We start from the raw sequence: 81,811 nt of genomic DNA on the forward strand, positions 1-81,811 counted from the left end.
ACAGGACCCGGACTCAGGCGTCGAGCGGCACCAGCGTGGCGACCATGAGCGCCTTGATCGTGTGCATGCGGTTCTCGGCCTGGTCGAAGACGACCGAGGCGTCGGACTCGAACACGTCGTCGGTGACCTCGAGCTCCTTGAGCCCGAACTGCTCGTGCACGTCCACGCCGACCTGCGTCTCGAGGTCGTGGAAGGCGGGCAGGCAGTGCATGAACTTGACCTGCGGATTCCCTGTCAGGGCAAGGAGCTCCGCGTTGACCTGGTAGGGCGTGAGCAGCTCGATGCGCTCGGCCCACACCTCCTTGGCCTCGCCCATCGACACCCACACGTCGGTGTGGACGAAGTCGACGCCGCGCACCCCCTCGGCCACGTCCTCGGTGAGGGTGACGCGCGCACCGGTCTCGGCGGCATACCTCCTCGCGACGGCGACGACGGCGTCGGACGGCCACAGTGACTGCGGCGCCACGATGCGCACGTCCATGCCGAGGAGGGCGCCGGTCACGAGCAGCGAGTTGCCCATGTTGAAGCGGGCGTCGCCGACGTAGGCGTACGCGATCTGCTCGTCGGGCTTGCCGGCGTGCTCACGCATGGTCAGCGCGTCGCACAGCGACTGCGTCGGGTGCCAGTCGTCGGTCAGGCCGTTCCAGACGGGGACCCCGGCGAAGGCGCCGAGCGTCTCGATGACGTCGTGGCCGGCGCCGCGGTACTCGATGCCGTCGTAGAAGCGACCGAGCACGCGGGCGGTGTCCTTGGCCGACTCCTTGTGGCCCATCTGCGAGCCGATCGGGTCGAGGTAGGTCGTGCTCGCGCCCTGGTCGGCCGCGGCCACCTCGAACGCGCAGCGCGTGCGGGTCGAGGTCTTCGCGAAGAGCAGGGCGATGTTCTTGCCGGTGAGGTGTCGCACCTCGCGGCCCTCACGCTTGGCGGCCTTGAGCTCGGCGGCGAGGTCGAGCAGCGCCCGGAACTCGTCGGGCGTCAGGTCGATCTCCTTGAGCAGGTTGCGGCGGTGGAGTGCGGCGAGCGACATGCACGTGATGGTTTCAGGCGTGGTCGCCGCCCGGCAATCCGGTCTCAGGGGCCCGTCGGCCGCCGATGCAGGCCGAGGCGCCAGCGCACCTGCTCGAGCAGGGCCCGGGCCTGGAGCGGGACGATGACCCGCGGCCCCTCGCCGACGCAGAAGACGACGTCGTCGAAGTGGTGGATGCCGGGCCGCTGCGCGACGGTGCGGAAGGCGTCGCGGGCGGCGCGCAGCTGCGCCACCGTCATGAAGGGGGACGGCTCGTCGGGCTGGTACCGCGAGCCGAGCGGGTAGTCACGCCCCGGTCGCCGCGTCATCTCGACGTGGCAGCCGAGGACGTGACGCACGTCGCGGTCGTCGGCGAAGGTGACGAGCCGGTCGAAGGTGTCGAGCAGGGCCGGCGGGTCGTTGACGTAGATGCGGCCGGGGTAGACGGTGTCGCCGGTGTGGAGCAGCCCGGTGCGGGCGTCGTGCACGGCGATGGAGGCCGCATGGTGCCCGGGGATGCCGAAGATCTCGAGGGTGCGATCGCCGAGGTCGAGGGTGACGACCTCGTCGGGCCAGTCGCCGATGCCGAAGAAGTCGCGCACCGCCTCGACGTCGCGGCCGACGACCGTCGTGTGCGGTCGGTCCGCGAAGGCGGCGTCGCCGGCGACGTGGTCGCCGTGGCCGTGCGTGTGGGCGACGACGAGGTCGTACGCGTCGACGGCGGAGGCGGTGACCGTGTCCTGCGTCGAGCGCCAGTCCGCGACGAGGTCGTCGACGATCCGGCGCAGGGTCGTGCCGTCGACCGCGCCGGTGTCGAGGAGCAGGGCGCGACGCTCGCCGAGGAGCAGCAGGATGAACGGCGCCTCGAAGGTGAGGTCCTTGCTCTGCCGGATCAGGACCGTGCCGGGGGCGAGGTGGTGGACCTGGAGCGGTGGGTCGGTCAGGTGTCGTGGCGACGGGGAGCCGTGGATCCAGGCGACGTCGGTGTCGAGGGGGAGCGGCGCGAGCGGGGCCATGGGCTGATTGTGCTCCGGGGTGGTGTCGGGCGTCCTCCCGGGATGCCGATTTCTTGTGCGGGGTCCGCCTCCGGTAGCCTGCGCGACGGAGGATTCGCATAGTGGCCTAGTGCGCACGATTGGAAATCGTGTTGGGATAAAACCCTCGGGGGTTCAAATCCCCCATCCTCCGCCAACAGCAACGGCCCCCATCGCGCTCAGCGCGATGGGGGCCGACGCTTCCCCCATCCCCGCGCACGATGGTGTCCCCAGCCCGCGACAGGAGACCCAGCCCGGACGAGGGCCAGGGGGCCTGTCGGCGAGCTCCACGCATACGCAAGCTCTGACGGCGGTCTCCACGCTCGTGGACGAGGCCGACGACGCCACGACGAGCGCGCCGAACAGGAGTGCGAAGCCGACCGTCCAGCGGATACCCGCGACATCGGGTCCGGGACGACGAACGTTGCGGCGGCAGTGAGGATTCCGGCGATCACGAGCCCGAGGGGCAGCGGGCCCGGGGCGTCGGTCGGCGCCAGAGGCGAAGGTCCCGAAAACCGTGCGACGGCTGTCGGTGGGTCACGGCAGACTGCCCCGGTGAGCTCGACCAGTGCCGCCCGACCACCGCTGTCCTCGTTCTGGCACGACCTGCCGCGCGAGGGCAAGCTGCTCATCTCGACCGTCGTCTTCCAGTCGATCGGCACGGGCCTCGTCCTGCCGTTCATGGTCGTCTACCTCCACGAGGTGCGCGGCATCCCGCTCGAGGCCGTGGGGCTGCTGCTCGCCCTCCAGGCCGGGGTCGGCATCGTGCTCGTGGCGCCGGCGGGGGCGCTCATCGACCGCATCGGCCCGCGGCGGGTCTACGCGAGCAGCCTCGTCGCGCTGCTCCTCGCCGACGTCGTGCTGGCGCTCGCGACGACGACGGGGCAGGCGGCGTTCGCGCTCGTGCTCATGGGCTACGGCTTCGGCATCGTGTGGCCGGCGTCGAGTGCACTCATCGGCAACCTCATCCCCACCGAGCAGCGCCAGCGCTACTTCGGCATCAACTTCACGCTGCTCAACCTCGGGATCGGCCTCGGCGGCATCGTCGGTGGCCGCTTCGTCGACGTGACTCGGCCCGGCACGTTCGTCACGGTCTACCTGCTCGACGCCCTCAGCTACGTCCCGGCGCTGGTGATCCTGCTCGGCCCGCTGCGCCGGGCCCGTGACCGGGTCGAGCGGCCGGTCGACGCCGGGTCCGAGTCGGTCTCCTACCTCGCGCTGCTGCGCGATCCGCGGCTGCGCGCGCTGCTGCTCCTCGTGGGGGTGGCCGCGCTCGTCAGCTATCCCCAGCTCAATGCCGGCATGCCGGCCTTCGCCCGCGCGGTGGGGCAGGTGTCGACCGAGGGGCTCGGCTACGCGTTCGCCGCCAACACCGTCGTCATCGTCCTGCTGCAGCTCTTCGTGCTCCAGCGCATCGAGGGGCGGCGCCGCACCCGCGTCACCGTCGTCATGGCCTTCACGTGGATGGTGGGCTGGTCGCTGCTCGGCGCGACGTCGCTCGTGCCGGGCACCGTCACGGCCACGGTCCTGCTCTGCGCCTGCGCGGGCGTCTTCGGGCTCGGCGAGACGATGCTCCAGCCGACGAGCGCGGCCATGGTCAACGACCTCGCGCCCGACCACCTGCGCGGCCGCTACAACGCGCTCAGCTCGCTGATGTTCTCGGTCGCGTTCGTCGTCGGTCCGGTCGTCGCGAGCCTCCTCATCGGCCGCGACCTCGGCCTGGTCTACATCGCGTTCCTCGTCGGCGGGTGTGCCCTGCTCGCCGTCATCGCGCTCGTCGTCGAGCGGCGCCTGCCGCCGCACGTCAACGGCGTCCGTGAGGTCAAGGAGGTGCCGGCCGCGAGCCCGGCCACCGCGGGAGGGGCGATTTCCGGCTGACGTCGGCCGCGGCATACACTGGCCGTCGGCACCCCGCGTGGTGGTACCTCTCCGAACTCCCCCAGGGCAGGAATGCAGCAAGGGTAGGAGAGCTCTTCCAGGTACGCGGGGTGTCCCTTTCCCTCCGGCTTCCTTCCGGGCCGGGCGCTCGTGGGCCTCCGTCAGGGTGGGGGCGCCGTCGTGGTGCCGACCCGCAGCAGGACCGGCTGGGTGACGCTGCGCGGGCGCGTGCCGTCGAGCCGGCGGCGCACGAGGGTGCCGAGAAGGCGTCCCTTCTCGCGGCCCTGCTGGTCCATCGTCGTGATGCGGTGCGGCAGCCAGGGGAGGTCGACGCCGTCGAAGCCCGTGACGCTGAGGTCGTCGGGCACCCGGAGGCCGAGCTCCTCCGCCGCGACGATGACCCCGGCCGCGATGACGTCCGACTGGGTGACGATGGCCGTGGGCCGTTCCTGCTCCGGCACGTCGAGCAGGGCGCGGCCTGCGATCCGGCCGCCCTCGAACGACGACCCGTCGCCGGTCTGGACCGCGGGGGCCTCGGGCCCGAAGACGTCGCGGAAGCCGAGGAGACGCCCCACGCTGGGCACGTTGGCCTCACCCGGCCGCACCTCGGCGTCCGGGACCGGGCCGGCGGTGCTCGTCGGCAGCAGCGGCATGGCGACGTGGGCGACCCGACGGTGCCCGAGCTCCCTGATGTGCTCCGCGACGGCGACACCGGCGGCGCGCTCGTCGATGCGGACCTGGGTGATGCGCCGGTCGCCCGGCACGCCGGTGCTGAACATCGGGATGCCGCGGGCCGCGAGGTGCTCGACGGCCGGGTTGTCGCCGGGCCCGCAGAGCGAGAAGACGACGGCGTCGAGGGCGAGCGGCGCGAGCTGGGGGATGACGGACTCGCTGGTGCCCGCAGGCTGCCCGATGAGGAGCATGCCGGTGGGCACTGCTTCGAGCACCTCGGCGAGGCCGTCGAGGACGGCGATGGCGAACGGGTCGCGGAAGGCCATCCGCAGGCGTCCCTCGACGAGGACGCCGATCGCGCCCGAGCGGCCATGGCGCAGCGACGAGGCGAGAGGGTTGGGTCCGGTGAAGCCGAGCTCGGACGCGGCTGCGCGGACGCGGTCGCCCGTGGCCTCCGCGACCGGTCCCTTGCCGCTGAAGACGAGGGAGGCCGTCGACACCGACACTCCTGCGCGCTCGGCGACATCGCGGAGCGTCGGGCGGGCTTGACCTCGGGCAACCATGGGAGGCATGCTATCGAAACGTTTCGAGTCGAATCGATTCGAAGACGTCCCGGGGCTCGTCCCCACCGCTCGACCCACGCTCCGACCCACGCTCCGACCCACGCTCCGACCCACGCTCCGACCCCGTCGCCGGGCCGCGGTCGAGGTGGCCGGCCGTCCTGACGGCCCGCCTGCTCGTCTCGCCCCGACCGTCGCCGTCCCTGAGAGGCTCTTGTCATGTCCGCCGTCAGCGCCCCGCCGGCCGCCGTCGTCCGCACGGCCCGCACCGCCGTCTTCACGGCCTTCGCGATCAACGGTGCCGCGTTCGCGGCCTTCGCCTCGCGGGTCCCGGACATCAAGCACGAGCTCGGGCTCTCGGCCGGCGAGCTCGGCCTGACCCTGCTCGCGGCCTCGCTCGGATCGGTGATCGGCCTGCCGCTGTCGGGCTGGATCGTGCACCGCCTCGGGGCCGCCCGCACCCTCATGGGCGCTGCCATCGTCCAGAGCGTCGGACTCATCGGTGTCGGTCTGGGTGTCGACGTCGCCGGCAACCGGGCAGTCGTCATGGCCGGCCTCGTGCTCGTCGGCATCGGCACCGGCGTCTTCGACGTCGCGATGAACCTCGAGGGTGCCGAGGTCGAGCGCTTCCTCGGCCGCGCGATCATGCCGCACTTCCATGCGGCCTTCAGCGGTGGCACGGTCGTCAGCGCCCTCATCGGCGCCGGGCTGTCGTTCCTCCACGTGCCGGTCGCGGTGCACCTCGCCGGCGTCGTCGTGCTGCTGCTCGCGGTGACCCCGTGGTTCCTCCGCGCGTTCCTGCCCCGGTCGGTCGAGACGGACGAGACGGGTGCGGAGGTGCGGTCTGACGCCGGGATCGGTGCCGCCTGGCGCGAGCCACGTACGCTGCTCATCGGTGTCGTCGTGCTGGCGGCCGCGTTCACCGAGGGCACGGCCAACGACTGGGTCGCGGTGGCTCTCTCCGACGGCTACGGCCTCGAGCGCTGGGTCGGCGTCGTCGGCTTCGCCGTGTTCCTCACCGCGATGACCGCAGGCCGGCTGCTCGGCACCCGCGTGCTCGACCGGCGCGGCCGAGTGCCCGTGCTCCGCGTCCTCTTCGTGTCGGCCGTCGTCGGCTGCCTGCTCGTCGTCTACGGCGGTCCGGTGCTCGCGTTCGTCGGAGCCGCGGTCTGGGGTGTCGGCGCGAGCCTCGGCTTCCCCGTCGGCATGAGCGCCGCGGCCGACGACCCGAGGCGCGCCGCCGCCCGGATGAGCGTCGTCTCGACGATCGGCTACACGGCCTTCCTCGCAGGCCCGCCCCTGCTCGGCTTCCTCGGCGACCACGTCGGGGTGCTGCACTCGCTGCTCGTCGTCGGCGCCATGGCGGTCGTCGCCCTGCTCGCGCTCCCCGCCGTCCGCGAGCCCGACGCGAGGGAGCGCCCGGCCCCACTCGAGTGAGCGCCCAGCCCCACGCGAGTGGCCTCGGCGCCCCACCTGTCACACGCGCCTGGGACGCCGCGCTCGCTCGACCGGTGCGACGCGCTCACTCGACGGGGTGCGGGGGTCAGAAGTACTCGGTGATGAAGGGCTGGCAGGCGAAGACGGCGTCGAGGGCGGCGTCACCCTCGGAGGTGCCGCCGCTCGCGAGCCCGGCCAGGCGCAGGCGCGAGACCGACCAACCGCACCACAGCGCCGACAGGCCGCGGGCGTCGACGTGCAGCGCGTCCGAGGCGATCGCGTCGGCCACGTGGGTCTCGGCATCACCTCGAACCGGGGCGTCGCCGGTGCGGGTCGCGGTCCCGCGGCCGTCGGCGACCGAGAGCGTCCAGCGGCCGGCGTTGGCCGGCGCATCGGAGTCCTCGACGAGGAGGTCGACCTCGACCGAGGTGTGCCGACCGAAGCCGCGGCCGGTGAACGCCGCCCCGAGGTCGATGACCCGGGCCATCCACGGGACCTGCCGCGCGTCCGCCACAGGCAGCCCGCCGAGCACGAGCGTCACCGGGTCGCGGGGGTCGAGGAAGGTGTGCACCGTCGGAGCGGCGGACGACCCCGAGCCGACGACCCCCCAGAGCGTCGCCGCCGCCTCGGGCGTCGTCGCGACGAGCTCCTCCACCGTGACCGCCTGCTCGGACAGGTCGTAGACGACGAAGCCGCCGTCGACGACGTACGCGATGAGCTCGTCACGCTCGAGCATCCCCGTCAGGGCTGCCACCGACCGCACCATCGGTCCGCTCACCCCGGCCCGGGCGCTCGTCTCGCGGGCAAGGTCGTGCAGGTGCTGCGCGTCGTCCGGCACGGCGGGGCGCAGGCCGTTCGACGCCGCCCGCCCGGAGCGCGAGGGTCCGAGGTCGCGGACGTGGTGGGCGGCATACGTCATCCGCGTCTGCACGCCGCCGATCTCGTAGCCGGAGCGGCGGTAGAGGGTGGCGGTGGTCGGGAAGAGGCACGACACGACGTCACCGAGCTCGCCCATCCGCGCGATGAGCGCGCGGGTGAGGGCCGTGGCGACGCCTCGGCCCCGCGCGCTCGGCTCGACGTAGACCCCGGCGACACCACCCATCTGCAGGTGCCGCCCGCCCCAGGCCTGCTCGAACGGTCGGATACGGCCGGCGCCGACGACGGTGTCCGACTCGTCGACGACCGCGATCATCCGGCCGCCGAGGGTCTCGGCCGAGACGCGGTGCCACCACGCGTCGCCGCCGATGCCGAGCGGCCCGAACGACCGGCTGCGGATGGCCAGGACGGCGGGGAGGTCGGCGTCGACGACGTCACGGGTGCGCAGCTCGCTCATGGCCCGAACCTAACGAGTCGCCGCCCGCGACGGCGAGCGGGTTGTCCCTCAGGCCCGGTGCAGGTAGGTGAGCCGGCGGACCTTCGAGACCGCCCACGCGAGCACGGCGTAGACGAGCCAGCTCACGACGGAGAGCCACGTGTAGCTGCCGGCCTTGGTCAGCACCGCCACGAGCGAGCCGAGCAGGACGACGGTGAAGGCCGGGACGGCATACCAGGCGATCACCATCTGGGGCCGCAGCATGAACGTGGGCGAGCCGCGGAACGCCGCGAGCACGTTGCCCGCGACGACGAGCACGAGGACCAGCCACAGCGACAGCGGCGCGCTGGCCGGCAGCGAGCCGATCGCCGCCGCGACGCCCACCCAGCCGCCGAGGACGAGGACCGTCAGGGCCGTCGGCACCGTCACGTGGGCCCCTGCCTCGGTCAGCTCGCTGGTGCCGAGCAGCGACGGGGTGCCGACGTTGTCGGCCTGCAGGCGCAGACCCTCCGCCCAGGCCCCGAACCCGAGGTAGAGCGGCAGCAGGCCGATCGTCGCCGCGATGCTGGGTGCCGCCGGCTGCGTGAACGCCCACGTGACGATGGCACCGCCGAGGGCGGTGAGCCCCAGGCCCGAGAGGAACGCGCCCGGCGTACGCCGCAGGCCGAGGACGTCGCGGCGCACCAGCACGCCGAACGGGCGGCCGGGTCGCAGGCGGGCCGAGCGGCCGTGACGGATCGGCCGGGTCAGGGCCAGGCGCGCCGTGCGGAGGTTGCCGGTCAGGGCCGAGCCGGCCATCGTCGAGGTGTTGGCCGAGTGCGCGCGCAGGGACTCCGCGTGCAGCTCGCGCAGCGCGTCCGGCACGCGCCAGAGCAGGCTGAGGCCGCGGTCGGGCCCGGGCCAGGAGCGCACCTGCGACCAGAGCCAGAGGCGCGTGGCGAGGACACCGAGAGCGGTGCCGACGGCCGTGGTCACGATGATCGTCACCGGGCCGGCCAGGTGCGCGAAGGCCAGGCCGGCGCCGATGGTCAGCCCGCTGAGCGCCCCGATGAACAGACCCCCGACGGCGGCGTAGCGCCACCACCGACGCAGGGCCAGGGCGCGGTCGAGCGGCACGGGTAGCACGAGGTCGATCCAGGGCATGGGCGGCACGACCGGGCCCCGGAAGCGGCCGGCGAAGACCACCGCTCCGAGGAGCGCCGCGACGGACGCGACGAGCAGCGCGATCGCCTCGGGCGAGCTGAGCTGGTCACCGAGCGAGGAGGCATCGGACGTGCGGAACACGGCCTGGACGATCGGCAGGCCGTAGACGAGCGCACCGAGGAAGAGGACGTAGCCGGCATACAACCCCTGCTGCCGCGCCTTGCGGGCCGCCTCACCGCCGATGACCCAGTCGGCCTGGCCGAGCAGGTCGTGGTCGTCGTAGTCGACCTCCGCCGGAGTCGTCGGCTCGTCCGTCATCGGGTCGGGCGTCGTCGGGTCGGGCGTCGTCGGGTCGTATGCCGTCCGGTCGGGTGCCGTGGACTGCGGCCGTTCCGCCGGCGCCGGTTCCGCCGGCATCGGCTGGGGTGTCCTCGGCTGGGCTGTCGTCGGCTCGGGCGCGGGCTTGGCGCGGGCCGGTTGCTTGCGCTTGCTCATCGCGGGTCCACGGTCAGCGTGCCGGGACGATGTCGACGACGCGGGTCGCGAGGGTGGCCGTCAGCTCGGGGTCGTGGCAGGCCATGACCACGGTGCCGCCGGACTCGGTGCGCTCGCGGATCAGCTCGGCGACCACCTGGCGCTTGCCGGTGTCGAGCCGCTGCTCGGGCTCGTCGAGGAGCACGACGCTGGCGGGCCGCGAGAACGTCAGCGCGAGCCGGAAGAGCTGCTCCTGCCCCGACGACAGCTCGTGCGGGAAACGGTCGTCGAGGTGGGCGATGCCGAGGCGGTCGAGCAGGGCGAGGCTGCGGTCGTCGGACGTGGCCGGGTCACCACCCCACGTCGAGTCGATGAGGACCAGGTGGTCGACGAGGGTGAGGTCGCGGTAGGTCGTCGGGGCGCCGAGCAGGGCCGCGACGGCGGCGCGGACCGTCCGGTCGCGCTCGTCGGCCTCGCGGCCGCCGATGGTCGCGGTGCCGGTGCTGGGCACGAGCAGCCCGCCGATGATCCGGAGCAGGGTCGTCTTGCCGGAGCCGTTGGGACCCCGGAGCACGATGCACTCGCCGGGGTCGGCGCTGACGTCGGTCGGCAGCAGCAGGGTCGTCTCGTCGATCGTCTTGCCGACGCCCTCCGCACGGACCTCACCGGTCAGCACTGCGACCGCACCCATCTGCATCCATCCCTTCGTCGACCCTGTCGATCTGTCGGAAGCCACCGTATGCCGCCCGGCTCAGAATGCCCTGACCGGGAGAAGGTGCCCCATCGAGGTGAGGGGGCGGCGAGGTCGGAGCGGGGGTCAGCCCTGCGCGCCCACGGGCGGGCCCACGAGCAGCGCGACACCGGTCAGGGTGAGCACCGCGACGACGCCGACGCCGACGGCGACCATCGGACGGGCGAGCAGGGCGGCGACGACGCGCTTGGCCGGGGTGGTCGGGGCCTCGCCGTCGCGGCCGAGGCGCCAGCCACCGTCGAGTCGGCCGCGACGCTCGAGGCGCCGCTCCCACCACACGGTGAGGAACGGCGGGACCGCGCTGAGCAGGCCGAGCAGGCCCTCACGGACCGTCCAGCGCTGGTTGACCCAGAGCAGGACGGTGACGAGGCAGAACGCGATGAAGACGACGCCGTGCACGAGTCCGAAGACCCGGACTCCGAGCTCGGTCGTGTGCGTGACGTACTTGAGGACCATGCCGAGCAGGAGCAGCGCCCAGGTGACCACCTCCGCGAGGGCGATCCGGCGGTAGAGGGTGCGAGGGGTCATGCGGAGATCTCCTACGTCGTGTCGTACTCGAGTGGTCAGTGTGCCAAATGCCCGGCAGGCACCCACGAGCACCCCGGCGCCCCTCACGGCCGTGCCGGACAGGGGTGCCGGACAGGGGTGTGCCGTCGCGGCCCCGGTGCGACGGCATACCCGTGTCGGCTCGTCCGTGGGCTCAGCGGCGGGCCACCTTCTCGGGGAGGGCGACGCGGACGCTCGTGCCGATGATCCACACGTCGATGAGGGTCTGCGCCGCGAAGAGGTTCGACACCTGCGGGTTGCCCGTGACCGCCAGCAGTGGAGCGGCGACCGCGAAAGCGATACCTCCGACGACACCGGCGACGGCGAGGAGTCGCGCGGGTCGTGTCGCTGCGGCCCGAGCGACCGCGACGGCGAGAAGGGCCACCGACAGGCCGACGAGTGGGGTCGTGAACGTCGAGAGGGCCAGGTGTGTGTCGACCATCGGGGTCGCGCCGCCGACCTCCAGCGCGTCGTGCTCGGCGCCCGCGAGCAGGTGCGGCACGAACTCGGGCGTCGCGACCGTCCACGCGATGATCGTCCCGGTGAGCCACGGCCGGACCGGGGCAGGAAAGGCGTCGTGTCGCCGGAGCAGGACCAGGCCGACCACCGCCGTCAGCATGCCGGCGAGGAGTACGGCATGGGCGGGCAGCCAGGCCGGGGACCCGATGAGGGCGAGGAGACTCTGGTGCATCGACCCCGACGTCTCGTGCGGGTGCATCGTCCCGCCGATGGCGAGGAGTGCCCCACCGATGCCGAAGACAGCGGCCGCGCGTCGCACGGCGTCGTGTCGGGCCGACACGCGATCCGACGCGCGATCTGACGCGGGGGCGATTGTGCCGGATGTGCGGCCCGCGAGTGCCTCGCCGACCGTCCCGCCCACGAGGGCGCTCATCGCGTTGCCTCGAGGGTGTTGTGGGTGACGGCGACCTGCCAGGTGTCGCCGACGCGGACGAGGACCGAGGTCGACGTGGCGGCGTGGATGCCGGCAAGCGGACCGCTCGGGGCGTCGAGGGTGTTGCGGGACGTCGCGACGATGACGTCGTCGGCGACGTGGCGCGCGTCGACGAGCTCCATCCGGTTCGTGCTGCCGGCGTAGATCCTCGCGAGGATCGCCGCGTGTCCGCTGCCGACGGCGTCGCGGCCTCGGTGGTGCTCCCCGCGGATGGTCACGAAGGTCGCGTCCGAGGTGTAGGGCGCCGCGAAGGCCTTTCCGTCGCCGGCGTTCCATGCCGACTCGAGGCGGTTGAGGATCGCGGCGGCGGTCCCGGTGGCCGCGGTGTGCTGCGTGACTTCGGTGGCGGACGGGTCCGGCTGGGTCGTGCTCATGGTGCTCTCCTTTGAGTGAGTTGCTCATGATTGATTGAGCAATACTCAGTTAATATAGAACCACTCAACCGACCTGTACAGTGGTTTCCGTGAAGAGTTCCGAGCCCGCCCCCCGTGCCTACCGCTCCGCCCTGCGTGAGGAGCAGGCCGAGCAGACGAAGCAGCGCATCGCCCGTGCTGCGCGACGGCGCTTCATCGAGTCGGGCTGGGCGGGCACGAGTGTGCGCTCGGTCGCGGCGGATGCCGGCGTCTCCGAGGCCACGGTCTATGCGGTCTACGGCACCAAGGCGGGGCTCGCGACCTCCCTCGTCGAGAGCGGCGAGATGGATGCCGGGGTCGAGCAGGTCGCCCGCGAGATCGAGGCGGCGCAGGGTGACCCGGCAGCACAGCTCGCTGCGTTCATCCGGTTCGACCGGCGGCTCTTCGAGCGCGGCGGGGATGGCCTGCGCCTCACGGTCGAGGGCGGGCGCAACGAGCCGGCTCTCGCGATGGCATACGAGCAAGGGCGGGCACGCGGCGACGCGAGCCGACGCAGGGTGTTCGCGGCCTGGCCGGGCGACGTGCTGCGTGACGGCGTCACGCTGGACCGAGCGCTCGACGTCTACGCGGTGGTGTGCTCGATCCAGGCGTTCGACATCGCGACGCGTGAGCGTGGCTGGTCCGTCGACCAGGTCGAGCAGTGGTGGGTCGAGACCCTCACCGAGCTCCTCCTCGGCTGACCTGCGCGCCTGCTGGCGCGCCCGCCCCGGTCAGTCGTCGCGGCGGGCGAGGGTCAGGGCGAAGTCACCGTCGGCGTCGGTCCAGGTGCGCTCGACCGTGAAGCCGGCCGCGCCCAGCTCGTCGCGCAGGCTCTCACGGCGGAACTTCGTCGAGATCTCGACGCGGATCTCCTCGCCGTGGGCGAGGTCGAACGTCAGGTCGGCGCCGGGGATGGTGACCCGCTGCGGCATGTCGGCGCGCAGCCGTAGGTCCATCCGCTCCTGGCGCGGGTCCCAGAAGGGCACGTAGGAGAAGGCGTCGATGTCGAAGTCGGCGCCGAGCTCTCGGTTGAGCACCCGGAGGCAGTTCGTGACGAAGCGAGCGGTGACGCCCCGGCTGTCGTCGTAGGCGGAGATCAGCCGGTCGGTGCTCTTGACGAGGTCGGTGCCGAGCAGGAACCAGTCGCCCGGGTCGAGGCTGTCGTGCAGGGCCCCGAGGAAGGCGGCGCGCTCCTCGACGTAGAAGTTGCCGATGGTGCCGCCGAGGAAGGCGACGAGGCGTCGCCCGCCGCGCGGCAGGTGTCCGAGGTGCAGCGTGAAGTCGCCGACGAGCGCCTCGACGCGCAGCGACGGGTAGCGCTCCGAGAGCATCACCGCTGCGTCGCGGAGGGTCTGCTCGGACACGTCGACCGGGACGAAGCGCTCGAGGCTCCCGACCTCGGAGAACGCGTCGAGCAGGGTGCGGGTCTTGTCGCTCGTGCCGCTGCCGAGCTCGACGACCGTGGTGGCGTCGCAGGCGGCCACGATGTCGACGGCGTGGTCGCGCAGGATGGCCCGCTCCCGCTCGGTGGGGTAGTACTCGGGCAGCCTCGTGATCTCGTCGAAGAGGTCGGAGCCGACGTCGTCGTAGAGCCACTTCGGTGGCAGGGTGCGCGGCTGCGAGCCGAGCCCACGGCGTACGTCGTCGACGAGCGCGCCCGAGGCCCAGTCGGGGTCGAGCGCGACGGTGACGACCGGCTCGCGCGCGCTCATCGGCGCTCGCCCCCTTCGGCGAGGCGGACGCCGGACAGCGCCCAGCGCGACCCCGGTGGGAAGAAGTTGCGGTAGGTCGCGCGGGCGTGGCCGGGCGGGGTGAGGGCGCAGCCGCCACGCAGGACCATCTGGCCCGACATGAACTTGCCGTTGTACTCGCCGATGGCTCCGGCCGGTGCGTGGTAGCCGGGGTAGGCGAGGTAGGCCGAGCTCGTCCACTCCCAGCAGTCGCCGTAGACCTGGCGCAGATGACCGGTGGTCGGGCCCGCGGCGCGCGGGTGGAAGGTCTCGGTGTCGGCGAGGTTGCCACCCGCGGCGGACGCGTCGGCCTGGCCGTCGGCGACGACGGCGTGCTCCCACTCGACCTCGGTGGGCAGCCGTCTGCCCGCCCACGCGGCATAGGCATCGGCCTCGTAGTGGCTGACGTGGCTCACCGGCAGTCCGGGGTCGACGGGCCGTGTGCCGCTCAGCGTGTGCTCGAACCAGGCGCCGTCGACCTCGGTCCAGTAGAACGGTGCGCGCCAGCCCTCGGCGCGCACCTTCCCCCAGCCGTCGGAGAGCCACAGCTCGTGCCGCTCGTAGCCGCGGTCGGCCATGAACTCGAGCCACTCGCCGTTGGTGACGAGGCGGTCGGCGAGCCGGTAGGGCTCGAGCCACTGCTGGTGGAGCGGCAGCTCGTTGTCGAAGCTGAACCCGCCGCCGCGGTGACCCACCTCGACGAGGCCGCCCTCGACGTCGACCCAGCCCAACGGGTCGGGAGCGGACGGCGCGAGGGGGCCGCCGGCATACGTCGGCTGGAGCGGGTTGACCGAGAGCACGTGCTTGATGTCCATGAGGAGCAGCTCCTGGTGCTGCTGCTCGTGGTGGAACCCGAGCTCGATGGTGGACGTGAGCTTCTCGAGCGAGCCGCCGTCGAGGGTCGTGACGAGCTCACGCATGCGCGCGTCGACATCGGCGCGGTAGAGCCCGACGTCGTGGGCGCCCGGGCGGGTGATGAAGCCACGCTCGGCGCGGGCGTAGCGGGGCCCGACGCCCTCGTAGTAGCTGTTGAAGAGGAACCAGTACTGGTCCTGGTAGGGCTTGAACGACGGCTCGTGGTCGGCGAGCACGAACGTCTCGAAGAACCACGTGACGTGCGCGCGGTGCCACTTCGTCGGTGACACGTCCGGCATGGACTGGACGGTCTGGTCCTCGGGGGACAGCGGCCCGGCGAGCGTCTCGGTGTGGGCTCGCACCTCGTCATACCGGGCGACGAGCGCGTCGGCGTCCCAGATCGGGTCGGGCATGGGTGACCTCCTCCGTCCGGCCGCTGGCGCCCCGTGCGCCGCTGACCGGTGCAACGACCCTAGGCACACCCGGTGACAGCCGCCCGTCGGAGCGGCCGTCCGTAAGGAGCTGTTCACCCTTTCGACCCCGATCGGCTCCCGCCGTCGGTGGCAGCTCGGTCGGCGTTCCCGGCGTCGGTCGTGGCGGTTAGGGTTTCGGACATGGCCACCGCCCTGTACCGCCGCTACCGGCCCGAGAGCTTCGCCGACGTCATCGGCCAGGAGCACGTGACGGAGCCGCTCATGCAGGCGCTGCGCACGGGCCGCGTCAACCACGCCTACCTCTTCAGCGGCCCCCGCGGCTGCGGCAAGACGACGAGCGCGCGCATCCTCGCGCGCTGCCTCAACTGCGAGCAGGGCCCGACGCCGATCCCGTGCGGCACGTGTGACTCGTGCGTGGCGCTCGCACGCGGCGGCTCGGGCTCCGTCGACGTCATCGAGATCGACGCCGCGAGCCACGGTGGCGTCGACGACGCCCGCGACCTGCGCGAGCGGGCCAGCTACGGCCCGGCCCAGAGTCGCTTCAAGATCTACATCATCGACGAGGCGCACATGGTGACGCCGCAGGGCTTCAACGCGCTGCTCAAGATCGTCGAGGAGCCGCCGGAGCACGTGAAGTTCGTCTTCGCGACGACCGAGCCCGAGAAGGTCATCGGCACGATCCGCTCCCGCACGCACCACTACCCGTTCCGCCTCGTCCCGCCGGCCAAGCTCTCGGCCTACATGGAGCGCTTGCTCGAGTCCGAGCACGTGGCGGTCCAGCCGGGCGTGCTCAGCTTCGTGACGCGCGCGGGTGGCGGCTCGGTGCGTGACTCGCTGTCGGTGCTCGACCAGCTCATCGCCGGCTCGGGTCCCGAGGGGCTCACCTACGACGGGGCCGTGTCCCTCCTCGGCTTCACCGACGGCGAGCTGCTCGACAGCACCGTCGACGCGATGGCCGCCGGTGACGGCGCCGCCACCTTCCGACAGATCGACCGGGTCATCGAGTCGGGCCACGACCCGCGGCGCTTCGTCGAGGACCTCCTCGAGCGGCTGCGCGACCTCATCATCGTCGCCGCCATCCCCGAGGGCGTCTCGCAGGTGCTGCGCGGCGTCCCCGAGGACCAGCTCGAGCGCATGCGGGTCCAGCAGGCGGCGTTCGGGCCGGGGGCGCTGTCGCGCGCGGCCGACATCGTCAACACCGGCCTGACCGAGATGACCGGCGCCACCGCGCCTCGCCTGCAGCTCGAGCTCATCTGTGCTCGGATCCTCCTGCCCGCCGCCTCCGGCGAGCAGGGGTATGCCGCCCGCCTCGACCGCCTCGAACGCCGCCTCGACGTCGGCGGGGTCCCCACCGCCGCCCGCGCCGACGGTCCGCCCACGGCCGCGCCGCACAGCGCGCCGCACAGCGCGCCGCCGGCCTCGCAGCCCTCCTCGCCGCCGAGCGGGGCCGCTGGTGCTGCGGTGTCGGCTCCGGCGCGCACCGTCTCCGACTACACGCCGCCGTCCAGCGGCGGTGGGTCGGCTGCATCGCACTCGGCGGGCGGCATGGGCGGAGGCGGTCGCAGCGCCGGCATCGAGACCGCAGGCGCAGGGGCGCACGGGTCCACCGGTTCGCCGTCGGGCCCGGGTGACCCGGGACGTGTCGACGCCGCCCGCGCCGAGGTCGGCGCGCCGCCGGTCATGACACCGGACGAGTCGGTCGGCGGCCCGTCGGCCGTCCAGTCGCACGGGGGTGGCCAGCACCTCGCGGGCGTCTCCGACGAGGCCCGGTCCGCGCCTGACTCGTCCTCCCCGACACCGGGGGCCGGGCCGGCCGGGGGAGCACCTTCAGGTGCCGACGACCACGGCGCCGGTGCGGCAGGTGGTGCGGCCGGCGGCATGGACACCGATGCCATCCGCCGGGCGTGGCCCAACGTGCTCGGACGCATCTTCACGATGCGGCGCATCACGTGGACGTTCGTGTCGCAGAACGCCCAGGTCACGGCCTTCGACGGCAAGAAGCTGACCCTGGGCATCGCGACGGCGGGTCTCACCCAGACCTTCCGCGCAGGCAACCACGCCGACATCGTCCGCCAGGCCCTCATCGACGAGCTCGGTGTCGACGCCATCGTCGACGGCATCCACGTCGACGCGGTCTCCCAGCAGGCTCCTGTCGCACCTCCGCCGGGCGTGGTTCCGCCCGGGCTCCCCGACCCGCCGAGCAAGGGTGCTCCTGGCGGCCCGGACGGCGGGCAGCCCACCGGACAGCCCGGAAGCCCGCAGGGTGACGGCGGAGCCGCCCGCCAGTCCTGGGGTGATGCCGGCGCGGGTCATGAGTCCGCCGGCCCCCGAGACAGCGGCTCGAGCGGGGCCGGCGGCTTCAGCGGGTCGTCGCAGTCCGGGGGCGCGGCCGGCCCGTCGACCTCCGGGTCACGGGGCGCGTCGGCTCTCGCCGACGCCGGGCTGAGCCCGGTGTCCGGTCGTTCTCTCGAGGACAACGCCGGATGGGGCTCGGCAACCGGGCCTGCTCCCGACTGGGCCACGGGTCCTGCCGGGGAGTCGACGGCCTCGGGTCCGTCGGGCACGGCGGCTGCTGCGGCACCCACGTCTGCAGTGGCAAGTGCGCCGGCCGGGGGAGACGTGCCTACGCACTCCGCCGTGCGCGGTGCGAGCGCCGTGCGGCAGTCCTTCGCCCAGGCCCGGTCCCGGGCCGGTGGCTCCCGTCCCACCGACGACGACCAGCCGCGACAGCCGGTCACCGACGACTCGGCCGTGAGTGCCGACGACGAGGACATCGAGCAGTCCGGCGACGTCGGTCGCGCCGTCATCGAGAAGGTGCTCGGCGGTCGCGTCGTCCAGGAGCTCGAGAGCTGACGTAGCCCGCGCTGGCGCGGGTCCGGTCCCGGCGGGGCGGGCCCGACGGCATACCCACCAGACCACTCGAGTGGGGTGGGGTGCTCGCTCGAGTGGGTGGGGGGGTCAGGTGGTGCGGCGGCGGAGGCCGAGGGCCTTGGCCAGGGCGGGCAGGGCGGCGGCCAGCACCGGGTCGAGCTCACCCCTCGCGATCACCGACAGGCGCACCGGGAGGTCGACCCGCGAGGCCATGACCCGGTCGCCGGGCCTCCCGGACATCCGGGCAGCGCTGGACGGGACGATCGCGATGCCGTCGCGTCGGCGCGAGATCTCCAGGGCCACGGGGGCGGTCGCCGCGTGGCGCGGGGTGCCGCCCAGCGCCGCGATGCGTTCGGCGATGAGCGGACCCGAGTTGTCGTAGGGCGCGTACGTCACGACCCGATCGAGGAAGGGGAGGCTGCCCCGGCGCGGCGGCTGCACCCCCGACGCGACGAAGGCGACGAGCTCGTCGGTGCCGAGCCGGTGGGCGACGACATGGGGCGGCAGCTGCACCTGCTCGGCGATCCCGATGAGGGCCGCGTCCATCGACCCCTCGGCGACGAGGTCGATCATCTCGTTGCCGTGGTGGACCACCGTCGACAGCCGCACGGCGTCGCCGACCAGCTCGTCGAGCGCCGGGAACGCGTAGCCGGAGATGCCGGCGAACGTGCCGACTCGCAGGGTGCGGGCTGATGCGGACGACCGGACCGCCGCGAAGACCCCGTGGAGGTGTCCGAGGATGTGCTCGGCCTGTCGGACCATCTCCGCGCCCGCTGGTGTGGCGGTCGTCCCGAGCGGGCTGCGAGCGAAGAGCACTGTGCCACAGCGTCGCTCGAGTCGTGACAAGCGCTGTGAGGCGGCCGGCTGGCTGACGAGAAGCTCCCGCGCCGCCGCCCCGAGCGACTGGGTCCGGTGCAGCGTCAGCACGAGGCTGAGGTCCTCGACATCGGGCACCTGCACCAATGTGTTCATAAGTCCACCTTATGACCGCCACACAGGTCCTGCTCCCTACCGCAGGTGCAAGTCCCCGTCGAGGCTGGATGGCGTGACCGCGACAGTGACGACCGAGAATCCCGAGAACCCCGAGAACCCCGACCAGACCGACGATCCCGGGACGACGGCGATCCACCACGTGCGAGTCCTCTTGCTGTCCAACGCCATCGAGCACCTCGCCTACCGCTTCACCCAGATCGCCCTGCCCCTCGTCGTGCTGCGCGAGTTCGACTCCGCGGCGATGGCGGGTCTCTTGGGAGGCCTCGCCGGCCTGCCGGTCGTGACGTCCCCGTGGTGGGCCCGCCACCTGCGTCAGCGCCTCGGCGACGGCCGCGGACTCGCGCTCGTGTCCCTCTGGCAGGCCGGTGCCGTGCTCGTCGTCCCGGTCGCGCTGGCCCTCGGGGCGCTGCATCCCGTGATGCTTGCTCTGGCCGGGCTCGCGGTGGGCGTCTCGGACGCCCTTGCCTCGCCGGGCCGCACGGCGCTGCTCGGCGACCTCGGCGACCGGCTGGGCGCCGGCGCCGCCATCCGCGTCATCACGTGGGACGACGCCCTGCGCCGCGGCGCGATGGTCGTCGGGCCGGCGCTCGCCGGGCTCGGTGTGCAGCTGGGCCGGACCGACGCCCTGCTCTGGGTCGAGGGGCTCGCCCTCACCGTCTCGGCCCTGCTCGTGCGCCGCGTCGTCGTGCCGGCCGCCACCGGTTCGGTCGCCTCTGTCGCGGCATCGCCGGTGGTCCGGGCGTCGGCTCCCGTGGTCGCGGGCACTTCGGCTCCCGCCCCAGGCATCCTGGCCTCGGTCCGGGACCACCCCGACGTCCTGCGCGGCTGGGTCATGCGCGGGACGAGCTGCCTGCTGTGGTTCGCCTTCGCCCTCGGGCTCGCCGTCGAGGGGGAGCGGACCGGGCGCGCCGGCGCCCTCTACGCGACGGCCCTGACGGCATACGGCCTCGGATCGCTCGTCGTGACGGTCGCCGTCGCGCGGCAGCCGCCGTCGGCGCGCCCGCTCCGTCTCGCGACGGTCGCCTGGGTCGGACAGGGCCTCGCCTTCGCGGCGATGGCCGTCTGGACCACGCCGGTGTCCGTCGCGGTGTGCGCGGCCGCGGCCGGCGCGGTGACCGTCGTCGGCATCCGCGCCATGATGCAGGTGCTGCTGGCCCGGACCCACGGCCCCGCCCGGCGCGCGGCGCTCGCGGGCCAGTCGATCCTCGTCGACGTCACGGTCTCGGTGGGGATGCTCGTCGGGGGCCTCGTGATCGACCACGTCGGACCGCGTCCGACACTCGCCGTCACCGGCCTCGTCACGGCAGCCGTCGCGCTCCTCGCCGGCCTGACGGTGCGAGGCGTGACGGCGACGTCCGCCCCGTCGACGTCCGTCGCCCGTGGCCTCGACCGGGCGTGAGGAGGCCATCCCGATCGCGTCGCTGGGACAATCGCCATTCAGGCGTGGGGTGCCCGCGTCCGGGAGTAGCGTCGGGACGTGACCTTCGAGGTTGCGGCGGACGCCTACAACCGCTTCATGGGGCGTTACTCGGGGCCGCTCGCTACGCGATTCGCCGACTGGTCCGGTGTGGCCGGGCCGGGTCGGGCGCTCGACGTGGGCTGCGGGACCGGGGCCCTGACCCGCGTCATCATCGACCGGCTCGGCGTCGACGGCGTGTCGGCGGTGGACCCGTCGCAACAGCTGCTCGCGGCGCTGCGCCAGTCGTTCCCGACCCTCGACGTGCAGACGGGGACGGCCGAGCGGCTGCCTTATCCCGACGACCTCTTCGACCACACGCTCGCCCAGCTCGTCGTCAGCTTCATGGCCGACCCGGTGCTCGGCCTCCACGAGATGGCCCGTGTGACCCGCCCGGGTGGGACGGTCTCGGCGTGCGTGTGGGACCTCGCCGGCGGTGGGGCCCCGTTGACCGCCTTCTGGCAGGCAGCTCGGGACCTCGACCCGGACGTCGACGACGAGTCCGGGATGAGCGGGGTCCGCGAGGGCGAGCTCGCCAGCCTCTGCGACCAGGCCGGTCTCAACCAGATCGAGGACACCGCCCTCACGGTCACGGTGCGCCACCCGAGCTTCGAGGACTGGTGGGACCCGTACACGCTCGGCGTCGGCCCGGCCGGCGCGCACGTCCAGAGCCTCGACGAGGTCGGCCGCATCCGCCTGCGCGACCACTGCCGCGAGCTCCTGCCCGAGCCGCCGTTCTACATCATGGCCACCGCCTGGGCCGTGCGCGCCCGCGCCTGACACGCCCGAACCCAGCACCCGGCATACCAAGGGGTGAACACCAGTTGGGGGCGACGCACGCCCCGGCCCGGACGCAGCATCGTCGGCCCTAGGCTGTGGCCCATGTACTACAGCCTCGGGCGCAACCTCCTGTACCCGCTGTCCCATGCGCTGTACCGGCCCACGATCGAGGGCAAGGAGAACATCCCGCGTGAGGGTGGCGTGGTCGTCGCGAGCAACCACCTGTCGTTCATCGACTCCTTCGCGATCCCGCTCGCCTCGCCGCGGCAGGTGCGCTTCCTGGCCAAGGAGGAGTACTGGACGGGCACGGGGGTCGGCGGCTTCGTGCGCAAGGGCTTCTTCACCGCCGTCGGGATGGTGCCCGTCAACCGGTCCTCGCCGACGGCCGCGCAGGAGAGCCTCGACGCCGCGCTCGAGGTGCTCAAGGCGGGCGACGCGTTCGGCATCTACCCGGAGGGCACGCGTTCCCGGGACGGTCGGCTCTACCGCGGGCGTACGGGCGTGGCGTGGCTCGCGCTGACCGCCCAGGTGCCCGTCGTGCCCGTCGGCCTCATCGGCACCGAGGACATCCAGCCGGTCGGGGCGCGCTTCCCGAGGCTCGCGAAGGTGACGGTGCGCTTCGGCGAGCCGATCGGCGTCGAGGAGTATGCCGGGGTGCCGGCGGGCAAGGCGCGGCGGCAGCTGACCGACCGCGTGATGGAGGCGATCGCCGCGCTGAGCGGCCAGGAGCGGGTCGAGACCTACAACGAGGTCCCGAGCGGCGAGGCCACCGTCTGACGCGTTTCGTTGCAGATGCGACCCAGTCGCATCTAGCGTGGGGTCGTGACCCTGACGTCCCCACGGCCGCCCTCGGCCCCGCGCTCGGCGCTCCGGCGGCTCTCACGGGACGACCGTCGCAGCCTCGCCGGCATGGGTGCCTTCGTCCTGCTCCTCCACGTCGTCGGCTGGGGCCTGCTCGTCGGCGTCGTCGCGCCCCAGGAGTACCGCGTCGCTGGCCAGCTGTTCGGCGTGGGACTGGGCGTCACGGCCTACACGCTCGGGATGCGCCACGCGTTCGACGCCGACCACATCGCCGCCATCGACAACACGACCCGCAAGCTCATGGGCGAGGGGCAGCGGCCGCTCAGCGTCGGCTTCTGGTTCAGCCTCGGGCACTCGTCGGTCGTCTTCGCCATGGTCATGCTGCTCGCCCTCGGGATCCGCGCCCTCGCCGGCGCGCTCGAGGACGGCGACTCGACGCTGCAGCACGTCACGAGCCTGTGGGGCACGTCCGTCTCGGGCGTCTTCCTCGTGCTCATCGGCCTGCTCAACCTCGCTGCGCTCGTGGGCATCCTCCGCGTCGCCCGCCGCATGCGCGCCGGCCACCTCGACGAGGCCGAGCTGGAGCGCCAGCTCGACAAGCGGGGCTTCCTCACGCGCATCCTGAGCCGCGTGACCCGCACCGTCACGAAGCCGTGGCACATGTATCCCGTCGGGGTCCTCTTCGGCTTCGGCTTCGACACCGTGACCGAGGTGGGCCTGCTCGTCGTCGCCGGTGGCGCCGCCGCCGCCGACCTGCCCTGGTATGCCGTGCTCACCCTTCCCGTGCTGTTCGCCGCGGGCATGTCGCTGCTCGACACGGCGGACGGTGCGTTCATGAACATCGCGTACGGCTGGGCGTTCCAGCGGCCGGTGCGCAAGATCTACTACAACGCCACGGTCACGGCCCTGTCGGTCGCGGTCGCGCTGGGGATCGGCGGCGTCGAGCTCGTCTCGGTGCTCACCGACCGCCTCGGGGTCACGAGCGGGCCCCTCGCGTGGGTCGGCGGCATCGACCTCGGCAACGTCGGCTTCTGGGTCGTCGGGCTCTTCGTCGTGACCTGGGCGGTGGCTTTCGCCGTGTGGCGCTTCGGGCGCATCGAGGAGCGGTGGTCGGCGGCGATCGTCGACTGAGCGAGGGCAGCCGGCAGGGCAGGCACCACCGCGCAGCCCGGTGCGGGCGGGCAGGACTCAGCGGCGGGCGGCCTCGAACGCGTCCCGGAAGTGCGGGATCGCCGCCTCGATCGACTCGGCCGTCGCCGTGAGGCAGATCCGGAACCAGCCCGGCGTCTCGAACAGGGTGCCGGGCATGACGAGCACCCCCCGCCTCGAGAGGTCCTCGACGAAGGCCTCGTCGTCGGGGATCGGCGAGCGCGGCCAGAGGTAGAAGGTGCCGTCCGGCGGAGTCGTCTCGTAGCCGATCTCGCCCAGGGCGCCGACGAGCCGGTCGCGTTTCGCCTCGAGCCGCGCGACGTCGAGCGAGAGCTCCTCGAGCCGGGGTGTCGCGTGCTGCATGACGGCGTTCGGGAAGAGCCACCCGGCCGCGATCTGCATCATCTCGATGGCCTCGAGCAACGCCGCACGGTCCGCGACCGCCGGTGGCACGGCGATGTAGCCGAGCCGTTGGCCGGGAGCGAGCAGCGTCTTGCCGTAGGAGTAGCAGACCAGCGTGTGCGGGTAGAACTCGGCCGGGCTGTGGAACTCGCTGCGGGAGAACACGATCCGGTTGTAGGGCTCGTCCGACACGATCCAGATGCGTCGACCGTGACGGGCCGACGCCTCGTCGAGGACGTCGGCGAGGCGACGCAGCAGGTCGGGTGGGTAGATGCGTCCCGACGGGTTGTTCGGGGTGTTGACGACGACGATGCGGGTGCGCGGCGTGATGGCTGCGGCGATCGCGTCGACGTCCAGGTCGAAGCTCGGCTGGAGGGCCGGGACCTTGACCGGCACGAGCCCGGCCTCGAGGGCGAGCGGCTCGTAGAGGAACCACGGCGGCAGCGTGTAGACGACCTCCTCGCCGGGATCGGCGAGCACCTTCATCGCCACCGTGATCGCGCCGAAGCCACCCGTCGTCATACGGACGTCGTCGGCACCCCAGCCGAGCGGGACGACCCGATCGAGAGAGGCGGCTGCCGCTGCCTGCGCGGCGACCTCGCTCTGCTTGTAGGCGAACCACAGCTCGTCCCGGGGCAACGCCGCCTCGCGCAGTGCGTCGACGTAGGTCGGCATCTGCAGCTCGTGCGGGTCGCCGAACGTGAAGTCGATGACACCCGGTTCGAGACGGCGCTCGGCGTAGCCCGAGTGCATCCGGAATCCGAACATCATCCGGAAGGGCGCCGCACCCTGGATCCGTTCGCTCCGCCGGGACACGGTCCGGCCGTGCATCCCGTCACCCACTCCAGTCACCCACTCCGGTCACCCACTCCGGCACCCCACTCGCCGCGTCGGACCCTGACGTCCTTCGTCACGCTAGACCGGTGCGGCGGTCCGCAGCCGGCGATTGCGGGGGCTTAGTGTTGCGGTGTGTACGAAGGCGCAGTGCAGGACCTGATCGACGAGCTCGGACGACTCCCCGGGATCGGCCCCAAGAGCGCCCAGCGCATCGCCTTCCACCTCCTGCAGGCCGACTCCGACGACGTGACCCGGCTCGTCACGGCCCTCACCGAGGTCAAGGCGCGCGTCCGCTTCTGCGAGGAGTGCGGCAACGTCGCCGAGGCCGAGAAGTGCCGCATCTGTGCTGACCCGAGGCGCGACCACACGGCCATCTGCGTCGTCGAGGAGCCCAAGGACGTCGTCGCCATCGAGCGCACGCGCGAGTTCCGCGGCACCTACCACGTGCTCGGCGGCGCGATCAGCCCCATCGACGGCATCGGCCCCGACGACCTGCGCGTGCGTGAGCTGATGACGCGCCTCGCCTCCGGCGAGGTGCAGGAGGTCATCATCGCGACCGACCCCAACCTCGAGGGTGAGGCGACCGCGACCTACCTCAGCCGGCTGCTGCGCGACGTCGGCCTCATCGTGACGCGCCTCGCGTCGGGCCTGCCCGTCGGAGGCGACCTCGAGTACGCCGACGAGGTGACCCTCGGGCGCGCCTTCGAGGGCCGCCGCCGCGTCGACGCCTGACCCCCTCGGGTCGGTTGGCTCACGCCCACCGACGACGTATGCCGTCCCGCCCCTCGCTCACTCGAGGGGGATTTGGGGAGGGGCCTGGGTCGACGGGTCGGGCGTGCACCCGGCAGACTGGGCGGCACCGCGCCAGCCAGCCCCACGGCATACGTCCTCGGGGCCCGAACGACCCGACCAGGGAGACCCGTGATGTCCACCGAAGCGCACGACGTCGACGACCTCGGCGGGCTCGCCGACCTCACGGCCGCGGAGGCGAGCGCCTTCCTCACCTCGGTCACGGAGGTCGCCTCGGGCAGCTCGCCCGACACGGCGCTGCCGCTGCTGACCCTCGCGCTCTCGCAGGTGCTCGTCGCGGGCGCGCGGCTCGGTGCGATCCAGGACGTCGTGCCCGAGGAGCGCTTCGAGCCGGACGCGACCGACGACGACGCCGACCCGCTGCGCACGGGCCTGGCCAACGTCTTCGCCGGCATCGACGACTACGTCTACGTCCTCGACCCGATCACCTCGTCGGAGCGTGCCGACGGCTCGATCACCAACGACCTCGTCGACGTGGCGGTCGCCCTGAGCCACGGCCTCAAGCACTACGCGGCCGGACGCAAGCTCGAGGCGCTGTGGTGGTGGCAGTTCAGCTACCTGTCCGAGTGGGGCGACCGCGCCATGACGGCCCTGCGCGCGCTCCAGTCGATCCTGTCTCACCTGCGGCTCGACGCCGACGAGGAGGCCGTGGGCGAGGCGGAGTTCGACGCGCTGCACCCGTAGTCCGCGCAAGAACGTGCGGCGACGGGGCCCGATCGGCGCACGTCTCACCATCGCGACGTCCCGGTGGACGCCGCGCGCGCGAGCCTAGACTCGGTCACACCGCAGACCTGCCGAGACCCCGAGAAGATCCGGAGCCAGTGTGAGCATCGTCGTCCAGAAGTACGGCGGTTCGTCCGTGTCCGACGCCGACGCCATCAAGCGCGTGGCCCGGCGCATCGTCGAGACGCAGCGGGCCGGTCACTCCGTGTGCGTCGTCGTCTCCGCGATGGGCGACACGACGGACGAGCTGATGGACCTCGCCGAGCAGGTCACGCCGGCCCCTCCGGCCCGTGAGCTCGACATGCTGCTCACGTCGGGCGAGCGCATCTCGATGGCCCTCGTGGCCATGGCGATCGCGCATCTCGGCGCCGAGGCCCGCTCGTTCACCGGCAGCCAAGCCGGCGTCATCACCGACGACGCCCACGGCGCAGCCCGCATCATCGACGTGACGCCCGGCCGCATCCAGAGCGCGCTCGACGCCGGTCACATCGCGATCGTCGCCGGCTTCCAGGGCGTCAGCCAGACGACGAAGGACATCACGACCCTCGGTCGCGGCGGCTCCGACACGACGGCCGTGGCGCTCGCCGCGGCCCTCGGGGCCGAGGTGTGCGAGATCTACACCGACGTCGACGGCGTCTTCACGGCCGATCCGCGCGTGCTGCCCAACGCCCGCAAGCTCGACGTGCTCTCGATGGAGGAGATGCTCGACCTCGCCGCCAACGGCAGCAAGATCCTGCACCTGCGCTGCGTCGAGTACGCCCGCCGCTACGGCATCCCGATCCACGTCCGCTCGTCGTGGTCGCGGAAGCCCGGCACGTGGATCAAGGACAACCCCTACGAAGGAGAAGGCGCCGTGGAGGCACCGATCATCGCCGGCATCGCCCACGACCGCAGCGAGGCCAAGATCACGATCGTCGGGGTGCCCGACCGGGTCGGCATCGCGGCCAAGATCTTCGGCGCCATCGCCGAGGCCGGCCTCAACATCGACATGATCGTGCAGAACGTGTCGGCCGCCGAGACGGCCAAGACCGACATCTCCTTCACGCTGCCCAAGGCCGACGGCCCCAAGGCGATGTCGGTGCTCCAGGCGATCAAGCACGAGGTCGAGTACGGCGACCTGCGCTTCGACGACGGCGTCGGCAAGATCGCCCTCGTCGGCGCCGGCATGAAGAGCCACCCCGGCGTCTCGGCGAAGTTCTTCGGCGCGCTCGCCGAGGCCGGCATCAACATCGAGATGATCTCGACCTCCGAGATCCGCGTCTCGGCGGTGACCCGCGCCGAAGACCTCGACGAGGCCGTCCGCGCCGTGCATACAGCCTTCGGCCTCGACTCGACCGAGGACGCCATCGTCTACGGCGGCACCGGCCGCTGAGGCCCAGCCACCGCTCCCGTCGAGAGGTCACATCCGTCCGGGCGTGACCCCTTCGTCGTGTGAGCCACCGGTCGCGTGACCTTCATGACGATGCCGCGGTGACCACCTCGTCGGGCGAGAGACTGGTGTGGGAGGAGGTGACCGCCATGCTCCTGAGGCGTGTCATCCGCTGGATGGTGATCGTCGTCATCGCCGTGCACGGGCTGCTCCACCTGCTGGGGGCGGTCAAAGGTTTCGGATGGGCGGACGTGCCCGCGCTGACCGCGGACATCGGGCCCTGGGCGGCCCTGGCGTGGCTCACGGTTGCGCTGCTCGTGCTCGCGGTGGCAGTCCGCCTCGCTCGGGGCACCTGCCCGTGGTGGCCCCCGCTCCTCGCCGCGATCCTGTCTCAGGCGCTCATCGTCTCGGCCTGGCAGGACGCTGCGGCCGGCACCGCCGTCAACGTCCTCCTGCTCGCGGTCGCCGTTCATGCATGGGCGCGCACCGGGCGGCGCAGCCTCCGTGCCGACTATGCCCGTCACGTGGAGGCGGCACTCTCGCCAGCCCGCGCCCAGCAGGTCGTCACCGAGGGCGATCTCGCGGATCTCCCCGGGCCGGTGGCCCGATACCTCCGTCGCTCCGGAGTCGTCGGCCATCCCGCTGTCGTCGGCTTCCGCGCCTCCATCCGCGGCCGGATCCGGGGCGGCCCGGGCAAGCCGTGGATGCCGTTCGCCGGTGAGCAGGTCAACGTCTACGGCACCGATCCCTGCCGCCTGTTCTTCATGGACGCGACGATGATGGGCCTGCCCGTCGACGTCCTGCACGTCTTCGACTGTGGAACAGCCACGATGCGCGTGCGTCTCGCGTCCGTTGCGCCGATCGTCAAAGGTGCCGGACCCGAGATGGACCGCGCCGAGACGGTCACCGTCCTCAACGACCTCTGCCTGCTCGTGCCGGCGGCTCTCGTCGGTGCCCCGATCAGCTGGGAGTCGCGCAGCGACGAGGTGGCGACGGCGTCCTTCACCCTGGGCCAGCAGACCGTCGCGGCGGACCTCGGCTTCGCCGAGGACGGCCGGCTCGTCGACTTCGTCTCCGACGACCGCCTGCGGTCCTCCCCGGACGGCCGGACCTTCACGCAGCAACGCTGGTCGACCCCCGTACGCTCCGAGCGGGAGTGGGACGGCAGGCGCGTATGCGGTGTGGGCGAGGCGCGCTGGCACGCGCCCGACCCCGAGGGCACCTTCACGTACCTCGAGTTCGTCGTCGACGAGTGGTCGCCCATCGAGGGTGTGGCGTGGGCGTCGGCGGTCGCTTCGCCTTCGACGCGCGGGCTGGGGTCGTCCGCTCTAGGTTGAGGAGGCATGAAGACACCCACCCGCACGGTCCTCGTGGCTGCCACGGCCGTGGCCCTGGCACGTGCCTGTCGGCGGGGGTCGGCGGCCGCACCTACCTCGTGAGCGGCGGCGTCGACCCGGCCCGTGTCTTCAGCCCGACCGACCACGGGCGCACGTGGACCGTCGCCGACAGCCCGGTCGCGGGTGGTGGGTCGGCCGGCATCTTCTCGGTGAGCTTCCGGGACGCCCGGCGCGGCGTCGTCGTCGGCGGCGACTTCGCGGCACCGACCGGCGCGGTCGACAACGCGGCGTGGACGGCCGACGGCGGGCGCACCTGGACGACGTCGACGAGCAACCCGTCCGGCTACCGGTCCGGCTCGGCGTGGGTCCCGCGCACGGCCCGCACGGTGCTGGCGGTGGGTCCGTCGGGCTCCGACGTCTCGACCGACGGCGGCCGCACGTGGTCGACGTTCGACACCGGCAGCTTCGACTCGGTCGAGTGCACGCACGACGGCGCCTGCTGGGCGTCCGGCGATCAGGGACGCGTCGCGGTCCTCACCCGCTGACCGACCTGCTGACCGACCCGCGGGTCAGGCGGGGACGGCGGCGGCCACGACGTCGGCGAGCGCGTCGCGGGTCGGTCCGGGGTCGGGTTGCGGGCGCCAGCCCGTGCGGTAGACGGCCCGGGCCCGGTCCTCGACGGCGCCGAGCGACGACGGGAGCGCCTGCATCGAGAGGTAGGGCCCGACGGCCGCACCGATCGACGGGTCCTGCGCCGCGGCCATCATGATGACGTCGGACGGCAGCCGGGCCGACAGGTCGATGTCGTCGCCGGCCCAGCGTCGCGCGAGCGCGTGGTCCATCGTGATGTGGTCCTCGACCCACGGGCGCATGCCGGCCTCGTCCCACGTGTCGAGCTCCCCTCCGATGGCCTCGACGTCGCTGCCGTGCACGTCAACGAGGCGCAGCAGCTCGCTGACCTGCGTCAGCGACGTGGTGAGGCCACGGCCGAAGTTCGGTGTCGTCGTGCACACCGAGTCGCCGACGAAGACGAGGCCGGGCAGGGCCAGCGCCCCTGACGGCCCGCGCTGCCCGCGGTAGACGTTGAGCAGCGGACCACCCGGCAGCACGTCGGTGACGGCTGCCGAGACGTCGGGGTCGGTCCAGGCCCGCAGGCCGGGGATGGCGGCGGCCGCAGCCTCGAAGGCCCGGGTGTGGCGCAGGGCCACGAGCTCACGGTCGCCGGTCGACCGGATGATGAGTGCGGAGAAGATGCCCCTCTCGTGGAGGAAGACGATGACGAGGTAGCCGACGTAGTTGCCTTGCCAGGCAATGGCATTCGTCATCGGCGGTGTGTCGACGCCGGGCCGCAGGCGGTAGACGCGGTCGACGTAGGCGATGCCGCACTCGCCACCGATCCCCGGGGCGCGCAGGTGCCGGTTGACCCTGCCGGAACGGCCGGAGGCGTCGATCACGAGGTCGGCCTCGAGGTCCGAGCCGTCGACGCGTACGCCCTGGGCACGGCCCGCCCTCGTCGTGACCCCGTCGACGTGCCCGAGGCGCACCTCGAGGCCCGGCTGCTCCAGTGCCGCGGCGCGGACGGCCCGCTCGAAGGTCTCCCGGCGCGAGCGGACGCCGCCCGGCACCGTGCGGCCGTCGCCGAGCGGCATCTCAACCGGTTCGGCGCCCTGGGCCATCCAGGCGTCCCACGCCGCGGGGGCCTCCGCGCGGAGCACCGCCCCGACCTGTGGCCGGAAGGCGTGCGCGTGGTGGAACTGCATGACCCCGCGCCGGGCCCAGGGGCTGCCGTCGTCCGGCGGGCCGGGGTCCCGGTCGACCGCGACGACCGCGTGGCCACGGCGCGCGAGACCCATCCCCGTGACGAGGCCCGTGGGGCCACCGCCGATGACCGCGACTCTCACGACCACCACCCCTTCCGCCCTCTCCACAGTGGGAGCGGGGTGAGCCGACGTCAAGCGGTTTGACGACGCCGGGCGGCTCCCGCGACGGTCTGCGGCATATGTCCACGGCGGCCTCCTCCGGGGCGGAGGAAGGGGAGACAGTCGGTTCCTTCCGGAGGAGCATGGGTATGGGCCAGACACAACACGACCACCTACTCGGGGCGGATAGGTAATGAGCAACGTGACCCCTCACGAATCACACCTGCAGAGCGACGGGTCGGTCTTCCCGCCCGTCACGCCCGATCCTCCTCTGCCGCCCGGTCAGGCGGAGATCAAGGTGCCCGACATGGTCCCGGTCGCCTCTCCGGACGGTCCCGACACCGAGGTGTCGACGCGCGAGACCACCGACGCGACGTCAGAGGTCGCGGGCGTCCGGCCCGATCCCGCTGACTGAGCCACCCTCGGCTCACCGCATCGCGTTGCGGCGCGGTGCGGTTGGCCCGCGACCCGGTGCGGGTATCTCCTCGGTGTGAGACTTCGCCAGAGCACGATCGACAAGCCCGGGATCCGTCGCGTGCGACGTGGCAAGGGCTTCAGCTACGTCGATGCCGACGGGAAGGCCGTCGACGCCGAGACCCGCGAGCGGGTCACCGCGCTCGTCATCCCGCCGGCCTGGCAGGACGTGTGGATCAGCCCGCACCCCAACGGCCACATCCAGGCCGTCGGCACCGACGACGCGGGCCGGCGCCAGTACCTCTACCACGAGGCCTGGCACGAGGCTCGTGGCCGCGAGAAGCACGACCGCGTGCTCGTGCTCGCTCGCAAGCTCCCCGCGTCGCGCAAGCAGATCGCGGCCGACCTGCGCACCAACGGCCTGACGAAGAAGCGCGTCACGGCCGCCGGCCTGCGGATGCTCGACGCCGGGCTCTTCCGCAGTGGCGGTGAGGAGTACGAGGCCGAGCACGGCTCTCACGGTGTCGCGACGCTGCTGCGCTCGCACGTCACCGTCAGTGGCGAGGACGTCACCTTCGAGTTCCCGGCGAAGTCGGGGGTGACCCGCGAGGCCGTCATGACCGACCAGCTGTTGGCGCGGGTCGTGCTGTCCCTCAAGCGAAGTGGCTATCCCGGGGAGCGGCTGCTCGCCTACCGCGACACGGATGGCTGGCACGAGCTGCGCTCGAGCGACCTCAACGTCGCCTTCAAGGAGCTCGTCGGCGAGGAGTACACCGTCAAGGACCTCCGCACGTGGGCGGCCACCGTGACGGCGGCCGTCGCACTCGCCCGGACCGGACCGGTCGACTCCGAGCGCGAGCTCAAGCGCGCCGAGAAGGACGCGATGAAGGTCGTCTCCGAGCACCTCGGCAACACGCCTGCCGTCGCCCGCGGCTCGTACGTCGACCCGCGGGTCCTCGACGAGTACGCCGTCGGTCGCACCATCGCGCGCAGCCTCTCGCGCCTGACCAAGGCCGACCGCACCCGTCTCGAGCTCGGCGAGCTCGTGCGGGTCCGTGACCGTGACGCGCTGGAGCGAGCCGTGATGCGGCTCGTCAAGGGTGCCGCCTGAAGGAGCGTCACAGACGCAGGTATGCCGTTGGGTTCCCTTCGCGCAGAAGGGAACCCAACGGCATACGTGCAGTCTTCAGGCGGTCAGAGGTCGACGACCTCGTTGTCGCCCTCGAGGCGCTCGCCGGTGACCTTCGCCTTGACGAAGTTCGCGATCTGCGTGACCTTGGCCCCGGGGGAGTCCCAGTACTCGGCCGAGTCGGCGCTCACCTTGATGATGATGTTGTTCGGGTTCTCCGGGCCGCCCTCGAGCCAGGCACCGGTGAAGGTGTCCCACAGCTCGGCCAGCTTGGCGTTGTCGTCGACGATGGTCGCCGTCCCGGACAACGACACCCATGAGCTCTTCGAGCTGTAGGCGACGTTGACCCGGGCGGGCGACTGGGTCGCGATGTCGCGGGCCTTGTGGCTGTCGCGCTCGGCGACGAAGAGCACGTCACCGTCGAACTCGACCTCCTGCGTCGCCATCGGGTGGCTCACGAGCACCCCGTTCGAGTCCGCGTGCGTCAGCATCGCGATCCGGATGTCCTTGATCAGGTCGGCGACCTTCGTGGTGCCGTCGTCGTGTTCGCTCATGGAGTTCTCCTCGTCGTCGGGGTCGTGTCGCTGTCTCCCGCGACGTACCCGCTGCTCCGTGGAGTCGGTCGCCGCTGTCGAGGGTTGCGACGAGGCGGCGACGGCCGGGACGTCCCACCGCGCGGGATCATCCCGCCGCGCGGGATCACCCCGCCGCGGCTAGGTTGCTCACGTGCGTGGGACCGAGCGCTCGCTCGAGTGGGGTCGGCTGACGAGGAGCGGCTCAGGCGGTGGAAGGCTCGGCCTCGGTGACGTCGGCATCGTCGGCCGCGGCCGGGCCACCGTGGGCGACGTCCTCGGCCCGCGTGTGCGGCATGAGCAGCCCGGCCGCGATGGTGGCGACGGCGGCGACGAGAACGGCGAGGAAGACGGCCGTCGAGCCGGCCTGCACGGCCTCGCTCGACGCGGCGCCGCCCTCGGCCGCGATGACGGCGTTGGCGATGGCGCCGAAGATCGCGACGCCGACGGCGCTGCCGACCGAGCGCATGAACATGTTGGTGCCCGTCACGACGGCCCGCTCGTTCCACGGCACCGAGGCCTGTGCCGCGATGAGGGTCGGGGTGGCCACGAGCCCGAGTCCCAGGCCGACGACGAGGCACGATGCCGCCGTGGCCCAGACGTTCGGGGTGGACGACGTGAGCCACAGGGCCAGGGCGCCGAGGGTCGCGACGACGAGGCCGATGAGCGCGGTCGGGCGGAAGCCGATGCGCATGTAGAGCCGGCCCGACTGCGATGCCGAGATGGGCCAGCCGATGGTGAGGGCGGCGACCGCGAGGCCGGCGACGATGGGGGTGGCCCCCGTCGAGCGCTCGAGGAAGGTCGGCACGTAGGACGTGAGGCCGACGAGGACGGCACCGACCCCGATGCCGATGAGGCACGTCGCGACGATGAGGCGGCGGGTCAGCACCTCGAGCGGCAGCACCGGCTCCGGCGCACGGCGCTCGATGAGCCCGAAGACGACGAGGAGCACGCCACCGACGACGAAGGAGCCGACGCTCTGCCACGAGCTCCACCCCCAGGCCTGTCCCCCTTCGAGGACGGCGAGGATGAGCAGCGTCAGCGCGACGGTGAGGACGCCGGCACCGGCGTAGTCGATGCGGTGGCGGCGGCGCTCGACGGACTCGTCGTAGTGGCGCCACAGCATCCCCGCCGCCAGCAGGCAGAAGGGGATGTTGACGAAGAAGATCCAGCGCCACGAGGCGAACTGGGAGAAGACGCCACCGAGGGTCGGCCCGACGACCGACGAGACGGCCCAGACGCTCGCGATGTAGCCCTGGGTCTTGGCGCGCTCGGCCACGGTGTAGATGTCGGCGGCGATGGTCGTCGTCATGGGCAGGACCGCGCCCGCGCCGAGCCCCTGCAGCGCCCGCATGATGATGAGCGATCCCATGTCCCAAGCGAACCCGCACAGGATGCTGCCGACGAGGAACAGGCCGATGCCGAAGAGGATGACGGGCTTGCGGCCCACCGTGTCGGCGACCTTCGCGTAGACCGGCACCGAGACCGCCTGCGCGAGAAGGTAGACGGAGAAGAGCCACGGGAACTGCGTCAGCCCGCCGAGGTCCTCGACGATCGATGGGACCGCCGTGGCCAGGATGGTCGAGTCGAGCGCGATGAGCGACGTCGACAGCATGAGCGCGATGAGGATCGGCCCGCGTTCGGAGCGGAATCCCAGGGTGGACGAGGTCGACACGATCCTCCTGCTGGTGTTGGGGCGACAAAGAGGGACAACGCACGCGAGCGCGGTTCATTCCCACCGTCCCGACATCCGGGCCCCTCGTCCCTCCCCGCAGGCGCCGACCGCAGGCCAGACTGGTCACGCGGAGCAACGGGCGTATGCCGTCCGGCGCGCCGGGCGCCACCGGGCGCCTCGAGCGCCACCGGGCCACACGGCATACGTCCTCGGTCGTGTTCCGGAAGGAGCGCCATGGTGCGGACCCTCGGTGTCGAGGAGGAGATGCTGCTCGTCGACGTCCACGACGGCCGTCCGCGGTCGGTCCAGGGGCAGCTGCTCGTGCGCGCCGCACACCGTCAGCAGGAGGTCACGGGCGCCGGCGTGCACGGGGCCGTCGAGGGGGAGTTCCAGCAGCAGCAGATCGAGATGCACACCGCGCCGACCGCCGACCTCGCGACGCTGCGCACCGAGGTCAGGCACTGGCGCTCCGAGGCCGTCGTGGCCGCCCGTGGGACCGGGTCGAGCGTCGCCGCGCTCGCCACCTCGCCGCTGCCCGTGCACCCGGTCGCGGTGAAGTCGGAGCGATATGCGTGGCTGGAGGACCGCTACCAGCTCACCGCCCGCGAGCACCTGATCTGCGGCTGCCACGTCCACGTCTCCGTCGAGAGCGACGAGGAGGGCGTCGCCGTTCTCGACCGGATCCGCGTCTGGCTGCCGACCCTGCTCGCCCTCAGCGCCAACTCGCCCTTCTGGAACGGCGAGGACTCGGGCTACGCGAGCTACCGGAGCCAGGCGCTCGCGAGGTGGCCGTCGTGGGGGCCCACGGGTGTCTTCGGCTCGGCGGACGCGTACCACCGCCTCGTGCGCGACATGGTGCTGTCGTCGGTGATCCTCGACGAGGGGATGGTCTACTTCGTCGCCCGGCTCGCGGAGCACTACCCGACCGTCGAGGTCCGGGCCGCGGATGTGTGCTTCACCGTCGAGGAGGCCGTCGTCGTGGCCGCCCTGTGCCGTGGGCTCGTCGAGACGGCCGCGCAGGAGTGGGCCTCGGGGACGAGGCCGCCCGACGTGCGGACCCCGATGATCAGGCTCGCGACGTGGCAGGCCGGGCGTGACGGGCTCGACGGCCACCTGCTCGACTGGAGGACCGGTCTGCCCGCGCCGAGCTGGACGGTGCTCGACGCGCTCCTCGACCACGTGGGCCCGGCGCTGGAGGCAGCCGGCGACCTCGCGGCCGTGCAGGAGGGGCTCGCGCGGGTGCGCGCGGAGGGCAACGGCGCCGCGCGGCAGCGCGCCATGCTCGCGCGCACCGGACAGCTCGTCGACGTCGTCGCCGAGTCGGTGCGCGCGACGGCCCTGAACGAGGAGGACTAGCGCGAGCCCTGCCGCCCCGCGTCAGTCCGGGGCGGGGAAACGGACGTCGTCGATAGGGCCGGCGAAGACCCGACGCGCGATCTCCATGTGGCCGATGACGTAGCCGACACCGGAGGCGGCCCCCACGAGCGAGACGACCGCGGTGCCCGCTCCGGCGACGTCGGCGATGAGGGCACCGAGGGTGCCGGCCACGATCCCGTTGACGACCATGAGGAAGAACGCGGTGCTGCCCACGATGTGCAGCACGAGGTTGCGACGGTAGCCCAGCGAGTAGGTCTGCATGAGCCCGCGGTCGTCGTCATGGACCGACGCCGTCAGGTAGGGCGCGATCTCCGGGGCGAGCTCGACGTAGGCGTGCCGCAGCCGGTTCATCGCCCGGATCAGGTCGGCATCCTCCCGGCTCGCGAGGTTGACCCTGATCGCCGTCAGCGAGCCCATGACCAGGGCGGCCGCCGCGAATCCGATGGCCATGACCCGGAACGGCGTGCCGAAGCCAGTGGCCTGCGCGGTCAGCGCCAGCACGACCAGGAAGGCGGACACGACGGTGAGGTAGATCGTGATCCGGCTCATGATCTCCGACCACGTCATCGAGCGGGTGCCGAGCAGGCTCCAGTGCTCCGTCGAGAGATAGACCGGCAGGCCCGGCGTCGTCGAGTCGCGCAGGCGGGGAGGGGTGCCGGGCCCCTCGGGGTCGGCGGACTGGCGTGCCGAAGGCGGCTCGTCGCTCATCGTGGTCTCCGTCCGTGCTCGGGGCCGGACGCCGAGCCGGCACCTCCGCACCAGTCTCGCGCCGGGTCGAGCTCGACACACGAGGTTTTCGGTCGGTGCCGGCAGGTCTCCACGGCAGGCGGCGGGGCTTGCTGTGAGGATGGCGGGATGACGTGGACCGCGCCCGAGGTGTCGTTGCCGCAGTTCGAGCCCGTGGGGGACGAGCGGACACTCCTCGAGGCCAGGCTCGCCTGGCGACGGGCGGTGCTGCTCGACAAGTGCGTCGGCCTGACCGGCGAGCAGCTCGCGGAGCGCTCCGTCCCGCCGTCCAACCTGTCGTTGCTCGGGCTGGTCAGGCACATGGCCAAGGTCGAGCGCGGGTGGTTCCGCGAGTTCATCGGCGGGGAGGAGCTCGAGCCCATGTACGACCCGGCGCTCGGGCCGGACGCCGACTTCGAGGACCTCGACCCCGCTCGCGCCCAGGCCGACTACGCGCGGCTGGTCGAGGAGTGCCGGCTGGCCGAGGCGGCGCTCGCGACGATCTCGCTGGACGAGGTCCTCGCGACCGGCAGCGGGCAGATGTCCGTGCGGGCCGTCGTGGGCCACATGATCTCGGAGTACGCCCAGCACATCGGGCACGCCGACCTGCTGCGGGAGTGCATCGACGGCCGGACGGACCGGTAGGGCTCGACACCGCCGAGCCGGGCGATGGCGGCCGTGGTGCTGCGCTGCCTCGGCAGAGGTGGCAGGCCGCTCCCGATGCATGGCTGCCACGCCGTGACTGAAGACACCAGCGAAACCGGTCGCGACTCACCCTTGACGCCCCCCCGGATGGCTGGAGGAGGATTCGGGTGAACCGTCTGGTCCCTGGAGGAAATATGTCCGATCACACGATCGCGTCCGACCATGAGCACGTTCCTGACGACGGCTGCGAGACCGTCGAGCATGGCGACCACCTCGACCACGTCCATGGCTCCGAACGTCACGCCGAGCAGGCCGTGCACACCGACCACGGCCACGTGCACGCCGAGGGTGACGGTTGCGAGACGGTCCAGCATGGCAACCACGTGGATCACCTGCACGATGGGCACCGCCACTACCAGCACGGCGACCACGTCGTCGAACACTGAGGCTCCTCATCTGCCGCTGCCCTGGAACTCGACCAGGAGATGGCGACTGACCTGGACGAGCACATCTGGCGGCCAGGACGATCAGCGACCCGGCCCGTGCGCTGACCGGGATGCTCGACCTGACGCGTGGTGATCACGGCCACCTGCACGCGAGGCTGCTCGACGTCGTCCCCGGCCATGACGAAGGGCCTGGTGGAAGGCGACTCCGTCGCTCTCCACCAAGCCCTTCGGATGGTCGGGGTGACAGGATTTGAACCTGCGACCTCTTCGTCCCGAACGAAGCGCGCTACCAAGCTGCGCCACACCCCGGTGCTGCATCTACCCCTGATCCGTGGACCGGAGGCAGCAAGGAGAGATGCTAGCGCAGCCCCCCGCCCATCTCCGAATCGGGCTCGTCGACCGCCACGAGGACCGTACGGGTCTAGCCCTGCGAGCGGGGGACGAGCGTCAGGAAAGTTGCCTCGGGACGACAGGCCAGGCGTACGGGAGCGGTGGGCGCGGTGCCCAGCCCGGCGGACACCTCGAGCCACGCGGCGCCCTCGGGAGCCTGCGACGACGGCCGGGACCCGGCGCCCGGCCACCAGCGCGACAGTCCCTTGACGCGGCCGGTGTCGAGGTCGCAGTTCGTCACGAGCGCGCCGTAGCCGGGCACGCAGACCTGCCCGCCGTGGGTGTGGCCGGCGACGATGAGGGCGGCGCCGTCGGAGGCGTACGCGTCGAGCACCCGCTGGTAGGGCGCGTGCGTCACGCCGAGCGTCAGGTCCGCGTCGGGCGAGGCCGGACCGCGCACGAGGTCGAGGCGGTCGTAGCCGAGGTGGGGGTCGTCGACGCCGCGGACGTCGATCCGCAGGCCGCGCACGGTGAGCGAGTCGCGACGGTTCGTCAGGTCGACCCAGCCGCGAGAGCCGAGGCCGCGCACGAGGTCGGCGGTGGGGAGCCGCTGCGTCGTGCCGATGCCCTTCGCGAAGTTGCGGGTCAGGTAGCCGAGGGGGTTCTTCAGCTTCGGGGCGAAGTAGTCGTTGGACCCGAGGACGAAGACGCCGGGGATGCCGAGGAGCCGGTCGTACGCGTCGAGCAGGGCGGGCACCGCATCGGGCGCCGCGATGTTGTCGCCCGTCGTGATGACGAGGTCGGGGTCGAGCGACGCGAGGCCGTGCACCCACGAGCGCTTCGCGCGCTGGCGCGGCAGCAGGTGCAGGTCGGACAGGTGCAGCACCCGCAGCGGCTCTGCGCCGTCAGGCAGCACCGGCACGTCGAAACGACGCAGCACGAAGGCGTTGCGCTCGACGAGCGAGGCCCAGCCGAGCACCCCGGCGCCGGCGATCCCCAGGCCCAGGACGGTCTTGGTCACGGCACGCATGGGGCCCATCCTCGCACCCGGGGGCGCGACCCCTGACAAACCCGTCGGGCCCCGCGTGGCCGACCTGACAGACTGGCCCCATGAGCACCCTCAAGGAGCAGCTGAAGTCCGACCTCACGTCCGCGATGCGCGAGCGCGACCAGGTCCGGGCCGGCTCGCTGCGGATGGCCCTCACTGCCGTCACGAACGAGGAGGTCGCCGGCACCGAGCACCGCGAGCTCACCGACGACGACGTGCTCAAGGTCCTCACCAAGGAGGCCAAGAAGCGACGCGAGGCCGCCACGGCATACGTCGGCGCGGGACGCCCGGAGCTCGCGGCCAAGGAGGACGCCGAGCTCGCCGTCCTCGAGGCGTACCTCCCGAAGCAGCTCGGCGACGACGAGCTCGAGGCGATCGTCCGCGAGACCGTCACGGCCTCCGGAGCCACGGGTATGCCGCAGATGGGACTCGCGATGAAGGCCGCCAACGCTGCCGTGGCCGGCCGCGCCGAGGGTGGACGCGTCGCTGCCATCGTGCGCCGCGTCCTGGCCGGCTGACTCCGGCTGCCCGCGCTGTGCGGCACCGTGATGATCATCCTCGCGAGGCGGTGGCGCCGACGGGAGCGCTGCGACGCGCGTCACGCGTGGGCCGTGATGCCCGCTGCACCGAAGACGACGAAGGCCCGACGCGGATCGCGTCGGGCCTTCGTCATCGCTGGGTCAGCCGCGGCCTGGTGGCTTCGTCGGTTTGCCGCCCGGTTTGCCGGGCCCGGTGTTGCCGCCACCTCCGGTGCCGCCGGTGCCGCCCGTGCCGCCTGGTTTGATGATGGTCGTCTGGGGCTGGGGGAGCTGCTGCCGGTCAGCGCCGCGTGAGGTGTAGATCGTCACGAAGCTGCCGCTCGGCGCCTGGCCGTAGGGCGAGGTCCCGGCGACGAGGCCGTTCGGCACCGACGAGCTCATCGTGCCGCCGACGCCCGCGGAGAAGCCGGCCGCCTGGAGCGTCGTGATGGCATCGCCGACCGACATGCCCGTGACGCTCGGGATGTCGACCTGGTCGCCCTTGAGCAGCTTGTCCGACGGTTCGCCGAACTTGACGTCGGGCTGGCCGTCGAGGGCCCTGTTCATGATGGCCTTCCAGATCGGTGCAGCGATGGCTGCACCGTGCATGACCGGGTAGAACTCGCCGCCGACGCGGACGTTCTTCATGACTCGCGTCACCGGGTCGTACGGCGTGCCGACCCAGACCGCCGTCACGAGCTGCGGCGTGTAGCCCACGAACCACGACTCGTTGTTGTTGTTCGCCGTTCCGGTCTTGCCGGCCGACTGGCGGTTGCCGTCGTCGAGCTGGTTGCGGATGCCCGACCCGTTGGTCATGTTGTACTCGAGGAACTTGTCGGTGGCGCGTGCGACGTCGGGCTCGACGACCTGGTCGCACTTGGAGGCCGGCAGCGCGATGTTCTTGCCGCCTTGCGTGATCTTCGTGACGGCGACCATCGGGCACTTCTTGCCCTCGGCTGCGAGCACGCCGTAGGCGTGCGCGACGCCCTGCGGGGAGACGTCGTCGCCACCGAGGATGTACTGCGGGGCGTACTTGCCGATCGTCTGGCCGTCAGCGCGGTGCAGCCCGAGACGGATCATCGTGTCGCGGACCTTGCAGCCGCCGAGCTGCTCGACGAGGGCGACGAACGCGGTGTTGGTCGACAGCGCCGTCGCCTCCATGAGCGAGATCTTGCCGCCCTTGAACGGGGTGTCGTTGCGGACCTTCCAGGGCTCACCCGGGCCGCAGTTCTTGGTGCCGCCGGGCCACTCCTTGGGCGTGTACGTCGCCTTGCTCTCGCCGCCGGCGGCCTTGGCGTCGACCGACGACTTCGTGTTCATGCCGGACTGCATGGCCGTCACCAGAGCGAACGCCTTGGCCGTCGAGCCGAACTGGAAGCCGCCGGACCCGCCGTACTTCTTGTCGAGCGCCCAGTTGATGCCCGTCTCACCGCCGGCGTCCTTGCTGACGGAGTACGAGGTGTTCTGGGCGAAGGCAAGCACCTTGCCGGTGTTGGGGTCGGCGACGTAGGCCGCGGAACCGATGCGGGCCTTGTTGCCGATCGGCACCTTCTTGGTGATCTCCTTCTGCGCGTAGTCCTGCAGCTTGGGGTCGAGGGTCGTCGTGATGGTGACGCCGCCGCGGTAGAGGGTGCGCTTGCGCTCCTCGACCGTCTTGCCGAGCTGCGGCATGGCCAGGGCGTAGTTGACGATGAAGTCGCACCAGTACGGGTAGGGCGAGGCGAGGCACGTGCTCTTGGGCTGCGTCACGCGCATGTCCTGCTTGAGCGTGCGCTTCTTGGCGGCCTGCCACTGCTTGTCGGTGATCTTGCCGAGCTCGTGCATGCGGTCGAGCACGACGTTGCGTCGGGCCACGGCCTTCTTCGGGAAGTTCACGGGGTCCGTCGTGCCGGGGTTCTGCGTCAGTCCGGCGAGGAGCGCCGCCTGGGACAGGCTCAGCCTGCTCGCCGGGACGCTGAAGTAGTGCTGGGCCGCGGCCTCGACGCCGTAGGCGCGGTCGCCGTAGTAGACGAGGTTGAGGTAGCCCTCGAGGATCTGGTCCTTCGACAGCTTCTTCTCCAGCGTGATGGCGTACTTCAGCTCCTTGAGCTTGCGCATGTAGTCCTTCTTGACGGCCTCGGCGGCCGCCTCCTCGTTGCCGGAGCTGAGGGCGGAGTACTGGAGCGAGATCTTGACGTACTGCTGGGTGAGCGACGAGGCGCCGACCGAGGAGCCGTTGCGCAGGTTGGAGATGACGGCGCGGGCGGTGCCCTGGATGTCGATGCCACCGTGGTCGTAGAAGCGGTGGTCCTCGATCGCGACCTGGGCCTCGCGCATGATCGGCGCGATCCTGGTCAGCGGCACGACCGTGCGGTTCTGCTCCTGCGGCGTGGCGATGACGGTGCCGTCGGCCGCGAGGATGCGCGAGGTCTGGGCCAGCGGGTCGGTCGTGAACTCGCTCGGGAGCTCGTTGAAGACGTCGACCCCGCTGCGGGCGAGGGCACCCGTGGCGCCCACCGCGGGCATCACCAGGCCGGCGGCGAGCAGGCCGAGCACGAGCGCGGACGCGAGGAACGCGCCGAGCAGGCTGATGACGCCGCCGATCGAGGTAGTGCGTGAAGACATGGGCCCAAGGGTAACCGCTCACCCTATGGCCACAGTTTCTCCGCAGCCACCCGGGTCTGCGGGTGTCTCAAACGGGCCGTTCGCGCCTCGGATGACCATGGCGCCGGCCCCGAGGTGACTAGTCACCGTCTCAACTAAATGGTCCATAGGTGCTATGTCGGGCCGGGGCCAGCGCTCGTAATGTCTCGTTTGGGCCTTAGGGGGGTCCACTTGATCAGGATCGGTGGGACGGTCCGCGGTCAGTCCGGATGTCATGGGAGGCGCCGGGCGGGGAGGGGTAAACAATGAGTGCTGTCGCAATCGTGGATCCGTGGGTGGACGAGTGGGCCAGTCAGGCCAGCTGTTCAGGCACGGACCCGGATGCTCTGTTCGTCCGAGGCAAGGCCCAGCACGACGCGAAGGCCGTCTGCAAGACGTGTCCGGTCCTCGCGCAGTGCCTGGCCGAGGCTCTCGACAACCGGACCGAGTTCGGCGTCTGGGGAGGCATGACCGAGCGCGAGCGTCGGGCCCTGCTGCGCAAGCGGCCGGACATCACCTCGTGGAAGTCGGCGCTCCGGGCGGGCATGGCCTCACAGGTCAAGCACGACTGAGCCGCATCCACACCGACCGGTCTCCGGTCGCACGAGCCATACGTGAGCGGGGCCGTGGCCACCTGAGGGGTGGTTCACGACCCCGCTAGCGCGTGTCCGATCTCGCGCAGGCTGTCGAGGTCGTGGACGTCGCGTCCCAGCGCGGGCACGTGCACCACGGGTATGCCGGGGTGTGACCGTGAGAAGCGGTCCGCGAGCTCCCGCTGTCGCTCGGCCGTGCGCACGAGCGATGCGTGGAGCCGCAGCAGGCCGGCGGCGTTCGACGCCGACTTCGGACCCCCGCCCTCCTCGAGCGACTCCGCGGCGGCGAGCGCCCGTGACGGGGTGACTCCGGTCGCCGAGACGCGGCCGATGCGGTTGACGACGAGCCCGGCGAGCGGCATACCGTCCGCCTCGAGGCGGTCGACGAAGTAGGACGCCTCGCGGAGCGCGTCGCGCTCGGGTGCGGCGACGACGAGGAAGGCCGTGCCCTGCTCGGACAGCAGCCGGTACGTCTCGTCGGCGCGCTCGCGGAAGCCGCCGAACATCGTGTCGAGGGCGTTGACGAAGGTCTGGACGTCGCTGAGCATCTGGCCGCCGAGGATCTTCGTCATCGCCCCGGTCACGATCTGCACGCCGACGCCGAAGACCTTGAGGCCTGCGCGGCCGCCCGCCTTGGCCGGCGCCGTGAGCAGGCGGATGAACCGTCCGTCGAGGAAGCTGCCGAGCCGGTTGGGGGCGTCGAGGAAGTCCAGGGCCGACCGGGACGGCGGGGTGTCGACGACGATGAGGTCCCACGGGGCGTCCTCGGTGCCGGCGCTGGCCTTGAGCTGCCCGAGCTTCTCCATCGCCATGTACTCCTGCGTGCCGGCGAAGGAGCTGCTCACGGCCTGGTAGAAGGGGTTGGCGAGGATCTGCTCGGCCTTGCCCGGCTCGGAGTGGGCGATGACGACCTCGTCGAAGGTCCGCTTCATGTCGAGCATCATCGCGTGGAGGCTGCCGCCCGCGGAGGTGTCGATGTCGGTGACCGGCCGGGGTGTGTTGTCGAGCTCGGTGAGGCCGAGCGACTGGGCCAGACGACGAGCCGGGTCGATCGTCAGGACGACCACCTTGCGACCCGACTCGGCGGCGCGCAGGCCCAGGGCCGCGGCCGTCGTCGTCTTGCCGACGCCGCCCGAGCCGCAGCAGACGACGATCTGGGTCGCGGGGTCGTCGATGAGCGCGTCGACGTCGAGCGCCGGAGCCTTGCTCGAGACGGGGCCGGGGCTCATGCGTCGACCGTGCCGGCACCGACGTGCGGGTCGACCTGCGAGAGCTGCGGGTCGACGTGGTGGACGAAGAGCGGCACGAGGAGGTCGGCGAGCTCGCGGACCGAGCCGGAGTCGACGCCGTCGGGCAGGGCAGGCAGCGAGGCGATCGGAAGCCCGGTGGCCTCCAGGAGGGCGAGCTGCTCGCGCTCGAGGTCGATGCGCTGGGCGTGGTCGCGGGCCTCCTCGAGCAGGCCGTCGACGAGCTCGGGCGTCGCCTTGACGCCGGCCTCGCCGAGCTGGGTACGGATCGAGGGCTTGTGCAGCCGACCCTCGCGGGCCTTCTCGAGCGCGGTGTCGTCGAGGAGTGGCTCGCGCACCATGTTGACGATGATCGCCCCCGGGTGCAGGCCCTTGGCGCGCAGGTCCTCGATGGCCTCGAGCGTCTCCTGGACCGGCATCTCCTCGAGCAGGGTCACGACGTGCACGACGGTCTGCTCGGACTCGAGCAGGCGGGTGATCGAGCCGGCCTGCGAGGCGATCGGCCCGACGCGGGCGAGGTCGGCGACCTCGGAGTTGACCGAGAGGAAGCGGCCGATGCGTCCCGTCGGCGGGGCGTCCAGGACGATGCCGTCGTAGACCGGGGCGGCGTCGCCCTTGTGCTTGCCGTCGCGGCGGCGCCGGTTGGCCTCGTAGATCTTGCCGATGAGCAGGACGTCCCGGACGCCGGGCGCGATGGTGGTCGCGAAGTCGATGGCGCCGAACTTCTCGAGGAGCTTGCCCGCGCGTCCGAGCTTGTAGAACAGGTGGAGGTACTCCAGCAGGGCGGCCTTGGGCTCGATTGACAGGCCGACGACCTCGCCGCCCCCCGGCAGCCGCACGATGCGGGTCTCGTCGGTGCCGAGCGGGGGCACGTCGAAGGTCTGGCTGATGCCCTGGCGGCCCTCGACCTCGGTCAGCAGCACGTGGGCCGGTGTCGACGCGAGGGCGAGTGCGATCGCCGAGGCGACCGTGGTCTTGCCCGTGCCGCCCTTGCCGGTGACGACGTGCAACCGCGCTCGCGCAAAGGTGGGGCCGGTCGTCACGCGTCCACTCTAGGACCCGCCCCACACCCACCCCCGTTCGAGGTGATCCCGGTAGCACCGTGGGTGTCGGAATCACCTCGACCGAGGCCGACCCACCGCCGGTTCGAGGTGATCGCGGTAGCCGCACCGGTGGCGGGATCACCTCGAACCGGCTCGGGCGGGCTGGTGCGTCAGGCGGCGGGGTGCTCGAGCTGGGCGTGGCCCTGGGCCACCTGGCTCATGAACTCGTCGGTGAAGACACGCAGCCCGACGAGGTCGATGCGGAGCGCGCGGTCCCCCTTGAGGACGAGCGCGTTGGTGCGGAGGTTGTCCGCCGAGACGGCCAGAGCGCGCCGGTGCTGGACGCCGTCGATCTCGACCACGAGCCCGTTGCGCCAGCGGACGTCGAGATAGACCCGACCTCGATCGGTGCGCACGACGACCTGCCGGTCCGGCTCCGGGAGCCCGCGCTCGCGGCACAGCCGGGCGAAGTCGAGCTCGCCCAGCGACTGCACACCGAGCGCGATGTCACGCACGACTTCCTTGACGAACGCCCTGCGACGTCTGCCCCGGAGCTGCCTGGTTGCCCGCAGCAGCTGCTCCGGGGAGGCCAGTCCCTGCTGCGCCGTCATGAGCAGGATGAGCGCCGCCTGCCGGTTGCTGACGGCCCAGTGCGCCGCACGGACCGCCGCCACCGCCGGGCGTGTCCGGGGGATCCCGACCTCGATCACCTCGCCGTCGACGCGCCGGATCACCTTGTGCGGCGCCACACCGCGGGGCCAGGTCACACGGGCAGTGTGGACGACGGAGCAGTGGATCGCCGGGTCGTCGTAGTGCTCGAGTCCGGCGACCTGAAGCGCTGTCACGCCATCGAGCGCAGCGACGTCCGGCCCGACCTCCCAGACGGCACGCCACAGGGTCTCCTCACGGCTCAGTGGACGGGTGTGCACGGCGACCGTGACGTCGCCGTGCACCACCCACCGCTCCAAGCGAACTTCGTAGGCCACGTGACGTCGCTCGATACCAGCTGACCGAAGCATCGCCCGCGACACGACCCCGCCGTGACGCTCGGCGAGCTCACGGGCGATCCGCCGTCGTTCCGGACCCTTCATGCGTCCCAAGGTCGCGGTGTCCCCGGTCCGGGGCGAGCGGCATACGCACGCCTGTGGACGGGGAGGCAGCGGCCGGGTGGGGCTGTGGACACCCGGTTCGAGGTGATGTCGGCACGGCCGTGGCCCCCGCGATCACCTCGAACCGAGGGAGGCGACGCCGAGTCGAGGTGATGTCGAGACCGACGAGGCTGCCGCGATCACCTCGAACCGGCGCGCGCAGGGGCAGTCAGGTGAGGGAGCGGACGGCGGCGAGGACGGATGCGAACGCCTTGGACTGCGGGTCGATGACGGCGAAGTGGTCGGCGCCCGGCACGACCTGCTCGGTCACGTCGCCGCCGGCGGCCTTCGCCTGCGCGACGTAGTCGTGGGCCACGGCCAGCGGCACGGTGTCGTCGTCGGTGCCGTTGACGAGCCGCACCGGCACCTTCGGCGGAAGGGTCGACATCGGGTCGGCCGAGGCCCACGCGGCCGTGCCCGGCCCGGACCCGACGAAGTCACGCGTCGCGTCGGACCCGAGGTGCAGCCGGTCCGCAGCACCAAGGTCGACGACGCCGGCCAGCGACACGACTCCCGCGATCCTGCGCTCGCGGGCCCAGGACTGGCCGGCGGCCCACGCGACGAGGTGACCCCCGGCCGAGTGACCGACGAGGACGAGCGGCTTGGGCAGGTCGGGCTGCGCGGCGACGGACGCGAGGAGGTCGCGCACGTCGTCTAGGGTTCCGGGGACGCCGCCACCCGGCATACCGACTCGGCGGTACTCCGCCAGCACCACGTGGTAGCCCGCCGACGCGAAGGCGTGGGCCTCGGGCAGCGCGTGCTCGCGGTCATACTCGGCGCGCCAGAAGCCGCCGTGGACGACGACGACCGTGGCCGTCACCGCCGGCGCGACCGCAGCCGGCGGCAGGATGTCGTAGACCTGCGCGGCGTCGCTGCCGTAGGAGCGGGTCGAGGCGCTCGTGGGGGACGCCGTCGAAGGGCTGCTCGTCATGGGCGTCATGGTGTCACCCGCGCCACCGACGCACCCCGAGAGAGCCGTGGTGACACTGAGTAGGGTGATGGCCATGACCCAGTGGGAATACCTCACCGCACCGCTTCTGATCCACAACACCAAGCAGATCCTCGACAACTTCGGGGCGGACGGGTGGGAGCTCGTCCAGATCGTCAACGGTCCCGACGGCACGAGCCTCGTCGCCTACTTTAAGCGCCCGAAGTCCTGAGGAGTCACCGCCATGTCTGCAGTCGAAGACCGCCTGTCCGAGCTCGGCCTCACCGTGCCCGAGGTCGTGCCGCCCGTCGCCGCCTACGTCCCCGTCGTCCGTGAGGGCGACCTCGTGTTCACTTCGGGTCAGCTGCCCATGGTCGACGGTTCCCTCGCCGCGACCGGCAAGGTCGGCGCCGAGGTCGACGCCGAGACCGCCAAGTCCCTCGCCGAGACGTGTGCCCTCAACGCGATCGCGGCCATCAAGTCCGAGATCGGCGACCTCGACACGGTGACCCGTGTCGTCAAGGTCGTCGGTTTCGTCGCCTCCGACCCGGGCTTCACCGGCCAGCCCGGGGTCATCAACGGCGCGAGCGAGCTGCTCGTCAAAGCCTTTGGTGACAAGGGGATCCATGCCCGTTCGGCCGTCGGTGTCGCTGCGCTCCCGCTGGACGCACCTGTCGAGGTCGAGGTCATCGTCTCCGTCGCCCGGTGAGCGCAGGTGAGCGCCAGGTGACCAGCACCACGGGTCGTCGGTTCCCCCTGACCACGACGCCCGGCATCTCCGACGCGGCCAGTCGCTGGCTCGCGGGGGAGCGCTGGGACGAGGCGGAGCCCCGACGGGCCAGCACCGTGATGCTCGTGCGCGACGGCGACGGCATCGGCGGCGTCACCGGTCCCGAGGTCTTCATGCTCCGGCGCGTCTCCGGGATGGAGTTCGCGCCGAGCACGATGGTCTTCCCCGGTGGCTCCGTCGACGAGCGGGACGGCGAGATCGGTCTGCCCTGGGCCGGCCCGTCGCCGTCCGAGTGGGCCGACCGGCTCGGCTGCTCGCCCGCCGAGGCGCAGACGTACGTCGCGGCCGCGATCCGCGAGGTCTTCGAGGAGTGCGGCGTGCTCCTCGCGAGCCCGTCGGCGAGCGGACCGCTGGCGATGGTCGACGGGCCGGAGTGGCTCGACATCCGTCTCGCCCTCGTCGACCGCCGGCTCTCGCTGGCCGACGTGCTCCGCGACAAGGGCCTCGTCCTGCGCTCCGACCTCATCGTCGCCAAGGCGCACTGGCTGACGCCCGTCTTCGAGCCGCGGCGCTACGACACGTGGTTCTTCGCCGCGCTCATGCCGCCCTTCCAGGTGGCCGACGGCGAGACCACCGAGGCCGACCAGGCCACGTGGGTGGTCCCGGCCGAGCTGCTGAGGGCGTATGCCGCCGGGTCGGCTCTCATGCTGCCCCCGACGGTCGTGTGCGTGGAGGAGATCCGCGACGCCCCTTGTGCCGCAGACGTCGTCGTGCACAGCGACACCCTCCCGCTCATCATGCCGGAGGTCGTCGACGGTCCTGACGGGGCGGCCATGGAGATCGTCGAGCGATGAGCCCGGTGACGCCGTCGGGTCGGCCTCGGGAGGTGGCGCGGTGATCGGGACCGCGGCCGACCCCGGCTGGCGCGGCGGCGTCACGAGCGAGCGCGCCGAGTGCGTGCTGTGCCCCAACCCGTCGCCGATGACCCTCGACGGCACCAACACGTGGCTGCTCGCCGAGCCCGGGTCCGGCGAGGTCGTCGTCGTCGACCCGGGACCGCTCGACGAGGGCCACCTCCAGCACGTCCTGCGCCGCGTCGCCGACTCCGGTCGACGGGTCGCGCTCACGCTGCTCACCCACGGCCACGACGACCACGCCGAGAGCGCCGACCGCTTCCACGAGCTGACCGGCGCCCCGGTCCGGGCGTTCGGGCGCGGCCACGACGACCTGTGGGCCGGCGAGACCATCGCCGTCGGCGGCCTCGAGATCCTCGCCGTCGAGACGCCGGGTCACACGAGCGACTCGTTCTCCTTCGTGCTGCCGGCCGACAACACCCTCCTCACCGGCGACACGATCCTCGGGCGGGGCACCACCGTCGTCGCCTGGCCCGACGGCAGCCTCGAGTCCTACCTCGCCTCGCTCGACCGCATCGAGGCACTGACCCGGGCCGGCGACGTCACGAGCCTGCTCCCTGGCCACGGGCCGTTCGTCGCCGACGCGGCCGCGACCGTGGCCTTCTACCTGAAGCACCGTGCCGAACGGCTGGACCAGGTGCGTGACGCGGTCGCCCGAGGTGCGCAGACGGCATACGCCGTCGTCGAGCAGGTCTACGCCGACGTGCCGCGGAGCGTCTGGCCGGCGGCCGAGCTGTCGGTGCAGGCGCAGCTGGAGTACCTCCGCACCCACCCGTGAGTGCGAGACTCCGGCCATGGACGCGGGGACCGACGCAGGGATGGACGAGCTGGCGGCTGCGGCGGTGGCGCTCGTGGGCGACCGCCGCCGGGTGGTGCTCGGCATCGCCGGGGCGCCGGGTGCGGGCAAGTCGACCCTGGCCGAGGCCCTCGTCGAGGCGGTCGCCTCCCGAGAGGGGGACGGCTGGGTCGCGCAGGTGCCGATGGACGGCTTCCACCTCGCCGACGCCCAGCTCGACCGACTGGGTCTGCGCTCGCGCAAGGGTGCGCCCGACACGTTCGACGCCGACGGGTATGCCGCCCTGTTGCGCCGTCTCGTCGAGCAGCCCGACACGTGGGTCTATGCGCCGGGCTTCGAGCGGACCCTCGAGCAGCCGGTCGCGGCGGCCGTGGTCGTGCCTCCCAGCGCGCGTCTCGTCGTGACCGAGGGCAACTACCTGCTGCTGCCCGAGGAGCGTTGGGAGCGGGCCAGGGCCCAGCTCGCCGAGGTCTGGCTCGTGTCGGGTGACGACGACCTGCGCCGGTCGCGGCTCCTCGAGCGCCACGTCCGGTTCGGCAAGGCGCCGGCCGAGGCCGAGGCCTGGGTGGCGGGCAACGACGACGTCAACGCGGCGCTCGTCCTGGCCACCGGCGACGCCGACCGCGTCGTGCTCAACGGGCCGGACGGCTGGTCCCTCAGCGGTTGAGGTGTTCGGCGACAGGTTGTGCCGGCGCGTTTACCTCAACCGGGTGGGGAGGCGAGTGGGCTTGCGGCCCAGTCGAACTCGCGGTGTTCAGCGAGCGCGGCGCTTGAGCCGCTCGACGTCCTGCAGGAGCACCGCGCGCGCCTCGAGACGCAGCCAGCCACGCGTTGCGAAGTCGGCGAGGGCCTTGTTGACGGTCTCGCGGGACGCGCCGACGAGCTGCGCGAGCTCCTCCTGGGTGAGGTCGTGGGAGACCATGATCCCGCCCTCGACCGGGCGCCCGAAGCGCTCGGACAGGTCGAGCAGGGCCTTCGCGACACGACCCGGGACGTCGGTGAAGACGAGGTCGGCCAGGTGGGCGTTGGTGCGGCGCAGGCGCTGGGCGAGCGCCGCGAGCAGGGCCTTGGACACCTCGGGGCGGCCCGTGAGGACCACCGTCAGCGAGTCGTTGCCGAGGCCGAGCAGCTGCGTCTCGGCAACGGCCGTGGCCGTCATCGTGCGTGGGCCCGGGTCGAAGAGGCTGAGCTCGCCGAACATCTCGCCGGGGCCGAGGATCGCGACGAGGTTCTCGCGGCCGTCGGGGCTCGTGCGGCCGAGCTTGATCTTGCCCTCGGCGATGACGTAGAGCGTGTCGCCCCGGTCACCCTCGTGGAAGAGCTCGTCGCCGCGCTCCATGTGCGACCGGCTCATCTCCGACTGCAGCGCGGAGGCCGCCTCGTCGTCCAGAGCCTTGAACAGGGGCGCACGCCTCACCACGTCGAGATCCACGGGGTCAGTGTGCCACGTCGCCTCCGCCGCTGCCCTGTCACCGCAGGGGTTTCGGGACGCGGGTCTCAGTCGTCGATGCGGTAGTCGATGGGCTTGCACACGCCGTTGTTGGACTTCTCGGCCGAGCAGGCGGTGAGGCCGACGACGAGGTCGGCCTCGGCGCGCAGCACGAACCGGTCACCGGCGGTCGAGGTCGGGGGGTCGATGTGCAGCTCGCCGTCCCGCTCGGCCCACACGTTCATGAAGATATTGAGCGTCGTCGAGATGCGGTCGGGGTCGACGCCGAAGTCCGCCATGTTCGTCGCGAGGTTCTCGAAGCAGCTCGGGTGGTAGGCGCCCTCGAACTCGGGGTAGAGCAGGTCGAACGTCTGCTGCGAGCACGGCGTGAGGAGCAGGTCGTGGTGCCCGCACGTGTCCTCCACGACGGTCGCCATCGGCCGGCTCCTGTTGCTGTAGAGCACCCGGCCCGTCGTCACGGCCGTCGAGTTGGCGTAGTCGATGGTGCGACCGGAGCTCAGCCACTCGTCCCGGTCGTCGGCCATGACGGCGAAGAAGTCGCTCACCTGCTCGCCCGTCGGGTCGATGACCGTGAGGCGCTGCCCGGCCCGCAGGAGGAAGGCGGTGCCGGTCTGGGGGGCGAGACGGGTCAGGTCCATCCCGTCACGGTAGTCGCCGGCCGGTTGGAGCACCGGGCCGCCGGGGCCGAAGAGGCGGTCGGTCGTGAGCCGTGCGTCCTGCGAGATCGTCATCCTTGCTCCCTGTGTCATGCGTGCTGTTCCTGGTGCTGTTGGTCTCGCGGGTCTCGCGGGTCTCGCCGGTCTCGCGGGTCTCGTGCACCTCGAGCGGCGGCTCCCAGCCCGCGGTGTGCCGCCGGCCGGAGTACTGGAGCGCCTCGGTGCTGTCGCCGTGGTCGGCCACCATCGGGTTGACGAAGCCCTGGAGGTCCTCGTCGCGCCGACGGATCGTGGCGCGCATGCCGTCGAAGCGGCCCTCGGCCCGCAGCTCCTCGAACTGGTCGTGCGGGTTGAAGACGAGGGTCGGCAGCGGCGCCCGGCGGGCCACGCGCGACGCGGCCGGGTGGAGCCCGACGATGAAGTACGCGGTGCCGCCGGCGCTGAAGGCGAAGTGCGGGTCGTTGGGGTCGGAGCCCACCCCGTCGGCCCAGCTCTGGTCGTCGGCGTCGTGCAGGCGCTGGAGCAGGGCGAAGAGGGAGGTCTCGAAGCCGGCCTCGTCGGTGGGCGTCGGTCCCCGGAACGTCGCGATGAAGGAGTGGAAGCCGCTCTCGCCCTCGATGGACCGAGCGAACGCCTCGAGCCGCTCGAGCAGCCGGCCCGGGACGTCGGGGTCGGTCATGTCGTCGAGGACCACGTGCGCGACGCTGCCGCGCCGGAAGACGGACTTGGCCCCGAGGCAGGGGAACTCGGCGTGGGTGACCATCAGCTCGAGGGCCCGGACGACATCGGCCTCGGAGGCCTGGGCAAGGTCCATCCCGGCGAGCAGGTCGAGCGTCGTCTCGAGGCCGTGCTGCTCCTCAGGGACGTCCAGCGTGGCTTTGTTCGGGTTCGGTGCTTCGGTGCGCGTATCCGTTGACATGTCGGACTCCTCCCGTGCAGGCAGGACGTACCCACCTCGGGTTCGCTTCGCGCGCAACCTTGGACGCGACCGGGACGCAACCGCACCAAACCCTGGACGAGTCCCACCCGACCGACCGCACGACGGAGCCGGACAGCGGGTGACAGCGCGGCGGCATACAGTGTCGTCCGTGTCCCCCCGAGCCCTCGTGATCGACGACGAGACCCCCGTGGCGCGGACCCGGCGCGCCCGGAAGATGTACCGCTCCCTCCATGAGCGCTACCCCTACGCCCACTGCGAGCTCGACTTCACCACCCCGCTCGAGCTGCTCGTCGCGACGATCCTCTCCGCGCAGACGACCGACGTCGGGGTCAACAAGGTGACGCCGATCGTCTTCGCGAAGTACCCGACAGCCGCGGACTATGCGAACGCCGACCGCACCGAGCTCGAGACGATCATCCAGCCGACGGGCTTCTACCGCGCCAAGACCGACTCGCTCATCAAGCTCGGCATCGCCCTCGTCGAGCGCTTCGACGGGGAGGTGCCGCCGCGCCTCAAGGACCTCGTGACGCTGCCCGGGGTCGGGCGCAAGACGGCCAACGTCGTGCTCGGCAACGCCTTCGACATCCCCGGCATCACCGTCGACACCCACTTCGGGCGTCTCGTGCGCCGCTTCGGCTGGACCGAGGAGGAGGACCCGGTCAAGGTCGAGCACGAGATCGGCCGGCTCTTCATGCGCAAGGACTGGACGATGCTCAGCCACGTCGTCATCTTCCACGGCCGCCGCACGTGCCACGCGAAGAAGCCGGCCTGCGGGGCGTGCCCGGTCGCGCGCTGGTGCCCGAGCTACGGGGCCGGCGAGACCGACCCCGACAAGGCGGCGAAGCTCCTGAAGTACGAGCTGGCGCCGAAGTGACCCACGTGGTCAGCCGGATCGCGTATGCCGGCAGCTCGGGCTCCATCGAACCCTCCCCGACGCTCGGGGCGGGGGCCGTCCCGCGCCCTGCGTGGATGGACGAGCTCGCGGTGCGGCTCGAGGACGTCGCGCCCGAGTGGTTCTCGCGCTTCCTGCCCCCGGAGGAGGGCGGCCGCGAGTCGGCGGTGCTCATCCTCTTCGGACCGCCACCCGCGGGCGCCGACGACGACGGCGAGCACGTCGTGCTCATCGAGCGCTCGCACACGATGCGCACCCAGCCGGCGCAGATCGCCTTCCCGGGCGGCTCGCGCGACCCCGACGACGACGACCTCGTCGCGACGGCGCTGCGCGAGGCCGAGGAGGAGACGGGCGTCGACCCCGCGGGCGTCGACGTCGTCGCCCAGCTGCCCTCCCTCTTCCTCGCGCCCGCCCAGTTCGTCGTCGCGCCCGTGCTCGGCTGGTGGGCGCAGCCCTCGCCGATCGGGGTCCGCGACCCGGCCGAGGTGCACGACGTGCTGGCGGTCCCGGTCTCGCACCTCGTCGACCCGTCGACCCGCTTCTCGGTGACCCACCCGTCCGGCTACGTCGGCCCGGGCTTCGACCTCGACCACCTGCTGCTGTGGGGCTTCACGGCCGGGCTCATCAGCAGCGTGCTCGAGCTCGGGGGCCTGTCGCGGCCCTGGGACGCCGACCGGCAGCGGGAGCTCCCCGAGCGCTACCTGCAGGGGAGGCGCGCATGAGCGGCAGCGTCGCGCTCGACATCGCCCTGGTCCTGCTCCTGCTCGCCTACGCGTACTCCGGCTACCGGCAGGGGCTGATCCAGAGCGTCTTCTCGCTCGTCGGCTTCTTCGTCTTCGCGATGTTCGCCGTGTGGCAGCTGCCCGGGATGCTCGCCCGCTGGAACGCGGTCGCCGACGACGACCGCACCCGGGTGCTCGTGCTCATCGTCGGCGTCGTGGCCTTCGGGTGGCTCGGCCAGTACCTCGGCAGCCTCCTCGGCGCACGGATCCGGCGCCAGGTCGGTCAGACGTCGCTGCGCCGGGTCGACTCGGCGCTGGGCGCCGTCGTCGTGATGCTCGCCGCGAGCCTCATCATCTGGTTCATCGGTGGCGCGCTGCGCACGGCCGGCAACCCGGCGCTGTCCAAGGCGATGGCCGAGTCGAAGGTGCTCCAGGTCGTCAACTCGGTCGTCCCCGAGCAGACCGGTGAGGTCTTCGCGGGCTTCCGTGGCTTCCTGTCGAGCCAGGGCTTCCCGCAGGTGTTCAGCGGTCTGGTGCCCGAGCCCATCACGCCGGTGCAGAACCCCGACCCGGCCGTCGCCCAGTCGCCGGCCATCCGCGAGGCCGGCCGGTCGGTCGTCAAGGTGACGACGCAGTCCCAGTCGTGCCAGCGCGGCCAGGAGGGCACCGGCTGGGTGCTGTCGCCGGGCCGCATCGTCACCAACGCCCACGTCGTCGCCGGCGCCGACGAGGTTCGGGTGGAGGGCGGCGACCAGACGCTCCGCGCCCGTGTCGTCGTCTTCGACGCACGCCGCGACCTCGCGGTGCTCAGCGTGCCCGGCCTCCAGCTGCCGGCGCTCCCGCTCGGCGGCGAGCTGAAGCGCGGCGACTCGGCCGCGGTCCCCGGCTTCCCGCTCGACGGCCCCTACCGCGTCGTCTCCGCGCGGGTGCGCGCCCAGCTCCAGGCGCGCGGGCTCGACATCTACGGCGGCGACCGCGTCGTCCGCGAGATCTACTCGCTGGCCACGACCGTCCAGCCGGGCAACTCCGGAGGACCTCTGCTCGACACCCAGGGCCGGGTCGTCGGGGTCATCTTCGCCAAGTCCCTCGAGGACGACTCGACCGGCTACGCCCTGACCCTCGCCGAGGCCAAGCCGGTGCTCGACCAGGCCATGTCGGCCGGGGCCTCTGTCGATACCGGCGCCTGCGTCGCCGGCTGACTGCCCGGGTCGCGCCGTCGAGGTGCCGGCGAGCCCGATGTCGCTGCCGGGATCACCTCGATCCGATGGCGCACCGGTGCCAGAGTGGGTGCATGCAGGTGTCGTTCGTGACCGCTGACGGGATCGCCGACCACCCGGCCGAGGCGCTCGATGGGCTGCTCGCGCGCCCGGACGGCTACGTGTGGGTCGACCTGCCCGACTACGACGCCGAGGCCGACACCCTGCTCGCTGACGTGTTCCACGCGCACTCGCTGGTTCGGGCGCACTGCGCCGAGCGCAACTTCGTGCCGACGGTCCATGCCTACGATCAGCACCTCTTCGTCATCCTCCACGCACCCCTCACCGGGGCGGGTGGGCACGTCCACGTCCTCGAGCTCGACGAGCTCATCGGCGACCGCTACCTCGTCACCGTCCACGGGCCGCGCAACCCGGTCGTCACGTCAGAGCAGGCCACCGAGGAGACCCGCGCCGTCCGGGCCCGCATCGACGCGGGCCGGCTGCGACCGGCGGGACCGCACGACCTCGCGTACGCCATCGGCTCCGCCATTGCCCGACGCCAGAGCGCCGCGGTGCGCGAGGTGGCGAGTCGCCTGCCGGCCATGGAGGCACAGGTCCTGGCGGCGGACTTCCACCGGCCCGAGGAGCTCCTCGAGCAGCTCTTCCTCGTCCGGCACGAACTCATGACGGCCCGGACGATGGCCGCGCAGGCTCACGACATCCAGGCCCGTATCACGTCGCTCGAGGGCTTCGTCACCGAGGACGCCCGGCGCCGCGCTGCCGACCTCGCCGACCAGTTCGACCGCGTGCGCAGCCTCGGGGACGGGGAGGTGCAGTTCCTCGTCGGCGTCATCGACCTCTACCAGACGCGTGTCACGACGAAGATGACGGTCGCCATGGAGCGCCTCGCCGTGATCGCCGCGGTCACGCTGCCCATCACCGCCATCGCGTCGGTGTACGGCATGAACCTCATCGCCAACAGTGAGACCCACGTGACACAGCTCGTCATCGTCCTGGCCGCCATGCTTGGCATCAGCCTCGTGCTGCTGCGGTGGGCGCGGCGCCAGGGCTGGTGGTGACATCGGCGCATGCGCATCGACTCACCGGGGCTGACGACCGACCTCGACCTGCTCTGCCTCCAGGGGTCGACCGTCACCGACCTCGGCGACCATCTCGTCGTGCGCACCGAGGCCAACCCGACCTTCTGGTGGGGCAACTTCATCCTCGTGCCGACGGCCCCACGCTCCGACGAGGTCGAGCGCTGGACCGCGCGGTTCGAGGCGGAGTTCCCGGACGCCCGTCACCGCGCGATCGGCTTCGCGCAACCGGACGGCGACAGCGGTGCCTGGGCCGCGCAGGGCTGGGACGTCGAGGTCGACGTCGACCTCGCCACGACGTCGGTTCCGGCGGCCGCGGTCGCACCGGACGGCATACGGCTCCGCGCGCTCACGAGCGGCGACGACTGGGAGCAGTCGGCACGGGTCGGCGGGAGCGACACCCCGCAGGACCGGCGCGACGGCCGCCTCGTCTTCGAGCGTCGTCGTGCAGCCGCGCAGCGCGGGCTCGTCGAGTCCGGTCGGGCGCGCTGGGTCGGCGCCTTCGAGGGCGACCAGCTGGTCGCGAACCTCGGCATCGTCCGGCTCGGTGACCTTGCCCGCTACCAGGACGTCGTGACCCTCGAGAGCCACCGGCGGCGCGGCATCGCCGGCGCGCTCGTGCGGGCCGCGGGCGAGTGGGCGCTGGAGGACCCGGCCGTCGGGCGGCTCGTCATCGTCGCCGAGGACGGCGGTCCCGCGATCGGGCTCTACCAGCGCGCTGGGTTCGTCGAGGTGGCGCGACACGTCGGCGTCTCCCGCACGGGAGGTCAGTGGCCCGATACGACCCAGTAGGTGCGCTGGTTCGTGAAGGCGAGCAGGCCGGCGTCTGCGAGCTCGCGGCCGTAGCCGCTGCGCTTCGTGCCGCCGAACGGCACGCGTGGGTCGGACGCGACCACGGCGTTGACGAACGCCGCACCGGTCGTGATCCGCCGGGCCAACGCCACCGCACGCTCCGTCGACCGGCTCCAGACGCTCAGCCCGAGGCCGTATGCCGTGTGGTCGGCGAGCGCGACGGCGTGGTCGTCGTCGCAGGCGACGGCGACGGCAGCTACCGGGCCGAAGGTCTCCTCGTCGAAGACCGGCATGCCGGGGCCGGTGCCGATGAGCACGGTCGGCTCGTAGAACCAACCCGTGTCGGTGTCGTCGCCTGATCCCGAGCCCCGACCGCTTCGGCCACCGATGGCGACCGTGGCACCCAGGGCGACGGACTCGTCCACCTGGCGCTGCAGCGCGTCACGCAGGTCGGCGCGGGCGAGCGGGCCCACCTCCGTCGAGGCGTCGGTCGGGTCGCCCGCTCTGAGGGCGCGCACGCCGTCGACGAAGAGCCGGACGAACTCGTCGGCGACTGCTGCCGCGACGACGAACCGCTTGGCGCACACGCAGCTCTGGCCGGAGTTGGTGAAGCGGGCGCGAACGGCCGCGGCCGCGGCCGCCTCCACATCAGCGTCCGCGAGCACGACGAACGCGTCCGAGCCGCCGAGCTCGAGCACCGAGGGTTTCGACGCGCGCCCGGCCGCGGCCCCGACCATCTCGCCTGCGCGGTTGCTTCCGGTGAAGGTGACGGCAGCGACGCGCTCGTCGGCGATGAGGTCCTCGACGGTGGCCGGCACGTCCGGCTCGGCGACGACCAGGGCGGTCACGAGGTGCTCGGGCAACCCTGCGGCGGTGAAGAGCTCGGCGATCGCCAGGGCGGAACCGGTCACGTTGGGTGAGTGCTTGAGGAGCAGACCGTTGCCGGCGGCCACGGTCGGGATCGCGGCACGCATGACCTGCCAGACCGGAAAGTTCCACGGCATGACGGCGAGCACGAGCCCCATCGGCTCGTGGGAGACCCACGCCTCGACGCCCTCGGGAGCGTCGATCGGGACCGGCCGGTCGGCGAGGATCCGGGAGCCGTGGGCGGCGTAGTGCTCGGCCGTGACCGCCGACTTGACCACCTCACCGCGCGCCTCCGCGATGGGCTTGCCCATCTCCCGCGTGACGAGGGCGGCGAGGTCCTCCGACCGCTCGCGCAGGACCTCGGCCAGACGCGCCACGGCCGCGAGGCGCGCGGCCACGGGTGTCGAGCCCCAGACGGACGCGGCAGCGGCACCCGCGGCGACTGCGTCCTCGACCTCAGCCGCATTCATCGCCGGATAGGACTGCAGCACAAGGCCCGTCGTTGGGTCGACTGTGTCCACGCTCGTGGTCGTGCTGGTGCTCCCCATGGCGGTCATGGCGCGCTCAGTCCGCCCCGGTCGCTCTCGGACAGGTGCTCGAATGTCTCGCCGGTGGCGGTCATGGTGCGGGTCACGTCGCGTCCGCCGTAGACCCAGTAGATGCGCATGGTCCCCGCGCCCCGGTTGGAGAAGCGGTGCGGGATGCCGGCCGGCACCCAGGTGGCCTCGCCGGCGACGAGGTCGAACGACTCGTCACCGATCTCGGCGACGGCCTCGCCCTCGAGGACGAGCACGGACTCCTCGACGTTGTGGCTGTGCAGCGGCAGGCCGGTTCCCTCGGCGAACTGGGTCTGGCCCGTGGTCAGGCGGTTGGTCTCGCAGTTCCACCTGCCGACGTAGGGGATGGTGAGGACGCCGTTGCCCCGGTCGAACGGTGCGACGGAGTCGGGGCGGATGAGCAGGCGCTGGGCGGTCGGCTGGTCAGGCATGGCTGTCCTCTCGGGTCGTGGTCGTGGTCGTTCTGCGGCCGGGGCCGTGGTCCAGTGCGTCGGCGACGGCGGCGGCCAGCTCGTCGGTCGTGAGCGTGCCGCCGAGGTCGGCGGTGCGGGTGGCCGGGTTGCCGACCACCTCGGCCACGGCGCCGTCGATGCCACGGGCCGCGATGACGAGGTCGTCGCGGCCGCAGCGCCGGCCGTGCCAGTCGAGGAGCATGGCCGCCGAGCGGATCAGCGACACGGGGTTGGCGACGCCCTGGCCGGCGATGTCGGGAGCGGACCCGTGCTGCGCCTGGGCCACGCACACGTCGTCGCCGGCATTGATCGCGCCCCCGAGGCCGAGGCTGCCGCAGAGCTCGGAGGCCTCGTCGCTGAGGATGTCCCCGAACATGTTCGTCGTGACGAGGACGTCGAACGACCCCGGGTCGCGGATGAGCCGGGCGGCTCCCGCGTCGACGATGAGCTCGCGCAGCGCGACGTCGGGGTAGTCCTCCGCGACGCGCCGCACCTCCCGGAGGAAGAGCCCGTCGGAGAGCTTGAGGACGTTGGCCTTGTGCACGGCGGTCACGTGCCGGCGACGGGTGCGGGCGATCTCGAAGGCCGTGCGGGCGACGCTGGCCGACGCGTGCGCGGTGATCTTGCGGATGGAGAACGCGGAGTCGGCGTCCGGCATGAACTCTCCCGAGCCGGCATACATGCTCCGGTCGGAGTAGAAGCCCTCCGTGTTCTCGCGCACGATGACGAGGTCCATCGGCGTGCGCAGCATGCTGAGGTCGGCGACGGACCGGCACGGCCGGATGTTCGCGTGGAGGGCGAACCGGGTGCGCAGCTCGGCTGACGGGTTCACCCCACCCTCGGCGCGCGGTGGGTAGTCGTAGTGCGAGACCGGCCCGAGCACCGTGCCGTCGACCTCGGTGACGAGCGCGAGCACGTCGTCCGGGAGGGTCGTGCCGGCGGCCGCGAGCGACGCCAGCCCGACGTCCCGGACGATGAGGTCGAGCCTGAGCCCGAACCGCTCGTCGGCGGCCTCGAGGACGCGAAGGGTCGCCGTGGTGATCTCCGGGCCGATGCCGTCGCCCGGCAGCACGAGGATCTTCATGTCCGGGCTCCTTCCGGGTGGTGGAACCGCATGGTCGACACCGTGTTGACCTGGCTACCCGGCACGACGCAACGGTCGGCGGCCTCGCGCCACTGCGCGAAGTGCGGTGCGGCCCGGTGCGCCGCGACGGCGGCCTCGTCGGCGTACAGCTCGTAGAAGACGAAGTGGTGCGGGTCGGCCAGGTCCTGCGTCACGTCGAATGACAGGCACCCTGGCTCGTCGGTGAAGGTCCGTTCGGCATTCGTCGCGATGGCGGCGGTGAAGTCGTCCAGGCGCTCGGGCACGACGTGGAGCGAGACGATGAGGGCGATCATGCGCGGGCCTCCTCGGGCTGGTCCTGCTGGTTGGTTGGGTCGGTCGTGGTGGGTGGGCGCTCGACGCCGCTCTCGGCGGCGAGGGTGAGGAGGGCGTCCCACGTCGCGCGCGCCAGGCGTATGCCGTCGCGTTCGTTCGCGGCACGGTTGCGGTCCTCGAGCTCGCCGGGGACGAGGATCGCGTCGGACCACGCCGCGAGCTCATCGGACCGGGTCTCGTCGACGAGCTGCTCCATGCGAGAGGCGAACTCGGCCGGGTCACCGGTGGCCGCGGGGTCGATCACGATGAGCAGATGACCGGCCCCGCTGCGTCGCTGCGGGTCGTAGGGGCCGACCACGGAGTCGCCGAAGGCGCTGCCTGTCAGGACCCCCGCGAGGACGTCCATCATGAAGGAGATGACGTAGCCCTTCGCCCCGGCCATGGGCTGGATGAGGCCGGCGATGGCGGCCGCAGGGTCGGTGGTGGGCGTGCCGTCGGCGGCCGCGGCCCAGCCCTCGGGGATCGGCTCGCCACGCTCCGCCGCGAGGTAGACCTTGCCGCGTGCGACGGCGGTGTTGGCGAGGTCCATGACGACGACGCCGTGCCGTCCGGCGGGGGCGGCGATGGACCAGGGGTTGGTGCCGATGCTCTTGCGACGCCCGCCCCACGGGGCCATGGCAGGGCTGGCGTTCGTGACCAGGATGGCGACGCAACCCGCCTCGGCGGCGGCCCGAGTGAAGTAGGCGGCCGTGCCGAAGTGGCCGGAGTTGCGCACCGCGATGCCGGCGATGCCGTGCTGCCGCGCCCGTTCGACGCCGAGCTCGACGGCGCGTTGGGCCACCACCTGCCCGATGCCGTCGCGCCCGTCGAGGACGACGACGGCGCCGTTGTCGGAGACCGGCTCCACGAGCGTGACCGCGGCCATCGCGCCCGAGTCCAAGCGGGCGGCATACCAAGGCAGCCGGAGGACCCCGTGCGAGGCGTGACCCCACAGCTCCGCGGTGACGAGCGTGTCGGCGAGCAGCGCCGCGTCGGGCTCGGGGACGCCCCGACGCGTGAGCAGCGCCGTGACGAAGGCGCCCAGGTCCGCGGCCGAGAGGACGACGGTCGGCTCGGCCGCCTGGGGCTGTTGCTCGGTCATGCCTGCTCCTTCGTGGCGGCCGGTCGTGGAAGACTGGGAGCATGGAAGCATACTTGTATACATGTGTGCAACGACAGGTCGTGGCATGGAACGGATGAGGCGCGCCTCGGGGGGACAGCTGGTCTACGCCGAGCTGCGCCGCCGCATCCTCAGTCTCGAGCTCGAGCCCGGCCAGCGGCTCTACGAGCCCGAGCTCGCGACGGCGCTGCAGGTCAGCCGCACGCCGCTGCGTGAGGCGCTGCGCCTGCTCCTCGCCGAGGACCTCGTCGACCAGCTGCCGACGGGCGGGATGGTCGTGCGCCCGCTCACCGCGAGCGACATCGAGGAGCTCTACGGTGTGCGCGCCGCGCTCGAGGGGCTCATGACGGGGGAGGCCGCGCGGCGGCTCACCGACGACGACGCCGCGGCGCTGCGACGGCTGCTCGACCGCAACGAGCGCCTCGTCGGCAACGCCGACGACGCCATGCGCGCCGGCCACGACCTGCACCTGCGCATCGCGGACATCGCCGGGCACGGTTGGGCGAGCAGGCTGCACGCGCAGGTCGACGGCCACATGTCGCGCTACCGGCCGTTCACCAACGAGAGCCAGGCGCGACGCACCGCTGCACTGCAGGAGCATCGGGAGATCGTCGCCGCGCTCACGGAACGTGACCCGGACGAGGCGCGCCGCCGCGCCGAGTCGCACGTGCTCGCCGCCCGCGACGTGGCCCTCGACGCGATCGGCACTCGCCTCGACGCCCGCTGACCGGCGAAAGGCCAGAGCTCGCGGGGTGGGTGACGCTGGTCAGCGGCTGCGGACGCGGTAGCGACGCTCGGGGCGACCGGCCGCGCCGTAGCGCGGGGGAAGCAGCTCCGCCGCCCCGGTCTCGACGAGGTGGTCGAGGTAACGCCGGGTGCTGCTGCGCGACAACCCGGTCGCGTCGGCGCACTCCATCGCGGACATGCCGTCCGCATCCCCGTCGACGCCCCGCAACGCCGTCTCGACGACCTCGACCGTCTCCGGGCTGATGCTCTTCGGGAGTCGGCGCGCCTGGCCGGACTGCGCCCGGAAGGCCCGGTCGACGTCGTCCTGGCGCATCTCGGCGGCCTCGTCGAGGTCGCGCAGCTCGGCGCGGTGGTCGCTGAACTCGACGAGCCGCTGACGCAGCGAGTCGATCTCGAAGGGCTTGACGAGGTAGTGGAAGACCCCGCCGTGCAGGGCGCGCCGGATCGACTCGATGTCCCGGGCGGCGCTGATGACGATGACGTCGACCTGCCCCGGCGCGCGCTCGCGGAGGCGGCGCAGCACGTCGAGTCCGCTCATGTCGGGCAGGTAGACGTCGAGGAGGACGAGGTCGGGGTGCAGGGTGCGCACCGCCTCGAGCGCGGCCGCCGCCGAGTGCACGACGCCGACGACCTGGTAGCCGGGCTGGCGCGCCACGACGCTCGAGTGCACCTTGGCCACCATGAAGTCGTCGTCGACGACGAGCACCCGGATCACGGGCTCACCGCCGTGCGGTCGAGGGGCAGGGTCGCGACGAAGACTGCTCCGTCGTCGTCGGTGACCGTGACGTCGCCGCCGCGCTTGCGGCAGATGACCCGCACGAGGGCCAGGCCGATGCCGCGACGGCCGCCCGGGCCGGCGTCCTTGGTGCTGACGCCGGTGCGGAAGACGCGGTTGCCGAGGTCGCTGGCGATCCCGGGACCCTGGTCGCGCACGGTGATCCGCAGCTCGGCGTCGGACTGGACGATCTCGACGGTGACGATCGGGTCCGGGGTGTCGGCGGAGGCGTCGAGGGCGTTGTCGATGAGGTTGCCGAGCACGGTGTTGACGTCGGTGGCGAGCTGCTCGTCGAGGCGGTCGACCCTCGTCGTGTCGGCGAGGACCAGCTCGACGTCGCGCTCGTCGGCCTGGCTCGACTTCGCGATGAGCAGGGCGGTGACCGCCGGGTCGGCCACGTGGGCGGCGATGCCGCCGGTGAGCCTGGTCTGGCTGGCGTTGAGGTGCCGCACGTAGCGCAGGGCGTCGTCGTACTCCCCGAGCTCGATGAGCCCGCTCACCACGTGCATCCGGTTGCTGAACTCGTGGGCCTGCGCGCGGAGCGTGTCGGTGGTGTCGCGCGTGACGTCGAGCTCGCGCTGCAGCTCAAGCATCTCGGTGCGGTCACGCAGCGTCACCACCCAGCCGATGTGCCGCCCGCGGCTGAGCACCGGCATGCGGTTCAGGGTGAGCACCCTTCCGCGGTAAGGGATGACGCGGTCGGTGGCGGAGTCCGGATCGTCGAAGACCTCCGCGAGCCGGCCGCTCGCGTCGATCTCGGAGATGTGCCGTCCCGTGGACGCGAGCGGGATCCCGAGGAGGTGCGCCGCCTCGTCGTTGACCATCGACACCCGGCGGTCGAGCCCGACGGCGAGCATGCCCTCCTTGATGCCGTGCAGGATGGCCTCGCGCTGCTCGACGAGGCCGGTGATCTCGCGCGGCTCGAGGCCGAGCGTCTGGCGCTTGACCCGCCGCGACAGCAGGAGCGAGCCGATGACGCCGAGGGCGGTCGCGATGCCGAGGTAGGTGAGCAGGTTGGGCATCACGGCGGACAGGTTCTCGGTCACGGTCGGGTAGGCGCGGGTCACGACGACGGCGCCGTCCGTGGCGAGCGTCTTCTCGTTGATGACGGGCGCCGTCGCCATCGCGTCGCCGGTCTCGTCCTCGACGCCCGTCCACGCCCGGCCGAAGTAGTCGGGCTGTGCCTGGAGGCGGACGATGCGGTTCGTCGGCAGCGGGTCGGTCGAGACGACGACGCGCCGGTCGCCCTTGACGACCATGACCTTCGTCGAGCCGGAGAACGAGCGCCCCGACTCCGCGATGCCCTGGGCCTGCCGCACGAACCGCTCGGTCTCGGTGGTCGACGGCGCGAGCGCACTGTGCACGCCCGCCGTGGCCGCGAGGTTCTCGGCGATCGCCAGGGCGCGTCGGCCCTCCGTGTCGCGCGCGCGGGCATCGGACTGGGCGAGCGAGACGAGGGCGACACCGACGAGCACGACGCACATGATCGCGAGCTGCATGGCGAGCATCCGGCCGGCCAGGGTCCACCTGGGCAGCCGCAGCCGGGACCGCCACGCCGCGCTCATGAGGCCATTGTGGCGACCCCCGTCCACGAGTCCAACGAGCGCCTGAGCAGAATGAACAAAATGGAGTTTGCGCTCCTAACGGTGACAGGGCCGTATGCCGTCGCGAGGCTTGCGGGCATACCCCCGGGACCTGTGTGTCCCGACCTGTCAGACAAAGGAGTCTCCTGTGCGATTCAGCACCCAGCTCAAGGTCGGCTCGGCCCTCCTGGCCGCCGGTCTCGCCCTGTCCGCCTGCGGCGTGAGCGCCGACGAGGGCACCTCTGGTGGGAGCACGGGCGCGGCCGCCGGTCCCGTCAAGGGTCTGCGCATCCTCGTCCCCAACTCGCCCGGCAGCGGCTACGACACGACGGCCCGCGCGGCGGCGAAGGCCATGCAGGACGCCGGCCTCGCGAGCACCATCGAGGTGTTCAACTCCGCCGGCGCCGGTGGCACCGTCGGCCTCCAGCGCCTCGTCAACGAGAAGGGGCAGGACGACATCCTCATGCAGATGGGGCTCGGCGTCGTCGGGGCCGTCTACACGAACAAGTCCAAGGCCACGCTCAACGAGACCGTGCCGATCGCGAAGCTCATCGAGGAGTCCGAGGCCATCGTCGTCCCGGCCGGCTCGCCCTACACGACGCTCGACCAGCTCGTCGCTGCGTGGAAGGCCGACCCGGGCAAGGTGCCCGTCGGCGGCGCCTCCAACGCCGGTGGGCCCGACCACCTCACCCCGATGCTGCTCGCCAAGGCCGTCGGTATCACCCCCAAGGACGTCAACTACGTCGCCTACGACGGCGGTGGCGATCTGCTGACCGGCATCCTCGGCAAGAAGGTCGCCTTCGCCGCGACCGGCGTCAGCGAGGTGGCCGAGCAGGCCAAGAACGGTGACGTCAAGATCCTCGCCGTGACGAGCGCGAAGCCGGTCGCGGGTGTCGACGCGCCGACCCTCAAGGACCTCGGCGTCGACATGGAGTTCTCGAACTGGCGTGGCATCGTCGGCCCTCCCGGACTCTCCGCCGAGAAGACCGCGCAGTACATCGACCTCGTGACCAAGATGCACGGGTCCGAGCAGTGGAAGAAGACGCTCGCCGACCAGGGCTGGACCGACTCGTTCCAGACCGGTGAAGAGTTCAAGACGTTCCTGGCGGCCCAGAACGAGAGCGTCGCGGGCGTCCTCAAGGAACTCGGCCTGACGTCATGACTCCCGCGAACGGTTCGACGGGTCCGGCGGCGCCTGAGGTGCCGCCGGACCGGGCCACCGGCGGCGTAGCCGGGCCGGCCGGGCCGGGCGGATCTGACCGCCTTCCGGACTCGACCCGTGACGCCTCCGCGAAGAAGGACTACTCGGAGTACGGCGTTGCCGTGCTGCTCCTCGCCCTGGGCATCTGGGCGATCGTCGACGCCGTGGGTCTCGCCGACGCCTCGACGGCCCGCGGCCCCATCGGGCCCAAGACCGTCCCGATCGCCGTCGGTCTGCTGCTCGTGGCGATGGCGATCCTGCTCGTCATCGACGTCGCCCGTGGCGGTCGTGGCGAGCAGGAGGGCGGCGAGGACGTCGACCTCTCGCACGGCAGCGACTGGCGCACCATCGGCCTGCTCGCCGGCGCCTTCGCCGCGAATGCGCTGCTCATCGAGCGCGTCGGGTGGCCCCTCTCGGGGGCCATCCTCTTCTTCGGCACGACGTACGCGCTCGGCAGCCGCAGCTACATCCGCAACGTCATCATCTCCGTCATCATGTCGGTCGGCACCTGGTACCTCTTCTACGCCGGCCTCGGCATCAAGCTGCCCGCCGGGCTCCTGAAGGGAATCCTCTGATGGACGGAATCAACTCGCTCATCGAGGGGTTCGCCACCGCGCTGACTCCGATCAACCTGCTGTACGCGTTCCTCGGCGTGCTCCTCGGCACCGCGATCGGCGTGCTCCCGGGCATCGGTCCGGCCATGACGATCGCACTGCTCCTGCCCCTGACCTACACCCTCGAGCCGACCCAAGCGTTCATCATGTTCGCCGGCATCTACTACGGCGGCATGTACGGCGGGTCGACGACGTCGATCCTGCTGAACACGCCAGGTGAGAGCGCGTCGGTGATCACCGCCATCGAGGGCAACCTCATGGCCAAGAAGGGCCGTGGGGCAGCGGCGCTCGCGACGGCGGCCATAGGCTCCTTCATCGCCGGCACGATCGGCACGCTCGGCCTGGCGCTGCTCGCCCCCGTCATCGTCGATCTCGCCGTGCAGATGGGCGCCCCCGACTACTTCGCCGTCATGGTGCTCGCGTTCGTCGCCGTGACGACGGTGCTCGGCTCGTCGAAGATCCGTGGGTTCGCCTCCCTCGGCATCGGCCTGCTCATCGGCACCATCGGCATCGACCCGACCTCGGGCCAGCAGCGACTGACGCTCGGCATCCCCGAGCTCGCCGACGGGATCGACGTCGTCGTCGTGGCGGTCGGCCTGTTCGCCGTGGGTGAGGCCCTCTGGGTGGCCGCCCACCTGCGGCGGTCGTCGCTCGACATCGTCCACGTCGACGGTGCCCGGATGACGCGTGACGACTGGCGTCGCTCGTGGAAGCCGTGGCTGCGTGGCACGGCCATCGGCTTTCCGTTCGGTGCCATCCCGGCCGGCGGCGCCGAGATCCCGACCTTCCTGTCGTACGCGACGGAGAAGAAGCTGGCCAAGAACCCGGAGGACTTCGGCAAGGGCGCCATCGAGGGTGTTGCCGGTCCGGAGGCGACGAACAACGCGTCGGCCGCCGGTGGGCTCGTGCCGCTGCTCACCCTCGGCATCCCGACGACGGCCACGGCGGCCGTCATGCTCGGCGCCTTCCAGGGCTACGGCATCCAGCCGGGTCCCCGTCTGCTCGACACACAGCCGGAGCTCGTGTGGGGCCTCATCGCGAGCCTCTTCATCGGCAACGCCATCCTGCTCGGCCTCAACCTGCCCCTCGCGACCGTCTGGGCCCGGCTGCTGCGCATCCCGCGTCCGTACCTCTACGCCGGCATCCTCTTCTTCGCCAGCATCGGCGCGTACGCCGCGAACAACTCGACGTTCGACCTCTGGCTCCTGCTCATCATCGGTGTGCTCGGCTTCTTCATGCGCCGCTACGGCCTGCCCATCGTGCCGGCGATCATCGGCATCATTCTCGGGCCGGTCGCCGAGGAGCAGATGCGTCGCGCGCTGCAGATCAGCGACGGTGAGCTCAGTGGGCTCTACAACACGGCGTTCTCGCAGATCGTCTACGTCATCATCGCGCTGCTGCTCGTCGGGCCGCCGATCGCGCGCCTGGTGCGCAACCGCCGTGGCGGCAAGGGGACCGGTTCCGGCCCCGATGCCGGCCACGACGCCCTGGCCGGGGCGCACGCCCACGCCAACGCGGAAGGAGTGTGACCATGCCGATCGTCGTCGGGTACATCCCGTCACCGGCCGGGCACGCCGCCCTCACCACGGCCATCGCCGAAGCTCGCCTCCGCGGCTCCCGGCTCGTCGTGGTCAACGCGAGCCGCGGGGACGCGCTCGTGGACCGGCGCCACTCCTCGGCCGAGGACTGGCAGTCGGTGCGGGACCAGCTCGGTGAGTCCGGGGTCGAGCACGAGGTGCTGCAGCAGGTCGAGGCGAAGGACCCGGCCGACCAGATCCTCGAGGTCGCCCAGCAGACCAACGCCGAGCTGATCGTCGTGGGCCTGCGCCGGCGCACACCGGTGGGCAAGCTCATCATGGGCAGCCAGGCCCAGCGGATCCTCCTCGACGCGGACTGCCCCGTGCTGGCGGTGAAGGCGGATCCATCCTGAGGGCAAGCCTTTTCGCCCGTATGCCGTGAGGCCCCGTTCCGTCCGGAACGGGGCCTCACGGCATACCCGGGCAGGCGCGGTCAGCGCACGGTGACCCTCCGTAGGGCGCTGCCCGAGCCGACGTAGGTGCCCGACCCCCGGTAGACCCACATGTAGTCGACCGACGCCGTGGGCGCGTGCGCGTAGGACACCATGCCCGTGGAGCTCGACGTACGCGTCGCCGTGAGGTTCCACGCCGTCCATCCGACCCTGCGCCAGTAGAGCTGCACCGGGACGCCGGCGATGGCGCCGCCGGTGTCGCGGCGGGTCAGCTTGCTGCTCACGGTGACCGAGCGGCCCTTGGTCAGCGACGTGACGGTGGAGCCGATGGTCTCGGCCGTGCCGACGAGCCGCGCCGACGAGGCAGCGCTGTAGCGGCCCGACCGGTCCTTGACCCAGATCCGGAAGCTGTACGTCGTGCCCTGGGTGAGGTTGACGTTCGCGCTCAGAGCCGTGCCCGAGTAGACGGCGGTTCCGGTCGTCGGGCTGGACGGCGGCGTGGATCCCGTCGCCATCCGGATGACGTAGCGGTCCAGGTCGTTGATGGCCGGGGCGGTCCACGTCAGCGTCGCGGCGCGCAGGGCGCCCGCCGCCTTGAACGCCCCGACGCCCTTGGGCGCCACGTCGACGGTGCGGAACGTCGAGGAGTATGCCGTCGTCATCGTCGCGCTCGACGTGTCCTTCACGCCGGCGACCGTCAGCCGGTAGGGCGCGTTGTCGTAGAGCGGCGTCGTCGGCTTGACCGTCGCGGTCCGCATCACGGCGTCGTAGGTCACGGTCGCGGGGACCGCGGATCCGGTGCGGCCGTTGAGGATCCGGACCGTAGAGGTCGTGACGCTCGACGGGACGACATCGCGCGCGAACGTCACGGTCGGTGTGTACGTCTGCGTCATCCCCGACCCGAAGTCGCTGGGCGTCGTGCTCTTCACCCACAGCTGCGCCGTGCCCGAGGTGACACCGTCCGAATGCCGGAGCAGGACGAGGCCGGCACCGTAGTCGGCCAGCACCACATCGGTCTTGCCGTCGCCCGTCACGTCGCCGACGGCGAGGCCGTTGATGTTGTCATGGCAGAGCGCGGGCCCCGGATGTCTCGAACGACCCGACTTCTGCACACATGTGCACCGGCCCGCGAACCACGCGTCACACGCGTACCGAGGCATACGGCATACGCCATCGGTCGGGGGGCGTATGCCGTGTGCTGACGCGAGCGCGAAGGTGGCGGCCCGCCGACCACAGGGGAAGATCGGCGGGCCGCGTCGCGGGCACCCGGTCGGGTGCGGCTGGTGGGGGTTGTCAGCCGAGGTGTGCGGCGTCGATCGCCGACTGGAGGCTCTGCTGGTAGGCCTCGCTCGTGTAGGTGGCGCCGCTGACGACGTCGATCTGCGATGACTGGGCGGCGAGCGCCTCCTGGCGAAGGGTCGGGGCTGCGCCGGCGCTGATCGACACGGACGTGCGGGAGCTGTCGGTCAGCTGGAGGGCGTGGACGTTGGTGATCTTCGAGCCCGTGAAGCTGACGCGCACCTGGACGGAGCCGTACTGCGTCCCGACGACGGCGCCGTCGACGGTGCCCGAGCGCGGGGCCGCGGGAGCCTTCTTGGCCGCAGTGGACGTCCCGGAACCGCTGGACGTCTTGGCGGCGCGGGAGGTCTTCGAGCTGCCGGACGGCTTCGGCGGCGCGGCGGCGACCGGGGTGCCGGCCTTGGCGGACGACAGGATGTGGACGCCCGTGACGGCGGAGTGCTTCGGCGCCAGGCCGGTGGCCCAGGACGCGCTGAGGGTGACGATGCCGGCCAGGCCGACGAGGGCGGTCGTTGCCTTCCTCACCAGGAGAACCTTTCGTCGTGGATGTGGGCCTTGGGGATGCCGCCCTCGAGGAGGCTGCGGTGGACGAGGTTCATCCAGCCCCCGGGTCCGCAGAGGTAGGCCTCGTGGCGGCGCAGCTCGGGGACGAGCTCGGCGAGCCGCTCGGCGTCGGGGACGGGCTGCCCGCCGGAGTGGTCGGGCGGCAGCCACGAGCCGCCCACCGGCGGGCCGACCAGGAGGAGCAGCTGGTGTCCGCCGACGGCCGTCAGGTGCTCGAGCTCGTGACGGAGCGCGAGCTGCGACTCGTCGTTGGCGCGGTAGACGACGGTGACGTCGCCGGGGCCGGCGTGGCCGTGGCGCACGAGCTCCTCGAGGATCGAGCGGATCGGCGTGACACCGATGCCGGCGGCGAGGAGCAGGACGCGGCGGCGGACGCGCTGGCGGGCGGTGAAGGCGCCGTAGGGCCCCTCGAAGAGGACGCGGGTGCCGGGCCGCAGGTGGGCCAGGCGGCTCGAGTGGTCGCCGAGCTCGCGCACCGTGATGCGCAGGCGACGGCCGTCGGGCGCGCTCGAGATCGACCACGGGTGGGCGGTCGCGAGCAGGCGCGGGCTGACGAAGCGCCAGTTGAGGTACTGCCCGGCGCGCACCGGGAGACGGTCGAGGCGACGGCCCTTCATCCACACCGACCAGACGCCGGGGGCCTCCTCGACGACGTCGGTGACGCGCAGGTCGTGTCGCAGGCTGCGGGCGACGGGGACGAGCAGGCGCCACCACACGACGCTGGCCGCGACGAGCACGAAGAGCGTCCACCAGTAGGTGCGCACCCACTGCGAGGCGGTGAAGTCCGAGCCGATCGAGAGCTCGTGCGGCACGGCGAGGACGACGGCGGCGTACGACGTCAGGTGCACGAGGTGCCACCACTCGTAGGACAGGCGCCGGCGGGCGATGCTGACCGAGGTCACGGCGATGACGACGAGCAGGGCCGTGGCGATGAAGGCGAAGAGCAGGTCGCTGCCCCCGGTGAGGAGGCGGAACGACTCGACGACCGGTGCGAAGGGACCGTGCAGGTCGCCGCGCGCCGCGTAGCCGACGACGATGGCGCCGACGTGGACGAGCACGAGCGGGACCGTGACGCGGCCGAGGATGCGGTGCGCCTTGAGGGCCCGGTCCATCCCGTAGACGCGGTCGATCCACGGCACGCGGGCCGCGAGGAGCAGCTGGATGAGCAGCAGGTCCATGGCGACGAGGCCGGTGAGGCGCCCCACGGCGATGAGCATGGTGCTCGAGCTGCCGGCCGTGAGGTCGTGGCTGCCTCCGCCGAGGAGGAACTGCGCCACGACGGCGAGCAGGCTCGCGATGGCGAGCGTCTCGAGGAGGTCGCCCGTGCGGGCCTGCCAGCGGCGGAAGTCTGCGCCGGCACGCAGGGCGCGACGGACCCGGCTCGGGGTCCCGCGGTGTGGTGCGATGGTGGTGCTCACGAGAACGATGGTGGTCAGTCGATCTCAGAAAGTTATGAGACGGGGGAGGGAGGCTCGGGCCATGACCGCGTCCCCGCTCCGTCCGCGCCTGCTCCTCGTCGAGGACGACCCGGACCTCGCGCAGATGCTCGCCGAGCTGCTCGACGAGGAGGGGTATGCCGTCACGGCCGTTCGCGACGGACAGGCGGGTCTCCATCGTGGTCTCGTCGACGACTGGGACGTGCTCGTCGTCGACCGCGGGCTGCCAGGCATCGAAGGCGTCGACCTCGTGACGCGGCTGCGCTCGCGCGGGCTGACCGCGCCGGTCCTGTTGTTGACCGCGCGCGGCACGGTCGCCGACCGCGTCGAGGGGCTCGATGCCGGTGCGCAGGACTACGTGGTCAAGCCGTTCGACGTCGACGAGGTGCTCGCGCGGCTGCGGGCCCTGCTGCGCCCGGTGGGTGGCGCCACGGGGGAGCTGGTGGTCGGGGATCGGCGACTCGTCGTCGGCGAGCAGCGCCTCGTCGGCGGTGACGGCGAGGTGATGCTGTCCGGTCGCGAGGCCCGCCTGCTCGAGACGCTGGCGCGCCGGCCCACGCGGGTCTTCACCCGGGACGAGCTGCTCGTCTCGGCCTTCGACAACGCCGACACCCTCGGCGCCGTCGACACCTACGTCTACTACCTGCGCCGCAAGCTCGGGAAGTCCGTCATCGAGACCGTGCACGGTGTCGGCTACCGGCTCGGTGCGTCCTGATGGGGTTGCGCTCGAAAAAGTCTGTGGCCGTGGATGATCCGCTGCGCCGCGCGTCGCGGTCGGTGGCGCTGCGGGTCGGCGCGACGACGGCGCTCGTCGTGCTGATCGCGATCCTCGGGACGGCTGTGCTCTTCGACCGGCAGCAGCTCGCTGAGATCCGCGGGCGCACCGAGACGACCGCCCGCACGGCCGACGACGTCGTCGACGCACCGCCCGGCACGTGGCTGGTGAGGCGGACCGAGTCGGGTCAGGAGGCGACCCGGTCGATGCCGCCGGACCTCGCCGCGGCGGTGGCGGGGATCGGCCCCGACGTGTCCGGTCAGACGAGCGTCACGGCGCAGGGGCGGACCTGGCCGGCGTGGGTCGACCGCCGCGACGACGGCAGCTATGTCGCCGTCTACGACATCCGCCTGCACACCGGCGAGGAGCAGCGGCTGCTCATGTCGACGGCGGCCGCCGGCGTCGTCGGGGTGCTGCTCGCCGCCCTGACGGGCCTGCTTGCCGGGCGGCGCGCCGTGCGTCCGCTCGGTGAGGCGATGGAGCTGCAGCGGCAGTTCGTCGCCGACGCCTCGCACGAGCTGCGCACCCCGCTCGCCGTCATCAGCACCCGTACCCAGATGCTGCGCCGCCACGTCGCGCTCGACGTGGCCGCTGCCGAGGCGTCGGGAGGTGACCCGGCGGCCGCGCGTCGGCTGGCCGAGGTCGACCAGCTCGTCCACGACACCCAGGCCATGGCCGACGTCGTGTCCGACCTGCTGCTCTCGGCGCAGCTCGAGCACGTCGACGAAGTCGCCGACCGGGTCGACGTGGGCTCGCTCGCCTCGGAGGTCGTCACGTCGCTCATGCCGTATGCCGCGGACCACGGGGTGACGCTCGTCGACGAGGGGGCGTGCGGGGCCGAGATGTGTGTCGTCAACGGTGTGCGCCCGAGCCTCCGACGCTCGGTGCTGGCGCTCGTCGACAACGCGATCGCCCACTCGGAGAAGGGGACCCGTGTCGAGGTGCGGTCTGGTCTTGAGGCCGGGCAGGTCCGCGTCGACGTGGTCGACCACGGCGACGGCGTGGACGTCGCGGACGTCGAGGGGCTGACGCGCCGCTTCTCCCGCGNAGGTGGCCGGCGCGTCGGGCTGGGATTGGCGCTCGTGACCCAGATCGTCCGGTCTCACGGTGGCCGCCTCGAGGTGACGGAGACGCCCGGCGGCGGGGCGACGTTCACGCTGCTGATCCCTGCCGCCGAGGCCGACTGACTGATCGAAGTGGCGGGATCGAGGAGGCTTCGACGGCCGCGAAGGTCGACGACGGGCGCAGAGGGCGGTCAGTCGCCCACGCTGCTGGGCCGGCCCGGTCGCGCCAGAGAAAACGGTGCATAGTGCATATCTCCTGACATCGGAAAAGTATGGCCTTGGCAAAGAATCCAGGCATTCCTGCTGCATCCGCGGGGGCCATCCTTACTGTGGAACTGGACGAGCCGCAACCCAAGGCCGCCTCGTAAGTGCTCTCGATCTTCTTGTGTAAGAAGGATGCTCGACTCCGCGTCCTATCTTCTGGGCTTATGCCAGCCCTCCACTCCGGATCTCCCAAAGGGCAGTCGCACCATGGATACTTCATGCCGTCTTGCGTCAACCGCACTCGTGCACCCGTCTTTCGGGCGCCTCACATGAGCGCCACCCAGTCGTGCCTGTCCGACCCGCGCTTCGGATATGACTTCGTCGTCGCGACGACCCAGGAGAGCATCAACGCCTCGATGAAGGAGTTCCTCTCGGGGCTCACGGAGCCGGTCGTCACGATGTGCTATGTGGCGGACGCGACCGGGAAGCCGCAGGCCATCGCTCACGCGGACCTCGTCGCCGAAGCCCAAGGGTCCGACCCTTTCATCGTGCCTCCCGATGCCGACCCGGCAACGAACCAGGATCTCAAGAACCTCCTCGCAGCGCGCTTCATGATGGGCTTCCGCGCACAGCTCGGCATCCCGCCGGCTGAGCCCAAGGCCGACGTGCCGAACGTGGTCACGCTCGGCGCCGACACGGGCAGTGTCGCGTTCAACCTGCTGTGCTCGGAGTTCGACGTGGTCCAGCTCATGCCCGGCGGCGGCTACTCTGCGCAGCCCACGTGGATGAACGTCTCCCAGCCGTCCGACGCCCCGTGGGTCTTCACCTCCAAGGTCGACCTCCTGATGACCGAGGTGTCGCAGTCCGAGTTCTCCGGGCTGCCGGCCGCGGTCCGGTCGCAGGTCATGGCCCTCGGAGGTGACCCGTTCAGCGTCCAGCAGCTCCTGTTCGACCTCGACAACGCGGCACTCGAGACGACACCGGTCATCAGCGGCGTCGAGCCAGGCACGGATCTCTACACCGTCCTCAACGAGACGTTCCTCGGCTCCTACTTCGCGCAGCTGAAGGCGCAAGGCCAGCCACTCCTCGGTTGCGTCATCACCCAGCCGAGCGCTCCGCCGGCCACGCTCGTCCCGACCGGTCTCGAGCTCGAGGTGTGCCCGTTGCTCAACGACGACAGCAGCCCGATCCCGTCCCCGACGCCGCAGCAGGCTGGTCTGGCAACGCTCAACTACCTCTGCTCAGCTGGTGGTGACACGCTGCCCCCCGCAGTTGCCTTCTCCTGGAACTGGATCGACCCTTTGCCGGAGCAGCAGGCTGACGGCGTCATGGCGATCAATCGTGGGGCGTTCGCGCGCTACCTCGAGGCCCAGCTGTACTCGTACACGAGCTCGAACTGCTACCAGCCCGTGGTCGAGGTCGACGACTACAAGGTAGCGGGAGTGTCGTGGACCACTGGCCTGACCCCCGACCAGGCCCCCACCGTGACCTATCCCAATGATGAGTCCACGCTCATCAGCTTCACGTGGACGGCTGACGCCCACGACGAGAGCGGCAACACGTTCGGCGAGGAGTGGATGACGTCGAGCTTCTCGCTCGCTGTGACCTACGCCGGCAACATCATGACGGTCACCCAGCACCTCGTCATCTACCTCAAGATCCGGTCCCTGGCGACGTACGGGTCGGGCAATGTCGTCGACATCACGGTCGTCGACACCTACACCCTCGCGGCGACCCAGGCCGGCGCGCTTGCAGTGACGATGACCTCCACGCGTACCGACAACTCGAAGAACCCGTCGACGAACTCGTTCCTCAACTTCTGGACCGACCTCAACTCGATCATCGACTCGATCAAGGACTGGGCCCGCAACGTGGTTCCGACGGCGCTGACCGACGTCCCGGTCTCGGTCCTCCAGGACTTCGTCTTCCCCGGAGGGAAGACCTTCACCTTCACCCAGGTGGCGTTCTCCAAGGCCGGCGACCTCACGTCCGAGATCAGCTACACCGCCACCGACTGAGCGCCACCGAGGAGAAGCACCGTGAACACTCCCTCTCTCACCGTCTCGACCGAGCTGCTCCAAGGGTACGTCCAGGCAGAGATCCTGGCGCCTGACGCCTCCTTCCAAGCGCTCCAGACCCAGTCCGGCGCGTCGCTGCTCTTCTCGCTCGGCACCGACTCGACCTTCTACCTCACACAGGAGTCCCCTGGGACGCGCAGCGGTTGGGCACGCAACGACCTCAGCAGCACGCGGATCGCCATGGACTTCCCCGGCAACGCCGCAGCGGCGTGCACCACCTTCGCGACCGCCGAGGCAGTCGGCGCGGCGGGGGCAGGGATCCATCTGGCGATGGTCGTCACGGACGGAACCAACGATCACCTCTACCTCAGCCTCGACAACTCGGACTCGGACACCTCCTGGAGCCAGGACGCGCCGTGGTCCCCGTGGCCGTACGACAACCCCCAGGTGCCGCTCGCCCCCGTGCAGATCCTCGGCGTCCAGCTGAGCGAGGCCACGGACGGGGAGTTCGTCGTCGTCGACGTCGCTCGCGAGCCGGCCGGAGGCCGGCCCCTGGTCTCGCGGTACTACCTCGACACGGCCAAGACGGACGGTTACGCCTGGCACGTCCACACCGTGACCATCGACCTCGACGCCGATGGATACCAGACGTGTCTCGGGCGTCGTTCCGGACAGTCGATCGACGGCCTCTACACGGCCGGCCAGATCGACGGCTCGCCGCAGCTGCAGTACCAGCCGCTCTTCAACGTCTGGGACCCCTCACTGCCAGCGAACGCTGCGACGTACTCGCTGCCGGGTGGGGTTCTCCCGGAGGCGGTCGCGGCCTGCCGCAACCCTGACAACACGTCCGACCTCTTCGTCACCTCGGGCGGCACGCTGTACCACCTGGCGAGCACGGCGCAGCAGAGCGGCAGCGTGGCCAGCGCTCTCTTGACGAGCAGCCAGCTGAGCGGCATCCGGTCCCTCTTCGCGTCGACGGACGGCGATGCCGTCATCGTCTGGGGACTGAACGGCAGCGACGCGGTCGTCTACGTCACCTGCCCGCAGGCTCAGCTCGGTGACCCGGATGCGTGGAGCGTGCCGCTGCCGATCCTCGCCGGGGTCGAGCAGGTCACGCCCTACCTCGACCGAGCCAACAGCGCGAACACCTTCTTCGCGCACACCGGCCAGAGCCAGCTCGTGAAGGCCACGAAGTCGCCCGGCACATCGATCTGGTCCTTCCGTCAGATCACCCTCGACCCACCGACGACGACGACTCCCGCCACGCGCTTCAGCTCGTACACGACGCGCATCGTCGTCGTCGGGCAGGACGGTCAGCCCGCGCCGAGCACCGCCGTGACGATCACGGCGAGCGCGGTGACCGCTGTGCACGTCAACTCGCTCTACTACGTCATCGGGCCGGTGCCGGTCGACGTGACGACGGATGCGACTGGCGTCGTCGTCATCGTCGAGCCCCTCACCTCGGTCGCGGGCGCCCAGTTGACGCTGAGCGCCCTTGGCGCCCAGCTCACCGTGAACCCGATGGACGCCGGTGTCGCCCGGGCGGTCGCCCTGACGACGTCCGAGCAGCTGACCGACGCCAAGATCGTCAGCCCTGACGGCTCGACGACGAACCTCGTCCCAGCGGGTGCCAGCAGTGACGCGCTCAGCGCGGTGGCAGGAGCCAACAGCCAGCTCTCGCAGGCGTATGCCGCTGTGTCCGGTTCCTCGGGCACCGCTCCTGCCGCTGGGGTGACCGACTCGCGCGGGCTGCCCGGACCGCGCGCGACGGGTGCCTCGGCTGGTGCGCTCACCGCCGACCTGGCGTCACTCGACTCCGTTCTCGTCGATGCCGGAGACCTCTTCTCATGGCTCGCGAGCAGGGTGGAGTCCGCAGCGGACTACGTCGTCGAGGTCCTCAAGGACGTGGCGAGCGACGCGTGGGCCTTCGTGGCGACGATCGAGGGCGAGGCCTATCACTGCCTCCTCGACTGCGCGGAGAAGGTCGCCGGCGCGGCGACATGGCTCTACGGGGTGCTCAAGACCGCAGCCCAGGACCTGCTCCACTACCTCGAGTACCTCTTCGACTGGGCGGACATCACGCGGACCAAGGGGGTGCTCTTCAACCTGATCAAGGTCACGCTGCAGTGGAACGTCGACCAGATCGAAGTGTGGAAGGACAACCTCGACGGCTACATCAGCGACGCCGTCACCGACATCAACGGCTGGGTCGGCGTCGGGGACTGGTCCGGCCTCGGGCCGGACGCGACGACGACGCCCAACGCCGGCTCGACGCCGGAGGCCGGCCAGAGCGCGCCCGGCTCCCTCCTGACGCACCACTTCCAGGCCAATGCGAGCGGATGGACGCCGGTCCAACCACTTCCACCGGTACAACCCGGGGACGGGCTCATCGAGACGCTCGTGAACGCGATCGTTGCCGAGGAGACAGTGGTCTCGAGCACCATCACCTCGCTGCAGTCCATCGGGGCCGAGAGCGGTTCGACTCCGCTGGACAAGCTCCTGGAGCAGGTCGTCGCGACGATCGCCGATGGGGTCCTCGAGAGTGCCCAGGTCGTCATGGACGCCCTGCTCAACCTGCTCTACGACGTGGCGAACGACGCCCTTGCCGCCCTCGACACCCCGATCCACATCCCTGTCGTCTCCGACATACTCGCCGAGATCGGGATCCCGGAGTTCTCGATGCTCGACGTCATCTGCTGGGTCGGAGCCGTCCCGGTGACGATCGCGTACAAGGTCGCCAAGGGCGCGGCGCCGTTCGCAGATGACGCCGACACGACGTTCCTCATGACGGCACCCGATCTCCAGACCCTTCAGCAGGCCTTCTCCGGCACCTCACCGTCGTCCTCCGTCGCCTCGTCGCCGCAGGCGCTGGCGGGCCTGGCCCCGCGGGCGCTCGTGGTTGACGCGCAGGGGTCCGACGCACCCCAGAGCGCTGCGGTCGCCGCCGCAGCGACGAGCGTGATCCCGACTCCGTCGCCCGCGCTCGCCGACGCCATCCACCTCTGCGGCCACCTGCTTTCGGGGTTCGTGGGCCTCGTCAATGCGTGGCTCTCGGCGAGCGATGCGGCAGACGAGTCAGCGGAGAACCAGTACGCGACCCCGTCGGCCGTGGCCTCCGTCGTCAGTGCCGGGCTCGCGGGCGGTGCGAACTTCCTCGCGCCCCACGACCCGATCAAGAACACCGCCGTCAACATCGTGGGCTACGTGACCCTGGGCGTCCGGGTCGTGACCAAACTCTTCTTCTCGAGCATCGCGCAGGGCTACATCAAGAAGAGCGCAAAGCTGGCCGCCCTCTCCGTGGAGAACTCGCGCGGCTGGGGCGCCATCGTCGACTCGGTCCTCGTCATCCCCGCATACGCCTGCACCGGTTGGCACTTCTACGAGCTCTCGAAGGACCCGGCGGGGGCCACGAGGAGCGTTGCCATCATCGACGAGACGAGCACTGTGACGTCGGGGATCGCACGCGTCTCCTACTGCGTGGCGGTCAACGTCGAGGACCCCGACACCAAGGCCGCCATGACCGCCGTGACCGCCGTCGCCTCTGTCTGCACCGGCGGTCTGCAGATCGGGGAGTCGTTCCTGGGATTGTGATCGCCTTGGGTGGCTGGGTGCATTCCCGCGCCGCCAGATGGGCAAGGCCATCGCCCCAGGGGCGGGTGGATGCCGCCGGCCGCGCTGGCCGTGACGTCGATGATTCCGTAGGCCGCCGACCAGGGCGTGACGCTCGTCGACAACGCGATCGCGCACTCGGAGAAGGGGACCCGTTTCGAGGTGCGGTCTGGTCCTGAGGCCGGGCAGGTCCGCGTCGACGTGATCGACCACGGCGACGGCGTGGACGTCGCGGACGTCGAGGGGCTGACGCGCCGCTTCTCCCGCGNGGGCGGCCGACGCGTCGATCTCGGTCTTGCGCTCGTGACCCAGATCGTCCGGTCGCACGGTGGCCGGCTCGAGGTGACGGAGACGTCCGGTGGCGGGGCGACGTTCACGCTGCTGATCCCGACTGCTGCTGCTGCCGACTGACCGATCCTGCTGAGTCGGCGCGTCCTGGGGACCTACTTGCCGGACGTGCGTCCGACGATTCCGATCGTCCACGGACCGGAGGCGGTGACCTTGAGCTTGAACTCGCCGCCTTCGGAGACGAACGTCGACCCCTTGGCCTTCTTCTTCGCAGTCACGATCTCGCCGCGGGAGACGCCCTGCTTGTCCAGGAGTTCAACCGTGAACCCGTTCCCTGCCTTCGCCTCCCAATTGATCTGCCAGTTGGATGCAGCCTTGAAGGTCGTCGTCGTCTTGCCGTCCGAGCCGTCGAACCGTTCCAAGGACCCGGCCTTCGCCGCCGACGTGCCGGCGGACGGGCTGCTGGTAGGTGAGGGCGACGGATAACCCTGCCGTCCGGCGCCGGCTGGGGCACCGGCACCCTGAGAACGCGCGACAAAGAACACGATGAGCGCCAGGACGAGCGCCAGTCCAACCCCGACGTACAGCCACGGTCGGCGGCTGAATGCGTGCCTACCCCCCGAACGCTCCGTCACGATAGTCCTTCCGATGTTGAGCCGACGGTCATGGATTTCGATCGCGATCGGCGGACGGGCCAACGGTGCCGAAGGCCTGGCCCGCCGATCGCGGTCGTACTAGTTGATGACCACGCCGGTAGGACCCGGCACCGACTGCTGCAGTGTTCTGAAGGACTTCGTGACCGAGTCGTAAACCCAGTTGTTCGAGTAGTACAGCGAGCTGTCCTTGCTCGAGAGCACCGTGACGCCGATCGTGTCTCCCGAGGTGCCTGTGCAGCCCGGGCTCGAACCGCAACCCTCATGGGCGTCTATGCGAAGAGTGACTCCGCCGTCGATGCTCGTCTGGGTGCCGTCGCTGGCGATTCTGAAGATGCTCGCCTTGGCGTAGATCGTGACGTCCTTTGCCGGTGCGGCTCCCACTGCCCCCGAGAAGGCCAGCGAGGAGATCGAGTTGGACTTGATGTAGTAGGTGCCCGCCCCGCGCTGCAGGATGATCTGCATCTGGCCCTGGGGGCTGGTTCCCTTGCTGTTGTACTTCATGCCCAGGCTGTACCTGACGCTTCCGGCGTCGGCGTAGGTCCCTGCGGCTGTCGGCTGCTTGGAGATGGCCGCGCTGCCCTGCGTCGAGTACGCGGTGGGCGGGATCATCGCCGTGACCACTGGGTGAGCCGCCTCGTACGGCGCACTCGCGGGAAGGGCAAGGGGCGGGAGCTGCTGCTTGTTCGTGTACTGCCCGCCGAGACGCACCTCGATCAGGTACGACTGCGCGCCGTACTGTCCGGTGCTCAGCGTCAAGGTGGTCGTTGCCGTCCCTGTGCGCGTGTCCGTGTTCGAGACCGGACTGACCTTGACACCACTGGCGAGCATCTTGTTCGAAGTCAGGTCGTAGAAGTCGACCGTCCCTGCGCCGATCGTTCCGCGTCCATCGGGATCCGCGACACTGGCAGTCAGCGTCACCTGCGCCGTGGTGCTGCTGCTACCGGAGGTCACGAACGTGGTCTGACCGATGTAGGCGACCACCGCTTCGCGCGGTGTGACGGTCAGCGTGCCCGTGGTGAAGGCGAACACGTAGTTGCTCGACGCCAAGGTTCCGGGCGCGCACATAATCGCGTAGGTGCCGGTCACGGTGGAGTAGAGGGCATTCGTTGAGCAAGAGGGAGCACCCGTCACTCCGGAGGTTGCCAGGGTCTCACTGTTCTTGAAGCCACTGATCGTCGCCGTGAACGTCGGCTCGGGCATGCCGTACTCACGCGTCTTGTTGTCGGCGGTCACCGTCAACGTCGCCTTGGTGATCGTGAGGTTTGCGCCGACGTAGCTCAGGTTGTAGTTGCTGTTCAGCGCGACGGTGCCCTGCTTGATCGCGTAC

The 81,811-nt window shown here is 71.5% G+C and carries 78 protein-coding genes, 2 tRNA genes, 1 other RNA gene and 2 pseudogenes; 44 read left to right on the top strand and 39 right to left on the bottom strand.

Annotated features, from left to right (window positions below; translation table 11 throughout):
- Window positions 1-13: 13 nt before the first annotated feature.
- Both argF and ASG96_RS01265 read right to left on the bottom strand, forming a co-directional pair.
- A complete protein-coding gene (gene argF / locus ASG96_RS01260; RefSeq protein ID WP_057586113.1) occupies window positions 14-1,027 on the bottom strand; it encodes an ornithine carbamoyltransferase in 1,014 nt (337 codons plus the stop codon).
- Between the two features lie 44 nt (window positions 1,028-1,071).
- Window positions 1,072-2,022, bottom strand: a complete 951-nt coding sequence (locus tag ASG96_RS01265) for an MBL fold metallo-hydrolase (protein WP_082588970.1) — start codon at window positions 2,020-2,022, stop codon at window positions 1,072-1,074.
- Window positions 2,023-2,109: 87 nt separating this feature from the next.
- Between ASG96_RS01265 and ASG96_RS01270 the strand changes: the two genes are divergently transcribed.
- The 3 genes from ASG96_RS01270 to ffs all read left to right on the top strand — a co-directional run bounded on the left by ASG96_RS01270 (window position 2,110) and on the right by ffs (window position 4,039).
- Window positions 2,110-2,197, top strand: a tRNA-Ser gene (locus ASG96_RS01270).
- Window positions 2,198-2,595: 398 nt separating this feature from the next.
- Window positions 2,596-3,918, top strand: coding sequence for an MFS transporter (locus tag ASG96_RS01275; protein ID WP_057586115.1), 1,323 nt, complete (start codon window positions 2,596-2,598; stop codon window positions 3,916-3,918).
- Window positions 3,919-3,942: 24 nt separating this feature from the next.
- An RNA gene (ffs, locus tag ASG96_RS22440) (signal recognition particle sRNA small type) lies at window positions 3,943-4,039 on the top strand.
- Between the two features lie 40 nt (window positions 4,040-4,079).
- Here the strand turns inward: ffs and ASG96_RS01280 are convergent.
- Entirely contained in the window at window positions 4,080-5,162 is a 1,083-nt protein-coding gene (locus ASG96_RS01280; RefSeq protein ID WP_369813557.1) for a LacI family DNA-binding transcriptional regulator, read from the bottom strand.
- 207 nt (window positions 5,163-5,369) lie between these two features.
- Here ASG96_RS01280 and ASG96_RS01285 point away from each other — a divergent pair, with 207 nt between their 5' ends.
- A complete protein-coding gene (locus ASG96_RS01285; protein ID WP_057586119.1) occupies window positions 5,370-6,587 on the top strand; it encodes an MFS transporter in 1,218 nt (405 codons plus the stop codon).
- Between the two features lie 106 nt (window positions 6,588-6,693).
- On the opposite strand, the gene eis is transcribed toward ASG96_RS01285, so the two are convergent.
- The 6 genes from eis to ASG96_RS01315 form a co-directional block, all read right to left on the bottom strand.
- The gene (gene eis / locus ASG96_RS01290) at window positions 6,694-7,920 is read right to left on the bottom strand and encodes an enhanced intracellular survival protein Eis (protein ID WP_057586121.1); all 1,227 of its coding nucleotides are present in this window, start codon (window positions 7,918-7,920) and stop codon (window positions 6,694-6,696) included.
- 48 nt (window positions 7,921-7,968) lie between these two features.
- The gene (locus ASG96_RS01295; RefSeq protein WP_056761457.1) at window positions 7,969-9,537 is read right to left on the bottom strand and encodes a hypothetical protein; all 1,569 of its coding nucleotides are present in this window, start codon (window positions 9,535-9,537) and stop codon (window positions 7,969-7,971) included.
- Between the two features lie 13 nt (window positions 9,538-9,550).
- Window positions 9,551-10,207 (bottom strand): ABC transporter ATP-binding protein, encoded by a 657-nt coding sequence (locus ASG96_RS01300; RefSeq protein ID WP_020145753.1) that lies wholly within the window; start codon window positions 10,205-10,207, stop codon window positions 9,551-9,553.
- A gap of 126 nt (window positions 10,208-10,333) precedes the next feature.
- Window positions 10,334-10,795, bottom strand: a complete 462-nt coding sequence (locus ASG96_RS01305; protein WP_057586123.1) for a DUF3817 domain-containing protein — start codon at window positions 10,793-10,795, stop codon at window positions 10,334-10,336.
- 172 nt (window positions 10,796-10,967) lie between these two features.
- The gene (locus tag ASG96_RS01310) at window positions 10,968-11,705 is read right to left on the bottom strand and encodes a hypothetical protein (protein WP_057586125.1); all 738 of its coding nucleotides are present in this window, start codon (window positions 11,703-11,705) and stop codon (window positions 10,968-10,970) included.
- A complete protein-coding gene (locus ASG96_RS01315; protein ID WP_057586127.1) occupies window positions 11,702-12,139 on the bottom strand; it encodes an SgcJ/EcaC family oxidoreductase in 438 nt (145 codons plus the stop codon). The genes ASG96_RS01310 and ASG96_RS01315 overlap by 4 nt, the downstream gene beginning before the upstream one ends.
- An 89-nt stretch (window positions 12,140-12,228) precedes the next feature.
- Here ASG96_RS01315 and ASG96_RS01320 point away from each other — a divergent pair, with 89 nt between their 5' ends.
- A complete protein-coding gene (locus ASG96_RS01320) occupies window positions 12,229-12,858 on the top strand; it encodes a TetR/AcrR family transcriptional regulator (protein ID WP_057586131.1) in 630 nt (209 codons plus the stop codon).
- Window positions 12,859-12,888: 30 nt separating this feature from the next.
- Here the strand turns inward: ASG96_RS01320 and egtD are convergent, their stop codons facing one another.
- On the bottom strand, window positions 12,889-13,869 hold the full coding sequence (gene egtD / locus ASG96_RS01325) for an L-histidine N(alpha)-methyltransferase (RefSeq protein WP_057586133.1): 981 nt from the start codon (window positions 13,867-13,869) through the stop codon (window positions 12,889-12,891).
- On the bottom strand, window positions 13,866-15,155 hold the full coding sequence (gene egtB / locus ASG96_RS01330) for an ergothioneine biosynthesis protein EgtB (RefSeq protein WP_057586135.1): 1,290 nt from the start codon (window positions 15,153-15,155) through the stop codon (window positions 13,866-13,868). The genes egtD and egtB overlap by 4 nt, the downstream gene beginning before the upstream one ends.
- Before the next feature lie 201 nt (window positions 15,156-15,356).
- Between egtB and ASG96_RS01335 the strand changes: the two genes are divergently transcribed.
- Entirely contained in the window at window positions 15,357-18,029 is a 2,673-nt protein-coding gene (locus ASG96_RS01335) for a DNA polymerase III subunit gamma and tau (protein ID WP_056761477.1), read from the top strand.
- Between the two features lie 105 nt (window positions 18,030-18,134).
- Here the strand turns inward: ASG96_RS01335 and ASG96_RS01340 are convergent, their stop codons facing one another.
- Window positions 18,135-19,019, bottom strand: a complete 885-nt coding sequence (locus ASG96_RS01340) for a LysR family transcriptional regulator (protein ID WP_082588971.1) — start codon at window positions 19,017-19,019, stop codon at window positions 18,135-18,137.
- Between the two features lie 73 nt (window positions 19,020-19,092).
- Here ASG96_RS01340 and ASG96_RS01345 point away from each other — a divergent pair, with 73 nt between their 5' ends.
- The 4 genes from ASG96_RS01345 (at window position 19,093) to ASG96_RS01360 (ending at window position 23,208) form a co-directional block, all read left to right on the top strand.
- Complete coding sequence (locus ASG96_RS01345; protein ID WP_057586137.1) at window positions 19,093-20,439, top strand: hypothetical protein; 1,347 nt, start codon at window positions 19,093-19,095, stop codon at window positions 20,437-20,439.
- Window positions 20,440-20,517: 78 nt separating this feature from the next.
- Complete coding sequence (locus ASG96_RS01350; protein ID WP_056761485.1) at window positions 20,518-21,276, top strand: class I SAM-dependent methyltransferase; 759 nt, start codon at window positions 20,518-20,520, stop codon at window positions 21,274-21,276.
- Between the two features lie 102 nt (window positions 21,277-21,378).
- Entirely contained in the window at window positions 21,379-22,053 is a 675-nt protein-coding gene (locus ASG96_RS01355) for a 1-acyl-sn-glycerol-3-phosphate acyltransferase (RefSeq protein ID WP_056761487.1), read from the top strand.
- 45 nt (window positions 22,054-22,098) lie between these two features.
- Window positions 22,099-23,208 carry a HoxN/HupN/NixA family nickel/cobalt transporter gene (locus ASG96_RS01360; RefSeq protein WP_235506875.1) on the top strand — a complete coding sequence of 370 codons (1,110 nt, stop codon included), beginning with the start codon at window positions 22,099-22,101 and terminating at the stop codon, window positions 23,206-23,208.
- Window positions 23,209-23,265: 57 nt separating this feature from the next.
- On the opposite strand, the gene ASG96_RS01365 is transcribed toward ASG96_RS01360, so the two are convergent.
- Window positions 23,266-24,459, bottom strand: a complete 1,194-nt coding sequence (locus tag ASG96_RS01365; RefSeq protein WP_057586139.1) for an aminotransferase class I/II-fold pyridoxal phosphate-dependent enzyme — start codon at window positions 24,457-24,459, stop codon at window positions 23,266-23,268.
- Window positions 24,460-24,597: 138 nt separating this feature from the next.
- Between ASG96_RS01365 and recR the strand changes: the two genes are divergently transcribed.
- The 5 genes from recR to ASG96_RS01390 all read left to right on the top strand — a co-directional run bounded on the left by recR (window position 24,598) and on the right by ASG96_RS01390 (window position 29,249).
- A complete protein-coding gene (gene recR, locus ASG96_RS01370; RefSeq protein WP_057586142.1) occupies window positions 24,598-25,197 on the top strand; it encodes a recombination mediator RecR in 600 nt (199 codons plus the stop codon).
- Window positions 25,198-25,389: 192 nt separating this feature from the next.
- The gene (locus ASG96_RS01375) at window positions 25,390-25,959 is read left to right on the top strand and encodes a DUF5063 domain-containing protein (protein ID WP_056761494.1); all 570 of its coding nucleotides are present in this window, start codon (window positions 25,390-25,392) and stop codon (window positions 25,957-25,959) included.
- Window positions 25,960-26,098: 139 nt separating this feature from the next.
- On the top strand, window positions 26,099-27,370 hold the full coding sequence (locus ASG96_RS01380) for an aspartate kinase (RefSeq protein ID WP_057586144.1): 1,272 nt from the start codon (window positions 26,099-26,101) through the stop codon (window positions 27,368-27,370).
- 98 nt (window positions 27,371-27,468) lie between these two features.
- Window positions 27,469-28,704, top strand: a complete 1,236-nt coding sequence (locus tag ASG96_RS01385) for a DUF6544 family protein (RefSeq protein WP_057586146.1) — start codon at window positions 27,469-27,471, stop codon at window positions 28,702-28,704.
- A gap of 98 nt (window positions 28,705-28,802) precedes the next feature.
- Entirely contained in the window at window positions 28,803-29,249 is a 447-nt protein-coding gene (locus tag ASG96_RS01390; RefSeq protein WP_200962634.1) for a hypothetical protein, read from the top strand.
- A 24-nt stretch (window positions 29,250-29,273) separates the two neighbouring features.
- Here ASG96_RS01390 and ASG96_RS01395 read toward each other — a convergent pair whose 3' ends face one another.
- On the bottom strand, window positions 29,274-30,605 hold the full coding sequence (locus tag ASG96_RS01395) for an NAD(P)/FAD-dependent oxidoreductase (protein WP_157610589.1): 1,332 nt from the start codon (window positions 30,603-30,605) through the stop codon (window positions 29,274-29,276).
- Between the two features lie 220 nt (window positions 30,606-30,825).
- On the opposite strand from ASG96_RS01395, the gene ASG96_RS01400 reads away from it, so the two are divergent.
- Window positions 30,826-31,038: a hypothetical protein gene (locus ASG96_RS01400; RefSeq protein WP_157610590.1), complete on the top strand. Its 213-nt coding sequence runs from the start codon at window positions 30,826-30,828 to the stop codon at window positions 31,036-31,038.
- Window positions 31,039-31,113: 75 nt separating this feature from the next.
- On the top strand, window positions 31,114-32,148 hold the full coding sequence (locus ASG96_RS01405; protein ID WP_056761510.1) for a DNA topoisomerase IB: 1,035 nt from the start codon (window positions 31,114-31,116) through the stop codon (window positions 32,146-32,148).
- Window positions 32,149-32,231: 83 nt separating this feature from the next.
- Here the strand turns inward: ASG96_RS01405 and ASG96_RS01410 are convergent, their stop codons facing one another.
- Window positions 32,232-32,720 (bottom strand): pyridoxamine 5'-phosphate oxidase family protein, encoded by a 489-nt coding sequence (locus ASG96_RS01410; protein ID WP_057586148.1) that lies wholly within the window; start codon window positions 32,718-32,720, stop codon window positions 32,232-32,234.
- 223 nt (window positions 32,721-32,943) lie between these two features.
- A complete protein-coding gene (locus ASG96_RS01415; RefSeq protein ID WP_369813559.1) occupies window positions 32,944-34,353 on the bottom strand; it encodes an MDR family MFS transporter in 1,410 nt (469 codons plus the stop codon).
- Between the two features lie 294 nt (window positions 34,354-34,647).
- Here ASG96_RS01415 and ASG96_RS01420 point away from each other — a divergent pair, with 294 nt between their 5' ends.
- Entirely contained in the window at window positions 34,648-35,769 is a 1,122-nt protein-coding gene (locus ASG96_RS01420) for a glutamate--cysteine ligase (protein ID WP_056761518.1), read from the top strand.
- Between the two features lie 21 nt (window positions 35,770-35,790).
- On the opposite strand, the gene ASG96_RS01425 is transcribed toward ASG96_RS01420, so the two are convergent.
- On the bottom strand, window positions 35,791-36,498 hold the full coding sequence (locus tag ASG96_RS01425; protein WP_056761522.1) for a hypothetical protein: 708 nt from the start codon (window positions 36,496-36,498) through the stop codon (window positions 35,791-35,793).
- A 147-nt stretch (window positions 36,499-36,645) separates the two neighbouring features.
- Here ASG96_RS01425 and ASG96_RS01430 point away from each other — a divergent pair, with 147 nt between their 5' ends.
- Together ASG96_RS01430 and ASG96_RS23960 are read left to right on the top strand one after the other, a co-directional pair.
- On the top strand, window positions 36,646-37,161 hold the full coding sequence (locus tag ASG96_RS01430) for a DinB family protein (RefSeq protein ID WP_057586152.1): 516 nt from the start codon (window positions 36,646-36,648) through the stop codon (window positions 37,159-37,161).
- Between the two features lie 194 nt (window positions 37,162-37,355).
- The gene (locus tag ASG96_RS23960; protein WP_056761527.1) at window positions 37,356-37,607 is read left to right on the top strand and encodes a hypothetical protein; all 252 of its coding nucleotides are present in this window, start codon (window positions 37,356-37,358) and stop codon (window positions 37,605-37,607) included.
- A gap of 232 nt (window positions 37,608-37,839) precedes the next feature.
- Here the strand turns inward: ASG96_RS23960 and ASG96_RS01440 are convergent.
- A tRNA-Pro gene (locus ASG96_RS01440) sits at window positions 37,840-37,916 on the bottom strand.
- 112 nt (window positions 37,917-38,028) lie between these two features.
- Entirely contained in the window at window positions 38,029-38,967 is a 939-nt protein-coding gene (locus ASG96_RS01445) for a metallophosphoesterase (protein WP_057586154.1), read from the bottom strand.
- An 80-nt stretch (window positions 38,968-39,047) separates the two neighbouring features.
- On the opposite strand from ASG96_RS01445, the gene ASG96_RS01450 reads away from it, so the two are divergent.
- Window positions 39,048-39,503, top strand: coding sequence for a GatB/YqeY domain-containing protein (locus ASG96_RS01450; protein ID WP_057586156.1), 456 nt, complete (start codon window positions 39,048-39,050; stop codon window positions 39,501-39,503).
- 162 nt (window positions 39,504-39,665) lie between these two features.
- Here ASG96_RS01450 and ASG96_RS01455 read toward each other — a convergent pair whose 3' ends face one another.
- Window positions 39,666-42,107 carry a transglycosylase domain-containing protein gene (locus tag ASG96_RS01455; protein WP_056761536.1) on the bottom strand — a complete coding sequence of 814 codons (2,442 nt, stop codon included), beginning with the start codon at window positions 42,105-42,107 and terminating at the stop codon, window positions 39,666-39,668.
- Between the two features lie 284 nt (window positions 42,108-42,391).
- Here ASG96_RS01455 and ASG96_RS01460 point away from each other — a divergent pair, with 284 nt between their 5' ends.
- Window positions 42,392-42,697: a WhiB family transcriptional regulator gene (locus ASG96_RS01460; RefSeq protein ID WP_056761538.1), complete on the top strand. Its 306-nt coding sequence runs from the start codon at window positions 42,392-42,394 to the stop codon at window positions 42,695-42,697.
- 74 nt (window positions 42,698-42,771) lie between these two features.
- Here ASG96_RS01460 and ASG96_RS01465 read toward each other — a convergent pair whose 3' ends face one another.
- The 4 genes from ASG96_RS01465 to ASG96_RS01480 all read right to left on the bottom strand — a co-directional run bounded on the left by ASG96_RS01465 (window position 42,772) and on the right by ASG96_RS01480 (window position 47,087).
- Window positions 42,772-43,947 carry an ArsA family ATPase gene (locus tag ASG96_RS01465; protein ID WP_057586158.1) on the bottom strand — a complete coding sequence of 392 codons (1,176 nt, stop codon included), beginning with the start codon at window positions 43,945-43,947 and terminating at the stop codon, window positions 42,772-42,774.
- Window positions 43,944-45,008 (bottom strand): ArsA-related P-loop ATPase, encoded by a 1,065-nt coding sequence (locus ASG96_RS01470; RefSeq protein WP_057586161.1) that lies wholly within the window; start codon window positions 45,006-45,008, stop codon window positions 43,944-43,946. Before ASG96_RS01470 ends, ASG96_RS01465 begins: the two co-directional genes overlap by 4 nt.
- Before the next feature lie 170 nt (window positions 45,009-45,178).
- A complete protein-coding gene (locus ASG96_RS01475; protein WP_162262000.1) occupies window positions 45,179-46,099 on the bottom strand; it encodes a hypothetical protein in 921 nt (306 codons plus the stop codon).
- Between the two features lie 226 nt (window positions 46,100-46,325).
- Window positions 46,326-47,087, bottom strand: coding sequence for a S9 family peptidase (locus ASG96_RS01480; protein ID WP_057586703.1), 762 nt, complete (start codon window positions 47,085-47,087; stop codon window positions 46,326-46,328).
- 73 nt (window positions 47,088-47,160) lie between these two features.
- Here ASG96_RS01480 and ASG96_RS23040 point away from each other — a divergent pair, with 73 nt between their 5' ends.
- From ASG96_RS23040 to ASG96_RS01500, 5 genes are read left to right on the top strand one after another with little or no spacing between them, the layout of a single operon-like run.
- On the top strand, window positions 47,161-47,316 hold the full coding sequence (locus ASG96_RS23040; RefSeq protein ID WP_142179199.1) for a DUF4177 domain-containing protein: 156 nt from the start codon (window positions 47,161-47,163) through the stop codon (window positions 47,314-47,316).
- 12 nt (window positions 47,317-47,328) lie between these two features.
- On the top strand, window positions 47,329-47,793 hold the full coding sequence (locus tag ASG96_RS01485) for a RidA family protein (protein ID WP_020145788.1): 465 nt from the start codon (window positions 47,329-47,331) through the stop codon (window positions 47,791-47,793).
- A gap of 17 nt (window positions 47,794-47,810) precedes the next feature.
- On the top strand, window positions 47,811-48,668 hold the full coding sequence (locus ASG96_RS01490) for an NUDIX hydrolase (RefSeq protein WP_057586705.1): 858 nt from the start codon (window positions 47,811-47,813) through the stop codon (window positions 48,666-48,668).
- A 40-nt stretch (window positions 48,669-48,708) separates the two neighbouring features.
- Window positions 48,709-49,506, top strand: coding sequence for an MBL fold metallo-hydrolase (locus ASG96_RS01495; RefSeq protein WP_057586164.1), 798 nt, complete (start codon window positions 48,709-48,711; stop codon window positions 49,504-49,506).
- A gap of 16 nt (window positions 49,507-49,522) precedes the next feature.
- Window positions 49,523-50,191 carry a nucleoside/nucleotide kinase family protein gene (locus ASG96_RS01500; protein ID WP_056761555.1) on the top strand — a complete coding sequence of 223 codons (669 nt, stop codon included), beginning with the start codon at window positions 49,523-49,525 and terminating at the stop codon, window positions 50,189-50,191.
- Window positions 50,192-50,278: 87 nt separating this feature from the next.
- Here ASG96_RS01500 and ASG96_RS01505 read toward each other — a convergent pair whose 3' ends face one another.
- The 3 genes from ASG96_RS01505 to gntA form a co-directional block, all read right to left on the bottom strand.
- On the bottom strand, window positions 50,279-50,956 hold the full coding sequence (locus tag ASG96_RS01505; protein ID WP_057586165.1) for a Crp/Fnr family transcriptional regulator: 678 nt from the start codon (window positions 50,954-50,956) through the stop codon (window positions 50,279-50,281).
- Between the two features lie 65 nt (window positions 50,957-51,021).
- Window positions 51,022-51,723, bottom strand: a complete 702-nt coding sequence (locus tag ASG96_RS01510) for a DUF1989 domain-containing protein (RefSeq protein WP_235509017.1) — start codon at window positions 51,721-51,723, stop codon at window positions 51,022-51,024.
- On the bottom strand, window positions 51,617-52,549 hold the full coding sequence (gene gntA, locus ASG96_RS01515; RefSeq protein ID WP_057586166.1) for a guanitoxin biosynthesis heme-dependent pre-guanitoxin N-hydroxylase GntA: 933 nt from the start codon (window positions 52,547-52,549) through the stop codon (window positions 51,617-51,619). The genes ASG96_RS01510 and gntA overlap by 107 nt, the downstream gene beginning before the upstream one ends.
- Before the next feature lie 235 nt (window positions 52,550-52,784).
- On the opposite strand from gntA, the gene nth reads away from it, so the two are divergent.
- The 5 genes from nth (at window position 52,785) to ASG96_RS01540 (ending at window position 57,269) form a co-directional block, all read left to right on the top strand.
- The gene (gene nth / locus ASG96_RS01520) at window positions 52,785-53,444 is read left to right on the top strand and encodes an endonuclease III (RefSeq protein WP_235506883.1); all 660 of its coding nucleotides are present in this window, start codon (window positions 52,785-52,787) and stop codon (window positions 53,442-53,444) included.
- Window positions 53,441-54,184, top strand: a complete 744-nt coding sequence (locus ASG96_RS01525; protein WP_057586168.1) for a CoA pyrophosphatase — start codon at window positions 53,441-53,443, stop codon at window positions 54,182-54,184. The genes nth and ASG96_RS01525 overlap by 4 nt, the downstream gene beginning before the upstream one ends.
- Entirely contained in the window at window positions 54,181-55,383 is a 1,203-nt protein-coding gene (locus ASG96_RS01530; RefSeq protein WP_057586170.1) for a MarP family serine protease, read from the top strand. Before ASG96_RS01525 ends, ASG96_RS01530 begins: the two co-directional genes overlap by 4 nt.
- Window positions 55,384-55,475: 92 nt before the next feature.
- Window positions 55,476-56,459 (top strand): magnesium transporter CorA family protein, encoded by a 984-nt coding sequence (locus tag ASG96_RS01535; RefSeq protein WP_056761570.1) that lies wholly within the window; start codon window positions 55,476-55,478, stop codon window positions 56,457-56,459.
- Between the two features lie 9 nt (window positions 56,460-56,468).
- Window positions 56,469-57,269 (top strand): GNAT family N-acetyltransferase, encoded by an 801-nt coding sequence (locus tag ASG96_RS01540; RefSeq protein ID WP_057586173.1) that lies wholly within the window; start codon window positions 56,469-56,471, stop codon window positions 57,267-57,269.
- Here ASG96_RS01540 and ASG96_RS01545 read toward each other — a convergent pair.
- Genes ASG96_RS01545 through ASG96_RS01565 form a run of 5 tightly spaced genes read right to left on the bottom strand, consistent with a single transcriptional unit; the run spans window position 57,245 to window position 61,664 of the window.
- The gene (locus tag ASG96_RS01545; RefSeq protein ID WP_200962635.1) at window positions 57,245-58,693 is read right to left on the bottom strand and encodes an aldehyde dehydrogenase family protein; all 1,449 of its coding nucleotides are present in this window, start codon (window positions 58,691-58,693) and stop codon (window positions 57,245-57,247) included. The two genes, ASG96_RS01540 and ASG96_RS01545, sit on opposite strands and share 25 nt — an antisense overlap.
- A complete protein-coding gene (locus ASG96_RS01550) occupies window positions 58,690-59,124 on the bottom strand; it encodes a cupin domain-containing protein (RefSeq protein ID WP_056761576.1) in 435 nt (144 codons plus the stop codon). Before ASG96_RS01550 ends, ASG96_RS01545 begins: the two co-directional genes overlap by 4 nt.
- Window positions 59,117-60,229, bottom strand: coding sequence for an isocitrate/isopropylmalate dehydrogenase family protein (locus ASG96_RS01555; protein ID WP_057586175.1), 1,113 nt, complete (start codon window positions 60,227-60,229; stop codon window positions 59,117-59,119). The genes ASG96_RS01550 and ASG96_RS01555 overlap by 8 nt, the downstream gene beginning before the upstream one ends.
- Window positions 60,226-60,543 carry a putative quinol monooxygenase gene (locus tag ASG96_RS01560; protein WP_057586177.1) on the bottom strand — a complete coding sequence of 106 codons (318 nt, stop codon included), beginning with the start codon at window positions 60,541-60,543 and terminating at the stop codon, window positions 60,226-60,228. Before ASG96_RS01560 ends, ASG96_RS01555 begins: the two co-directional genes overlap by 4 nt.
- Entirely contained in the window at window positions 60,540-61,664 is a 1,125-nt protein-coding gene (locus tag ASG96_RS01565) for an Ldh family oxidoreductase (protein ID WP_057586180.1), read from the bottom strand. The genes ASG96_RS01560 and ASG96_RS01565 overlap by 4 nt, the downstream gene beginning before the upstream one ends.
- 94 nt (window positions 61,665-61,758) lie before the next feature.
- Here ASG96_RS01565 and ASG96_RS01570 point away from each other — a divergent pair, with 94 nt between their 5' ends.
- Window positions 61,759-62,409: a GntR family transcriptional regulator gene (locus ASG96_RS01570; protein ID WP_235509019.1), complete on the top strand. Its 651-nt coding sequence runs from the start codon at window positions 61,759-61,761 to the stop codon at window positions 62,407-62,409.
- 39 nt (window positions 62,410-62,448) lie between these two features.
- On the opposite strand, the gene ASG96_RS01575 is transcribed toward ASG96_RS01570, so the two are convergent.
- Complete coding sequence (locus ASG96_RS01575) at window positions 62,449-63,144, bottom strand: response regulator (protein WP_056761588.1); 696 nt, start codon at window positions 63,142-63,144, stop codon at window positions 62,449-62,451.
- Complete coding sequence (locus ASG96_RS01580) at window positions 63,141-64,769, bottom strand: ATP-binding protein (RefSeq protein ID WP_056761589.1); 1,629 nt, start codon at window positions 64,767-64,769, stop codon at window positions 63,141-63,143. The genes ASG96_RS01575 and ASG96_RS01580 overlap by 4 nt, the downstream gene beginning before the upstream one ends.
- A gap of 166 nt (window positions 64,770-64,935) precedes the next feature.
- On the opposite strand from ASG96_RS01580, the gene ASG96_RS01585 reads away from it, so the two are divergent.
- The 4 genes from ASG96_RS01585 to ASG96_RS01600 are packed head-to-tail and all read left to right on the top strand — an operon-like array spanning window position 64,936 to window position 68,532.
- Window positions 64,936-65,949, top strand: coding sequence for a tripartite tricarboxylate transporter substrate binding protein (locus ASG96_RS01585; RefSeq protein ID WP_057586184.1), 1,014 nt, complete (start codon window positions 64,936-64,938; stop codon window positions 65,947-65,949).
- Complete coding sequence (locus ASG96_RS01590) at window positions 65,946-66,563, top strand: tripartite tricarboxylate transporter TctB family protein (RefSeq protein ID WP_082591555.1); 618 nt, start codon at window positions 65,946-65,948, stop codon at window positions 66,561-66,563. The genes ASG96_RS01585 and ASG96_RS01590 overlap by 4 nt, the downstream gene beginning before the upstream one ends.
- Entirely contained in the window at window positions 66,563-68,131 is a 1,569-nt protein-coding gene (locus ASG96_RS01595; RefSeq protein WP_056761597.1) for a tripartite tricarboxylate transporter permease, read from the top strand. Before ASG96_RS01590 ends, ASG96_RS01595 begins: the two co-directional genes overlap by 1 nt.
- Before the next feature lie 2 nt (window positions 68,132-68,133).
- Window positions 68,134-68,532, top strand: coding sequence for a universal stress protein (locus ASG96_RS01600; RefSeq protein ID WP_057586186.1), 399 nt, complete (start codon window positions 68,134-68,136; stop codon window positions 68,530-68,532).
- 80 nt (window positions 68,533-68,612) lie between these two features.
- Here ASG96_RS01600 and ASG96_RS01605 read toward each other — a convergent pair whose 3' ends face one another.
- From ASG96_RS01605 to ASG96_RS01615, 3 genes are all read right to left on the bottom strand, one after another.
- A complete protein-coding gene (locus ASG96_RS01605) occupies window positions 68,613-69,683 on the bottom strand; it encodes an Ig-like domain-containing protein (protein WP_057586188.1) in 1,071 nt (356 codons plus the stop codon).
- A 181-nt stretch (window positions 69,684-69,864) separates the two neighbouring features.
- Window positions 69,865-70,395: an FMN-binding protein gene (locus ASG96_RS01610; protein WP_057586190.1), complete on the bottom strand. Its 531-nt coding sequence runs from the start codon at window positions 70,393-70,395 to the stop codon at window positions 69,865-69,867.
- The gene (locus tag ASG96_RS01615) at window positions 70,392-71,852 is read right to left on the bottom strand and encodes a ferric reductase-like transmembrane domain-containing protein (RefSeq protein ID WP_057586192.1); all 1,461 of its coding nucleotides are present in this window, start codon (window positions 71,850-71,852) and stop codon (window positions 70,392-70,394) included. Before ASG96_RS01615 ends, ASG96_RS01610 begins: the two co-directional genes overlap by 4 nt.
- Before the next feature lie 61 nt (window positions 71,853-71,913).
- Here ASG96_RS01615 and ASG96_RS01620 point away from each other — a divergent pair, with 61 nt between their 5' ends.
- From ASG96_RS01620 to ASG96_RS23980, 7 genes and pseudogenes are all read left to right on the top strand, one after another.
- Entirely contained in the window at window positions 71,914-72,585 is a 672-nt protein-coding gene (locus ASG96_RS01620; protein WP_056761610.1) for a response regulator transcription factor, read from the top strand.
- A gap of 536 nt (window positions 72,586-73,121) precedes the next feature.
- Window positions 73,122-73,692, top strand: a 571-nt coding sequence (locus tag ASG96_RS23965; protein ID WP_235509052.1) for a cell wall metabolism sensor histidine kinase WalK, incomplete at its 3' end; no start/stop codon positions are given.
- 1 nt (window position 73,693) lies between these two features.
- Window positions 73,694-73,832: pseudogene (locus ASG96_RS23970) on the top strand (ATP-binding protein); the annotation flags it as partial.
- 410 nt (window positions 73,833-74,242) lie between these two features.
- Entirely contained in the window at window positions 74,243-75,931 is a 1,689-nt protein-coding gene (locus tag ASG96_RS01630; RefSeq protein WP_057586196.1) for a hypothetical protein, read from the top strand.
- 21 nt (window positions 75,932-75,952) lie between these two features.
- Window positions 75,953-79,522 (top strand): hypothetical protein, encoded by a 3,570-nt coding sequence (locus tag ASG96_RS01635; RefSeq protein ID WP_057586198.1) that lies wholly within the window; start codon window positions 75,953-75,955, stop codon window positions 79,520-79,522.
- A gap of 126 nt (window positions 79,523-79,648) precedes the next feature.
- Window positions 79,649-79,808: ATP-binding protein (locus ASG96_RS23975; RefSeq protein WP_255359538.1), on the top strand; the 160-nt coding region annotated here is incomplete at its 3' end.
- Window position 79,809: 1 nt separating this feature from the next.
- Window positions 79,810-79,951 (top strand): annotated as a pseudogene (locus tag ASG96_RS23980) (ATP-binding protein); the annotation flags it as partial.
- A 32-nt stretch (window positions 79,952-79,983) separates the two neighbouring features.
- Here ASG96_RS23980 and ASG96_RS23045 read toward each other — a convergent pair.
- Both ASG96_RS23045 and ASG96_RS01650 read right to left on the bottom strand, forming a co-directional pair.
- Entirely contained in the window at window positions 79,984-80,463 is a 480-nt protein-coding gene (locus ASG96_RS23045) for a hypothetical protein (RefSeq protein WP_157610592.1), read from the bottom strand.
- A 99-nt stretch (window positions 80,464-80,562) separates the two neighbouring features.
- A partial coding sequence (locus ASG96_RS01650) for an MBG domain-containing protein (protein ID WP_200962637.1) occupies window positions 80,563-81,811 on the bottom strand: 1,249 nt, incomplete at its 5' end.

Origin of the sequence: Terrabacter sp. Soil810, assembly GCF_001429645.1 — a bacterium.
GTDB lineage: Bacteria > Actinomycetota > Actinomycetes > Actinomycetales > Dermatophilaceae > Terrabacter.

Bases quoted from the DNA above. Each gene is read 5' to 3' on its own strand.
- argF (WP_057586113.1), bottom strand. From the start codon at position 1,027: ATGTCGCTCGCCGCACTCCACCGCCGCAACCTGCTCAAGGAGATCGAC.
- ASG96_RS01265 (WP_082588970.1), bottom strand. From the start codon at position 2,022: ATGGCCCCGCTCGCGCCGCTCCCCCTCGACACCGACGTCGCCTGGATC.
- ASG96_RS01280 (WP_369813557.1), bottom strand. From the start codon at position 5,162: ATGCCTCCCATGGTTGCCCGAGGTCAAGCCCGCCCGACGCTCCGCGAT.
- ASG96_RS01285 (WP_057586119.1), top strand. From the start codon at position 5,370: ATGTCCGCCGTCAGCGCCCCGCCGGCCGCCGTCGTCCGCACGGCCCGC.
- eis (WP_057586121.1), bottom strand. From the start codon at position 7,920: ATGAGCGAGCTGCGCACCCGTGACGTCGTCGACGCCGACCTCCCCGCC.
- ASG96_RS01295 (WP_056761457.1), bottom strand. From the start codon at position 9,537: ATGAGCAAGCGCAAGCAACCGGCCCGCGCCAAGCCCGCGCCCGAGCCG.
- ASG96_RS01300 (WP_020145753.1), bottom strand. From the start codon at position 10,207: ATGGGTGCGGTCGCAGTGCTGACCGGTGAGGTCCGTGCGGAGGGCGTC.
- ASG96_RS01305 (WP_057586123.1), bottom strand. From the start codon at position 10,795: ATGACCCCTCGCACCCTCTACCGCCGGATCGCCCTCGCGGAGGTGGTC.
- ASG96_RS01310 (WP_057586125.1), bottom strand. From the start codon at position 11,705: ATGAGCGCCCTCGTGGGCGGGACGGTCGGCGAGGCACTCGCGGGCCGC.
- ASG96_RS01315 (WP_057586127.1), bottom strand. From the start codon at position 12,139: ATGAGCACGACCCAGCCGGACCCGTCCGCCACCGAAGTCACGCAGCAC.
- egtD (WP_057586133.1), bottom strand. From the start codon at position 13,869: ATGAGCGCGCGCGAGCCGGTCGTCACCGTCGCGCTCGACCCCGACTGG.
- egtB (WP_057586135.1), bottom strand. From the start codon at position 15,155: ATGCCCGACCCGATCTGGGACGCCGACGCGCTCGTCGCCCGGTATGAC.
- ASG96_RS01335 (WP_056761477.1), top strand. From the start codon at position 15,357: ATGGCCACCGCCCTGTACCGCCGCTACCGGCCCGAGAGCTTCGCCGAC.
- ASG96_RS01340 (WP_082588971.1), bottom strand. From the start codon at position 19,019: ATGAACACATTGGTGCAGGTGCCCGATGTCGAGGACCTCAGCCTCGTG.
- ASG96_RS01355 (WP_056761487.1), top strand. From the start codon at position 21,379: ATGTACTACAGCCTCGGGCGCAACCTCCTGTACCCGCTGTCCCATGCG.
- ASG96_RS01365 (WP_057586139.1), bottom strand. From the start codon at position 24,459: ATGCACGGCCGGACCGTGTCCCGGCGGAGCGAACGGATCCAGGGTGCG.
- ASG96_RS01375 (WP_056761494.1), top strand. From the start codon at position 25,390: ATGTCCACCGAAGCGCACGACGTCGACGACCTCGGCGGGCTCGCCGAC.
- ASG96_RS01410 (WP_057586148.1), bottom strand. From the start codon at position 32,720: ATGAGCGAACACGACGACGGCACCACGAAGGTCGCCGACCTGATCAAG.
- ASG96_RS01415 (WP_369813559.1), bottom strand. From the start codon at position 34,353: ATGCTGTCGACGTCGCTCATCGCGCTCGACTCGACCATCCTGGCCACG.
- ASG96_RS01420 (WP_056761518.1), top strand. From the start codon at position 34,648: ATGGTGCGGACCCTCGGTGTCGAGGAGGAGATGCTGCTCGTCGACGTC.
- ASG96_RS01425 (WP_056761522.1), bottom strand. From the start codon at position 36,498: ATGAGCGACGAGCCGCCTTCGGCACGCCAGTCCGCCGACCCCGAGGGG.
- ASG96_RS01430 (WP_057586152.1), top strand. From the start codon at position 36,646: ATGACGTGGACCGCGCCCGAGGTGTCGTTGCCGCAGTTCGAGCCCGTG.
- ASG96_RS23960 (WP_056761527.1), top strand. From the start codon at position 37,356: ATGTCCGATCACACGATCGCGTCCGACCATGAGCACGTTCCTGACGAC.
- ASG96_RS01445 (WP_057586154.1), bottom strand. From the start codon at position 38,967: ATGCGTGCCGTGACCAAGACCGTCCTGGGCCTGGGGATCGCCGGCGCC.
- ASG96_RS01450 (WP_057586156.1), top strand. From the start codon at position 39,048: ATGAGCACCCTCAAGGAGCAGCTGAAGTCCGACCTCACGTCCGCGATG.
- ASG96_RS01455 (WP_056761536.1), bottom strand. From the start codon at position 42,107: ATGTCTTCACGCACTACCTCGATCGGCGGCGTCATCAGCCTGCTCGGC.
- ASG96_RS01460 (WP_056761538.1), top strand. From the start codon at position 42,392: ATGAGTGCTGTCGCAATCGTGGATCCGTGGGTGGACGAGTGGGCCAGT.
- ASG96_RS01465 (WP_057586158.1), bottom strand. From the start codon at position 43,947: ATGAGCCCCGGCCCCGTCTCGAGCAAGGCTCCGGCGCTCGACGTCGAC.
- ASG96_RS01475 (WP_162262000.1), bottom strand. From the start codon at position 46,099: ATGAAGGGTCCGGAACGACGGCGGATCGCCCGTGAGCTCGCCGAGCGT.
- ASG96_RS01480 (WP_057586703.1), bottom strand. From the start codon at position 47,087: ATGACGAGCAGCCCTTCGACGGCGTCCCCCACGAGCGCCTCGACCCGC.
- ASG96_RS23040 (WP_142179199.1), top strand. From the start codon at position 47,161: ATGACCCAGTGGGAATACCTCACCGCACCGCTTCTGATCCACAACACC.
- ASG96_RS01485 (WP_020145788.1), top strand. From the start codon at position 47,329: ATGTCTGCAGTCGAAGACCGCCTGTCCGAGCTCGGCCTCACCGTGCCC.
- ASG96_RS01500 (WP_056761555.1), top strand. From the start codon at position 49,523: ATGGACGCGGGGACCGACGCAGGGATGGACGAGCTGGCGGCTGCGGCG.
- ASG96_RS01510 (WP_235509017.1), bottom strand. From the start codon at position 51,723: ATGACACAGGGAGCAAGGATGACGATCTCGCAGGACGCACGGCTCACG.
- gntA (WP_057586166.1), bottom strand. From the start codon at position 52,549: ATGTCAACGGATACGCGCACCGAAGCACCGAACCCGAACAAAGCCACG.
- nth (WP_235506883.1), top strand. From the start codon at position 52,785: ATGTACCGCTCCCTCCATGAGCGCTACCCCTACGCCCACTGCGAGCTC.
- ASG96_RS01530 (WP_057586170.1), top strand. From the start codon at position 54,181: ATGAGCGGCAGCGTCGCGCTCGACATCGCCCTGGTCCTGCTCCTGCTC.
- ASG96_RS01535 (WP_056761570.1), top strand. From the start codon at position 55,476: ATGCAGGTGTCGTTCGTGACCGCTGACGGGATCGCCGACCACCCGGCC.
- ASG96_RS01540 (WP_057586173.1), top strand. From the start codon at position 56,469: ATGCGCATCGACTCACCGGGGCTGACGACCGACCTCGACCTGCTCTGC.
- ASG96_RS01545 (WP_200962635.1), bottom strand. From the start codon at position 58,693: ATGACCGCCATGGGGAGCACCAGCACGACCACGAGCGTGGACACAGTC.
- ASG96_RS01550 (WP_056761576.1), bottom strand. From the start codon at position 59,124: ATGCCTGACCAGCCGACCGCCCAGCGCCTGCTCATCCGCCCCGACTCC.
- ASG96_RS01555 (WP_057586175.1), bottom strand. From the start codon at position 60,229: ATGAAGATCCTCGTGCTGCCGGGCGACGGCATCGGCCCGGAGATCACC.
- ASG96_RS01560 (WP_057586177.1), bottom strand. From the start codon at position 60,543: ATGATCGCCCTCATCGTCTCGCTCCACGTCGTGCCCGAGCGCCTGGAC.
- ASG96_RS01565 (WP_057586180.1), bottom strand. From the start codon at position 61,664: ATGACCGAGCAACAGCCCCAGGCGGCCGAGCCGACCGTCGTCCTCTCG.
- ASG96_RS01570 (WP_235509019.1), top strand. From the start codon at position 61,759: ATGAGGCGCGCCTCGGGGGGACAGCTGGTCTACGCCGAGCTGCGCCGC.
- ASG96_RS01580 (WP_056761589.1), bottom strand. From the start codon at position 64,769: ATGAGCGCGGCGTGGCGGTCCCGGCTGCGGCTGCCCAGGTGGACCCTG.
- ASG96_RS01590 (WP_082591555.1), top strand. From the start codon at position 65,946: ATGACTCCCGCGAACGGTTCGACGGGTCCGGCGGCGCCTGAGGTGCCG.
- ASG96_RS01595 (WP_056761597.1), top strand. From the start codon at position 66,563: ATGGACGGAATCAACTCGCTCATCGAGGGGTTCGCCACCGCGCTGACT.
- ASG96_RS01600 (WP_057586186.1), top strand. From the start codon at position 68,134: ATGCCGATCGTCGTCGGGTACATCCCGTCACCGGCCGGGCACGCCGCC.
- ASG96_RS01620 (WP_056761610.1), top strand. From the start codon at position 71,914: ATGACCGCGTCCCCGCTCCGTCCGCGCCTGCTCCTCGTCGAGGACGAC.
- ASG96_RS01630 (WP_057586196.1), top strand. From the start codon at position 74,243: ATGAGCGCCACCCAGTCGTGCCTGTCCGACCCGCGCTTCGGATATGAC.